This is a genomic window from Nitrosospira multiformis ATCC 25196 (assembly GCF_000196355.1).
GTDB classification, from domain to species: Bacteria; Pseudomonadota; Gammaproteobacteria; order Burkholderiales; family Nitrosomonadaceae; genus Nitrosospira; species Nitrosospira multiformis.
The window spans coordinates 1,843,912-1,959,254 of the sequence record NC_007614.1 but is presented as its reverse complement, the minus strand read 5'-3'; the positions used below and the strand labels follow the sequence as shown (position 1 = coordinate 1,959,254).

Sequence of the window (115,343 nt, the reverse complement as noted above, 5' to 3'; positions counted from 1 at the left end):
TTGGCTTCATCTGGTTTATCAATTTTCTTTTTTACCCCCTTCATCCCTTAACCCGAAGCGGTTGAGCCCAATCCCCGTTTGGAAATGCCGGGTTTCCGACTATTTCATTGGTATGGGATTATTCCGGCCGACAGGAACGGCCGTAACGCTGTTTTGCGGACTGCCTTCTATAATTCTGTCAGAGTATGTCAGATAGATAAGCACGTTACGTGCCGAATCCACCACCCGGACCACGTGAAGGCGCTTGAATAAAATTGACATGCGTTCGGTAAACACATCTTCCTGACGAGGAAGTTTGCCGTGGAACTCGATCGGGTCGCTCACCTGCCGGCAGGCGATCGACGCTTCCGCCCTGTCTTCCGCCAAACCTACGGTTCCTTTGATTCCGCCGGTACGGGCTCGGGAAACGTAACAGGTCACACCCCGCACTTTGGGGTCGTCATAAGCTTCTATCACTACCCGATCATCCTTTCCCAGCCATCGGAACGCAGTATCCACTTCACCGACGAGCTCTGCTTTTGCCACTCCGCAAAAAGCTGTGGAAAATAATGTGGCTGCTGCCATTCCCACCATAAATCTTTTTCGTACCATTTTTTCTCCTTATCGATCAAATTGAAACACTACGTTTTATTGGCGCATAATTGACTAAAGCGCCATATACAGGGTGGAATTTACCAAAATGACACGGAGAAGTGTTGTGCCGGTCACGATATGAGGGCGTGGGAACACGCCGCTGGCACCTCTTCCCGACTGCTTCTCTGTCATCACTATTCTCCGTTCTGTTCCCAGGTGGGAGTGAAGGTATCTGCGAGACATTCAGGCTGGCGATAAGCTTTTGAAGAGGTGCCGAAGAAACCGGGTTGGAAAACTGATGTTTCGCAAGGGGAGGTCGAGGCAGGAATGAATCTGAAGCTCAAAAGGGTTTACGAACCGTCCCACAAGAACGATGGGACTCGCATTCTGGTTGACAGGCTTTGGCCGCGTGGGATGACAAAAGCAAAAGCGGGTGTGGATATTTGGTTGAAGGAACTGGCGCCGAGTGCCGGGCTTCGAAAATGGTTCGGACATGATCCGGACAAGTGGACCGAGTTCAAGAAACGTTATAGGGCCGAGCTCGAGGAGAATGATGAGCAGTTGGCGCGACTGAGGGAGGAAATAAAGAAGGGAGCTGTTACATTGCTCTATGGGGCCAAAGACGAGGAGCACAACGATGCCGTTGTTCTGGCGGAATTTCTGCATGACCAAAAGAAATAAGGCATATCCTTGCCACGTTTCTCATGCCTCTGTCACATGACTTGTATCAGGCACAGTGCATGTACGTTCTCCGTGTAGTATCACCTTGCTTCTTTCATCCGATCGCGAGCTTGATGGTATTTCGTTGCGGGGAAGAGCGCCCCTGCTGATTTTAACGCGCTCTTCCTCCAAGCAGGCTTTCCCACTCAAAAACCCAGTAGAAGCTTGGGAAAAACTGGCCAGTTTTTAGTTCGGCGCTTCCCTTCTGCGCTTCACCATGAAACCCATGAGGCCGAGGCCTGCTAACAACATTGCGTAAGTATCGGCTTCCGGAACAGCGGGAATTGCATCGGCAGTGACTGCCAGTTTTGAATGGACAGGAAGAATGTCTCCGGTTCCCAAGGTTTCCCCCAAATCGGCAGCTCCATCTACTTGACTTGCAACGCCTACATTTGCTTGCAGGGTATGTACATCAAGTCCAGCAGATATATCGGCATTGGCAGTTGCGTCAGTCGATCCGATCAACGCGGCGATTCCGGTGGAAGTTGATGTATCCACGTCAGCGCCAAGTTTGAGTTTCGGCACTCCCACGCTTACACTGCTGGTTGCATCAATGGCCGGCCCACCTACAGTGACCATACTCGTGGTCTCCAGCGACTGGGTGGGGACTACCTTACCCGTAATTTCAACTGCGGGTGCATCGATCGTTACCTTGCTCGTTCCGAGTGTGGCAGTGGAGGCTGCTATATCTACCCCACTGTTTGCACCGAGTGCCGTTAAGCTTGAGGTGGCAGCGACAATGATTCCCACGTCCGTAGAAGTTCCCAATGCAATGGAAGCTCCAGATTGCGTAGAAATACCCAGATCAGTGAAGGTTGCCGAATTGGTAGAAGCTTCCAGGCTGGAAGAAGCTCCTGATTCCGTAGAAGCGAGCCCCGCGGACACTCCTGATCCGACTCCCAATCCCGCAGAAATTCCTGATCCACCCGCCGCGGAAGACTCCGCGACCAGTCCAAATAATGCCAATAGGGTAAGTATAACCTCTTTCTTTTTTAACATGCCAATTCTCCAATTTTCATATTATTTTATAAACCTCAAAGCCGGCCAGAATGGAAACTGCCGGAGGCAGCCCAGCAATAGCGCGGCTTTAAGGGAATTAGCAATTTGTATGCCAGAAATAATAATTGTTTTGAATCATTTAATTAGGATGGTTTGATCGGTTTTAACCGGAATAGTCGTCCCCCCGCAGAGACGTTTATCCCACAAGTTCGACCAAATGCATGAGCTTAAAGCATTTTTTCTGTCGTTGAATCCAGACAAGCTTGCAGGTCGCCCAGTTGGTATCCAGGCGTAAGTAGCAGTAAGAGATGATGAAGGATTTCCGGGCCCGCGCAGGGACTTGGGGCGGGAAGAGAATCTGGAGGTCAAGAAAAAGGATTTGGTGGGGAATAACCTGAAGCCGATTGAGATCAGAAGAAACTCAATTCCCCCTGCGCGCCACCAGTTCTTCTCATTGTTGCCTGAGTGCTTTCTGAATTTCCTGTGTTTCCTGGGCTTCTTTCCGGATATCTTTGGGCTGCTGGCCTTCGCGCACGGAGTTGGGAAGCTCGATCACTTTATCCTGAGCCTCATCGGACGCAATACTGGCATTCTGGGCTGCGGCATCATTCTGCCCGTTCCTGTGCAATCTGTGCGCCTGTATCAACAGTGAAATCCCGATCCATCCCGCAAGCAGCGAGAAAGGAATTACCATGAGCAGGGGCTCCAACAATGCAATGACCGTCAAAGCAAGCAGCGTAACCCCCCCGAAAAACATGATTTTTGCCTCGGCAGCTCCCAGGACGAGTCGACTGGTGATAGCCGCTCCGACAGTATTGCCTACACGCAGGGCACCGGCTGTCAGCCTGCTCGCGCTTCCGGACCGGCGCCTGACAACCCCGTACTGACGGCGAGGGCGGTGGGGAAGTTGATCCACTATGGGGCGAACCCGGTTCTTTTTATTGAGAACGATTTCGGTTGAATTTTCCAGATCCTCCAGGTACATTTGCTCCATTTTCTGGGCAAAATCCAGGTTTTCCACCGCAATATCCAGTTCCCAATTTCCCAGCCAGCTCGCCATATTGAGATTGCTTGAGCCAACGCGGGCCCAACGCCCATCGGCAACGGCTGTCTTGGCGTGCAGCATCGAGCCATTCCACTCGAACACGCGTACGCCGGCTTCCAGCAACGGACGATAACCGGCGCGCGAAATCGGCCTGAGAAACTTGAGATCCCCGCTTGACCCGGGAACAAGCAAGCGGACATCTACATTGTCCATTGCCGCGCCTCTCAACGCTTGCACATAACTTGTAGTCCCAACGAAATAGGCATCGGTAAGCCAAAGCGTTTTTTGCGCCAGCACGGTGATCAGCTGCTCCAGTCGGTATAAGCCCGCAGTCGCAGCAAAGTTTCCCAGTACTCTCACATCGATGTGACCCGCAATCGGGATTGAATCGGGAGCAGGCAGTTCATCCGCAGGTATTTCCGGTCCCGTCTCCGCCCATGCACGCGCAAAGGAATTTATGACGTCCGCTACCACCGGCCCCCGCAGCTCGACTCCCGTATCCCGCCAGGGCGCAATATTCCGCTCGGGGTATCCATCCCACATCTGCCCGACGCATAATCCACTGACAAATGCAACACGGTCATCCACGCAGACCGATTTGCGATGCAGCCGGCTCAACCAGGCCAGGGGACTGTCAAAGCGCATCGGATTGAAGCATCGAACTTCCACACCTCCATTGCTCAGGTGGCGCCAGAAATTGGATGATGTTTCAGTCAATCCTCCAAGCCAGTCATAAAGTAATCTTACCCGTATGCCTTCTTTTGCTTTCGCAATGAGGGCATCGGCAAATCGCTGGCCAATGATGTCATTACGAATAATATAATTTTCAAAATAGACGTTCTTTTCAGCCGACCGGATCGCGTCGAGCCATGCAGGATAATTCTCGCTTGCATCCTTGAGGAGACGGATGCTGTTGCCATGCACCAAAGGCGCGCCTGCGGCGCGCGAAAACGCCTGGGCTGCCATGATTCTGGCAGAAGCATCCTCCCGCGCGGTTTCATGGGGAATCTCGCGCAGCAGGTGTGTCAGCTTGAACTTGGCCATAGGCTATTTGATCCGTTCTCTCTCGCGTATGTTCCCTGGCAGATCTTTCTTTTCCTCCACCTTTTTATATTTCCCCAATCCTAGTCCGTAACCTCTTCTCCAAACTTGGAATCCACATAACAGCGCATTGCGGCAATCAGGGGAGTAAACCCCTTTTGCCGGTTTCTGCCTGATCGCATGAAAGCCGTGCAATGCTCGGAATCCGGTTCGAGGCTGTGGCTGAGATTTATTCCTTCTCTTTCGATGATCGGTCCTCCTTGAGACCAGTCTACCGAGGGTTCCCAGCGTTGATGGTTGACTACGCAGTGGGAATCGATAACATGCACTTCTTCCACATCGTTGGCTTTTGCCACCCAGTAGTCGAGCAGTTCGCCCTTAAGCTCGGAAACTCTCATGATTGTTCTCCCTGTGAATCTTGAGGCAAGGTTACAGCTTTTCCGATCTAAGAGTATTGCAATCCGTCATGTTTCCCGCTTGCAATCCCCGCTTAAACCAGCCGGTACGCTGGGCGCTCGTGCCATGCGTGAAGCTTTCCGGCACGATCGTGCCGCGTGTCCTGCGCTGCAATGTATCATCGCCGATCTGCGTTGCCGCGTTCATTGCTTCTTCGATATCGCCTTGCTCCAGCCATCCCTTGGAACGCTGCGAATGGTAGGCCCAGACCCCAGCCAGACAGTCCGCCTGCAATTCGACACGTACCGACAAGGAATTCGCCTGTGAGCGCGGCAACCGAGCGCGCGCGGCATTCACCTGACCGGAGATGCCAAGGAGATTCTGTACATGATGCCCGACTTCGTGCGAAATGACGTATGCCTGCGCGAAGTCGCCTCCTGCTCCAAGCTGGTTTGCCATCGTATTGAAGAAGTCCAGATCGATATAGATGCGCTGGTCCTCCGGACAGTAGAAGGGACCCATTGCCGCGCTTCCCTGCCCGCACGCCGTTAGAGCAGCACCTCGAAACAGCACAAGCTTGGGCGGCTCATAAGTTTTGTTTTCCTGCCTCATCAGGCCCGTCCATACATCCTCGGTATCGGCGAGGACTGTCGAAACGAAGGCTGCCTGCATGTCCCCCGGGGGCGCAGCGGGTGCAGAACCTTGTTCCTGAACCATGTTGCCTCCGCTGCCTCCGCCGGTGATCACGCTGAGCATGGTGAGAGGATCGATGCCGAACAACAACCCACCGATCAACGCTATGACAATCGCGCCGGCGCTGATTCTGCCGCCACCCAGTCCAAATGCGCTGCCCGAACCTCGGCGATCCTCGACGTTACTACTTTGGCGATAACCTTCCCATTTCATTTTCGGCTCCAGGTACAATCAGTTCTTCTTGTGTAATCCCTTGTGCGGCTTCCAGAAGCTTGCCTCCAGCCTATTTCCATCGAAGAGTGCTGGGGTCTGCTAATCGTCGGCTCGACCCGAAGCTCTCACGCTTCTGTAACTGGTGCAGCGCCCGGGCCACCCCTGAGACTTTGCAATTTCAGTATACTATGTTCGCATGGTGACAAATGTCTGCGATCGTACAGACTTCGTGATTACCACGAGATATTATTTTTCTTTCCCTGATTTCGATGACTACCACAGGAGATAGCGTGAAGAGAGTTCGGAAACTGTTCTATCTGGCGATATTCTTATTGGCGGCGCCGGCCCTGTCGGGCTGCCTGCTACTCGCGGCGGGCGGCGCGGGGGCCTACGGTGGTTATAAAATGAAAGAGGAAGGGTATACGGTACAAAATCCGGTCACGAAGGAGAAAAGCAGCAATCAGAGGAACTGAAAGTCAAAACCCACCGCGCTTTTGGGTGCCGTTTTCGGATATCCCGGCTAGGACGTGCTTCCTGCGCGGTTTTGCCATCCGGCTATCCATGCCTCGAACTCAATAGCAGTCATAGGCCACGCAAAAAGATAACCCTGGCCTTCCTTGCATAAGACACTTTGGAGAAATTCCGCTTGCGCTTCCGTTTCTACGCCTTCGGCAATGATACGGAAGCCCAGGTTGAGACCCATTGCCACGATTGCCGCTGCAATGGCTTCGGCATCATTGTTCCCCGGCACGTCCCGTACGAATGATTGATCGATTTTCAGGCGGTCAACCGTAAACTGCCGTAAATAGGCGAGACTTGAGTAACCTGTGCCAAAATCGTCGATGGCGACTTTCACCCCAAGCGCATCCAGTTCGCGCAGCTTGTTCAGTGCAGGTTCCGCCCCTTGCATCACTGCGCTTTCAGTAAGTTCCAGTTCCAGGTTAGTGGGCGCCAGACCGGACTCCTGAAGTGCATTTTCAATGATTCCGACAAAATCAGTCTGACGGAATTGCACTGCCGAAACATTGACCGAGATACACGCATTCAGCAGTCCACGTTCGTACCATAGCTGCGCCTGCCTGCACGATTCGCGCAAACCCCATTCACCGATCGAGAGAATCAGTCCCGTATCCTCGGCAACGGGAATAAAGCGAACAGGGGAAATCAATCCACGGGCGGGATGACGCCAGCGCATCAGCACCTCCACCCCGATAACGCGGCTTGTCCCAAGCTCGATCTGGGGCTGATAAACCAGGAACATTTCACCGCGTTCGACCGCCCCCCGGAGATCATGTTCCAGACTGAGTCGCTCGATCGCCCGCGCTGTCATGTCTTCTGAGTAGAACTGGTAACGGTTGTGTCCAGCTTCCTTTGCTGTATACATGGACGCATCCGCATTGCGCAGGAGGATATTCGGTTCCTTGCCGTTATCGGGATAGATGCAAATGCCAATGCTTCCGGTCAGCAGCAGTTCATGTTTTTCGATCTGGTACGGTTGTGAAAGACCATCTATGATTTTTTGCGCCACACGAGCTGCATCCTCCGCGGTTTCAATTTCGTTCAGCAGCACAACAAATTCGTCACCTCCCACCCGGCTTACCGTATCTACGCTGCGTATCGAGGTTTGCATCCGCTCGGCCACAACCTTGAGAAGGTGGTCGCCAACGTCATGACCAAGCGAATCATTGATTGCCTTGAAACGATCGAGGTCCACGAACAGTACAGCGAGGCGTTTGGCTTGCCGCGCTGCACGATTGATGGCCACTCTCATCCGGTCCGCCAGCAGAGCGCGGTTTGGCAGGCCGGTGAGCGAATCGTAATGCGCCAGATGCAGTATTCTTTGTTCTGACGCCTTGCGTTCCGTAATATCACGCGCAAGAACGATAAAACGAAGGCCCGCTGCGGAATCGACATGCTTGCGCGAGACGGAAAGCTCGAACCACCATTTGTCTTCCCGGCCGGGAAGGCGAAGTTCCAATTGTTTCCCCGAGGAGAGCCCTTTCTCCTGTGCCTCCGCCAATGCCGACAGGATAATATCTACTGCTCCGGTGGGGAGAAAATCCGCGACCTTTTTGCCTACAAGGCTTTCACCGGACACAGTCGGAAACTCGGTACGCCGGACCGAATGCCACGCGTGTACACAACCGTCTGCATCAAGCTCGAACAGTAAATCGGGAATGGCGTCGAGCGTGGCCTGGAGCTGGCGTCGCGCTGCCAGAATCTCGGTTTTCCGGCGTTCTTGCTCGGTAATATCCCGGATCATGGCAACAAAATAATGCACCGTGCCATCATCCCTGCGGACACATTTGACATCCACATTGGCGAAGATTATCGAGCCATCCTTACGGATGAAGCGCTTGTTCATCGCGTAGCCTTCAGACTCCCCTTTCAGGATGCGCTCGCGCTCGGCAGTACTTTTAGCGACATCATCCGGATGAGTTATCTCAATCCAGCTTTTTTTTGCCAACTCCTCAGTTGAGTATCCCATCATCTCGCAAAACTGATTATTGAAGCGCAACCAGCGTTTGGTATCGGGGGAGGTAATCGCCATGCCGATGAATGGCAGGTCATAGAAATACTTGAGAAGGCGATCCTGATCCGCGGTGTGAATGATCAGTGCCAGCTGGTGGGCGCGTTGCTGTTGACGCCATAACAGCAGCAGCACGACGCTTACCGCAGTAACCGCAATGAGAATGACGGCACTCATCCAGAATACAAGAGTCCATAGCTGCGCCAGCACTTCATTCTGGTCGATTTTTGCAAGCAAACGCCAACCGGTCCCGGTAAGGGGTCGATAGGCCGCGAGCACCTGCTCTCCCCGGTAATCGATTCCATGTACCGTCCCCTGTTTTTCGTCCCGGGTGGCAATGGCGCTAGCAAGTTCGTCCCTGGCGAGCGCATGATATCCATGTGTGCCATGTGTCCGCTGAAAGCGGTGCAATTTATTAAGATAATTGACGGTTTCATTCTTCTGGGTGATAAGCAGTATCTCTCCGCTGCAACTGATACGGGGCCACTTCTCGACGAGTGGAAGAAGGAATTGCTCCAGATCCGCTCGTAAGAGCACAATGGCACCAGGTTCCTTATTTGTTGTCTCCGCTACCAGAGGCACTGCAATATCCAGCAGAGGTTTTCCGTTTTCATCCAGAAAGAAATCGGTACTCTGTATCTGGCGCGAACGTAACGCGGTAGATAGTAATTCGCGGGTAATGGGTGGCAATTCATGCTTTTCGCCTAACACGAGCAGAGGCCGGCTTTCGACATCAAGCAATATCACTGACTCGTAGCTGTAGGCTTGCCGCACTGCCTCCAGGCGATTACGGATAAGCTCCAGTTCATGCGCGTTTCTTCTTCGTTTGAGATCGACTACTTGCTCGATAAGCGCCTGGTTCGCCAGCAATGCCTCCGCGTCGTTATGCCGTTCAGCAAGCCAGAGTTCGATCTGCTCGGCCTTAAGATCCACGATGGTTTGCAGATCAGCATAGGCCCCTTGCTCTATCTCCGGACCATACATCTTTATAATCATTATGCTGATAATGGGTGCCATCATCGCCAGCGAGAAGAACGCCAACATCAACCGGTTCAGCCGGAAACCTGCCGCAGCCGAAGCTGCGACGTCTGCCGCTGTCACATCGGCTTCGCGGGCAGTAGTAGCGCCCTTGCCCAGTTTAAGCAATGCATAGAATAGGATACTGCTAATGGCAATAAGAACCAGTTCCTTTGCCAGATAGGCGCGGCTCCGCAAAGCCGGATCCTCAAGCATGAGTGATATCAGATAGCCCGCAACGGCCATCCAGAGGGTCGATAAAGCGACGTAAAGCAAGACGATAAGCCAGGGAGAACGACTCATCGTATAACGGTTGAGCAATGGAGAAACTTTATCATCGGAAATTCGGAAACCGGTATCAATGAGGGGATAAAGTATCTCCCGGTTATTTGTTTATTTATTGGCAGAGCCTGAGTTCAGGGGCCAGTTCAGCATAAAGTTAGACAATTGTCTGTGTGATTGATCACAATGGATGTGTTTTCTGATCGTCGAATCTTCCCTGAGGCAAAGCCTTCTTTTAGGGCAAAGCCATCTTCTGGTCTGGTAACATCTTCTATATAATTGCTTGCCTTCTGGAGGAGCATCATGAAAAAGGAATATGTTTCCGCTCTCACGCCTATTCTGTCTGTCGCGCTGATCTGGGGGATTCTGCCGGGGAATGTGTTTGCCAGCGAAACGTGCCATAGTACCCTGGCAAGCGGATTTTATGATGAATACCAGAGGATTGCGCCGCCCCTGAGAGATCGGGCAATGTATGCGGAATTGTGCGCATTGAAGTACGAGGACGCGCAAAAGGCGATCAAGCGTGCCCAGCAGTTCGGCAAAGATAAGTCACTGGGGCTGACGTACGGGCTTGTCAATCTGGATGATCTGCCGCCTGACAACAGTCCGGATTCGGACTCAACTCCGGCAGATACGATGAGCGACATGCGGTTCGGGCAATGGAAAGGCGGATATTGCGCCCAAAATGCAACGCTCGATCCTTCCCAGGCTGCGGAGTTTTTCATGCAGCGGGCAGTGGCGGGCAATAGCGATGCGTCCAGGGCAGTCCAAAACTGGTCAGCCTGCCTGCGCAAGCGCCCGGGACTGACCTGTTGGGCCACTCCAGCCAGGGTATCCTCCGAAGAACAAGGAGAAGAGTTCGTGCTCAATGTCAACTGGGCATCAGGCGGGGCTTCCGAATCCCAGGTTCAGCCCGAGGTCGAATATTCCTATCTGACGAGAGGCGGGGTCGCGAGGTTCGAAGGTGCGGCAGCGTCCCGGATATTGCCTGACCGTTATAAGTTGAAAGCAGGAACGCTGCAGATCCCTGTTACCCGACCCGCAGATAGGGGTGTGTTTGCAACCCTCAAGGTAAGCCATGCCGGAACGGAACACAGCTGCAAGGTTTTCGTACCAGGGGACAGGGACTTTTCGTTGTCAGAACCCTTTATTAACCGATTGAAGCTTAAATACCCGGGTTGAGAGCAACTTTCCCCAGTTATCCTTTCTTTTATCTCCTTTTTCATAGGGGAGGGGGAATCGATTCTCCGCGCTACAGTCGACGCTAACGTTGCGCCAGTTGAGCTATGCCAGTGAGGATATCCTCGAATTGTTGGACCCGATATGCGGGTACAACATCTTCGTAAGTTTTGGCGCCCTGATTGGAATCGAAAAAAATCGTCCTGATGTCGAGAAGCTGAGCTCCATATATGTCCCGGAACATATCATTTCCGATTGCGATTACCTCTGAACGCGAGATACCCATTTTATCGAGCGCTTTATTGAAGAGACGGGAATCGGGTTTTCTGAAACCGTAGTAACTGGAAATGATGACGGGATTGAAATAACTCTCGAGACCCATCGCCCGAATTTCGGGCAGCGCAAAACAGGGCTGCGCGTCAGACACCAGCGCGAGTTGGTAGCGCGTCTGGAGCTCATTCAATACTTCCTTCACATTTGGATAGAGTCGAAGACGTTTGCGGGAGATGCCGCGATAAATATGAGCGATCACTTTTGCTTGTTGTCCCCGGACGTAGCTTGACTTGATGCCTTGCTGGAGGAGCAGTTCATTCCATATGGCTTCCACATCGATTTCCGGGTATTCCTCATCCTTCGCATCCTTCTGTTGTCTCATGATGGCATAGTAGCGCTCCCGCACCTGTCCACGATGAAGATATACACCTTGGTAAACCAGGTAGTGCGCGATGGCGCGATAGATTTCATCGATGGATTCATCGGTTTCGATGTCGATCAGCGTGCCGTAGAGGTCAAACAGGATGCCTTTTATTGCCATAACGCATGTACTCCGGTGTTATTACCTGTTACTACTCCAATGTCCTCCTGGCCTCATCCAGTAATCGCTTCCGATAAGCTGCGCCAATCCAGGCATTGCGGCTGATGCGCAGGAGAGTGAGCGCGGCATAGAAGGGAAGGCGGCGGGTTATCGCAGCGAAGGCTGCATCGCGATCGGGAAAATGACAGCTGTATTCCCATAGAAAATGCCCGATAAAGGGTTCAGCGCGCCACTTGTCGCCCGCCTGCTGCAGGAAGAAATGCTGAAGTTCGCCTACGACGCGGCCCAGATCAAATACCCTGTCAGATGATTTCATCCGCTCCAGGTCGAGCATGATGACCCAAAGGCCATCGCCAAAAAGAACATTATCCGGAGTAACATCGCCATGGATCAGAACCTCGCAGTCTTCCCACATGCAGGCTTTGTCCCTCCATCGGTTTTTTAGCCGATACAAGTCCTGAGCCTGATCCCATCCAATCCATGCTGCGCTTAGCAAGCGGTTCATGACCTGGTCAAAGTAATCGCATTCTTTGTTGAACTCCACCTTGCGCTCGTGCGCTGTCCGGTTATGCAGCGTGGCAAGAAAATAAGCGAGCGCGGTAAGCTTCTGGAAAAGAACGTCGCGCACATTTTCTCGGATTGCCTTGAGAATGACATGTTTAAAATGTGTGCCATAGCAATATTCTTCCACAACCACATGGTTGAGGCTGGCGTTGCGGCCAAGGGGGCGCACTACATAGTGGGGATAGGCATTGAAGCCGATCCTGCGCAGATAGTTCAAATTATTGAACTCCTGCTCCATGTGACGTAACGCGGCGTCAGGGCCGATATGCGGAACACCCCCGAAGAATTTTCCAATAACCCGCGCTCCGCTATCCCGTTCTTCGTAAAGGTAAACATGGTTGGAGGCCCGCAACTCATAAACCCTGAAATCCGGATGATTCACGGAGTGCAGCGCCGGCAGGATGTCGTACCGGAGGTATTCATAAAAGGGGTCATCTGTCGACAGATGGCCTAGGTATTTCATTAACCTCTACGATGCCTCCGGTTTTTTAGTGTGCCTACACACAGGATCATTTGCATTGAGCAACTAACCTCTGAAGGCAATATCGAATATCGCGACCTTTGCTGGCACGCATGGTTGATACTCTCTTTTAGCCGTGTCTGATCACGATTCTATGGATACAGGAAGGAAAACGTGAACCAGCAAGCCTATCCTCTCGGCATCGCTATCCGGTTCTTCCCTATAGAGTGACAGTAGTACAGAATAGTCCTGTTTGCCAGGAAAAAGGACCGATAGCAGCAAATGTTTCCCGACGGAGAGATATCGGATGTTGTTGTCATAGGCGGCGGACCGGCGGGCGCCATCTGCGCGCTTGCGCTCGCACGTGCGGGTGTCGATGTAAAGCTCATGTACTGGGGAGGTTACGCTCCCGGCGGCATCGAACTCGTATCGGGTCGAGGGCGACATTTTATCGAGCAGTACTGTCCCGATTTTTTTTCAGAAGTAGTGCATGGAATAGAGATTCATGAAACCGCCTCGCTGTGGGATACGGCCGAGCCGGTAATATTCAATGCAATGTTTAATCCATGGGGCGCTGGCGTAGCGATTGAGCGTTCGCTTCTGGATGGGGCTTTGCGAAATCTTGCTTCCGGCGCGGGCGGCACTATAATTCCCGACGCCAAGGTAGTGGACGTAGAGCGCCAGCATGACAGGTGGCGGCTGATCGCGCGTTCTTCCGAGGACGCATCTTCCAATGAAACCACTTCCCGGGCAGGCGAATTCGCTATTTATGCGCGTTTTATAGTGCTTGCGACAGGACGCGTGCCGCTGCCGTTTTTCGACCATGCACCCGTTGCAGAGTCCTCGCAAATTGCCCTGATGACTTCCCTCCAGGCTCGGATAGCCCCTCGCCACACTCTCTATGTCGAAGGTACCCGAAACGGGTGGTGGTACGCTTTGCCTGCCGAAAAAGGTTATTTCGCCAGTTTTTGTATCGGGCGGAATGAACTCAAGCAGCGGCAGTCGCGCTTGAAGGATTTTTTCTTTCAGGAATTGCAGTGTACCCGCCTTCTCGCGCCATTGTCGGCGGGAGCTTTCGATCAGCGGCCAATAGCCGGACGAATGGCTGGCGCGACGATGTTCCCAGCAATGGGCGGAGACGCCTGGATTGCAGTCGGAGATGCAACGGCAGCGCCGGATCCTCTCAGTGGAACGGGGATCGAGTGGGCAATCGAATCCGCGCAACTCGGCGCAGACATGTTACTGGAAGCATTGCATGGATCTAAAGGCAATGTTCTTTTCGATCTTCCGCGTTATGAAAATACGATACGCCGACGCATCGCCGCTCAGGAAAAGACAGCCGCTTACCATTACCACAGGTTAAAAGAGATAAGGGAAACATAGGAAACTTGAGGAGGGAGAAGAGTTTTCGTGGAGATACGCGATGTTCCAATCTTTGCCTCAGATGAGGCCTCATACCCCGATCTGGACTGCCGTCATGGAAATTGATCCGTCATCAAATCCTTCCACAGGAAAACCGATTTCCTCGTTGTGCTGCCTCTGAGCAAGAATATAGAGAAACGGAAGGTAATGGTCAGGAGTTGGCACCGATAGCAACGCGTCCTTTCCCAGTTTTTCATATGCGATGAGGGATTCGACATTGTCCGATCGCAACGCCGTGCGCACCATTTTTTCGAACCTCAGAGCCCAGTCATAAGGGTCTGCATCATGCTTTCCCCATGAATAGGTATGCAGATTATGGACGATATTGCCGCTTCCGAGAATAAGGACACCCCGATCCCGCAACGGTGCCAGGTTTCGCGCCGTCTCATAATGCCATGCAGCCTCTTTGGTTTCATCTATACTCAATTGGATGACGGGAATATCCGCATCCGGAAACATATGGACGAGGACCGACCAGGTACCATGATCAAGCCCCCAGGTTGTGTCCATGACAGCATGTGGCAGGAGCAAATCAGCGACTTCCGCTGCAAGTTCCAGGGATCCGGGGGCGGGATACTGGACTCGATACAGCTCCTGCGGGAATCCGCCGAAGTCATGAATCGTGGGGGGGTTTTCTTGGGCAGTTACCGCTGTTTTCGGTATGTACCAATGCGCGGAGATACAAAGAATAGCTTTAGGTTTGGCCGGGAGGCTTTTGCCAATAGCGGACCACGCTTCAGTATACGCGTTGCAGGACAGGGCATTCATAGGATTCCCATGACCTACGAAGACTGCGGGCATTGCGGGCATCAGATTGTGCAGGAGCTATGGAAGTGGGGAAAGTTGGAGGAGCGTTGCCGGGCTATTGGAACGCATGATTGTCGAAGTCACGTTCGGGAAGCATTTTGGCAATCGCAGGAAAGCGTATGGAGAGAGCAGTATACTCCTGGTTTCCTAGTCCGGATGGGAGCTTCTTATACACTTTCTCTGAAGTATATCACACCATGATTTTTTCCCGCTTCCGGTAATCCTTCAACCGTTTTCCACTGCTTGCAGTTATTCGTCTGAAAATGTTCCAACATTTTTTGCCGGAATGCCGCCGATCGGGGATCGAATGAAGCAAAGACGTTACCGAACAGAACCTGGTCACGATGTTTTTTCATTTTGCGTTTCCTGAAAGGGTTAAGAGGGTGATTCTGACCGGATTTGCATTCCGGTTCCGATACAAATCCTGTGTCTATCATGCGTGCGATTGCTAACCGTCAAGTTAAGGCAAGGGTTTTACAATAATATGAATATCGCTGCTTTTTTGGATGGGCCATTGTCCGAGGATGAACCCTTTCCCGTTTGTGCGGCACCGTACAGAGGCTGCATTTATCTCGTGACATTTGTATCGAATCAGTGGAAGAATTGCACGGAGGAATGTGGGTGATAAATGGCAGGGCAGCGGCTGGCGCAGGGGAATAGCAGGCATGATGAAAAACAGAGTCAACTTGCATCTCGGGGGCAATTCACACCAAATGGGACGGATTGCCGATAAGAATGAATTCCCTTGGTATCAATCTCGCAGGTTCAACATTTTTGGACTTGTATTTCTGACAAGCGCCGCTATCAGTCTCGCTTACGTTTACAGCCAGCCGGCAATTTATCGCAGCAGCGCGACATTGCTTACTTCGGCCATGACGCCCATCGACCAGCAGAGCGATGATGCCGATATTCAACACGTGGCAATCCAGCGCCAAATCCTGCTGGGGCGGGAGCTTGCCGCTGAAACCCTGAGGAAATTGAAGGCTTCTCCCGCCGGTAAATCCTTAAACCGGTTGACTGAATCCGATATTCAGACTTTGTTGACCGTCGAGCCTGTTCCAGAAACCAATCTCGTCGAGGTTGCGGCAGAAGGCTCGGATCCCCGCTTTCTGCCTTTGCTCATCAATACATGGATAGACGTATACCTGGAAGCGCGAAGTGAAGAAGTAAAACGTTTGAAGAGCAATACCGAGCGTATTGTCGAGGGTGAACTGGAGGAGTTGGCTGACAAGGTTGCTGCCGCGAGGACGGCGCTGGAGAACTTCCGTGAAAACAATAACATTCTATCGACAGAGCGCGAGGAGAATGAACCATCCGCCCGGCTGAAGGGGCTGAACGAGTCGCTTAACAAGGCTTCCGAGGCGGAGGTCAAGGCGAAAGCGGAACTGGATGCCATCAGAGCTGCAATTGCCCGGGGAAAGGCAGTGGTTCCCGACGATGAGAAAATCAGCTTGGCCGACCTCGAGAAGCGTCTGCATGATTCACGTGAAAAACTGGCAGAATTCGATAAAAAATTTACCCGCGAGTACTTAAACCTGCAGCCCGACCTGAAGTCTCTTCCTGAGCAAATCAAGGAACTCGAGACTGCTATCAACAATAAGCGGTTGCGGGGTCAAAATGTAGCTTTGAATGAAGCCGAAGTGAATTACGCGGCCGCACGACAGACCGTCAGGGATATTCGCGAGCAATTGGGCGAGCACAGGCAGCGGGCATCGGCCTTCGCGACAAAATTTACCCAGCACGAGGCGTTGAAGACCGATCTGGAAGGACTGGAAAAGCTGTATCGGGATACGCAGGAACGGCTGGTACAGGTGAAAACCGGCCGCAAGGACAAATATCCACAGGTCGATGTGATTAGCAGGGCATATGAATCAAGGGAGCCAGTAAGACCGAACTACAGTCGTGAAGCCCTGATAGCGCTCGGCGGCTCCCTGCTTCTGGGATTGATCAGCGTGTGGGTTTTTGAGTATCTGACCCAAAAGAAGGAACAATCGCCTTCCATCGCAGTATTCGGTGTGGGGAGATATACCCCGCCTGCTACCGAGCTTATTGATCATCCTCACGCCGCGCTCGGGACCAAAGCCGAACCGTTAGAGCAGAAAACCAACTTTGCCTTGCCAAAACCGGTGCACCGGGAACTTTCGAGCCATCAGTTACGGACCCTGATCAATGCCGCCAACCTGAAGGGGAAGCAGCTTATCGGTTTGCTGCTCAGCGGCCTCGACATCAATGAAGCGGCGTCCTTGAAGGCGAATCAGATCAACGAGCGGGCCAATGTCATCAACCTCGAAGGAAGAACTCCGAGGGCGGTGCCCCTCAGCAATCCGCTCAAATCCTTGCTCCAGCATTCCGGTAACCGCCCGGTATGGGATCCGGATGATTCGCAGACACGCGTCGATCTGGCAACCGCCCTGGTTTGCGCCGCAATCGATTCGGGATTGCCTGACCCCCAGGAAATCACCGCCGAGACGATCCGGCATAGCTACATTACTTATCTTGTACGCCAGGGCTTGCGGCTTTCCGAGCTGGAGCAGATCGTCGGTCATCTGGACCCTTCGGTGATTTCGAGTTATGGCACCTATTCGCCGCCCCAGCAAGGCCGTCCTCTGCACGAGATCGAAGTGCTGCATCCAGCGTTGCTCATAATCTGAGCAGAATACCTTATCCAAGCAATAATTAGGCTACCCTTCCTCTAAACCGGTTACCCTTTTTCGGCTTGGGCAAATTCAAGGAGTGCCTGGAGATAGGATCACCCCACTGTCTTCACCGGACCATGATCATCGCAATGGTCATCATGGGGGTGGTGAAGATGGCCTCCGACCAGATAGTCCATATGGTCTCCATGAGGCACGGCTTCGTGCCCGCACTCGGGACCATGTACATGACCTTGCGCGTGACCTTCGCATTCATGTCCCGGAGTACAGTTCTGCGGATTGATTTCACTGACGTCTATGACATGCTCATCGATATGGTTGCCGTGCGGGTAATGCAGATGGCCATCGTGAAGATAGCAGACATGGTCATCGTGCGCGACACCGGTGTGGCCGCATTCCGGGCCATGGGGATGGGTGTGATTTTCATGTCGTGGCAGGATACAATTAGAATTCGTCATGGCGCTTTTCCTTAAGCCTCAATAAGGTGAATCAGTTCAAAAGCTACTGCATTCATAATAATAAAAATGAGACCACCGTAACACTCTTGCACGAACCCACCCGTTTTTCTTCCTTTTGACTCCCGTTACCGGTTACCTTGATACGATGACGGTCACGCCCGTCCGGCAAGGTCGCATGCAATTTGAAGGGTATATTAAAATAATAATAATTTGACCACTGTTTGAATCCACCGGTTCCTGCGCGAGGAAAATCCATGCCGGAAAGACCGGCAGGAGGAGTATTTGCCAGGGGAGCGTTTCAATCCTGGCCTGGCGGCAGCTAAAAATGGAGCGTGAGCACGGGCAGGAAGCCACAATCTCAAGGATTCTGCCTGCCATAAATATCGGGGGTATCAATGTGGATGATGTGTGGATCGAAATTGGGAAATTACGGGTGGAAACTGATGGGCGATTGAAAAAGGCAGTGATGGCAGTGACCAGAAATGAGGAGGAGGATTAATTTCGATATGGAAATGAAAGCGCACAAGCAGGCAAACACCAAACACGCGCATCTGCAGGGGAATTTGATAATAGTGGGTTTTGGCAGCGTAGGCCAGGCTTTGCTTTCGTTATTGTTTCAGAATATCGAGATTCGTTCCGATCAGGTGAGGATAATCACAGCTGATGAACATGGCAGTGAAATCGCTAGCAAATTTAGCGTCTCATTCACACCCCATTCGCTGACCGAGGAAAATTATCTCGCTGTGCTGGAGCCTTGGCTCGATGAGGGAGATTTCCTGCTTAATCTCGCCGTAGACGTTTCCAGCCTTGCTCTAATGGAATTGTGCTGGCGGCGAGGCGCATTGTACCTGGACACTTGCATTGAACCCTGGGCCGGTGGATATGTTGACCGATCCGTTTCCCCGTCCTTGCGTTCCAATTATGCGCTGCGTGAGCAAGCACTCGCTTTTGCGCGGGAAAAGCAGGAAGGCCCCACCGCGCTTCTGTCGCACGGCGCGAATCCGGGTCTTGCCTCGACATTTGCGAAACAGGCATTACTGAACATTGCTGCGGACACCGGCATGGCAGTGAAAAAACCCACAAACTCCTGCGAATGGGCACAACTTGCGTATCAGCTCAATATAAAAGCAATTCATATTGCAGAGCGTGATACCCAGGCTGCTTCTCAACGCAAACAGCCCAATGAGTTTGTCAACACCTGGTCGGTGGATGGTTTTGTCGGTGAAGGTCTTCAGCCATCGGAACTGGGATGGGGGACTCATGAACGCCATTGGCCGGTGGATGGAGCGCATCATGGATTCGGATGCGATGCCGCCATCTATCTCAACCGCCCCGGCGCTTCTACCCGCGCGCGCAGTTGGACACCCCTCGGCGGACCGTATCACGGTTTTCTGATAACCCATAACGAATCCATCTCCATAGCCGACCATCTGACATTGAGAGAAAAGGGAGAGGTGATTTACCGTCCAACGGTGCATTACGCTTATCTTCCCTGTGACGATGCTGTACTTTCAGTTCACGAGCTTGCGGGCAGAAATTGGCAGATACAGGCGAAAAAACGCATTCTTCGGGATGAACTGGTGGAGGGGACGGACGAGCTTGGCGTGCTGCTCATGGGCCACGCAAAATGCGCTTACTGGTATGGATCCCGGTTATCCATAGGGGAAGCACGCCGGCTTGCCCGATTCAATAGTGCTACCAGCTTGCAGGTCGTAGCTGGCATTCTTGCCGGAATGATATGGGCTCTGCAGAATCCGAGATCGGGTGTAGTGGAACCTGAAGCAATCGACCACGAGCTTGTCCTGGAGGTAGCCAAGCCCTATCTGGGAGAGCTTGTGGGGATCTATTCGGACTGGACTCCGTTGCAGGATCGAGGATGGTTATTTGACGAGGATGTCGACAGGGAGGATCCCTGGCAATTCAAGAATGTTCGCGTAACATAAGATCTGCTGCTTTAATCTTTGAAGTTTCGGGACGGGAATTTCTGAGACTCACTGTTCGGTGACAGTCCAGGATGCACTGCTATTGCTGCTATATGGGGAACAACTGCGGCAACAGGTGCTGCCGCCGCATTCCTGAGTTTTTGAATTGCTAAATTTTTTCTTTTCCTTCCCGGAAAGATTTCAATCTGTTGGCAGACTTTGGAGGTGGCGAATTTTTTCCCACGTTATCAGGTGTGTCGGCCTTCGATCGAGAGTGTTCGAGTTTTTTCTTGGTAAAGATTTCGGCCCCTTTATCGAGCAAATCAGAAAAAAGGATGTATTTGTGCGAAGTGACATGCTGTTTCACGTTCGACCTCCCAAAGTCCGTTAGAACAATCCGCTATACGCTTAAACTCAAACAAGCGGCAAACATCGCCATAAAGGTTTTAGGCATCATTGCGGACGCTTTTGTTCCCAGATAGGTTCATTCCGTCGCTTCTTGCGGAGTCCATGTCCTATTTCATTCATACCTGTCAAGGATCTTGTTTTCCACAATAACTGTGGATAACTTTGTTGATAAGGTATGGGCACACTTGATAAGTGACGTTTCCATAACGGATTTTTGTATTCAGCCTGTTTTTTGTCTTCAAAAAAAATATTTATTTTCAGGAGTTTATAAATAAGCCTTATATCCAGGAAGTTTTGCAAAAGAGATTTTTCGAAGATATGGGACTTTTATGACGCTGTGGATTAATTCCATTTGTCAAGTCCATTTTGAGCCCTGGCTGCCTCATTTACTGCGGCTGATACCATCTTGAATGCGGAAAAGCGCCGCACCAAACCGCAGGGGGATCATGAGCCCCGTGCGCAAGCCGGGGCTCAGAGAAAGTTTCTGAGAACACTAAAAGCTTACTGGTCAGTGCGGAAATATTTCATAACTGCCAGCTCGGCAATTCGTCTGCCCATGGCGGTGCCTACCTCACCGGAGTTGCGGTAGTGTACTCCATCATATATGCGCGCATTGGCCACTTCCTGGATGATCTCATCGATATTCTTCCAACTGCGCATCACGCCGCCCGCGGCCCGGCTGGTAGTAGCCAGGGGCGGTATGGGATCTGCCCCAATCTCAGCTTTCAGTACTGTTCCTACCGCGCCTGCTACGATGCAGTGGGCGCAGGGGTATTCAGGATGCATGGGGGTGTCGATAAAGGGAAGCCATGAAGGATCCCGTTCTGTCGCATTGTTTCCATCAACATCGCCATTGCGAATGGCAGTGACCGGGCGCCAGAAGCCGTAATGATACTTGGCGTCAAATACCGCTATAAGCGCGTCGGTGGAAGCCTGGGTTGCCGCCGCAAAGAGACGCGCATTCCGAGTGATCTCCCTTCCGGGGGCTTCGGCAACCGAGCGTATTACTCCATGGTAGATCGGAGGCATTACTTCTTCCCAAAAGCGGGCAATTTCGGTCTGAGCAGCGGTGCGCTGGCTGTGCTTCCCGCCCAGCGCCTTGACTTCATTGTAGTCGCGTGCCCATAGCTCGCTTTCCAGTTGGGGAGGAGGGCCGGGACGAAATTGGGCCGGGTTATCCATAAGCCAAGGCCTGATTTGCAACCAGTGCGGCGCTTCCGGTATTACAGTAGGCACATAGAGTCCGGGAGAGGTGTGCGGACGGTATGATTCTCCTGCATCGGCACCGTCTTGTGCCCGCTGCGACAGAATTCCCGCTGCGGCTTTTTCGCCAATCGCAAGGCCATCGCTTCTTGCGATGTCATCCGGGATGGCGGCAAGCGCTTGGCGATAGGCAGTATCGATAGCTGTCCGTTGCACCGGTACCAGGGCTGTAAGCGTAGCGCGATTTGCCGCTGCAATGGCGGCCTCAACCGAGGCTTCCGGCTTACCTTTCAGCTTGAGATCGCTGGCCGGATATTGCTGGGTAATCGCGTTTGTTGCCTCATATACCGCAGTCTGCACGATTGCGAGAGCACGATCTGCCGGGAGCGGGCCCAATCCCGAGTCCACGATAATATCCCCTGCCACCCGGTTCCAGTGCGTCACTGCGTCGGCTCGCGCGGCGGAACTGACAAGAATAGATATAACGACTACTGCCAGTACCAGTAACCTATTTTTCCTTACATCTTGAGTCATTGTTTTTTCCTTGCTGACGATTGAGCAGGATAGGATATATAAATCGACATAAAAGCCTCCTTCTTGCCGAAGTGCATGCTGCTGAACATTACTCGATAGATCAACGGATTATGAAACAGGGGGGAGATTGGGGGGACGAACATAGCTCGTAGTATTTCTGGCTTTGCCGCCTAACCAGCGCTTGCAGATATCCACTTAATTAGTGCTGACTGACTCAGAACAAGTGCAGAATGAAGCAATTGGTATTAGTATGAAAGTATAACTGCTACAGTCTGAGTTTGATTGGGGTATATTAACATTTCCAGACGCTGAGGAGTCTTAACGATGGATATTGAATGGAAGATAGTTGACGAGCATCATCAGGAGGTATTCGTAGAACAGCATGTAAGGGGATTATTATGGAGCACGACCGCAGGGTTTTCTTTCTGGCATAGCTATCCCAATCCGGGAATTGATCTGTCACACGTAAAGAACATCGAGGAGGCCAAGGAAGTCGTGGAAGCGGCATTGCGGCAAGAGGAGTATGAAACGCCCGTACGGTAGAAACAGACAGACGTTTAAGTTTAATACTGTTTGACCCCTTGACGAGGCTTCAAGAAGTGTCTTTCGATCAGGAATCTTAGATGATGAAGCAAGGGAAAGTGACAAGGATTCCTGAGGCGTAAGTGTTCGCCTGAATCCTTCGTATGCAGCACCTTTTGCATTTCCTGACACTGTTATATCAGACGTTTTATTTTCCACAATTGCTGTGGATAAGTTTGTTGATAAGCTGATGAAAGGAAGAGTAAGTCGCCCTCCTGTAACAGCTTTTTCTTATCTGGCTATTTTTTGAACATTTCTAAAAAGGCTTTACTATCAATAAATTAAAATAAAGTCAAGCTTTGCTGCAACTTGCGAACAGCACGGTAATTTTCGGCTCTGAACTCGGGCAGAATTGTGGATTATTCTAAATGTCAAGAGAAATCTTCCCGGTAGATATATTCTTCCGCTGACCTCTCATCATTCGGATACAAAGAAAACTTGCTCGCCAATAATGTGTGCTAACGAACGGTTTTGATTACAGCTCTAGCATATTGTAATAATTAGGCCCATTTACTTCATGCCGAGTTACAAAAGGATCATTCCTATGAAAATACTAAAACTGTTTATGGTGACGTTATTGCTCGCTCAAATCGCGGGTTGTATATCCGTAGAGCGTCCTGCAGAAAAAGAGAAGGAAAAAATTATTGTCGTGCCAGAGAAAAATTCTGACGGAAATTATTGATCAATTCAGAAAAATTCACAGCGCAGTTTACGCGCAGGCCACCGCGTAAACTGATACTTCATTAAATGGATCGTCCAATATTAAACGTTTTCCTTTTACGGGAATTTAATATTGGACGGGCAAAGAAGTGGCCTGTATTAGGGGGCTAGCATAACCTTCCTGAGGCGCGCTAATTGCAAGTCGATTTCCCTCTTTTGTTGAGATACAAGGCCACTGCATTCCAGTTCCATCAGCCTTAATGGCTCCTGTCAAGCCCAATAACTCACTGCCCTGGATTGACCAGCTTGGCTTAAGCTATTAGTATATGCACCTCTCCAATTCCCCGATAGCTCAGTCGGTAGAGCGACGGACTGTTAATCCGCAGGTCCCAGGTTCGAGCCCTGGTCGGGGAGCCATAAAACAAAGACTTACAGAAAAATTCTAAATCCCCTCCTGTCTTAGTAGCCCTGTAGTAGAATAATTGTTGAGCCAAACGCCCCTATTGAACTATAAAGACGGGACGTTGTTTTCGGTCTGCTGGTCAATTTGGCATCCTCTGGCTGTCGCCGGTAGCAGATAATTCCTAATTTCAGTAGATCGAAGGTTCGACTCCTCTCATTAGCGCGCCCGGTGAACGTATTTTATTATTTTGACATTCCGGTGATCGGGTTAATGTAAATTAAACCCTTTGTTTGAGCTGCTTTGATTTTCTTGTCAATCATTTCCGAAAAGCTTATTAGCCCTTCTAGCACCAATATTAAATCCCCCCATCGACGAAGACCGTCTTTATGGCTTTGCCTGTGACAAGAGAGTTTATGACATTCTCACTGAAGCCGTGAATCGAAATAAAAAGCCCGCGACCGTACATCTTACCTTCTATTTTTCCTGCAAATTGATAAACAGCCTCATTAGAGGAGGCTTTATCTTGCCACTTCGCTTCAATAATGTAGTGCTCGCCGTCATACTTGATAGCACCGTCTATTTGCTCTCCGTTTATTCGATATGGTTCGGTTACTTCAAGTGCGTACAGTTTTGATAGGGATTGCAATATTTCCTCTAGTGCATAACCTCGCCGTGCCCCGATCACCTCGCCTTGTAATAAAGCAATAAACTTAGCTTGTAAGTCGGGAAGAGTGACGGAAGGTGTCTTTGCTGCGGCTTCCTTTCGTTCCCGCTCTTCGCGCTGTTTGCGGATTTTATGGTCTCGTATTTCCTGAAGCTGCTTTAGATGTGTTATTGCAGCTTCCGCGTCTGTGATCTGCTTGGGTTTCCAGGGCCATTCCGAGAGTTAGTTTTCGGCGCTGTGATCTGCTTGGGTTTCCAGGGCCATTCCGAGAGTTAGTTTTCGGCGCTGGTTAAACCCGGGCAAAGCTTGAAAGCCCCGCCCGGTGTACAAATTCGGCTGGCGACAGGTCATTGAGAGTCGAGTGAGGCCGACTCTCGTTGTAGTCCCGCCGCCAGTCCTCGATGATCGCTTTGGCCTCTTCCAGCGTTTCAAACCAGTGCAAGTTCAGGCACTCGTCCCGGAATGATCCGTTAAACGTCTCGATGTGGCAATTGTCCGTTGGCTTTCCCGGGCGGCTGAAGTCGATCCGTGCCTGGTGATGGTACGCCCAGAGATCGAGCAACTGCCCCGAGAATTCGCTGCCATTATCGACAAAAAGATATTGAGGAGGACCCCGCCGCGGCCAGTCGATTTAACGTAGCGACCACATGGTCGCTTCGCAGACGCTGACCCACTTCGATTGCCAATGCTTCCTTGCTGAAGACATCCACAATCGTCAGCGTACGGAACTTCATCCCGTTGGCCAGTTGGTCCGCCACAAAGTCCATGCTCCATGCTTCATTGGGTTTGGTCGGCTTGATCTTCGCCTGGCGTCTCACGACCATCTTGCGGCGCCTGGGCAGCTTTGAGCGAAGCTGTAGCTGCTCTTCGCTATAAAGCCGATACATCTGGTTTTTACCCAGCTGCCAGCCTTCACGCTTGAGAAGCACGTGGATGCGCCGGTAACCATGGGCCACTTTTTTGATGCAACGTCCTGCAGGATCGCCCGGTCCAGGCTCAAGTCGGCAACCAGCTTCTTGAGCCGCCCATTCTCTTCCTGCAACTGCTTGAGCTCCCGCACCTGGTCCGACTGCATCCCGGCGTACTGCTTCTTCCAACGGTAGAACGTCTGTTCCGAGATTCCCACCTGCCGGATCAGATCCGCCACCGGCATCCCAAGCTCCGCCTGCTTTAATACCGCTACGATCTGTTCTATTGAAAACCGCTTCTTCTTCATGGCAAACACCCCTCCTTTCAAGGTCAAGTTTGCCGAAAAACTCACTTTCTGTCTGGTCCTGAATTCCTAAAGCAGATCACTCTGACCGTGGTGGACAACTATACGCGGGAGAGCCTAGCCATCGAGGTGGGCCAGAGCCTGAAAGGAGAGGATGTCGTGAAGACGCTCAACCACATTGCGACCAGACGCGGCTTGCCCAGCATTATCAAAGTCGACAATGGCAGTGAATTCATCTCCAGGGTCATGGACAAATGGGCCTATGAGCGTGGCATCGAACTTGACTTCAGCCGTCCAGGCAAGCCCACCGACAACGCCAGGGTGGAAAGCTTCAACGGACGGTTCCGGCAGGAGTGTCTCAACGCCCACTGGTTCTTGTCTTTAGAGGATGCCAGGCGCAAGATTGATGAGTGGCGGCAGTACTATAATGAGATGCGTCCCCACTCTGCATTGCAGTGGGCAACGCCCGCTGAATTCGCCCGCCGGGCAAGGGAAAACGCCTTGCCCGACAGGCCTACGGAGCCGGAATTTTCCACTTTAGACCGGGGCGCATTCAACCGGTCAGTGCAACACCTATTGATTCTTGATTTGTAGAGGTGTGCAATGGCTAGCGTATATGGTGGCATGACTGATGAACGCAAAGCGTGTATTTGGCGGTTATGGCAGCAAGGGGTTGCTATGAGTGTAATTGCTAGAGATATTGCAAAGCCGCCTGCGACGGTATATTCGTATCTTCTCTACCATGGAGGCATAAAGCCGAGGCAACGATCTCGTCGATCTGGTTGTCTGTCGCTGGAGGAACGTGAAATGATTTCTCGTGGATTGGCTAGTTGCAAAAGCCTGCGCAGGATTAGCCAGGAACTTGGTCGGGCTGCCTCTACGACATCAAGAGAAATTGCCCGCAATGGCGGACCTGAAAAATATCGGGCATGCCATGCCGAGAAAGCTTTTCTCAAGCGCAGTCGACGCCCCAAGCCTACATTGCTTTCCCAGGATGAGGAGCTAAGAGGCGTGGTAACAGGACTGCTGGAGGCTGATTGGTCGCCAGAACAGATAACCGGATGGCTCAAGCGACACTCTTCTGACGGAAAAGCGATGTGTGTATCGCATGAGACGATCTACAAATCCCTGTTCATTCAAACTCGTGGCGTACTACGCCAGGAACTGAAGAAGCACTTGCGCACCAAAAGAATGTTTCGTCACGCCAAGTCCCACCGGGTTGCAGGCAGAGGACACATTACCGATGCGATTTCTATTCGAGAACGCCCTGCACAGGTGGAAGACAGGGCCCTGCCTGGGCATTGGGAAGGAGACCTGCTTATAGGCTCGAGTAATAGTGGCATTGCTACGATGGTCGAGAGATACTCCAGATTCACCGTGCTTTGCAAAGTGCAGGACAAGCGCGCTGAAAGTGTTGTTCAGTCCTTGATAACCCAGATGCGCATGCTTCCTGAGCAACTGCGCAAGAGCCTGACATGGGATAGAGGCCAGGAACTTGCCGCACACAAGCGCTTTACCATGGCCACCAATATGGCCGTCTATTTCTGCGATCCGAGCAGCCCCTGGCAAAGGGGAACCAATGAGAATACCAATGGCCTGCTAAGACAATACTTTCCAAAAGGAACGAGTTTGGCGACATACACGCAGTGTCAACTGAATGAGGTCGCCGAAAAACTAAACTCTCGCCCGAGGAAAACTTTGGATTTTAGAACACCCGCCCAAGTACTGAATGAAGCGTTGCACTGACCGGTTGAATGCGCCGGTACTGATTCTGGGGTAGGGTCATCTCCTCCGGGAGGATTATAGGATCCAAAGGCAAGCACTTTACCTACCCTTTGACTGTCAATTTTAAAGCTCAAGGAGCTTTAAGTTTCACTGTCTGGTTTTTCTTGCGATTCCGCAAGAGCGTGAGGCCAGAAGCGTTGCATGGCCAGGAAGGTAAATGAGGCAGACCAGGTAATCAATGACAAACCGGCAAGTCCTTCAGCAGCGGTAAGCATTCGTATCGCGCCCACAGGTACCAAATCCCCGAAACCGACTGTCGTGTAGGAGATAGATGAATAATAAAAATAATCGAAAATGTCCCCGGTTGTGATACCTGCGATTCGGCCAAACCCCATCTCATGCTCCACAAACATGTAGGCAACGGCAAAAACCCACACCTCGAGAAAATGGGCGATCAATAGCCCCATCATTACCAGCAATACGCCAATGCGTTTATGTACATGCGCTCCCAACGTGCGGCCAAGAAAACGCAGTGCTTCATAATGGAGCATTACACAGATCGCTACGATCATTCCGGATATACCCAGAATCACGAGGTGGGCAGCATGTTCATTCATGGGTCACTCGTATGCCTGAATTTTTCATTATCCATGAAGGGGGCATTGGACAAAGAGAAATTGAAGTAGGCACATGAGACCGGTAACAGCTTGAATGCCTTTTACTCTTTAAGACTTATTTATGAAAAAACAGGAACAGGAGAACGTTGCGCCACGACCGATCTCAAGAAGCGATGTTGCCGCGTATTTCGGGAAGCCGGAATCCGGCTTTCGTGACCGTCTCTTCGTAATTATCTTCGAAGCCGAGACCCGGGCTGGACGAAGGTTCGATTTTTCGCTCATCGCCGCCATTCTGCTAAGCGTGGTCGTGGTGATGCTCGATAGCGTTTCCGGGATTAACTACCGGTATGGGGGAATCCTGAATGCTCTGGAGTGGTTTTTCACTGTTGCGTTTACGATCGAATACATCGCCCGGCTGTGGTGCGTAAAACATCCTCTGCGATATGCCAGGAGTTTTTTTGGGATAGTGGATCTTCTTGCAATCCTTCCAACATATGCTGCTTTTTTCATACCGGAACTGCATGCGTTAGTCGATCTTCGCCTACTGCGGTTGCTGCGAATGTTTCGCCTTCTGAAGCTTACCGCGTACGTGGAGGAGTATTCGGTGTTGGGCAGCGCAATCATGGCCAGCAGGCGCAAGATCCTGATTTTCCTGTCTGTGGTAGCGATCGTGGTGATTTTGAATGGCACCCTGCTGTATGTAATAGAAGGAGGTCCGCATTCTCCGTTCAGCAGTATTCCCACATCGGTCTATTTCGCCATTACAGCGGTCACAACCGTCGGGTTTGGCGATATTACCCCTCAAACTGATCTGGGGCGCGCCATTACGTCAGTCACCATGCTGGTCGGGTGGAGTATCCTTGCTGTTCCAACCGGAATTATCACTTCTGAAATGACCGCTCAACGGTTCGCGATGAAAAGACCGCCAAACACCCGGACCTGCCCTGTCTGCCTGACAACAGGCCTGGAAGAGAACGCAAGGTTTTGCCGCAATTGTGGAGCGAAACTTCCCTTGTTCGCTCGCGATTAGCAGATGGTAGAATGAACCCTCGGTGCTGAGAAAACTGCATAGCGTTTCATCGATCAAAATTAACGCCAAAGGCAAAGCGGGTCCGAAGCAGGAACAGGAAGGAGCCGCCGAAGCGAGCTGAATGCATGAAATTCGTAGGTACGATAGCCTGAAATACAATTAGCGGTAGCGAGGAGGTGTTCGCGTACTTTCCGAAATCCACATGTCCGCATTAAAATGCGGTATGCATAAACCTGGCACCTTAAGTTGGCGTGAGTGCAGTGCGTTGCTTGGTTTTTTCAGTAAATGCTGCCAGTGCTGGATATTAAATCGCCTTCCTTGACGTCGATAATATAATCACTCTCATTTCCCGCAGTCTCTATCTTTCTCACTTTTACATTGGTAAAGCTAAGAGGCTGGTCGGGCTCAAGGTTCAGCTGACTTTGCGAATCGGTGCTGAGAATATAGACTGACCCGCTGACTCCTGTATTTGTAATGACCTTGTAACTAAAATTGGTGCCGGGAGAAGATGGGTCTGTATTGTCATCAATTTCCATCAATAATGCTGTTTCCTCATCTACTCCGATAGCCTGGGCAATGGCAGCACTGGTCCATTGGCTATTTATCGCGTGCCCCAGGAACGTGATCAGGCGGCCCATGCGATCGCGCGCATTGAAATGGGAATCAGTGACAGTCGATAACAGGGGGGGTAAAGGCGTCCTGTCGCTCCAAAAATCACGTCTCAGTGCTACGCACTGTGAGTAGGGGTCGGTCAAGGCTTTTGACGAAGTGATCGCGCACGGGTCGGCGACATAAGCGAACTCGCTGAGTACCATGGTTCCCGCGCTTGTTCCGCCAATGGGAATCTTGAAATTCCGGACCTGCTTTGATATCAGTTGTTCCAGCAACGAGTCCTTCCAGAAATTGTAGTAGCGCCCTTGATCGCCCCCGGTTAGCCAGATTGCGCCGGCATTTCGAATGTAAGGCTCGAGGGCGGGGTCATTAGCTGTTTCTATGTCAGGAACAACCAGAGTTACTACCGAGGCGACGGGCCCGACTATGCTGATGTAAGTATCGTCAGGCGGGACGCTGCCATTATCAATCACGACAAAATTTCCCGGCCTCCCTGTATTGCCATCGCCACATTGGCTCATCTTGGCAATCATCCAGCTGAAGGCCTCCTTGACGTCGTCTCCTCCACCCATTAATACAGCAGTTCGCGTGCTTAACGGAATTGTGCCGCAGGGCAGGTAATCGACCGGCTCGCCATTTAGAGAGATCCCTAAGCGCGATTTATTGGCTGCCTCTACCAAGCCTATCCCTGTCGAAAACACAGCAACCACGATTGGGGTTGCCATCCATCTGCATATAATTCTGGAGTTTGTTTGCTGCTGAGCGAGAAAAAACCACACAAGTAATTCCATTTTTTGCTTCTCCCTTTGGCATGTGAAATTCAGTTTCACAATGGCAGTGAATTTTCCCTCCAGTCCTGTTCTCAGGTCCAAACTGTGAAGTTAGAGTGAAGTATAAGTTCAGAAATTGTGAAAGAAAAGTTGAAAAAGTATAAAAAACAGGAAGAAATACAAGAAAAAAGTATTAAAAAGTAAGCAGTTTTACGATGCGACGGATGCTTGCCCATGATTGCAGGGAAGATTTGCTCAAGTAAATAATGCAATGAAACATTTTGCTCGTTTTTAAATATTCTTGGCATGCATAGCCGATTCCTCTGGTCTCCATTTTCAGCCAAATCAATTGGCCCACTTTATGGTTAATCGAACCGATTCAATTAATGTCGTTTCAATATTAGCGGTATTAAAAAGGGGAATAGTTGAAAGGCGACATGGCTTGAAGAAGAGGCAGCAATTGGAACTGACGCCGTACGATGAGACTCAGAATTCATTTTGCGCATGCAAAAGTCACGGATTCGATCATTGCCCGGCAAATATGATGAGTTGCATTATGGGGTGCAAACCAGCTCCGAAATCCCTGCGAGCATAAACGCAACTACTGTGGCCTCTGACTTAGGTTCAGGACCTATTAATTTCATGATTCACGAATAGGATCAAATGTGATTCACTTATGGCGGAGGTGCTGCCATGAGAGATTTGTTTTACCTGTCGGAAACACAGTTCAACCGTATAAAACCTTATTTTCCCTTGTCCCACGGAGTTCCCCGTGTTGATGATCTGCGGGTGATCAGCGGGATCATCTACGTCATTCGGAATGGCCTGCAATGGAAGGATGCCCCCAGGGAATACGGGCCGCACAAGACACTGTATAACCGTTTCGTGCGCTGGAGCCGACTGGGCGTGTTCAACCGCATCTTTGTGGAACTGACCGGTAAAGAGGAAACGCCCGAGAGGCTGATGATCGACGCCACGCATCTGAAGGCCCACCGCACGGCAGCCAGCCTGCTAAAAAAGGGGATGTTCCCCGCCGTATCGGTCGCACAAAGGGCGGCCTGAACTCGAAGCTTCATGTGGTCTGCGACGGTCAGGGCAAGCCTGTGGCCATGCTCCTGTCCGAAGGGCAGATGAGCGATTACAAGGGAGCACGTGTGCTGCTGCCGTCATTGCCCAAAGCCAAAACCCTGATTGCAGACCGCGGCTATGACGCTGCCTGGTTCCGGGCAGCGTTGCGTGCCAAAGGCATGACGCCCTGCATACCGACAAAAAGGAATCGCAAAATCCAGATCAAATACGACAAGACCCTCTACAGGCAAAGGCACAGGATCGAGAACATGTTCGCTCGGCTCAAGGACTGGCGCAGGATCGCCATGCGTTACGACCGCTGTGCCCATACCTTCTTCTCTGCCATCTGTATCGCCGCAACTGTCATCTTCTATCTCAATTAATGAGTCCTGAGCCTAATGGTGACCTCCTATGCAGCAATCAACTCTGCCGCACCGCGTGAATTCCGGGACCACGGCGATCGCAATAACCCGACCAATGTTATTAATCCCGGTTGCAGTGGCGTTGGACCACTTCAGCCTGACAGCCAGATCAAGCTTAGACCCGTCCCTCATTTCGACATACCAGTTCTTCTTAGGGAGCAGAATCATCCATATAGTTTGGAGAGCGGCGGTCGGTCGGTGATGATGGTGTTGGGCCAGCTGTTTGCTCCACCGAGTGTGCCGCAATCCGTGAAGTTATTGGAGCGGTGTTGTTCCTCGACACACACGGGTTCCATCACAGGGACCAGGATCTTGCTTTTCTGATCCAACGATCACTGCTTTTCAGCGTTTCAGATAACATTCAGCGGTATTTTCAGGTACGAGATCCCGTTATCTTCGGGAGGCGGCATTTGCCCCGCTCGCACGTTTACTTGAATCGATGGTAGCAGGAGATGGGGCATGTCGAGCGTAGCATCCCGCGCTTGCCGCATGGCTACGTACTCGTGTTCATCGATACCATCATGCACATGAATGTTATGAGCGCGCTGCTCAGCCACCGTTGTCTCCCACCGGGTGGAGCGGCTTGCGGGAGCGTAGTCATGGCAAAGGAATAGCCGTGTTTCCGCTGGATAAGCCAGAAGCTTGTGTATCGACCGGAATAGACGTCGGGCATCCCCGCCGGGGAAATCAGCACGCGCAGTCCCGAGATCGGGCATGAAAAGCGTATCGCCCACGAAGATCGCCTCACCGATCTGATAGGAGAGGTCTGCGGGAGTGTGACCGGGCGTTGATATTGCAGTTGCCGTCACCTTCCCGATACGGAACGTTTCGCCATCCGCGAGCAACTGATCGAAATGACGTCCGTCGGGTATGAAATCGGTTCCCAAGTTGAAAATCTTCTTGAAAGTTTCTTGGACCGCAGGAATTTCCTTCCCGATTGCAGTTTTGCCGCCCAGCTTGTTCTTGAGATAGTTCGCAGAGGTCAGATGGTCGGCGTGTGCGTGCGTTTCCAGAATCCATTCTGTCCTCAATCGCTTTTCGTTGACGAAGGCGATTATCCTGTCTGCTGATATCGTTCGTGTCCTGCCTGATTTCGGGTCGTAATCCAGCACGGGATCGATAATCGCGCAACTGCCACCAGGCTCGTCATAAACGACATAGCTTATCGTCCATGTTGCCGGATCAAAGAATGCCTCAATGTACGGTTTCATCTCGATTTCCCTAAAGTTGGTCAAGTCAAACAGGTTTAAAAAGCTCTTAATTATATTATATATATAAATATAATATATATTTTGAATCTATTTGAAAATAGATAGTCTATTAACGGCATGGAGTCATGTTGCGCTTTTATACGTCATCGAATCTCGCTGGGAGGAAGTATCCATGTTCATTGACTGGAATCAGTTTACCCCGTGGTCTGCACTCGTGGGCGGCGCGATGATCGGCCTCGCTGCTGCCCTGCTAGTTCTTTTCAATGGAAGGATCGCCGGAATTTCCGGCATCGTCGGAGGGATGTTCACTCGCGCCAAGGGTGACCTAGGGTGGCGTGTGGCCTTTGTTTCCGGCCTTGTTGCCGCACCCCTGGCCTGGCAGTTTTTCCAGGAGTTGCCCCTGATCCGGATTGACGCCAGCTATGCCGTGCTGGCAGCGGCGGGACTGATTGTCGGAATCGGCACCCGCTATGGTTCCGGTTGCACGAGCGGTCACGGAGTCTGCGGGATATCGAGGGGATCGCCACGCTCAGTTGTAGCAACACTCATTTTCATGAGCATAGGCATGCTCACGGTCTACCTCACTCGGCATGTATTTCAATCATAAAGGAAGAAACTGGATGACCAATCTGATAGCGTTGCTGTCCGGCCTGATCTTTGGCCTGGGACTGATTCTTGGCGGGATGGCCAATCCTGCAAAGGTTCTGGCGTTCCTCGATGTTGCCGGCGCATGGGATCCCTCTCTTGCACTGGTCATGGCAGGAGCGGCAGGAGTTGCTTCGCTGGCATTTACGGCTGCTCGGAGGCGCGATCGCAGCTATCTCGGTGCAAAGATGCAAATTCCCGCTTCGCGGTTGATCGACAAGAGACTTGTCCTGGGCAGCCTTGCATTTGGCATTGGCTGGGGAATGGCTGGCATTTGTCCTGGTCCTGCCCTGGTGTTACTCGGAAGCGGAAGTGCCAAGGGTATGGTCTTTGTAGGCGCCATGTTGCTGGGGATGGGTGTTTTCGCAATGCTGGAGAAAGGCAGAGCGGGGCGTCGATCCGGGCCTGTGCAAACAGGAGATGCTCAACCGGTAGACCGTCCAGATGATTCGCGGGCCCGGAGAAAGACCGGTAATGAATAAAGTACACGATTTCCCGGACATGATCAGCATGCGCGCTGCCGCGTTAGCCGCCTGCACCATGCTCAAGATATTGGCGAATGAAGACCGGCTTCTCATCCTGTGCCAGCTGATCAATGGTCCCAGCAGCGTTGGCGAACTGGAAAAAGATCTGGGAATCCGTCAGCCCACCCTTTCCCAGCAGCTGACCGTACTGCGCGAGGAAGGCCTCGTCGCGACCGAGCGTAAGGGCAAGTACATCATTTACAGCCTTGCGAATCCTGATGTGGTCAGGATTATGGAAACCCTGTACAGCATTTATTGCGGAGGCGGGGGTAATACCCCCCACAAGAGCTGATTATTCACGCTGTACCCGATTGCAAACAATATGCATGGCCTACCCTGGGCCGCGGGTGGAGCAGGAACAATTGAAAGAAGGAGGATTAAGTGATGAACGAGCGTATTCGGAACAACGCAGTATCCACACCCCCGATCGATGCCGCTTGTAACTGGAGCGGAGACTTTGATGTCGTTGTGATTGGAGGAGGCGCGGCAGGCATAGGGGTTACAGCGAGCCTGCTTCGACGTCAGCCTTCCCTGCGCATCGCAATCATCGAGCCCGGTGACCGGCACTACTATCAGCCAGCCTGGACGCTCGTGGGGGGAGGCGCGTACGACATCGCAAAAACGGTGCAGCCGATGGACAGCGTCATTCCGCCCGGAGCTACCTGGATCCAGGCTACAGCGAATGGCTTTGATCCGGATTCCAATCTTGTTCATCTGGTGGGCGGCCGTTCTGTCGGCTACAGGCAACTGGTGGTGTGCCCGGGCCTGCGCCTGGCGTGGGAGCAGATCGAGGGGTTGGAGGATACGCTGGGGAAAAACGGCGTCACATCCAATTACAGATTCGGTCTGGCGCCGTATACCTGGTCTCTGGTAAAGGAATTCAAGGGCGGCAGGGCTATTTTTACCCAGCCGCCGATGCCGATCAAGTGCGCGGGCGCCCCGCAAAAGGCAATGTACCTGTCATGCGATCACTGGTTGCGGGAAGGAGTGCTCGACAATATCAGCGTCGAGTTCAACAGCGCCGCGCCTGTGCTGTTCGGTGTGGCGGCTTTCGTTCCGCCACTAATGGAGTACGTGAAGCGCTATAACGCAAATCTCGTATTCAACTCCAACCTCGTCAAGGTGGATGGGCCAAACAGGACTGCCTGGTTTGATATCCGTCAGCCCGATGGAAGCATCGAGCGGGTGGCAAAGCCCTTCGAGATGCTGCACATCTCGCCGCCCCAGATGGCCCCTGATTTCGTGCGCAAAAGCTCCCTGGCAGATCCCACGGGATGGTGTGAGGTTGATCACAAGACGCTGCGGCACTCTCGCTATGCAAATATCTTCTCTCTTGGGGATGTGTGCTCCGCCCCTAACGCGAAGACCGCTGCTGCTGTCAGAAAGCAGATCGTTGTAGTTGCGGAAAACCTGCTGGCAGCGAGGGAAGGAAGGGAGTTGGCCACACTGTACGATGGGTACGGCTCCTGTCCGCTTACCGTGGAAAAGGGGAAGGTCATTCTTGCCGAGTTCGGGTTCGGCGGCAAGCTGCTCCCGACTTTTCGGCTCGATCCGACAGTTCCGCGCTACCTGGCCTGGCTGCTCAAGGCGAAGTTCCTGCCGTGGTTTTACTGGCATGGTTTCCTGAAAGGGCGCGAGTGGCTCGCCCGTCCGGGCAGTACCATCTGAGCCGTGCCAGTCTCAATAGTTGTCGCCCTTTTTGGCGCCCTGGTTGGCCTAATACTCGGGCTAACCGGGGCGGGCGGCGCTATCATTGCCGTTCCACTGCTCGTTTTCGGCTTGCAATTGGGAGTGGCAGAGGCCGCACCCATTGCATTGTTTGCAATCAGCATCTCGGCCGCCATCGGCGCGCTGCGTGCATTGAAACAGGGAAGGGTAAGGTATCGGGCGGCCGGTTTCATCGCGTTCACCGGGGCGCTGGCTTCGCCCGGAGGAATATACATCGCCCGACAGATACCTGACGCAGCCTTGAGCCTCCTGTTTGCCGCGGTGCTTGCCTATATCGCCCTCAGCATGTTCAGACGCTTGGGAAATCATTCTGAGAAAGCCGCAACTGCTTCCTTGCCTGCCACTCCTTGCCAGCTCGACGATTTCAGCGGCCGTCTGATATGGGATGCTCGTTGCGCCCGCTCACTGACCTTATGGGGAGTTGCAGCCGGCTTTCTCTCCGGTCTGCTTGGAGTCGGGGGTGGTTTCATCATCGTGCCTGCGCTCCAAAAAGCCACGCGTCTTCATATGCGGAGCATCGTGTCCACCTCCCTTGCGGTCATTGCACTGGTATCCGCAGCTGGCACATTTTCAGCGGCATTATCCGGGAGTATGAACTGGCGGATTGCATTGCCCTTTGCAGGAGGCACGGTGGTGGCAATGCTGGCTGCGGGCACATTCGCGGCCCGCTTCACAGGTCAGGGATTGCAAAAAGGCTTTGCCATTCTTGCCGCGGTCGTAGCGACGGGCATGGGGATCAAAGCCATAGCGGCTGTAACAGGAATCAGCAGCTGAAAATGAAACAGTAGGTTAATCCGGGATGATTTAGGCATGGCCTTCTATACTTTAAGGACACTCACCTTCATCCAACCCGGTCGTCCCAAGGTGTTGGATATGTGACCCAACCCTGCAGTATGAAGTTTTCGTTATACAAAGGCTAAGGGTTCCCGAGTTTTATGGACATGAATCAGGTTAGGGGATGAAATGAAGCTATCCATCATGAGAATGATAATTGCGCTATTGGCGGCAACCCCTGCTCAGGCAATGGAAAAGGCGGGTGAGAAGCGGCTTGATGAAGTCGCAAAGCGCGGCACTCATGTGATGCCATTCGATTTGGAGAAAACGACGCATGTTTTTTCCAAGACAAATCAGGGCGGCTTGCAACAAGTGGTGGTTAAGGACAAATCGGATGTGAAGCAAGTCAAGCTGATACGGGCCCATTTGTACGAGATTTCAGAAGATTTTAAACGGGGCGATTTCTCAAAGCCCGAGCGCATTCACGGCAAGGGCATGCCCGGCCTGGCTGAATTGAAATCAGCCAAATCAGGGCGAATCAAAATCGAGTATTCCGTACTGCCTGATGGGGCGCAAATTGCCTACTCCACCGAATCGCCCCAATTGGTTGACGCCATTCACCACTGGTTTGATGCCCAGCTAAGGGATCATGCGCGTCATGCTGTTCCAGGCCATTTCCACTCCCATATGCACCAAAAATAACAGGGGCGGCCGCAGAATATCGACTTAAAAAGGTCTTTTTATTCTTTGCCTGCGGGAAGAATAGGGCCATCACCTCGGAACTAATCTTGTGTCCCCAGTCCCATGGAAAAAAACGGAGAAAATCATGAAAAATCAAGATTATAAGCGACGCCAATTCATGCAATATGCCTTGGCGGGTGCAGCCTCGGCTATGTTTCCAGGGTGGGCATGGAGCCAGCATGGCGCGGGCGCGGGTATATTGAATACGAAACCCAACTCTGCCTTCAAGCCGGATGTAGAAATTGAGTTCATCGCGCAAATAGCGGAGATTCAAATCCTGCCAGGTCCCCGTACGAGCGTTTTCAAATACGATGGGAAGGTATTGAGAGGGCCTGAAACGGCCTTGTTGAAGAGCACAAGCTATCTGGGGCCAATCATGAACCTTGCCCATGGGCAAAAAGTGCGAATTTTTTACTACAACAAATTGCCTGAACCCTCGATCATGCATTGGCATGGTATGCACGTGCCGCAGAAGATGGATGGACATCCCATGTATGCGATAGAGCCGGGTGAAAGGTACGTGTACGAGTTCGAGGTAAAGAACCCGGCCGGCACAAACTGGTATCACGCACACCCGCATGAAATGACAGGGCCGCAGGTCTATCGCGGCCAGGCCGGATTGATCACGATTACGGATGAGCAGGAGCAAAAATTGAATCTGCCCGATGGCGAGTACGATCTTCCCCTCGTCATTCAGGACCGTCGCTTCACCGCGGGAAATCAGTTGCAATACATTTTCGGGATGCATGAGCGGATGACGGGTTTCCTGGGAGATACCATCCTGGTTAACGGGCAGGTAAACGCTACTATTCCGGTAAAAAGCCGCGCTTATCGAATACGCGTTTTCAACGGCTCGAATTCGAGGATTTACAAGCTGGGATGGGAAGACGGCATGCCCCTGACAGCAATCGGCACCGACGGAGGCCTGCTGGAAGCGCCGGAAACCTTTCCATATATCATACTGGCACCTGCAGAGCGGGTCGAGCTTTGGGTCGACTTCAGCGGCCGCAAGCCTGGAACGGATTTGACGCTGCAGAGCCTCGAATACGACTTTCCCCAGATGGGAATGGGAATGGGGATGGGTGGCGGCATGGGAATGCACGGTGGCATGGGCCGCGGGAGAATGGGAGGCAGGGGCGGCATGGGCATGGGAACAGCAAGACTGGCCCAAGGTGAAGACTTTCCGATTGTGAAATTCAGCGTTGTTGAAAAAGTCAGCGAGTCTCCCCGGCTGCCGGAGAGGCTGGTCAGGATGCGCAATCTGCCAGAAAGCGATATTGCAAATCCGGATCAGCCTGTACCAATCGCCGCCTCCATGGAGCATATGTCGCCCCTCTTAAACGGCGCGTCTTTCGAAATGCATGAAGCAATGGATATCGAACGCATCCCGCTCAATACCATCCGAAAGGTCCGTATAACCAACGAGCATGGGTCGATGATGGGTGGGCGGGATGGAATGGGCGGCATGGGAGGAGGGGGTCGTGGAATGAGAGGGGGAATGGGCGGCATGGGCATGATGATGTTGCCGCATCCCATCCATATGCACGGTCAACAGTTCCGGATCATTTCACGTAGATTAAAGGGCGCAGACACGGATAGCTATGCCAGTGTCCGCGAAGGTTTCATTAACAGCGGCTGGAAAGATACTGTGTTGGTCATGCCGAACGAGGAAATTGATGTGATCAAACCGTTCGAGGATTACACCGGCCTGTTTCTCTATCACTGCCACAATCTGGAGCATGAAGATCTGGGCATGATGCGGAATTTTTATGTAAGCTGACATGCTTAGAAACCTTTGAAGGAAAACCCCTTTATGTTGCCTATAAAGCGAATAGTAGTCGGTACCGACATGTCCCCGCTTGCGAGTTGGGCGGCGGCACGGGCGGCGTTGCTGGCGCATGAATTAGGTAGCGAATCTGTGGACTTGATACATGTCATAGATAATCTTGCCATTGAAACGCTACGTCATCTAACGAAGACACCGCTTGAAACTGAGCAGCGATTGATGGAGCTGTCGCGTAAGCAATTAACGGAAATCGAACACACACTTTCCGAAAAATACAGGATCCCGGTGTCGATCACGACACTGAATGTGGGACGCCCTTATACCGAGATCGTTCGTTATGCGGAGTTCCTGAATGCTGGCCTTGTCGTACTTGGAGCTCATGGCGGTGGGTTGGTGCGAGAGCTATTTGTTGGCTCTACTGTCGACAAAGTTCTGCGCAAGCTTACCCGGCCCGTGCTGATCGTCAAACGGGAGCCTCGGGCAGCGTACCGGAAAGTGCTGATCCCTGTGGATTTCTCGGAATTTTCCGGTCAGGCAACGGAGTTTGCCGTGAACATTGCTCCGCATGCACATATTACTGCTCTGCACGCGGTCGAGGTGCCCTTCAAAGCCCGGCTGGAGTCTGCCGGTGTAGATAATAAGCTGATTAAAGTTTACGAGAGCGAAGTTCAGGTACAAAAGAAAAAGGAGATGGAGGAATTTATCTCCGAATTGAGAGGGCCAAAGCCCACCTTGTCCAGTATCATGGAATTGGGCCCTGTATCTACTGTAATCCGGAAAAATATGGAAGTGCTTGACCCTGATCTGGTTGTCATCGGCAAACAGGGACAGTCCGAGCAGGAGGAGACGCTGCTCGGCGGTGTAGCAAGGCGCGTGATACAAGAGGCAAGCTGCGATATATTGGTAGTACCGACGTTCTGAAATGTATTAGCTTGGATTTGAGCTAACAAACAAGTCAGGCTCGAATTGCCCCGGAGTGCCAGGAACGGCCTTTCACGCCTAAGAAAACTACAAGAGCGCATGCTCTTCCATGCACTGATTGGGTCGGGTTTGCAGGTATTTTATGCCGGCAGGCTTTTTCGCCGAACCATGAATCCGACCAGCATGAGGCCCGCGAGCATCAAAGCATAGGATTGAGGCTCAGGGATCGCAGCATTGACGAGGACCTGTCCCACGTTATTGATGTCGACAGCGTTCGCTAGAGCAATTCCGGCTGGCCACTCAACCAGCGAATTGAGGTCTGTCATGCCCATGCCATTGGGGCCGGTGATAAAAGCGTGTCCCTCACCTGCGGCTGTGGCGGAGTTCCCCACCACCTGCCCAGCATTATTGATGTCGTTGGCGGTACTGTAATTTCCCCCCAGCGTCCCGAGATCTGTCATGCCCACGCCATCAGGACCAGTGATGAAAGCGTGCTCGGAACCTGAGGCCGTGGTGGACCACCCCACCACCTGCCCAGCATTATTGATGTCGTTGGCGGTACTGTAATTTCCCCCCAGCGTCCCGAGATCGGTCATGCCCTCGCCATTGGGGCCGGTGATAAAAGCGTGACGCTCACCTGCGGCCGTGCCTGCGCTCCCCACCACCTGCCCAGCATTATTGATGTCGTTGGCAGTACTCCACATTCCCCCTAGCGTCCCGAGATCGGTCATGCCCACACCATTGGGACCGGTGATAAAAGCGTGCGCATTATTCGGGTCGCCTAGAAGAAGGGACTCCCCCATCACCTGCCCGGTATCATTGATGCCACGGGCGTAACTGGAACCTCCACCCAGATCCAGCGTCCCGAGATCGGTTAGACTGTTGTCATAGAAGTTGAGGATATATGAACGTTCCTGTGCGGAGACAGGGGAAACAAAACCAGGTGCGATACTCAGGGCTGCCCCCAGAATCAGGCTGTGGATTTTAGAGCTAGGAGTAGTTTTCATGATTTTCTCTCGGTAAGAACGGTTTTTAGGGATTCAGGACAATCGAGATTTTATGGGAAGCGCATCGATAGTGCTCTCCATCAGAGATACTGTCCAACTCCCGTCATTTCTCATAATCCAGTTTAGATCAGTCAAGGGAAAAGTATATGAGCCGATCAGGCTATCAGCGAAAGACATTTACTCCTGGTTTTACAACACTGCGGCACGAGCAGTAGTGACAGGCTGTTTTACGCCCAAAGCAATCACTTGAATTTGACAGTCAGTATCAGATCAAACCTCACTATGACACTGATGTTACCCAAACGCTTCACCGATATAGCAATGCCGATACTGATGAGAACGCACCTCAGACAAAACCATACTGAACACCATTTTTAGGTACTGTTCCGCCGCTAGAGTGGCAAGCAATTGAATTGCTGCGTACTATTCTTACAACACCTTGCTCACTTTCATGAGTCCGTGGTCCTCCTTGTCGGGTTTGATGGCGAAACCGAGATCATTCATGAATTTGAGCATGCGGTGGTTGTTGTTGAGTACGCTGCCTTCCATCTCTTTCAGTCCCTGCTCCCGGGCAGCAGCCATCAGGGAAACCATCAGTTTTCCTCCCAATCCTTTTCCGGCAATGCTGTCGGCCACGGCCACGGCGAAATTGCAGGTGCTTCCATCCGGATTGATGATATAACGGGCAACGCCCAGGGCGGCTTCATGGCCTTTATCCTCGGTAACGGCGATGAGCGCCATCTCCCGGCCATAGTCAATCTGGGTGAGCGATGCGAGCAGCGTTTCCGGCAACTCCTGCATTGCCTGCATGAAGCGGAAGTACCGGGATTCCTTCGATAGCCCGCGAATGAACCGCTGGTCCAGTTCGGCATCTTCCGGGCGGATTGGACGAATGATGATGTCGGTGCCATCGGCCAGCTGCCAATGGTTGACGAGGTGGGCCGGATAGGGGGCGATGGCCATGTGCGCATAGCGATCAGCGCCGGGTTTACGGTATTCCACAATGATGCGGGCGTCTGCAGCCAGGGCACCTGCTTCATCGAGGATGAGCGGGTTGATATCCATCTCCTTGAGGAAGGGCAGTTCGCATACCATTTCCGAGACGCGCAAGAGCACGTCTTCCAGCGCTCCAAGGTTAGCCGGAGACATCTGGCGAAATGCGCCCAGCAGCCTGGCAATGTTGGCTTCCCTTATCAGTTCTCTTGACAGAAATTTGTTTAGCGGCGGCAGGGCAATCGCAGGCGTGCTCCTGATCTCGACATCGGTGCCGCCCGGCCCGAATGTGATGACGGGTCCGAACGCCGGATCGCTGGTAACCCCGACCATCAATTCCCGGCCATTGGCCTTGCGAATCATGGGTTCGATGGAAACCCCCTCCAGATGTGCCTCAGGGCGTTTCTCCCGCACGGTATCCAGCATATCCTGATATGCGGCACGAACTTCGTGGGCATTTTTCAGGTTGAGCAAGACGCCGCCTACGTCGGTCTTGTGGGTGATATCGGGTGAGTTGATTTTCATCACTACTGGAAATCCCAGTTGCTGCGCGATGAGAAGTGCTTCGGCCGGGGAGCGGGCGAGCATCGTCGGAGCGACGGGAATATGGAATGCCGCCAGAACTGCCTTGGATTCCATTGCCGTCAATATTGTCCGCTGTTCCTGCATGGCCCCTTCGATAATGACCCGAGCGCTTTCCACGTTGGGTTCGAGATAATGCGAAAGTGGCCCCGGCATTTGTCCCAGCAATTGCTGGTTGCGGTAATAGGCCGAGAGATGGGAGAAAACCTCAACTGCGGGCTCGGGGGTACGAAAGTAGGGTATACGGGCCCGGGCGAAGGCCTCCCGCGCCGAGGCAACTTGTGTTTCGCCCATCCAACAGGCTAGCAGTGGCTTACAGTGCGCGGCGGAAAGGGCTATCAGCGCCTGTGCCGATTCGAGGGGCGCCGTCATGGCCTGTGGGGTGAGGATAGTCAGCACTCCGTCCACGTTCTCATCTTCGAGGCAGGCTTTCACCGCGTGGCGGTAGCGATCCGCTCCGGCATCGCCAATAATGTCGACCGGATTTCCGTGGGACCAATGCTGAGGCAGATGCTGATCAAGGTATTGAAGCGTGGCATCCTCAAGGGGCGCCAGGACCAGGCCCAAGTCTTCAGCCCGGTCAGCCGCCATGACGCCCGGGCCTCCGCCATTGGTGACGATGGCGAGCCGATTGCCGAATCGGCAGAAATTGAGCGATAGCGCCTTCGCTGCTGTAAAGAGTTGGGTGACGGTCTGCACACGCACCGCACCCACCCGGTTGAGTGCTGCATTGAACACATTATCGGCTCCCACCAGTGCAGCGGTATGTGAACGCGCCGCCTTTGCCCCCGCCGCATGGCGGCCGACCTTTACAACGATCACGGGTTTGAGCCGGGTCGCGGCGCGAAGCGCACTCATGAACCGGCGGGCATCCCGGATTCCTTCGATATACATCAGAATGCTCTGCGTGGCAGTATCAGCCACCAGATAATCAAGAATCTCCCCGAAATCGACATCGGTCGATGAGCCCATCGAGACGATGCTTGAAAAGCCTACGTCGTTGTTTTGCGCCCAATCGAGAATGGCGGTACAGAGCGCGCCGGACTGGGAGACGAACGCGATGTTCCCGCTGTTGGCTCCCCCTTTGTAAAACGTGGCATTGAGCCCGATCGAGGGGCGCATGATGCCCAGGCAGTTGGGGCCGACAAGGCGAATACCGAAAGCGCGGGCGGTGGCCAGCAATTGCTCCTCCAGGCGATCTCCTTCCTCCTGAAAACCGGCAGTAATGATGATCGCCGCCTTTACGCCCTCGTTGCCGCAGTTCTCGATGATGCCAGGCACTGTCTGAGGTGGCGTGGCAATCACAGCCAGTTCAACCGGCTCGTGAATCACACCGATGGAAGAATAGGCCGGTCTTCCCTGTACCTCGGGATATTTAGGATTGATGGGGTAGAGCGCCCCCTGAAAACCGCTTTTCAACATGTTTTCAAACACGACGTAGCCGACCTTGCCTGAGGTATTGCTTGCGCCGAATACGGCAACCGACCTGGGCGTAAAAAGGGGACTAAGGTAATGCTTGCTCATGATTCACAAATTCCTCCCATGCACACAAATCGAGATTTGAACATAACCTCCTTGCCAACTGGAAGGAGGCATCCAGATTGGCAGCAGCTCGAGGACCGAGGGGTTCTCCCAGTTCGAAGCAGTCTCCGCGAATTTCAATTAGATAAGCAGGAGGAGGAGGCCCATATAGGTTCAGATAGGCGTACAGGAGTGCTATTGGGCTCATCACGTGACTAGTGAAACTGACATCTTTGCGCGCAAGAAGCCGGGAAAAGGCGTAAGGTGGTACGCAGGAGATACTGGTGTCCACGAACAACACCCTTTCGCGGCTCTGCAGGTCCAAAGCATGCTCGATCTGGAGCTGAAAATCCGTGAGCAGCTCTACATTGGGCAAGTCAAGCGCTTCCAGGCGCTCTATCAGCAGGGGCCCCAGGGCATCGTCCCCCCGGCTGGGGTTGCCGTATCCGAAGACCAGTAGGGGAGGTGTTAAATCTGAAATGCGTGAGATCTTTAGGCTTCCCGGCTTCTCCGCCTCTTTGCTACACACCCCAAAAGTATGAGTCCGGCAAAGAGCATGGAGTAAACCTCTGGTTCGGGTACTACTTGAGCGACATTGACCAGGATGGCACCGCTATTGTTCAACCATTCGCCCCCATCCATTGTGCCGAGGAAAAGACGGGTGGCAGAAGATGGAATGGAAAATTGCTGTATTGTGCCGTCGGATGTCATCCCATCGCCAATAAAGAACACTTGCTTGAGCTCCGGCGACAGAGCGGTAAAATTCAGGCCAGTTGCCTCAAAGTCCAGTTTGGAAGGCGCCGGGGTCAAATCAGGTCTGCTGTCCGTCAAAAATACGCCAACCAGCGAATTGATCGGCGCCTTGATGTCCGATATCCCATTCTGGGCATCCTCCCCATGATCATAGAACAGGACGCCGTTATATACGTTACCGTCAATGGAACTGCAATTTGTTCCATCGCAGGTAGGAGTATTGCTAACGCCACCGGTAGCCCCTGTAAATGTCAATTTTCCGCTAGTTGCAAGGTTTAACCCGGTGACCTCTACCGGGGATTGATAAGGAGCCCGGTCAGGCAGGGCGGTTGATCCATCCGGCATTCCTGCCAGGTAAGGGTTGGCGGTTCCCGGGACAGAAACCGAAACAGCCTGTGCAAATCCTGAAAATAAGAATAGGAAGGCGTATGTAAGGATACCTGTAAACGAAGTAATTTTCATTTCACCACTCCTTTCTATTATTTGTCAAAGAGGTATCCATAACCATCTGCTGAACAGCAGCCGATCTATTTTTAGTATAAGAGAAATCATAGAGTTTTGATCCCCTTGCGCTTTCAAGCAGGGTGATAGGGTAAGTAAAGATCCTTGCTTGTATAGCCGCTCTTTTTCTTTCGTTAGTTATTCCGAGCAGTTCCAATGAGGGATAAAAACATTGCGATCGCCTTAATGTTGTTTTAAGTGGGAATCCCATTTCCAGATCGATAGTAGATAGTTAAGCGCGGTACCCCCCATCGGAATCCTTAATTATTCTCTTTACTCTTGCTCCTTCCGCATCCACCAGCTCCACTTCCAGCGGCATTTTTCCCAAGGCGTGAGTCGCGCAGGAAAGACAGGGGTCGAACGCGCGGATCGCTACCTCGATATAATTGAGCAAGCCTTCGGTAAGCTGCTGCCCGTCGAGGTATTGCAACGACACTTGGCGTATGGCTTCGTTCATCGCCTGATTATTATGCGTAGTGGCTACAATCAGATTGGCGCGCACGATCTGCTCGTCTTCGTTGATCCGATAGTGGTGGATCAATGTTCCTCGCGGCGCCTCGATTACGCCTACGCCACGCAGCTGTCGTTCCCCGATGTTCACCAGGTCGTCGCTCAGCAAATCGTCATCGTGCAATAGCTCCCGTATCGCCTCCGCAGAGTGGAGCATTTCGATCATGCGCGCCCAGTGAAAGGAGAGCGTGGCATGGGACGCACGCCCCCCGTCATATTCCTTGAAAATTTTGCGCTCGGCCTCCGCCAGAGGAGTAGGGATGAAATCGCAGTTGTTGACGCGCGCCAGCGGCCCCACCCTGTACCAGCCTTCCTCCCTGCCTTGGGAACGTATGAACGGAAATTTCATGTAAGACCATGACTTCACTTCTTCGTGGATGTAATCCCCGTAGTGGCTGTAATCCACGTGGTCGAAAATGGTCTGGCCCTTGTCATCTATAGCCCGGAGGTTCCCGTGATACAGGTCCATGGCCCCGTCTTCACGCACGAGGCTCATGAAACTCGAGCGGTAATAGCCAAAGTTGTTGTAAAAATCCTTATGCTCGCCATAAAGACGCTTGATAAGGTTCACTGCTTGCTGGCTCCAGCGCACAACCTGGTCTATCTCGGCGAGCAGCCAATCCCGATCTTCGCGAGATAAATTTTTGCTCATGCCGCCTGGAATCACGCCTGTGCCGTGTACGCGCTTGCCGCTCGTCATGCGGATGACTTCCTGGCCAAACTTGCGCAATCCGACCCCTTGCCTGGCGATATCGGGGAATTGCATGGCAAGACCGGCGATGTTGCGTTTCCCCACTTCCGCATCGAAGCCGAAGAGCAGGTCGGGAGAGGAGAGATGGAAAAAATGCAGCGCGTGCGATTGCAGCATTTGCCCCATGTGCATCAGGCGGCGCAGCTTGTCGGCCGCGGGGGGAGGCGCTGCCCCCACGATCACATCCATCGCCTTGGAAGCGGCAAGATTGTGACTCACCGGGCAAATGCCGCAGAGGCGCTGCACCAATACCGGTACTTCCGTATAGGGACGTCCCTGAATGAATTTCTCGAAGCCGCGAAATTCGACGATGTGAAAGCGCGCCTGCTGCACCCGGTTATCCTCATCCAGCAGGAGGGTCACTTTGCCATGACCTTCCACGCGGGTGACCGGTTCGATTACGATCCGCTTAAGCTTCTCTGGATTCGCGGCAGTTTCCAGTTCAGATGTCATCCGCTACTCCCATATTCCTTCCGACCGCTATTGGTGCAGGCAAGGGACAGCACAAGGGGAATATCCTAATCGTACCGGAGCGATTCATAACCGATCTCCGGCTCTCTTCCCTGGATCAGGGCAGTGAGAAATCTCCAGATCGCATCGGCAGGGGGAGGGCAGCCGTGCAGGAAATAATCCACTTTCACGACCTCGTAGATGGGATACACCTTGTCGAATGGAAGCGGCAACTCTGGATCGTTGGGTATCTGCTTGCCTTCTGTTCCAGAGTCATACAAATACACCTCCTGAAAGCAGTCCCACAAATCGATATTGTTGCGCAGCGCTGGAACGTTACCCGTGATCGCGCAGGAGCCGATTGCCACCAGCACGTTGCAATTCTCGCGGAATTCCTTAAGCACCCGGGCATTCTCGGCATTGCTGACCCCGCCTTCGACAATGCCGATATCGCACGGACCGCAATGCTTGATATCCGTGAAGGGAGTGCGGTCGAATTCGACCATCTCCATAAGATCAAACAGCCGCTCGTCGATATCGAGCAGTGAGGTATGGCAGCCGAAACATCCTGCCAGGGAACAGGTCGCGATGCGAATCTTGGGTTTTTCATCCGCCATCCGGTCCATCCTCAGACTCGACTCGCTTCTGCTGCTCCAGATGGAATTCGCGCAGCGTCTTCTGATCGAATATCCGCTGCCCTATGGGTACAGTATAACCTTTGCGTTTGATCAGAATAGCGCCGGTGGGGCAAACATGCGCGGCCTTGTCGGTTACCGCCATGTCGGTGTCGCCCAATCTGCCGCTTTCGGAATTGACCGCAAGATGAGAATCTATGCCTCGCCCTGAAATGCCGAACACGTTCTTTTTATCGATATCGCGGCTGGCGCGAACGCAGAGCTCACACAGAATGCAGCGATTGAGATCGAGAAAAATGTCGGGATGCGAAGCATCCACCCTGCGAGGGGGGTAGAAGTGCATGAAGTGAGGGCTTTGCATGCGAAGGTAGTAGCCGGCCGCCTGCAACTGGCAATTTCCCGTCGCTTCGCAAGCCGGGCAGATGTGGTTGCCTTCGACGAACAGCATCTGCACCAGCGCCCTGCGATCCTCATTCAGCTCGGGCGTATCGTTGATCACCACCATGTCGGGGGAAGCAGGCATGGTGCAGGATGTGACGTTACGTCCATTGGCCTCCACTACACACAACTTGCAGCTGCCGTGGGGTTTGAACTCGGGATCATGGCAAAGGTGGGGAATATAAACCTTGGCTGCGAGCGCCGCATCCATGATGGTCTGCCCCTCGGTGAACGGCACTGTCTTTCCGTCGATCGTAATGGTGCTGGTCATGGCAAGTGGGCCCATGGATCGTCTCTGCCGGTGATCCTGCGCGCTGTCGCCAGTGCGGCATCCAGATCGAATGCGGGTTCGAAGGACAGGCTGGTGAGCTTTTGCTCGTAAGCGCCGGGAAATTTTTCCAGCATATCCAGCACCGGATTCGGAGCCGTATGTCCCAGTCCGCAATGGCTCATGGTTCTCATGAGATGTCCCAAATGCTTCAGTTCTTCGAGATCCGAGGCCGTGCCATGACCGTCTGCAATTTTATCCACGAGCTTTTTCTGCAACTGCGTTCCTACCCGGCAGGGCGTGCAGAAACCGCAGCTTTCATGCGCGAAGAAGTGGGCGTAATTGCGCACCGCCTCCAAGATATCGCGGCCGCGCCCGAATATGGTAAAGGCGCCCGCGGTGGGCAAGTCATCAAACGAAATGCTGCGCTCGAATTCCTTCCAGGAAACAAGAATGCCGGACGGACCGCCGACTTGAACAGCATAGGCTTCTTCCGCAGCGCAATCTTGCAGTATTTCCCGCACGGACACGCCGAACGGATATTCGTAAATGCCCGGCAAGGTGCAGTCGCCGGCGATGCTGAGAATCTTGCTGCCACTTGATTCCCATGTACCCGTCTCCCCGAACCACTTGCCTCCATGCACGGCGATCATGGCTGAACAGGCAAACGTTTCCACGTTGTTCACGACTGTGGGCTGATCGAGATAGCCATGCTGCGCAGGATACGGCGGGCGGTTGCGCGGCTTGCCTCGCCTCCCTTCAAGCGATTCGATCAACGCGGATTCTTCCCCACATATATACGCACCGGCGCCCAGATGGATCTCGATATCGAAATCGAACCCTGGCTCGCCCAGGATATCGGTGCCCAGCAGGCGAGCCTCGCACCGCCGTGCCAGTACCTCTTCAAGTTTTTTTAGGAGATACTGGTATTCCCCGCGCAGATACAAAAACCCCTTTGTGGAACCCAGCAGTCGCGCGCCTACGGTCATGCCTTCAAACACCATATCCGCGTAACGGTTCAGCAAAACACGATCCTTGAATGTCCCCGGCTCGCCTTCATCCGCGTTGCAAACGATATAACGCGCTGTCCCCTCAGAATCCCGGCAAGCGGTCCACTTGTCCGCCGTTGCGTATCCCGCTCCACCGCGCCCTCTCAATCTGGACAATTTGAGTTCACCCAGTGTCGCATCGGCGCCACGCATGAGTGTTGCCCTGATCGCCGAGCCAGGTTCGAACGGTTCGCCCAGGAGCCGATCGGTCCTGCGAATATTGTCGTTGACCTCGAACAAAGTAGACGGCCAGTCAGAAACAGGGGACTTGCTGAGGATCAAATCGGCGATGAGATCAATGCGCTCCTTGCTTAAGCGGGTAACCGGCCATCCATTGATCAGCGCGGTCGGTCCTTGGTCGCACATTCCGGTACAGGAAGTAAAGTTTGTACTGATCAGTCCATCCTCCGACACTTTGCCAGGCTCAAGCCACAGCCTGTTGCAGAAATGGCGCATTAGTTCCTCGTTACCCAGCATCCGATCGGTCACGTTGTCGGAAAACAGGACGCGGTATCGGCCTGCGGGTTCGAGCGAAAGAAACGAATAGAAACCGGCAGCGCCTTCCACGTTCACCCGCGGGAGATTGAGATGCCTGGCAATGAAGGTGATGGCTTCAGGGGGAATAAAACAGTACATCTCCTGCACGTCGATCAGGATCTGAAGCAGGCGATGGGGCTCACAGCCGTGCCGTTGGCATATGATTGCGATCTGCTGTTCGATATCGGGAAGATCAGGGGGCTGCATCATTCATTTCTAGCATATCCGGGGGAGCGGATCATCCTCCAGTTCATCCAGAATACGCTCTCCCCCCAGTTCGGTTTCAAGTACGACGTGCGGACGGCCATGGTTCACACTTCCAATAATCGCGGCCTGGCAGCCCTGCGGCAGCGCCTGCAATCGGGCAAGCGCTTCGCTCGCCTGAGGGGATTCCACCACCGCCACCACCCGCCCTTCGCAAGCCAGGTAAAAAGGATCATACCCCAGCATTTCGCATACCGACGCTACCTGATCGCGTACCGGAACCGCCGCCTGGTTGAGCCGCGTTTCCAGTCCTGTGGCGCGGCAGATTTCATGCAGAACGGTAGCAAGCCCGCCCCGGGTGGGGTCGCGCATGAAATGCAGGCCCGGCAACGGTACTAATGCCTGCGTCAAGGGAAGCACACTGGCTGCGTCCGACAGCAATTCGCCGCTCAAGCCAAATTGCTCGCGGGCCAGCATAACGGCAACGCCATGATCGCCTACCGGACCGCTTACGAGGATGAGGTCTCCCGGTTTTACCCGGTCGAGGCCAAGCTCCAGATTTGGTGGCCTCACACCTACTCCGGTGGCGGCAAGATACAGCCCGCCCCCTTGCCCGCGCGGAAGAACCTTGGTGTCACCCGCTACCACAGCGACATTCGTCTCCCGTGCCGCACTGGCCAGGCTCGCCACAATGCGTTCCAACTGCGCCATATCGAAGCCTTCCTCAATAAAGGCGTTGAGCGTGAGATAGCAGGGCCGGGCGCCGGATACGGCCAGGTCGTTTACGGTTCCGTGCACCGCCAGGGAACCGATCGTGCCCCCCGGGAACTCCAGCGGCTGCACAGTAAAGCCATCCGTGGTTATCATTATCACCCCATCCATGGGAGGTAAGGCCGCGGCATCCGCCTGTACATCGAGCAAGGGGTTGGAAAGATGGCGCGCAAACACGGTTTCGATCAGCTCCCGCATGTAACTGCCGCCATTGCCATGGGCCAAGCTGACGTGCCTATCCTCCATGCGCACCTGCTTCGAGGCCCGCAGCTGCTTCGACCAATTGACCCAGCGCAATGCCTCCATCATTGCAAGGGGTTCTTTCCGGCAAATATGCTTCAAACCCGGCAGCTGTCAGTTGTGAAACAGCCAACTCGGCAAGCAGTTTGTTCTGGAAAACCCCGCCGGTCAGGCCTACCCGATCAAACGGTGTTGATGCATGAATACGTTGCGCTTGGACCATAATGGAATTTGCAAGACTTAAGTGAAATTGCATTGCCCTTCGCGCAACCGGAATCGCCTCATTGAGCAGCGCGGGGAGCAACGGTTTCCAGTCCGCGGTGAGCAAACCGGTAGCACTTTGGAAAAGAGGCAGATCAATTACATCCACCTCGCTTTCTGAATCGCAGGCGTCTGCAATATTTTCCAGATACATCCCCGCCTGGCCCTCGTAACTCGCATGTCTGAGTAACCCGAGCAGGCTGGCAGCGCCGTCAAAAAGACGTCCCCCTGCAGTGGTGACGCGCGAATTCAGTCCTTTTTTCCAGGCTTTTTTTAGCAGTTCCAGGCGGATTCCCATGGCAGGAGGCTCTATTCCGCTTTCCCAGCAAAGGGCAGCAGCAGAACGCCACGGTTCCCGGCCTGCCCGCTCGCCTCCTGGTAGCCGGAAAGGACACAGGCGGGCGACTCGGCGCCAGACTCCTGGCCGACCAAGCAATGCTTCGCCTCCCCAAAGGGTATTGTCTTCCCCCAAGCCGACGCCATCCCAGGTGAAAGTCAACCATGTAAGTTCTCGCGAATGTTCAGCCGCCAAAGCAGATGCATGGGCATGATGATGCCAGACGGGAATGAGTGGCAAGCCCTGCCGATCCGCCCAGCGGCTGCTGGCATACCCTTTATGGGCATCGCAAACAATAGCCTGCGGGAAAGCGCCATACAATCGCTGCAAATCCGAAATGACCTGTTCGAATACTGCCATGCTTCGGGGAGCATCCAGGTCCCCGATATGGGGAGAAAGGATGGCCCGCCCATTCCAGCCCAAGGCGATGCTGTTTTTCATATGCCCGCCCACAGCCAGCAATGGCTGCACAAACAGGCCAGGCAGGTCGAATTCAACCGGGCCAACGCCGCGTCCCACTCGAACCAAACGAGGCTTTCCTGCAATGACACGGACCACCGGATCATCCGCGGGACGCGCAATGGGGCGATTATGATGAAGAAAAACCCGAGTCACTCGGGCCAACCGCGTTTCCGCCTCTGCATTAGCGGTCAGTACTGGCTCTCCGCTCACATTTCCCGAGGTGGCCACTACCGGTTTATCCAGTTCATGGAGCAACAAATGATGCAGGGGACTATAGGGGAGCATTACACCGATTTCCCTTATCCCGGGGGTGATAGATCGAGGCAACATTGAATCTCTGCGCCTTCGCAAGAGCACGATGGGCCGCGCTGGCGCCCGCAGTAATGCTTGCCCTTGAGCATCGATCTCCAATTCATCCCGCACCTGCGCTAGTCCATCATCACCGCACCAGGGAAACATCAGCGCAAGCGGTTTATGTGGGCGATGCTTGTTTGTGCGCAACTGCCCAATCGCTGTCTCGTTGCGGGCATCACACATCAGGTGATAACCGCCAATGCCCTTCACTGCAACGATCTCACCTCGCCGCAGGGCGGTAACAGAAGCTGTGAGCGCGGCGGGTCCGTTAATCCGGCCTTCGGGTGCCGACAGGCAAAGCTGTGGGCCACATGTCGGACAAGCTACCGGTTCGGCATGAAAACGCCTGTCGCCCGGATCTTCATACTCTCTCAGGCATTGAGAGCATAATTCGAAGCTTGTCATCACCGTATTAGGACGATCGTAAGGCAGCTTGGTGATCAGCGTGTAGCGGGGACCGCACTGGGTGCAGTTAATGAAGGGGTAGCGATAGCGCCTGTCACCCGGTGTTTGCATTTCCCGCTTACAGTCATCGCACAAGAAATAATCCGGAGGAATGTGAATGCGCCCTGACGAATTGTCAGAGCTTTGCAGGATTTCGAAGCCATCCCTTTCGAGGTAGGGGATTTTCTCAACGTGCACCATCTCCGGTTGAGCAAGAGGGGGTGCCTCGGCAAGCAGTGCGACGCCAAACACATCCAGAAGCTTTTTTTTTCCCGCTGCTTCGATCACCACCTGGCCGGATGTATTCTGCACATGCCCAGTCAAGCGGAATCGCTGCGCCAGACGGTACACAAACGGGCGAAAACCCACGCCCTGCACCCGCCCCCCTATGAGCCAGCGGCGCGCTTCGGGTTTACACGGTCGAGTAATTTGCTCCTCTTTCATATTCATAGGGCAGCAGGAGAAATGAGAGAAAAGAACCGAACAGGATATAATGCGTCCGGCTTCCAAGCCTCTTGCCGTAAACCTGCGCCGCTTATTCTGGCTTCTCAGGTAACACCGGAATAGAAGAGCTATCTGCCACCGTCTTCACTCCAGTGGCCGTGTTCTCCCGTACGCCTGCTGCCCACCAGATGCGGCAAGCACCTTCGTCCGACACCATGCACGGGCCCACAGGTGTTTTCGGTGTGCAGGCATGGCCATAAATCTTGCACTGGTTTGGATTTATTCTTCCAAGGACTACGCTCGCGCATTCGCAACCGGGCGGCATCTGGCCAGCGCGCTTGCGGTTCTCTGTATCGAAATCGGGGAATTGAAGTCGCGCATCGTTCTTTGCGAAGCGCTTTTGGAGACTGAAACCGGAAGATGGGATAACACCAATGCCGCGCCAGTTGGCATCCGTGTCATTCAATGCTTCCGCGAGTTGCGCCTGTGCGGCTCGATTTCCCCCGGGCCGCACTAACTCAGGATAACAATTATCCAGAAAACGCTTCCCTTCAAGCAGTTGGCGTAATACGGAATACATGGCGGCTAGCAGTGACACGGGCTGGAAGCCGGCAACGGCAGTGGGAATGTCATGCTTTTCGAAGACGAAATTCCACTCCTCCGGCCCCATGACAGTGGAAACATGACCGGGCGCCACCAACCCATCGAAGCCTGGTGCATCAGAATCAAGCAGCATTGCGACCGCAGGCCATGTGCGCCGCGCTGACAACAGGATGGATAAATTGTCCGGTACCCCCTCCAGCAGCATGGCTGCTACCGGGGCTGTGGTGGTCTCAAAACCCGCAGCAAAGAAAACGACTTGTCGTTTCGCGTTTTGCTGAGCTATCCTGACTGCTTCGCGCGGACTGGCAATGGGACGCACATCCGCTCCTGCTGCCTTGGCCTGCTCCAGGGATCGCACTTCTTTCTTCGGCACGTTCACGGGCACGCGCAGCATATCACCGAAAGTGACCAGAATCATATCGGTGCGCAGCGCGAGCTGAATCGCCTGGTATACATCTTCTTCAGGGCAGACACAGACCGGGCACCCTGGCCCGGCGATGAGTTCGACACATTCCGGCAGGGCGCTTCGGATTCCTGCCATGGTAATCGAACGCTCATGGCCTCCGCATACGTTCATGATACGTACAGGGCGATCGAGTGGCAGCTCATGGATTTTTTTTAGCCACTCCTGAGCGGTAAGTGTCATCCGCCCATTCCCGTATTGGACAATATCGATTGCGGGTCTGCCACAGGTTGTGCCAGAACGTCCGCAGCTAATTTCCCCCGTTTCTGCACCAGTTCGCCGATAAGCCAATCAAGCCAATCACCGAGGTTCAGATTCTTCCGGGCGGAAAGCCTGATTACCGGTGCTCGGCTACCCAGGTTGCGAAGACTGAGTTCTGCTCGAGCCGGATCAAAGTCATCCAGCACTGGCAATAGGTCGCTTTTGGTGAGAATTACCGCATCCGCGGCGCGGAACATCACGGGGTATTTTGCGGGCTTATCATCGCCTTCCGTGACAGAGAGCAGAGTGACATTCCTATGCTGGCCCAGATCAAAGCTTGCCGGGCACACGAGGTTGCCTACGTTCTCGATAAACAGGATATCCAGTTCCTCCAGCGGAAATTCATGCAATGCGTCGTGCACCATGTGGGCATCGAGATGGCACGCCGATCCTGTAGTGATCTGGTATGCCGGCGCTCCTCTGGCGCGGATGCGCACCGCATCGTTTTCGGTTTCCAGATCACCCTCGATCACACCGATACGGTACTTGTCACGCAAAGCATCAATGGACGCTTCCAGCAAGGCCGTCTTGCCGGCGCCAGGGGATGACATCAGGTTTACTGTCAGCAGCCGATGCCTGTCGAAATGCCGGCGGTTGTGTTCCGCTTGGTCATTATTTTTGGCCAGCAGGTTCTTCAGGACCGAAACCGGGGTCATGCCGTTTACCGGCTTATAAGCAAATTCCCGGTTACCGGGTGTGATGTTGCAACCACACGTGTTGCACATTCCAGACCTCCCGAGACTTCAAGTGGTGATCAATTCAACACTCATGAGCGTCAATTCCTCGCCACTCACAACTCTGATCAGACAACTCCCACACATGCGGCATGTGAGCAAATTTGCCTTAACCTCTGATTCGAGGCCGCATGCTTCGCAATTTACTTTGAGTGGAGCACGCTCTATTTCAAGCGTAGAACCCTCTACCAGGGTACCCGCGCTGGCAAAAGGATACGCATGCTCAAGCAGCGGCAGTTCCACGCCAGAGAGGGAACCGATCCGGAGCTTTACCGATTGCACCTTCAACGCTCCGTGGCTGATCGCAATCTGCTCGACCTGTGTGATCAAAGCTTGGCAGATAGAGAATTCATGCATCGTCCGCCCCGGCAGCAAGCAACTCGTCGTGAAGCTCCCAGGCTGAGCGCGCCTCGCTTTCGTTTATTTTCTGGATGGCGTATCCCACGTGCACCATGACGAAATCACCAATTGCAGCCTGCTCGTCCTGAACCAGGTATAGGCTCACCTCGCGCCTTACGCCTTTTGCTTCGCAAAGCGCGTTAAAGCCATCGACTTCGATTATCTGCATGGGGATACCGAGACACATAAAAAATATTGTCTACCCAATTTCCAGTCAATTCAATCTTAATTGAAGGGGGCATTTAGCCTGAAGTGCAAATAGCTGGCCGGACTCAAGGGGGATTTCGCCGCCTTAGAATGCCGACCTTCCACCTTGATCTTCAATTCCTTGCTTGTTTTGGCAGCCTTTAAAAAAAGCACTCTCCTCTTAATGCAGCCAATGGAATGGCAGTTAGTACAGCAAGGAGATCCGTCGAGAGGGGCACTGCCGTAGTGTGCCGGCATTCTCGGCTCTGGGTCCAGGCACCTCATTCAGGAGAACGAGGGTTCCTGGAAGCGATTCCTAATCTCTTCCAGCTGGACCCTGTTCTTGATAAGCGCCTCGACACAATCGGAGTCGAGCTTGCTGCCTGCAAGCTTGCGCAATTCCTGGAAAGCCTCATCCATGTTCCACGCTTCCTTATAGGGACGCTTGCTGGTAAGCGCGTCAAACACATCCGCCACGGCGACGATGCGGGACTCAATGGGAATCTCCCCGCCTCGCAGCCGATGCGGATAACCTTCTCCGTCCAGGGTTTCGTGGTGGTGTTCTGCAATGTTGCGAAGAATGTTGAGATATCCAAAGGAATCCAATCGAAAATCGCGCAGCAGGCTATCGATCAGCTGCCGGCCCTTTTCCGAGTGCGTTTTCATGATCTCCCGTTCGCCGGGCTCGAGCAAGCCGGCCTTGAGCAGGATGCTATCGGGAATGCCAATTTTCCCGATATCGTGCAGCGGGGAGAACAAAAATATCTGCTCAACGTACTCGTCATCGAAGCCATACTTTGGCGCAAGCTCTTTTGCCACGATACGCGCATAGCGCGACATTCGTTCGAGATGGGCGCCTGTTTCCGTATCGCGCATGTTAGCGAAGTTGCGCGCGGCATGGACGCCAGAAATTAGTGTACGCAGCGAGGCCAGTTCCCCCATCACGACCAGAGAGATCAGATGGGCAAACATATCGAGGAGGTGCAATACCTCTTCGTCAAAAACGTTCGTGCGGTAAGAGTTGAAAAAAACGAATCCAAAGAAATCGCCATTGAAATACATCGGCACCGTATAACTCGCACCATAGCCCTCGGTTGCAATGCGATGCGTATGCTCTTGGGTGCCTTTGACAAATATCGTCAAGTCATTCACGACGCGAGGTTTGCCACTTTCCCGGATCTTCTGCAACGAGCGGGCTTGACTCAGCTTGGCCTGATAGTTGACAAGCGGATTGGCTTCTCCACTGCTGTGGATAAAGGTCTTGAGCTCATCCGTCTTGGGGTCGTAGATAGCCACCGCCACCCGGTCTATGAACGTGAAGCGCTTGCCAAGCGCGGCGTGCAAAGTTTTCAGCTTTTCAGAGAGGGGGGCGTGATGATTAAGGTTTTCGAGGGCGTCTCGATGATCAGACATATGAAACTTGGCAGAGTGTCGCTTTCGTCTGGCAACTATTCTACATAGCGCCGGTTTTATGATTGTTCAAACCCACTTTGTCCCATCCATTATCATTTATAGATGAGGCCATAAGAAAAACAAGGGAGAGATCAGGCCTGACGTTTAAATGAGCCATCAAGGAGCTGTACAGATTGAAGCTTTTAAGCCCGAACAGGCGTGACAGCTCAACCATTCCTGACTGGAATAAAACACTACCTCCCAGATGATTTGTCACCTGTGTCCTGGCGCTTAGTATTCAAGGCATAACAATACTTGCTGCATCCAAGATTGAGTTTAAAACGGAGCAATCTCCAGGTAGTCGGGCACATACGCATCCCACTGGAGTTCTTCCTGTATGCGAAGCCGCAGTGCGTCCGCTGCAGCAGGTTCCCCATGGGTGACAAAAGTCCGTTGTGGTGCTGTTTTAAATTGTTTTAACCAAATCATGATCTCATTTGCGTCGGCGTGTGCGGATATATTATCGATCAGCGCAATTTCCGCTCGTATGGGCACATATTGCCCATGAATCTTCACCTGTTCTGCCCCCTGCAGCATGGACGCACCGCGCGTGCCGCCTGCCTGGAAACCGGAAAATAAAATGGTGTTGCGCGGATCCGGAGCAAACGCCTTGAGGTGGTGCACTACTCGTCCGCCGGTGGCCATGCCGCTCCCGGCCAGAATTACCATGGGACCTGGGCGGTTATTCAACCTCTTGGATTCCAATCCACTGGTGATTATGTGGGACATTCGGCACATCGCTTCGCATTCCGCAGTAGATAAGCGATGCTCATCCAAGTGGTTGCGAAATATCTCAGTCGCGTCTACTGCCATGGGGCTATTCAGAAAAACAGGCAATTCCGGGGGAATAGTGCCTGCCTTTTTCAATAGATAAAGGTAATACAGCAGGCTTTGCGCGCGGCCTACCGCGAAGGTGGGAATAACGACGACACCACCACGTTGCACCGTCCGGTTAATTACATCCGCAAGCATATCCTGCGGATCAGAGGGATTATGGGACCGGTTACCGTAAGTCGACTCTACCACCAGGTAATCCGCGCCTCCGACTGAAGCTGGAGCCGGCATGATCAGATCATTTTGCCGCCCAAGATCACCTGAAAAAACAATCGACGATCGAGCAGTGTTAAGGCATGCCAATGCCGCACCCAGAATATGGCCGGAAGGGCGCAAACGCAACGACAAATCATCGGCTACAGCAATTTCTTCATCGAAATCGATGGGCTTGAATAAACGCAAGCAACGTTCAGCGTCAGCGCGGGTATATAAGGGAGCAGCGGGTTTATGCTTTGAAAAGCCATGCCGATTCGCATATTCCGCCTCTTCCTCCTGTAATTGGCCACTATCAGGAAGCAGGATTTCGCATAGGTCACGTGTAGCAGTGGTGCAGTAAACCGGAGCGGTAAACCCGTTCTTTGCCAGCAGGGGCAGATAGCCGCTATGATCAATGTGCGCATGCGTGAGAACGACAGCGTTGATCTTTTTGGCATCGAATGGCAACGCTTTCCAGTTACGCAAGCGAAGTTGCTTGTAGCCTTGAAACAGGCCGCAATCAATAAGTATATTTGCTGCTTCATGCTGAAGCAGATACTTAGATCCGGTGACCGTTCCGGTTGCTCCGAGGAATTGAAGCTGCGTCATACCAGTTTTTTTGTCAATTGTTTTCCCTTTGAAATATTGCTCCCGCCTCGCAGGAGAGAGCGGATGAGCAAGAGTAAGAGTTTATGGAAGAATACGCTACACCTTTGTGACAAACCCGGTTGCAAGGCTACTGCCCCGAGCCGCTCAACGGTTTGCTTGACTCTTACGTTACTTTCCCTTCCAGCCTGCAACGTTCATCCTTTCAGCACCCGTATTTCCTTGTCAAAGGCAGAAAGCTCGGCGCTGGCTCAAGCGCTAGGTGTAAGGCTTCTCTTTACCCTGCAAGCAGACCCGCAAGTATTGCTTAACGCGCGATCAAAAGAAAAGCCTATAGTCGCTGGAGATGGCATTCAAAGTGGGAAGCAAACGCAAACTCATGTATTGCAGCAGTGGAACGTTTGAACAGAAACTAAAGCAAGTGGGTTCTTATGAAGAGCATGTCGAGACGAGCGATGCCCGTTGAATTGATGATCCCCAATACGATCATGGCCGGCAAGAAAACAGTTGCCTCTCGACTGGCCTATATTGAAGAGAATCTCATGCACTGAGTGCTGCAACCCATACCTGGAAGAAAGTTGGCTGGCTCAAGTCCTGCGAGGTACGCTAATATGATAATAGGACATATAGACCGTGCTCGATTCCATGCTTTGTGAAATAGGAGTAAATTTCAACGTGGAAACATGGACGCTGCAGCCCCTGATTTAGGGATTGGGATCGTTGCTGCCGTACGCGGAGGAATCGTTGATATCCGCTTTGCAAACCGGCCTCCCTCCATCAGGTCTCTGGTGCGCACGGGAAAGGCGGGAGAAATTGTAATTGAAATCCTGTCACAGCTGGACGCGCACCGCGTTCGAGGCATTGCGCTCACACCGACTCAGGGGCTGGCCCGAGGCATGCTGGTAAAAGATACGGGGGGCCCGCTGCGCGCTCCAGTTGGCAGGGCAACGCTATCGCGCATGTTCGACGTGTTTGGCGAGGTCATTGACCGCAAGCCGCCGCCATGCGATGCGCAATGGCGCACGGTGCATCATTCTCCTCCGCCACTGGTGCGACGTTCTACCCGCTCTGAAATATTCGAAACCGGTATCAAGATCATTGATGTGCTGATGCCCTTGGAGCGGGGTGGCAAAGCGGGCCTCCTGGGTGGGGCTGGCGTGGGTAAAACCATACTGCTTACAGAAATGATCCACAATGTGGCGGGGCGGCATAGGGGGGTCAGCATCTTCTGCGGCATTGGTGAACGCTGCCGCGAAGGGGAGGAGCTCTATCGCGACATAATGGCGGCAGGCGTGCTGGAAAACATGGTAATGGTATTCGGCCAGATGAACGAGCCTCCAGGAGCACGCTTTCGCGTCGCGCACGCCGCCCTGACCATGGCAGAGTATTTTCGCGACGACGAGCATCGGGATGTGCTGCTGCTGGTGGACAATATTTACCGCTTCATCCAAGCCGGTATGGAGGTTTCGGGCCTGATGGGCCAAATGCCTTCGCGCATGGGTTATCAGCCAACGATGGGCACCGAACTGGCTCAACTTGAGGAACGCATCGCTCACACTGATAACGGGGCGATCACATCAATACAGGCGGTGTATGTTCCAGCCGATGATTTTTCCGATCCAGCTGCAGTTCATGCCTTTTCACATTTTTCCGCGTCGATCGTGCTTTCGCGTAAACGTGCAAGCGAAGGCCTTTATCCCGCTATCGATCCACTACAATCCGGGGCAAAAATGGCGACGCCAAGCGTGATCGGCGAGAGGCATTACCGAATAGCTCAGGAAACCAGGCATACTCTGGCGCAATACACGGAGCTTAAGGACGTCATCGCCATGCTGGGGCTGGAGCAGCTGTCGCCAGAAGATCGCGCCCTCGTTGCGCGTGCGAGGAGGCTGGAGCGATTCTTTACTCAGCCGTTTTTTACCACTGAACATTTTACCGGGATCAAGGGGAAGCTGGTCAGCCTGGAGGATGCGCTGGACGGGTGTGAGCGCATTCTGCGTGATGAATACAGGGATCTTCCGGAGCAGGCGCTTTACATGATTGGCAAGGCAAGCGAGGCAGAACCGGGGGGAAGCGCGAAAAATGCCTCCTCATGAGTGGAGAAGGATCTCACGCCGGTCGCCTCCAAACTTCAGGCCGGACCGGAGGACTACATGACCTGCATGAGCCAGGGGAATGGACCTTAAGATACTACTGCCCTTTAGTGTCTTTATGGAAAAGGCCAGGGTGGACCGCATTGTCGTCGAAACCGTTGATGGATCGCTTGGGCTGCTGCCCCACCGTCTCGATTGCGTGGCCGCTTTGGTTCCCGGCATCCTGATATTCGAAACCAGGAGCGAAGGTGAGATTTATGTGGCGGTGGACGAGGGCATTCTGGTAAAGGTCAGTGCTCAGGTAACAGTATCGGTGCGCAACGCCGTTGAGGGGACCAACCTGGCTGTCTTGCATGAGACTGTGGACAGGGAGTTCCTGAACCTCGATGAGCGGGCCAAGAGCATCCGGCGGACAATGGCAAAAATGGAAAGTGGCTTGATCCGGCGCTTCATCGAGCTTCATCATGAAAGATGAGCCGGAGGAGGCAACAGGAGAAAAATCGGGCATGAAAGTGCCAGCAGGATTGCGGGGCAAAAGGGAAGAACGGGAAGGAAAGGAGAAAAGGGAGGCGGAATTCAGCCGACGGATAAAGGTGAAAGCGGCGCGCAAGCTACGGGCGAGACGGGCTGGGAACCGGAATACCGAAATGGTTTGGGCAGGGCTGGGCATGATCGGACTAGTCGGTTGGGGGATAAGTGTGCCGACTGTTCTGGGGGTTGCCTTGGGCATCTGGCTGGATCGGCGGTTTCCAGGGGGGTATTCCTGGACTCTCACGCTGCTGTTTGCTGGGTTGCTCGTGGGGTGCCTGAATGCTTGGCGCTGGATAGTGCGGGAAGAGCAGCTCACTCGCAGGAAGGAGAGTCAGGAAGTCGCAGCGCAGGAAAGAGGCAGCAAGTCCAAAAATGAAACCAGTGACGCAACCAGGGAGATGGGCAAGCAGGATGGTGTAAACAAAGCGAACAGAAAAATCACGGAAAATGAACAAGGAGAGGGATGAATGAAATTATGAGTCTGCTACTGGCACTGGTCGGGGGAGTGCTGCTTGGGGCATTTTTTTTCGGTGGACTGTGGTGGACAGTACGCCGTAGCATTGCTTCTCCTCGCCCTGGAACATGGTTTGTCGGTAGCATGCTGTTGCGTACCTGTATTGTCACTGCCGGATTTTATTTTTTGCTGGAACTGGCTGCCCCCGGCAAGAAAATCCTGTTTGCCGCCGTGGTGGGGTTCATCATAGCGAGAGTAGTGGCAACCCAATTTCTGCCCACGCCGTTATCCCCATCGCTGGTCCGAATGGGGCGACCGGGAGGAAGTGCGATATCCGCCGGAGAGCATTAGCAGTTATGCATATTAGCCCCGATCAGCTCATCTTCTGGGAATATGGTTTCGTGAAACTTAACGGCACCATCATTTACACATGGCTGCTGATGCTGTTGCTTGCGGTCGGATCGAAGACTATTACTAAGCGACTGTCTCGCGGAGAGGAACGCTCCCGATGGCAAAATCTGCTGGAAGTCATCATTATTACGATACAAAAACAGATCAGCGAGGTAGGCCTTCGCCAGCCGCGCACCTACCTTCCATTTCTGGGGACTCTGTTTGTCTTTGTCGCCGTGGCAAACCTTTTTGCCGTCTTTCCCGGTTACGAGCCCCCGACCGGATCGCTTTCCACAACTGTTGCACTGGCGATCTGCGTATTCGTTGCTGTCCCGTTTTATGGAATCAGGGAGCAAGGCCTGCGCCGCTATTTGCAGTCCTATCTCAAGCCGGTGCCGCTCTTGCTCCCGTTCAATATCCTGGGGGAGTTCACACGCACGCTGGCTCTTGCCGTGCGGCTGTTCGGCAACATGATGAGCGGGACCATGATCCTCGCTATCATGCTGATCATCACACCCTTTATTTTCCCCGTGGTCATGGGAGTCCTCCACCTGTTGATAGGTGGCGTGCAAGCTTATATCTTCAGCATCCTGGCCACGGTCTACATCGCGGCCGCAACTTCCGATAATGGGGAAAATGCGGGAGCATCAGATGATGAAGGTGGTGAAGACGCCAAAAGCGCATGCGCAGCTGGTGGGAAAATCTGCAAACATAAACCCTAAGGAGCAAGCATGGACAGCATTACCCTAATCGCAATCATATCCATCCTGACGGCTGGTCTGACTATCAGTATTGGCGTGATCGGGCCCGCGCTGGGTGAAGGAAAGGCAGTGGCTACGGCACTCACCTCGCTGGCGCAACAGCCCGACGTGGCCGGAACAATCGCGCGTACGCTGTTCGTGGGACTGGCCATAATAGAATCCCTCGCTATATATTGTTTCGTGGTCTCCATGATCCTTATCTTCGCCAATCCTTTCTGGGATCACGTGATTGCTCATGGTGTCGGAAAATAATTTGTGCTGATCGACGGGTTCACAGTTGTCGCGCAGATCGTCAACTTTCTCATCCTGGTATGGTTGTTGAAGCGATTTTTTTACCGCCCTATTCTCGACGCACTGGATGAGCGCGAAAATCGCATTGCATCCGAGTTGGCGGCCGCTACGGGGAAGCAGCGCGAGGCGGAAGCAGAGCTCCATCGGTTCCGGCAAAAAAATGAGGAATTTGACCAGCGCCGGGAAGTTCTCTTGACCACTGTCACCGACGAGGTGCGCGCGGAGCGGCAGCGGCTGATGGAGGCCGCGCATGCGGATGCGGACAGGATCCGTATCAGTAGAAATGAAGCTCAGCAAAGAGAGTACCAAGTCCTGCATGATGCGATCGAGCGGCGCACATGTGCAGAAGTGCTCGCTATCACTCGCAAGGTACTGGCCGATCTTGCCGGCACTACTCTTGAAATCCACATGACTGAGGCATTCATCCGACGCCTGCGTACCTTGGGCCCGGAGGAAAAGGCTCAATTAGCTGTGGCGCTGCAGGCCGGGGGGGTGGAATCTGGACATTCTGCCACCTTCCAGGTTTTCCCCCCTATTGTCGGGCAAGGTAGCCCGAGTGGGATTGCAGTTATTCTGGTTCGCAGCGCATTCGAATTGCCAGCAGAGCAGCAGGAAAAAATTTCTACAGTCATCAGAGAAACACTCAAGGAAGAAGTACGGTTCAACTTTGGGGTTGAGCCAAATCTTATCAGCGGGATCGAAATGATTGCTGGCGGACACAAGGTGGCATGGAGCGTAGCCGGATACCTTGCCTCCCTGGAGGAGGAAGTAAGCCGGCTTCTCAACGCCAAAGGTGCTGTGGGAGAAGGAGAGGCGAAATCCTCGACTGCGGCATTATGAGGGAAGTAAAGACGGACGACCCTTGTCAATCGAGACTGCACGAATGTCACACGGGGCGCTAGTAGGCAGCAACTCAATTGATCCTGGCAGAGTAGGTGGCGGCTAGCGTGAATCAAGATCGATTGCGAGACGTTTTTGATGGCGCTTTTTCCCGGATTGCTCTCGCGCGGAAAATCGTGACTCCCCGACTCATGCTGAAGGAGATCGGGGTAATTAAGAGCATTGGTACTGGCATAGCGAAGGTTTCCGGCCTTCCCGGCACGTGCTTCGAGGAGGTGCTCAAGTTTCCCGGCGGCTATGGCATTGCATTTAATATCGAAGAAGAGGAAATCGGGGTGATCCTGCTGGGTGATCATTCTCACCTGCGTGCAGGAGATGAAGTGGAGCGCAGGGGACACGTAATGGATGTGCCGGTGGGCGACGCGTTGATCGGAAGGATAGTCAATCCGCTGGGCCGGGCGCTCGATGGCGAAGCTCCGGTAATATCCTCGCGCCGTATGCCAATCGAACGTCCCGCTCCCCAGATTATGGATCGGGCTCCTGTCACAGTGCCGCTTCAGACGGGCATCAAGGTCATCGATGCACTGATTCCTGTAGGGCGGGGGCAGCGCGAACTGATACTGGGCGACCGGCAGACGGGCAAGAGCGCTATAGCACTCGACACCATACTGAATCAGAAAGACGAGAACGTGGTGTGCATCTACTGCGCCATCGGGCAGCAAGCATCGAGTGTTGCCAAGGTAGTGGCTGCGCTGCAGGAAAATGACGCTCTGAGCTATACAGTTGTGGTAGTAACCGAAGGCAATGACCCGCCGGGGCTGATCTATGTTGCCCCCTATGCCGCGACTGCTATCGGAGAATACTTCATGGAGCAGGGCCGGGACGTTTTGATCGTTTACGATGACCTTTCGCACCACGCTCGCGCCTACCGTGAACTTTCGCTGCTGATGCGGCGCCCCCCTGGACGCGAAGCCTATCCCGGAGACATCTTTTACATCCACTCACGCTTGCTGGAGCGCGCTACGCATCTGCGCCCCGAACTCGGCGGCGGTTCCCTGACCGCCTTGCCGATCGTAGAAACAGAAGCGGAGGACATCGCAGCATATATTCCAACCAATCTGATCTCGATTACCGACGGGCAGATTTACCTTTCACCCACATTGTTTCAACTTGGAATACTGCCCGCCATCGACGTTGGCAAATCGGTTTCGCGGGTGGGAGGCAAGGCGCAGCGGCCTGTGTACCGGGCCGCTACCGGCGAGCTGAGGCTGGATTATTCCCAGTTCAGCGAACTGGAAACATTTACACGCTTCGGGGGACGCCTCGATGAGCGTACCCGTACCGTTATCGAGCATGGCCGGCGTATTCGTGCCTGTTTGCAGCAGCCAGAGTCCAGCCCGGTTTCCGTCTCAGAGCAGATCATTCTGCTGCTGGCATTGACCGCAAAACTATTCGACGAGGTACCGCTGGAAAACATGGGGGAGGCGGAGCGGGCGGTGAGGGCAGTAGTGTTGAATATACCTCCCGAACTGCTTGCACGTATGGAAGCCAACGAAAGCCTGAACGATGCAGATCGCCATGCACTTTTGTGGCATGCAAGCACTGCGCTGGATGGGTTAGGCTCAGCACATGCGAAAGCCTAAGCGCAAGTGGTGGAAGCTGCAACCGCTGTTGAATTGGAACAGAGATCATGAGCGATACCACTGCCAGCATACGCCGCAAGATCGAGGGTGTGAAAGATCTGAGGTCAGTGGTAAGCACCATGAAGGCGCTAGCTGCGGCCAACATTGGGCAGTATGAGAAATCCACTCTCGCGCTGAAGGATTACTACCGCTCGGTGCAGCTTGGCTTGAGTGCTTGCTTTCGTGCCGGTACCCCGCCAGCCCGGCATGTGGCGGCGAAAACAGGAGCGAACCGTGGCGTAACGGGTGTAATCGTGCTTGGTACTGACCATGGGCTAGTGGGCCAGTTCAACGAGTCCATAGCGTTGCATGCTGCGCAGACTTTGGCCTTATTGCCGGGCAGGAAAAAAATCTGGGCTGTGGGCGAGCGTGTGCAGGATCGACTGGTAGATCTTGGCATTTCCGTCGCGGAAGTTTTCGCTGTCCCGTTGTCCATCAAGAGCATTATCCCGTTGACGGGGGAGATCCTGCTGCGTATTCTGGCGCCGGCCTTGAGCGAGGGCGTAAATGTGGAAGGAGCCGAAGGGAAAGGCGGGAATGAGATGAACACGTTTTATCTGTTCTATAACGCTTACCGCTCCGGCTTGACATACGAGCCTTTCCACCAGCGGCTGCTGCCCTTGGATGAAAGCTGGCGTCGGGAATTGCTCCAGCTGCCCTGGCCGGCACGGAATCTGCCGGAGATGGTGGGAGGAAATATTGTGACGTTGCATGCACTCATCCGGGAATACCTTTTTGCTTCGCTGTTTCTCGCTTGCGCCGAATCGTTAGCCAGCGAGAATGCAAGTCGGCTTACTGCAATGGAGCGCGCAGAAAAAAATATCGATGAGCTAAGTACAGAGCTTCAGAAGACCTTCAACCGGTTGCGCCAGAGTAGAATCGATGAGGAACTCTTCGATGTCATCGCCGGGGTCGAAGCGGCAAGGGGAGAAGCAAAATAGGCCCTGCCTCCCAGTCAAGAAGCATTTTAGATCGCTACCATTCAGTGTCGTGACAGTGCGTGACAGATCGGTTAACTCACACTCTATCTCTGCATGGGAGGCTAATCGAATAAGGTGACGTAGCTCCGATATTCAGCGGTGCAGTGGATGGGCAGGCTTGCAGATGGACGTTGTGCCTGTTCTAGAAAGCTTGAAGTATGCGCGCTCTATCCTGCCAAGCGGGATTGAAAACGTATTGCATCTTTTCTGTCCTTTAACACCAATTTGCCAAGTGCGGGAAGAATAATAAACGTACATACCATAATCCAGAATATGCCTATAGTAATAATCAAACCCATACTGGCAATGCCCGGATGCGGGGAGAACGCCAATCCCCCAAAACCGGAGGAAGTGGTAAGAGCCCCATAAAATATGGCTCTAGCAGTGCTGGATTGGTAGATATCGCGAGCTTCCGCAAGCGAATGGCGCAGCTTTACCAGCATGTGAATGCCGTTGTCAACTCCTAACCCTAGTAACAGCGGCAGGGCGATGATGTTGGCAAAGTTAATGGCGGTGCCGGTGATCGTTGCGCTTGCCAGGGTAAAAAGTCCGGCTAGTACGAGCGGCGTCATGATCAGGGCGGTATCCAGCATGCTGCGCCGGATAGCGAGCAGTAGCAGTGCGATGGCAACCAGGGCGATTAAAACAGCTTTCTGAAAAGCCTTGGTAACCTCTCTCATGGATTCCCAGTAGATGATGGGTAAGTCGGTGGTTTCGGGAGTGATTGATTGCACTTCCGTGATGAATTCTTCCAGACTGGCTAAATCGTTCAGGTCTTTTTTCGGAAAGATCTGGATGCGATACAAACCGTCCCTGCTCAGCCATTTATCCCTGATATCAGGGGGCAGGTCAGATAGCGTGATTGTTCTGGCTTTCAAGCTGACTGATAGATCGTTCATCACAGCCGGCAGCGTGCCGAGCAGTGCGGTCTGGATTTTTTCAATGAACATCTCCCGGCTGGGTTGGTACCGTGTATCAAGCTCGATCAAAATATCCTGCAATTCCTTTTTTAAGCGTGTGAGTGAAGCACGCTCCTCCATATTGGATTTTTCAGGCAGGATGGTGTCGATAGTTCCAATCAAGCGGGTGATCTGCGGAGCTGGATCACTATGCGCTTTGAGCTGGGGGAAGTTCTCTACTTCTGCACCAAGCATCAGTCCCATTTCTTCGATCAAGGCCAATTTTCTGTCCTGATCAGCGGGTTGAAGGTCAAAAAGGCTGACAGTTTTATCAACCGAAGGTAATGCCGAAAGCTTCTGTTGCAAGATTTTGGTGCTGCTTTCATCCCTGCTCAGGACAGCCAAGGTCAGCGGAGTGGTTTCCTCGTCCTCCATTAATTTTTTGAAAGCGACAACAGATTCGGTATCAGGATCGCGAATATTAATCGGATTAAAGTCCGTTTTTACATTGAATGCCAACACGCCGGAGATCAGGGAAACAACAAGTGTCATAAGGGAAATCGGTTTGGCGTATTGAAGCGGCAAAGTCGCCAGTTTCTTTGAAAGCTCCGAAGGAGAATGAGGAGCTTTTGCCGATCGGAATTTTGCCGGTGCTGGCAAAAGTTTTAATAATGCCGGCAAGGCAATCAGCGTAACTAACAGGGAAATAAACAGGCTTGTTCCTGCCAGCAGACCAAGCTCGGCGATGCCTTTATAATCGGTCGGTATAAAAGCATAAAGTCCGATGGATGTAGTACCGGCGGCCAATAGAAGTGAGGGAGCTATGGTCATTAAAGTCATACGTAGTGCACGTTCTTTACGGTGGCGATTCAGCTTATCCCGATAGCGTAAGCAGAAGTGGATCGCATATTCCACGCCCAAGCCGACATTGGTTACTGCAAATGCGAGTGAAATCAGATTTAATTCTGCTACGGAAAAGGCGGCGAATGCCCCGCAAAAAATTACTCCTAAGGCTAGAGTTATCAACGTGGCTACTGTCAGCAAAATGGAACGGTAGGCAATTACTAAAATAAACAACACCAGTACAACCGAGAAAATACTGGCGTTAAAAGTGCCGGTACTAATGCCTGCCAGTTCATCATCTTCAAGGGCAGCTTCGCCAGTCACCCACACCTTGACAGCGGGGAGATAGGGATCCTGAATGCTGGCAATAGCTTTGTTGATGGATTCAATCGCATTTTTCGCAGGACGGATATGTGAGTAATCGAATTTAGGCGAGACAATAATAAACTCCTTGCTGGAGTGCGTTTTCTTCTCGGAAATCATCGATTCCCAGGAGAGCAAAGCATTTTCGCCACTGAGTACTTTATCTAAAACCCGTGTGACTTTATCGGTTAGCGGGGTTAGATCAATGATTGCAGCACGAGTCGTGTCTCCGGACTTTAGCGCATCCTCTAAAATAGAAAAAAAACCGGTTAGATTGGTTTCCTGGGCAATTCTGCCGATGAACGGCTGGGCGAGTGACAAGCTGTTGGATAAGCTCTCCAGTTCACCAGTATCGAGATAAAGCAACCCGTTCTGACGAAAAAATTCGTTGTCGTAGGGGATATAGGCCGAATTGAAATGATCCGTGTTGTCGCGGAGCAGGCGCAGTAATCTTTTACTGGCGGATTTGGTTAATTCGGGTGTATCTCCGATTCAACCACCAGCAAAAGCGTGTGCAAATCCTGTGAAAAGGCTTCCTCATAAGAGCGGCTGTATTGCTGAAAAGGCGCATCCGGCGCGACCAGTTTCGCAGTGTCGGTGTTTATGCGTAAATGGACAAAAGTGTATTGAAAGGCCAGGGTAGCGAGCACAACCAGTATTGTCAGGACCGTAATCGGATGGCCCAGAGTCGAGTTTCGCCAGAAGGTGTAAATGCGGGTTCTCGTCATATTCATAAAAGTAGGGCCGACCTCCCCCACTAATAATATGCTCATGAAAACGGTGGTGTCAGAAAAGATTCAGCCAAAGGAGCCGGGGGATACGGCGCCGTTTCCTTCCCGAATGAGTATTGCATGCCCTGCAGAATAGCTCTAAACAACTTGGTTGCCCGGAATCGCCTCGGGAGAAATCCGATTATTTGATAAAGCACTCACATGGAACTCGTTCTCATAGGCGTGATGGCACTGCTCACTTCCGCACTGACGTTCTTCTCCGGATTCGGGCTCGGAACGATCCTGATGCCAGTGTTCGCGCTATTCTTTCCTGTGCCGCTGGCAATAGCAGCCACAGCCGTTGTGCATTTTGCCACCAATCTCTTCAAATTTGGACTGATGGCCAAGCAGGCCGATTGGGGGGTGGTGGCGCGGTTCAGCGTGCCTGCCGCAGTAGCCGCAATAGCTGGGGCATTCGTTCTCAATCTATTCGACCGCTTACCGGTCATTACGCGCTACATGCTCGGCGGATCGACCTTCGAGGTCACCGTCGTCAAGGTCGTCATCGGGGTTCTGATCGTGATCTTCGCTCTACTGGAGCTTTGGCCCCGCTTTCAGGCCCTGGCATTTCGGCCGCGCTGGTTGCCCGTCGGCGGCGCGCTTTCCGGATTCTTCGGCGGCTTATCGGGTAATCAGGGAGCTTTGCGCTCTGCCTTCCTATTGAAAGCAGGTCTATCGAAAGAAGCGTTTGTTGCCACCGGAGTTGTTTCTGCCGTTATTGTTGATGCGGCGCGACTTGTAGTGTATGGGGCCGCTGTCATTGCAACGCATTTCGAAGAGATACAGGCAACGGTCACGCCGATTATCGTCGGATCGGTCTGCGCCTTCGTCGGAGCATTCCTGGGCAAGCGTGTGTTGGAGAAAGTCACCTTGCATACTGTACGACTCATTGTAGCTGTAGCGATGTTAGCGATTGGAGCTGGACTCGTGTCTGGCCTGGTCTAACCCCCCATTCTCAGAAACTTTGCGACCGATTTGAACCGCGCCACCTTATTTTCCGCTTTCTGAGTCCACTCTTTAGATATTGATACCATCGAGCGAAAGCAGCCGTTAGCACGTATCCCAGCAAATCTGGCTCATCTCGCAGGTCATCATGCAAGGTATTTCCCGAAAAAGCGTGGGAAATGCAATAACGTCATGTTGGCCTATATTATAAGAGTGCACCCGCTTGCCTTACTCAACATGCTCAACGGCCTTATGTTGCTCTTCTTTGTCATTCTAATGACCGTGTCTCCTTGTTGCTCAATGGCAACTGCAGAGATGGGTACGCGCAAGCCCGGCGAAGGAATGAATGCCACTGAAAGGGACGGCAACATTGATGGCGCCATTACGGCCCGGGTGAAAGAGGCAATTTACAACGAACCGTCGCTCAAGGGCGAAGAGGTCGCCATTGAAACCTGCCAGGGAAAGGTCAGGTTGACAGGCGCAGTAAGCTCTATACTTATCATGGAAAAAGCAATCGAAGTCGCGCGCAGGGTGGAAGGGGTAAAAGAGGTGAAAGATGAGATGCAATTCAGGTGGCAGTATTAGTGCATTCTGAGATTGTTCTCCGTATTGCATATGTTGGATTAATGCCTCTAAATATGAAGGAGGAGAGGGATGATATGTAACCAGCCCTTTCCCATGGGTGCAGGCATTGCCCTTTGCATTACTTTTGGTCGAGGCAGCGCTATAGGGGGCGGATTGGAAACCCCTGGCGACCTGCCGCCTAAGTTTGGGAACGGGTATCCAGTTTTGGGAACGGGGATCCAGTGTTCTGGCTACTGTAAAGAGCTCTAGTCCCTTCATTTTTTCGCATGCAAAAATTCCTCATTCGCTGGGCTAAGCTTCCCGCGCCCATCCCCCATACCGCCAGATATTCCGGATCACGCAGATACTTGCTTGTGTGCCCGGATCAGCTTCATGGTTTCAAATAGACCGAATGTTGCCAAGCCGGCAAAAAGGCAAAATGCGACCTCCGCAAGCTGTAGCCTGCCAAAAGAGAACAACTCGCTTAGTGCCGGAACGAAGATAACCAGCCCGAGGCCGCCCATTGCTCCTCCTGTCACCCACCAAAGAGCCGTATTCCGCGATTGAAGGGAGGCAAATGCCGATCTTGATCGAGACCGGTTTGTAAAAATCAGACCCAGGCTGGCCAAGACCAGAGTCACGAAAGTTATTGCTCGCGCCTCATCGGCTCCGAGCCCGCGGTAGAGCGCAAAGCTGAATATTGCCTGTACGATCAAAAGCAGAACCAAGCCCTGCCCAAATCCCAGGACCAACAGTTCACGATCGAAAAGCGGGGTATCCGGTGATCGCGGAGGTCGCCGCATGATATCCGCCTCCTCGCGCTCTGCCTCGAAAACGATGGAGCATGCCGGGTCGATGATCAATTCCAGGAATAGAATATGCACGGGCATAAGAATTACGGGCAAGCCCATTATCACGGGAATGACAGACAGACCAACGATCGGGAGGTGGACCGCAATGATGAAAGCGCTGGCCTTTTGCAGATTGTCGAAAATCCGTCGTCCAAGTCTCACTGCCGAGACGATTGAAGAAAAATCGTCATTTAGCAGCACCAGCGCGGCAGACTCGCGCGCGACGTCCGTCCCCCGCTTCCCCATGGCAATACCAATGTCCGCCGACTTCAGTGCGGGCGCATCATTGACTCCATCACCCGTCATGACCACGACTTCGCCACTCGCCTTGAATGCATCCACGATGCGAAGCTTTTGTTCGGGCACGACTCGGCAGAAGATATTTACCGACCGGATACGCTCCTGAAGCTCGGCATCGCTCAGGCTCTCCAGCATCGACCCCGAGATCGCGTTTTCGGGCGATTGAATGCCGATCTGCCGCCCAATATACATTGCCGTAGCCGGGTAATCCCCGGTAATCATTACGACCCTCAACCCCGCAGCCCGGCTTTCCTCGATTGCAGCAGGAACCTGCAGGCGGATAGGATCCGCCAAGGCAATCAGACCGAGGAACTGAAACGGGAAATCATGCTGGAGATCAGGCAGCCGCTGCTCGTTGAATTCAGCCTTGGCTACTCCCAGCACGCGCAAGCCCTGATCAGCCAAGTCATTGACCTGAATGACAATTCCTTGCGCAGAATCCGCATCAAGATGGCACAGGTCGATGATCGCTTCGGGCGATCCCTTGGCGGCAACGATATAGTTCACCTGATCAGGAGACTGCCAGACGCGGGACATGGCCAGTAAGCCATGCGAGAGGGGATATTCGCTCATCAACTGCCAATCTCCATGCAAATGCTCGGTATCCGCCAGCAACTCGTGTCCGGAGTAGCGGATTGCGATCTCCATCGGGTCAAACGGATCCCGGTGGCTTGCCAGAACGGCGAATTCAAGGGTTTCATGGAATTTTTCTGGCAGAGCAAATGGATCTTTTCCCGCGGCATCGAAGACCTGGCCTGCGCTGAATATCCGTGCAACCGCCATCCGGTTTTGGGTGAGAGTCCCTGTCTTGTCAACACAAAGCACGGTCGCCGCCCCGAGCATTTCGATTGCGGGAATTTGCCGAGTCAGCACTTTTTCCTTCGAGATGCGCCATGCGCCCAATCCCAAGAAGACCGTGAGGACAACAGGCAATTCCTCGGGAAGAAGCGCCATTGCGAGCGTCAACCCGGCGAGAAAGCCATTCAGCCAGTCCCCTCGAGTGGCTCCATACCAAAGCGCAACAATGCCCGCCAGCGCGAAACCGATTCCGGATACTTGCTTCACTACCCGCGCGACCTCGCTTTGCAAGCGGGTTGGTTTCTGCTCTATGGTCGCGAGCGCCTTGCCGATCTGGCCAATAGAGGTGTCAGTGCCTGTCCGGATTACCACCGCCACTCCTTTTCCCTGCACGACAAGCGTGCTGGAAAAGATAAATGGCAAGTCATTCCCGCCCGGCGCGCCGATTTCCCGAGGATGGCCATCATTTACCCGTTTGCGCACCGGGACAGATTCACCGGTGAGGACCGATTCATCGACGGACATGTGAGCAGATTCCAGAAGAATGGCGTCCGCTGGAACACGATCTCCCTCAGACAAGATGATGAGATCGCCACGAACAACCTCACGGCCGGGAATGCGCTCTTGCTTTCCTCCGCGGATAACCAGCGCGCGAGGACTGGAAAGATCGCGCAGCGCCCCCAGCGCCCTTTCGGTCTTGCGCTCCTGAACAAAAGTGATGCCCATGACAACGAATACGAAGCCAAGCAGCATCAGGGCCTCCTGCTTGCTTCCCAAGAGCAGATAGATTGTGCCGCAGGCGACCAGAAGCATGAACATGGGCTCACGCGCCACTGAAATTGCGATGGCGAGCACGTTGCGCGGCTTTGCTGAAGGAAGTTCGTTATATCCATTCTCGGCGAGGCGCCGGGATGCTTCATCATGAGTCAAGCCGGCCAGCGGATCAACTTCAGGTGGCTTGTCCATACGAAGGATAACGAGCGAAATTATGTGATATTAAGGCTAGCACCCTGCCCGGAAGTGCGCGGAGAATCTGCAAGCTATTGGTCCCACCGCTCACGAACGATCAGCTTAGCCATCGATAAGCTGCTCCAAGTCCGAGAGGGCCAGAACTGTATGCGCCAATGGCGAATCTTCGTGAAACCCTTAAAAGGGATTATGTCCATGTGCATTGATGGTCCTCCATGTAAAAACCGTCATGTCACAGTTTGACCAGGGGTTCGAGGATTACAATGAGTATCTCATAAAGGGCTGGAGATGAAATCCCCATGACTATTCATCCCGCGGTCAATTACTAACACTAACCGCATCCTGTCCGGTTTCATAGGGGCAACTCCAGCAGCTGCAGATAAGCCTCCCGGCCGTAATTGGATGATCGTACTAAACTTAGCTTAAGTCCAGCCTGCTTCTTTACCGGCTTCTTTCACTATCATGTTGTATCTCTACCTCTTTCTCGCCGCCTTTCTGGCATTTTCACTTAGCGCATTTTGTGGAGGAGGCGCCGGATTATTATTGATTCCCATCCTTGGCTATTCTCTTCCGGTAAATCAAGTTCCAGCAGCACTTACTCTTGGAGCCGTAACAAGCTCATTTTCCAGAATCTGGATATTTTTCAAAGCCATTCGTTGGGATATGGCTAAATTGTTTCTGCCAACAGCTATGGTAGGAGTGATTTTAGGCGTAAAAATGCTAGGTTCAGGACCTATTAATTTCATGATTCACGAATAGGATCAAATGTGATTCACTTATGGCGGAGGTGCTGCCATGAGAGATTTGTTTTACCTGTCGGAAACACAGTTCAACCGTATAAAACCTTATTTTCCCTTGTCCCACGGAGTTCCCCGTGTTGATGATCTGCGGGTGATCAGCGGGATCATCTACGTCATTCGGAATGGCCTGCAATGGAAGGATGCCCCCAGGGAATACGGGCCGCACAAGACACTGTATAACCGTTTCGTGCGCTGGAGCCGACTGGGCGTGTTCAACCGCATCTTTGTGGAACTGACCGGTAAAGAGGAAACGCCCGAGAGGCTGATGATCGACGCCACGCATCTGAAGGCCCACCGCACGGCAGCCAGCCTGCTAAAAAAGGGGATGTTCCCCGCCGTATCGGTCGCACAAAGGGCGGCCTGAACTCGAAGCTTCATGTGGTCTGCGACGGTCAGGGCAAGCCTGTGGCCATGCTCCTGTCCGAAGGGCAGATGAGCGATTACAAGGGAGCACGTGTGCTGCTGCCGTCATTGCCCAAAGCCAAAACCCTGATTGCAGACCGCGGCTATGACGCTGCCTGGTTCCGGGCAGCGTTGCGTGCCAAAGGCATGACGCCCTGCATACCGACAAAAAGGAATCGCAAAATCCAGATCAAATACGACAAGACCCTCTACAGGCAAAGGCACAGGATCGAGAACATGTTCGCTCGGCTCAAGGACTGGCGCAGGATCGCCATGCGTTACGACCGCTGTGCCCATACCTTCTTCTCTGCCATCTGTATCGCCGCAACTGTCATCTTCTATCTCAATTAATGAGTCCTGAGCCTAAGTTATCTGGAGCCGATGTATCTGGAGTTGTGCATGAGCTTGTTTCTTATCTCTAATCTTCCCTGGCTTTTTAGAAAACAGGAGCAAAAGCACGTCGTATTGTTTCCTGTTCCACCATGGCAGCTCAGAATGGTCGGTTTTTTGGCGGGCTTTATTTCTGGTTTGACCGGTGCCGTGGGGGTCCTGTTTAACCGTTTTTATTTTCGCTACGGTCTGGGCAGCCATGAAATTATTGCAACCCGTGCTGCGAATGAAGTCTTATTGCATTTAATCAAGCTTTATCTTTATGCGGCATTGGGTTTGTTTCAGCTAAAAACCATAGGACTCGGCCTGATAGTTGCGCTAGCCGCCATTCTATCCTCTGGCTTCATGAAATTCGTCTTGCCCAGGGTATCTAGAGGACTATTCATGCGGGTTGGCTACAGCGCCATGGTGATCTCTGGCGTATTGATGCTAAACAGCGCAATTGTTCATATCAAACTTGCAAATGATCCCCATCTTAGAGTGATTTTTTTGGCTGAAGAACTAGGCTCAGGACTCATTAATTGAGATAGAAGATGACAGTTGCGGCGATACAGATGGCAGAGAAGAAGGTATGGGCACAGCGGTCGTAACGCATGGCGATCCTGCGCCAGTCCTTGAGCCGAGCGAACATGTTCTCGATCCTGTGCCTTTGCCTGTAGAGGGTCTTGTCGTATTTGATCTGGATTTTGCGATTCCTTTTTGTCGGTATGCAGGGCGTCATGCCTTTGGCACGCAACGCTGCCCGGAACCAGGCAGCGTCATAGCCGCGGTCTGCAATCAGGGTTTTGGCTTTGGGCAATGACGGCAGCAGCACACGTGCTCCCTTGTAATCGCTCATCTGCCCTTCGGACAGGAGCATGGCCACAGGCTTGCCCTGACCGTCGCAGACCACATGAAGCTTCGAGTTCAGGCCGCCCTTTGTGCGACCGATACGGCGGGGAACATCCCCTTTTTTAGCAGGCTGGCTGCCGTGCGGTGGGCCTTCAGATGCGTGGCGTCGATCATCAGCCTCTCGGGCGTTTCCTCTTTACCGGTCAGTTCCACAAAGATGCGGTTGAACACGCCCAGTCGGCTCCAGCGCACGAAACGGTTATACAGTGTCTTGTGCGGCCCGTATTCCCTGGGGGCATCCTTCCATTGCAGGCCATTCCGAATGACGTAGATGATCCCGCTGATCACCCGCAGATCATCAACACGGGGAACTCCGTGGGACAAGGGAAAATAAGGTTTTATACGGTTGAACTGTGTTTCCGACAGGTAAAACAAATCTCTCATGGCAGCACCTCCGCCATAAGTGAATCACATTTGATCCTATTCGTGAATCATGAAATTAATAGGTCCTGAACCTAGAGGCTAGATTGACCTGGAAGACGTTGATCTATTCGGTGGAGTTTAATTACAATAGAGGATTAGAGTTCGAAAAGGTCGTTCCCCTGTCGTCTCTTTCGATCGAACGGCAACACTACGTTCAATCCTTGCGGGGCGGAGCCGCAAAAATCGTTGTCGAAAAAGTGTATACCTTGACAACAATATTCTATGAGGTCGATTATTTTGACGAGCAAGATCGTTGGATCAAGAAAATTGAGTTCGACTGAGGGCATCAGCAGACGGGGCAATTTGGATTAACCCGTCGATGCCGTCATATCGCCTGGTCTTCAGAAAATCCCTTTAGATAGAACCTCGGTATGGAATGGTGACCCCATAAATAGTTATTTTGGTGGTTTTTTTGTTGATCCGATACACACGGGCGCGAAACCATCAATATCTTCGCCGCTTCTGCATGTTTGAGAGGGTGCTGCACAATCCATACCGCAGCTCCATCATTAGCTGTTCCTTAAGCAGCTGCGTGTCGTCGATCTGTTTCTGGGAAGCCTGATGCGCTCTGCTTCTTCTGCTTCTTCTGTTTCCAATCCCTGGAATCCCCAAGAAAAATTCCGGCGGTCCTCACAGGCGCGCGCATATTTCAACCGCCAGCAGAGTATCTACTAAAGTGGGGGGCGAGTACCATCATCATCTTCGCCCAGCAAAAGTCTCATGGAAAGTACACTCGTTGAAGAACATTTGATTATCATGTGACATACCAGGCTGCGCTCTTTTGGTTCTACCTGATTCTCACCAGGCGGGCGTTATTCCCTCGGTACCAGAGGCTCTCACGTATCATCTCGTAGGAGTTTTGAACATGCTTGAAGGCGTGCGAAAGGCATTTTCCTGGTGCCGGAATTATCCGGACCGAAAGCCCCTCACCTTGCTTAGGTAATACTCAGCGGTAAAGATATGTATCCCGGAGTACTAGTTGATCGTGAGCAAGTTGATGTGCTTAATCTTCTGAGCAATGTGCTGCCTGCAGTACGAATTGCTCTGGGGATCATGCTGTTTTCGAGTATATCGGCAATGCTTCATGCAGCTTCTTTCACGGTTCAGGCAGAACCTGCAAAAGAGGAATTTTCCATCACCGAACAGCAAGCGATCGCACTGTTCTATCAGCGCAACCTCGGCTTGATCGCAGCCAGCCTCAACATCGATAACGCCAGGGCCCAGGAAATCATCGCCGCAGCGATTCCCAATCCGGTATTCAGTTTTACAGTTCACGAACTGGCCCCAAAGGCATTCGCGCCGGAAAGCCGTCACCTGGCAGTCCCCGCGTATTTACCGCAGATTCAGCAGCTCATAGAAACGGCCGGAAAACGGCGTTTACGGATAGAAAGCAGCGAGCTGGCTACCGAGGCTGTGAACTTCGACGTGCAAGACGTTGCACGCGTGCTCACAAACACCGTGCGGCGCAGTTTTTACAACCTCCTGTTGGCCCAGAAGACGATCAAGGTTGCACGGGATAACCTCGAGCATTACCGGGAAATTCTGAGGGTAAACGAAATACGGCTCAAGGTAGGCGATGTTGCGGAGATGGATTTCGTTCGTATCGAGGTTGAAAGCCTCAAGGTTCAAAGCGATCAGGATCAGGCAAGGGCTGCATTGAATCAGGCACGGGCCGACCTGCTATTGCTGCTGGGCTGGCCTGAAAACAGCATAGAAATCAATGCCGCCGAAACCTGGCCTCAAGCAACGCCCGAGATTGCGCTGGCGACGCAGGATCAATTGGTTGAACGCGCGCTGGAACGACGTCCGGATATGCGCGCTGCAAGGATACGCATCGCCCAGGCGCGAAAAGTGCTCACACTCGCGCAACGGCAGGTTATTCCCGATGTGACAATAAGCGCGTTCTACGATCGGGATCAGGGTAACCAGTTTCCGCGTACTGGCGGCGTGGGTATCAGCATACCAATCCCTTTGTTCTACCAGCAAAAAGGTGAAATTTCCCAGGCTCGCGTAGGTTTGACTTCCAGCGAACTGGCATTAAGGCAGGCCGAGTATGACGTGCGCGCTGAAGTCATGAAGGCCTCGGCAGCTTGGCAAAGCGCCGACGCCATAGCCCGGCGCTTTGAAACTTACGTGGTCAAAAAAATCGAGGCATTGCGCAAGGCACAGGAAATTGCTTATCAAAAAGGGGCAGTGGGAGTGCTGGATCTGATCGATGCTGAGCGAAGCTATCGGACAATTATGCTGGATTATTATGCCGCGCTGGCAAACCGCAGCAAAGCCTGGGCTGATTTGCTGATGGCATATGGCGAGGAAACCGGAAATCCGCGCTATCAATCCGGCAGCAACCAGGATGATTGGCGGTCCGCGCGTTCCCACCGGGTGAATTTCGGTAAATAACCCTTTGCAGGCTGACGTGCCGTTTATCCCATCTTCCCGATCCTGACAGTCCGCATCCTGCATCATTCCTTCATGAAGCTAATCCACAGCGCCTGAACGGCTTGAATATGAAATGAAGTTACACCTTGTTATTCAGCTTGCGACAGGATTGCTGTGCCTGTCCCTGCTGGCCTGCCAGCAGCAAAACAACAGCGAACCCCAACACACGGCTGTTCTGCCGCCTGCAGACGAAGTGATATTGCGGCCGGAATCGCCCAAGCGTCAGTATATCGGGGAGGCCGTTATCGAACTCGTTCAGCGGCCATTGATGGATCCTGTCACGGGCAAGATTACCTATGACGAAATCCGCACGGCGCGTGTCTCCTCGCCGATTGCCGGACGCGTAATCGGCGACATTGCCCCCCTGGGGGCACCGGTTCGCAAAGGCGACACACTGGCGGTGCTGGATAGTCCGGACCTTGGAGAAGCGCAATCCGCTTACGCGGCCGCCGTGGCCGATCTGAATCTCGCCGAGAGGAATTTTCAGCGGATACAGGAGTTGTATGAGAACGGCATTGCGCCGCGCAAGGAGCACGAGCAGGCCGAAGATAATCTGACACGCACGCGCAGCGAGGCCGAACGGGCCAGGCTCAAGCTTGCAAACCTGGGGGCGCGTCCGGGACGAATGGATAACCGCTTTTCCCTGCGCGCATCCATTCCGGGAACGGTTACGGAACGCAATATCAATCCTGGGATGGAAGTCAGGCCGGACCTTGTTGCACCGCTGTTTGTCATTTCCGACCTGCAGCAGTTATGGGTGCAGATGGATATTTTCGAGAAGGATATCGGCCAGATTCACATAGGCACGAAGATTGTGCTGAAAGTGCCTGCCTATTCCGGCCGGAATTTTAATGCGACTGTCAGCTACATCAGTCAGGTGGTGGACGAAAGCTCGCGCACGGTAAAAGTGCGCTGCATTCTGCCTAATGAGGATGGCCGCCTGCTGCCTTCCATGTTTGCCGCCATCGATGTCCAAAGCGATGCGGGCGATCTTGCAATTGTCGTGCCATTAACGGCACTATTTACCGAGAACGAGTCCGACTGGGTCTATGTGAACATCGGAGATTACCGCTACCGCAGGCGTCCGGTTAAAGTAGGCCTGCGTCTCAAGGACCGCGCCGTAATTCTCGAGGGCCTGAAGCCGGGTGAGCGCCTGGTCGTGCATGGCGCCCTGCTGTTGCGCACCGAGCAGGACACCGAGCATCAAACCGGGGAAAGCGCACCATGACTTATAAAATCATTGCGTTCTGCCTGCAGCAGCGCCTGCTGGTCCTTATTGCATCAGGATTGCTGGCGGTCATCGGCCTCTTTTCGTTCGAGCGTCTGCCGATACAACCCTTCCCCGACGTTCAGAATGTTTTCGTCCAGGTCGTGACGCAATACCCGGGACAGGCCCCGGAAGAGGTGGAAAAACTTATCACCCTGCCGATCGAAAAGGAAATGAACGGCCTGCCTGACCTGCTCAACATACGTTCAGTATCCATTTTTGGCTTATCGGTGGTTACCCTGACTTTCGACGATGCCGCCGAGGATTATTTTTCGAGGCAGCAAGTGCTGGAGCGGTTGAAATCAGTCAGCCTGCCAGCGGAGACCAGGCCTCTGCTCGGACCTCTGTCAACGGGCATAGGAGAAATCTATCGCTACCGTCTGGAAGCACCGGGGGTTCCGCTGGTGGAACAGCGCGCACTGCAGGATTGGGTAATCGAACGCACCATTCGGTACGTCCATGGCGTAGCGGATGTGGTGGCCTTCGGAGGCGGCATCAAGGAATACCAGGTTCAGGTGGACCCGAACAAGCTCAAGAATTACAAGCTGACGATTACCGATGTCTATACGGCCATCAACGCCAACAACGCCAGTATCGGAGGCGGCTACATCGAGCACGGCAACGAAGCATTGGTGGTTCGTGGCGCCGGGCTGCTGAAATCACTGGAAGAAATCGGCAATATCGTTATCGCTAGCAACCAGGAGGGAGTTCCCGTTTTTGTCAAGAATGTTGCCGAGGTGGTCATTGGCGCAGCGCCGCACACCGGGCTGGTTGGTTTCAACGAGCACGATAATGTGGTTGAAGGCATCGTCCTCCTTATCAAGGGCAAGGACGCGAATGAAGTACTGAAAGGCGTCAAGGCCAAAATCGAGTTTCTCAATAATCACGGACTGCCGCCCGGCATCAAGATCATTCCCTTTTACGACCGAACTGAACTGGTGCGGCACACCGTTCATACGGTCGAGCACAATATGTTGCTCGGAGCAACACTCGTGCTGGCGATACTGGTTATTTTCCTTCGCCGGTTCTGGGCCGCATTGGTGGTGATCATCGTCATTCCGATGTCCTTGCTGTTCGCGTTTATCCTGATTGAAACCTGGCATATTTCCGCCAATCTCATTTCGCTTGGCGCGATCGACTTCGGCCTTATTGTGGATGCGGCGATCGTGCTGGTCGAAGCTGTCATGGTCAAGGTAACGCTGGAAATGCGCCAGCACGCTACTGCGGCGCACATGCGGCAATCGATGCTCATCACTGCGGCGGAGATGTCCCGGCCCATGCTTTTTTCCCAAGCGGTCGTGATCGTCGCTTTTCTGCCGATTTTCACCTTCCAGCGGGTTGAGGCGAAAATCTTCTCTCCGATGGCCTATACACTTACTTTCGCCATGCTGGGCTCCCTGATCATCAGCCTGACCCTGATACCCGTCCTATTGAGTTATATGCTGGGGCCAAAGCTCACGGAGACGCATAATCCCCTGGTGCAGGCAATGGAACAACGCTACCACAAATTACTGGAAGCGGTATTGGCCAAGCCCAGAAAATTATTTGCTCTCGCCGGAATCGCGCTGGCCTTGTCACTGGCTTCCACGCCGCTGATCGGCACCGAGTTCATGCCCAAGCTCGATGAGGGCAATATCTGGCTGACCATCACCTTGCCAACACCGGTTTCGTTGAACCGGGCAAAACTTCTGGAACAAGAGATACGGGCAAGCATACTCGAATTTCCCGAGGTCAAGTCCGTGCTCACACAACTTGGACGCCCGGAGGATGGCACCGATCCCAAAGGTTTCAACAATCTGGAACTTCTCATCGATCTCAAGCCGAAGGAAACCTGGCGGTATGGCAAGAAAGACGATCTGGTCAAGGCCATGAATAAGCGCCTGCAAGTGTTCCCTGGCCTGCTGCTTAATTTCTCCCAAGTGATTCAGGACAATGTCGAAGAGGCGATTTCCGGCGTCAAGGGCGAAATCGCCATCAAGATTTTTGGTCAGGACCTGAAGATCCTCCAGGAGAAAGCCAACCAGATAACAGGAATTCTGAGAACCATAAGGGGCGCTACTGATGTGGCTGCTGAACAGCAATCCGGACTGGCTCAGCTCCTTATCTCCATAGACCGGGCTAAAATTGCCCGCTATGGTATTAATATTTCCAACGTAGAAGATGTAATCGCCATGGCCGTCGGCGGCAAGGCGGCAACGCAAATTCTTGAAGGAGAGCGCCGCTTCGATGTCACCGTGCGGCTGACGGCGGTGACGCGTGATTCCGTGGGAGCGATTGAAGATATAACCGTTCTCTCGCCTAATGGCGGGCGCATTCCACTGGCCGAGCTGGCTGAAATCAAGGTCAATCAGGGTGCTTCCCGTATCGGCAGGGAGGATAACATGCGGCGTATCGCCATCAAATGTAACCTGATCGGACGCGATCAAGGGAGTTTCGTAGCAGAGGCGCAAAAAAAAGTCGCGCAGCAGGTTCATCTGGCGCCAGGTTACGAAATTGTCTGGAGCGGCCAGTTTGAGAATCAGCAGCGCGCGATGAAACGACTGTCGTTTATCGTGCCCGTCAGTCTGATCCTGATTTTCCTGTTGCTGTTCTGGACATTCCGGTCGACCAGGCATGCATCGCTCATTGTCATGAATGTACCGTTCGCGCTGATCGGCGGCCTGGTCGCCCTCCTGCTGACAGGCATTCACTTGAGTGTATCGGCAGCGGTAGGTTTTGTTGCCTTATTTGGAATCGCCGTGCAAAATGGGGTGATCCTGATATCCAAGGTCAACCTGCTCAGGCGGGAGGGGCTTCCTTTACATGAAGCCGTTCTGCAAGGCTCCATCAGCCGCCTGCGGCCTGTCGCGATGACAGCGCTCGTGGCAATGCTGGGGCTGTTGCCTGCCGCGCTTTCCACCAGTGTGGGAGCGGAAGCAGTCAAACCTTTCGCAACGGTCATTATCGGCGGGCTCATGAGTTCCACCATTCTTACCCTGACCATGCTTCCTGCGCTCTACTCCAATTTTGAAAAATAACCACAACACCCTGCTCTTATGAAAGAAATCCGCGCATACATTGAGCCCTTCATGTTATCCAAGGTAACGCAGGCGTTACTTGAAATTCCGGATTTCCCAGGCATGAGTGTCTCGGATTGCCATGGTTTTGGCAGAGAGCGGGTCGCCGATAGCAGTTTCGATCCTTATATGCCGAAAAAACGCATCGAAATCTTTGCCTCCGATGAGCAGGTGGACAATATTTTCAGCACAGTCATGCAGACCGCCAACACCTATCAGGACGGCGCAGGCAAAATTTACATCATAGATGTGAGTGGAAGTGGGAATATCAGCAGCGGAGAACGTCATCAGGAAGATTCCCCTTCCAGACCGGAATAACAATCATTAAAAGATATAGTTTTCATTTCCAGTATTAATTATTTCGACCTATAAGAACCCTCAAGCACGCCTAAAGCATCAAATCCTCACCCTTTTCAGTTCGAGGGTGCAGTGTGATTTTTAGCAGCTAGCCGTGCCGGACGTTGTTTCCTGCTCTTCCTCGATCATTCCGTTATTTAACAATGAGACCCATATCGCTGAGACGACATATCGCGCTTGGTTTGCTCTTTGCCTTTACCGTCACGGCAACTTACGCGAAGGATGACTGTCACGTCATCAAGAAGCTCGCGTTGCCAAAGCAGCAACTTTACCGCCGTTGAAAAAGCAATAGAGCCAAGACGTTTAGGTACTTACTCAAAAATTTACTGCATCCGAACACGCAGTGACCTGGTACTGGACATCGTAGTGTCCGCCATCCCTCCAGTCCTCGGCGCTTTAGAGAGCGCAATTGTCTCTAGCGCTCCAGGCAGGAGGTGCTATATCTAAATAAATCCGAAAGCCGCATATCCTTCTATAAATTTTTGATAGCCTGGGAAATCTTTATATAAGAGAGGGGAAAGGAGTTTCATCATGAAGACTGCAAATGACGTCATCCCCAAAAACTGTAGCAGTTCTAAATTAGAGTAAAGTCGCCTTCTGGCTCCCTTATTGAAGGAGTATGAAGCGATGAAGAGATCCCGATTCACCGAGGTTCAAGTAGCGTATGCGTTGCGGCAGGCAGAGGCCGGTACGGCAGTAACGGATGTGTGTCGCAGTCCTGGCATATCTGAAGCCACGTTTTATATCTGGAAGAAGAAGTATTTCGATCGGCTGAGCAAGCTCATTTTGAAACTAGCTCTTAACTCCGCTGGTTTTTTTGTTTTTGCCTTTTCTTTTTTCAATCAGCTGTTTTTTGTACTTCGAGGAGCGGCGCAAAGCCGATGCTTGGGCCTTCAGGGTTTATCCAGAATACGGTGTTTTCTGGAAAACCCTTGAGCGATCCTTGATGGAAATGGCGCCTGAAAAGATCGTGGGGATAATTGCTGGAAAAATTTCTTACTCGTTTGACATGTCCTGTATGAGTTCTCGCATAGACGGCGTATTTAGGCATAACTCCTTCCCGGTTATATCGAAGCTTCTATTTTGACGGGGGTTTATTGCAGTATCAATGCAGAGAGTGAAGCTTGGAAGCATTTTAAAGAACGTGATCGGGCGGGATGGCTGTGTTCCAGGTATTGTGCAGAAACCACTCGAGAGGGTACTTGGCGCAGCGGCAATTGCTGAGCGACGCCTCAAATGAGCTTCGTTCTCCTCTCGCAAGGTTACAGGTCGCCCTGGAGCTTGTGTGGCAGCGGTCAGGCGAGCAGGCTGAAAAGGAATTGAGCCGCATGGAGACGGAAATAGAACGCTTGAATGAGCTCATCGGGCGCCTACTCGAACTCTCCCGCCTGGAAGCAGAAGTGGATTCCGCTCATGCCCGAAAAGGTGGATGTACGGGAACTACTTGAAGAACTCGTAGCGGATACGCAATTCGAAGCAGCAGCGATGGGCTGAGATGAGGGCAAAACTGAACTTCCCTGACTCAGGACCTCCCTTTCAGTGCGTCGCGGAGATTTTCAATAGCGCTTTCAAGTAGCTTCAATCCATCTACGAGTTGCTCCTCGTTGACGTCCATATCCAGGAAGTTAACAACCTCCTCGGCCGCTCTCCTGAGTTTGTCATTAGCATCACTGGCATTCAACCCATTATGAGAAGGAGCATGTCCTGGCACGTGCTCATGAGGAGCAATCTCCGGGACGGGCATTTCGCAATAATCCAGCGCTTTCTGCCATGGATTGCTTGCGTTGCGGAGTTCGCCAATATCAACACCAAGACGTTCCGCTATCGCATGAGCCAGTTTATCGGCCCATTCGGTAGCGCTGTCAAGCTCGCTTGCAAGCTGCCACATTTCACGCCCGCTATTTTCACGTGCATTGTTTTCATGCTCGCTGTTCTGTGTTGGCAGTATCGAAGCATTCTCCTTCCGTTCCTGATAATGCGTGTGCGCAGCCCCCAATGCATTTTCGATGGCATCTTGCCACCAGTCCATGCTCTGGTCCTCCTGATCAAGAAGGCTCTCGAGGTGGAATGGTTTGGGTGCAATTGGATGTGCGGGCGGCAGTGGAGCATCGGCAATGACAGCCCGGATAAAGCGAGCCGCTTGCGCGGGGGCACTCTCTGGATGGCATGGATAATCTGTCGCGTTGTCCACTTCAACAGTTTTCGCCTCCATCTCAAGAGCGTCGGCTACGTATCGCAAAGCTTCTTTATCGAATCCCGCTGGTATATTCATTCCATTTCCTCGTAATCAAGAAAGTGATGTCTCCCGGACTTTGCAGTCGTAGTGTTCGATACTCATACTCAGGCGTTCGTACTCTTTTTCCTATTTTGGAGACTCCAGATTCCCTATCGATCTTACATGTATTTTGGTATGGGATACCCTGAAGGACTCATTTCGCCCCCCTGCTGCGGCTTTACCGCGGGTTCCATATTGTAGTAAAAAACGCGGGGCGTATGAGCGTGCCAGGTGCAAAGGCCTCTTGTCTTATCAATGAGTTGGTTGTCGCCAACTCATTTTCAAAAGGTTAAAATAAAGGAATTCTCCCATCTATTATGAAAATCGGTCGAAATTTTACCATTGTAATGAAGACCCTCCCGATTCATGCTATCCGCTGAACCTGTTGCCATCTTCACCCGGTCCTGGTCGCTTTATGATCTGATCACGGAGCACAACTACATGTTTCACCGGGAGATCTATGCCGGGGTTGGGGAGCTTTTGAGGTCGCGTGCTGAGCGGGCAGAGTATCGCCTGCTGGACCTGGGATGTGGCAATGCCCGCTATCTTGCGCCTTGCCTGAAACGCTCTCCTCCTTTGAGATACGAAGGTGTGGATTTGTCCGAGGCTGCGTTGAAGGAGGCGAGGGAATATCTCGCAGAAGTGCCAGGCGAAGTCAGCCTGACCCAAGGAGAGCTCCTGCAGACCATCGAGTCCATGAATCAGACGTGGGATATTATTTTCTCCGGGTTTGCCATTCATCATCTGAATCTGGATGAAAAGGCGCGGTTTTTCCAGGCGGCGCGACACTGCCTCTCAAAAGAAGGCTGGCTGATACTGGTGGATGTGGTACGTGAAGAAAATGAGGCACGGGAGGATTTTCTGGACGATTATCTCAATTTCATGCGGGAAAAGTGGACGAGCGTGCCGCCGGATCAACTGGAAGAAGCATGCGCGCACGTTCGCGATCACGATTATCCTGAATGCCTTTCTACCCTGCGAAGAATGGCCGGGGAAGCCGGGCTTCGTTCTACCCGGGTGATCAGCCGTCACGCGCAGCATCATACGCTTCTATTTTCGCGAAACGATTGATAGCAGCTGTAAGCAGCTATGCCAGGATACCCGGCTCCATGTTGCAGAAGTTGACCCTCCTGTTCCCCTTCTGGATGATCCTCTCGGGGCTGCTCGCCTTGTATGCGCCGGAGTCACTGGCTTCGTTCAACCAGGGTCCCCTGATGGTGGTCGTTCTTGCCTGCATCATGCTGGGCATGGGACTCACGCTATCGGTGGAGGATTTTCGCCGCATCGCGCGGAGCCCGCGCGCGGTAGCCATCGGCTTCGCCGCGCAGTATTCCATCATGCCTTTGACGGCCTGGACAGTCGCCGAGGCGTTGAGCCTGCCTCCTCATTTCGCGGTGGGACTCATCCTGGTGGGGTGCGCTCCGGGTGGTACCGCTTCAAACCTGATCAGCTACATCGCCGGCGCCGATGTTGCACTTTCAGTCGTCATGACGGTCTGCTCCACGCTCGCAGCCGTTGTGCTCACACCCTTGCTGACCCAGCTTTTCGCGGGCGCTCTCGTGCCGGTCGATGCCTGGTTGTTGTTCAAGCAGACCTTTCAAGTCGTGATTATCCCTGTCTTTCTGGGCGTGCTGCTCAACCGGTGGGCACCTCGCCTGGTCATGCGGGTTCTGCCTGTTGCTCCGCTGCTTTCAGTGGCAGGCGTGGTTTTTATCTGTACGGTGATATTTGCCGCCAATGCAGAGGCTATTCTTGCCTATAGCGGAGAGCTTATCCTGGCGACTGCGCTATTGCATGGGGTCGGCTTCCTGTTCGGTTATTGCTTTGCCCGCTTGTTTGGCTGTTACGGTAACAGCGCACGCACGATTGCCATCGAGGTGGGGATGCAAAACTCGGGACTTGCCGTCGTGCTGGCCAAACAGGCTTTTCCATTGTTGCCGCTTGCACCCGTCGTTGGCGCGGTTTCCGCCGTTATGCATTCGCTATTGGGCAGTGTGCTTGCGGCATTATGGCGCCGAAATCCGGCTCCAGTTCAGAAAGAGTTCATTTCGCCTGTACCGCAGACAATCTCCGTGCGGCAGGAGGAATAGTGCTATTTTCGTGACCTGCAGGAAATTGCAGTAATATAGTGCTCATCAAATGCAGACAGAGCGAGCGGAAGGGGCAGTGATAGATGGATAGCAGCTTTGTAACGATCAGCATCCTCGCCATCCTCGCTCTGGCAGGTTTCTTTCTACTGGTCGTGTGGTTCTTTCGAAAAATGGCGCGGGGAGAAATCAGCATGGGCAGCCACATCGCGCTTCTGGTGCTGCTCGCAGCCATGCTGCTCGTGCCTTTTGCCATGAATTTTTCCGCTCATCTGATATCCAGTATTGAACATCGTTCCGGCCACTCGGAAGAGGCGTCTTCCCAGCGGGGTGATTATTAGCTTGCGGCGATTTACTTTCATCCACAGCTGAGGTGATCGCACATGCCGAACCAGCGAACCGATATGCCTCATATCACAAAAGTCTGGCCGCTGCTGACGGGAACAATCCGTTATGAAAAGACCATTTCGACCCGTAACCGTGGGCATGGGGAATTTATCGCGGCGCCAATTCTTGCTTATTTGATCGAAACGTCGAACGGACGCATCTTATATGATACGGGTTGCGACTATCGCAAGATTTCCGATCCCATCTTGCGCACGTCATTTGATCCCATGCATCCCCTGGTTGAGCCGCTGCCGATCTGAGGGAGAATCTGGTGGAGGAAATTGCGCCGGGATATTGCTGGCAGGATAACGCGTCCCTGGTGCTGGCCAGTATCCGGAAGTTAAAGGCGCTGGAGAGCAGCGAAAAGTGCGAGCTCTGGCCTAACCACGATATGGATTTTTTCATGAGCTTGCCACGTTTCCCTGCCTGGAGGGACTGAAAAAGACGGTGGGTGGGCCGCGGCAAGAGGATTCCCGATATTTTTACTGCGCCTTCTGCTTACTTCGAGGGGTGAGCGCGACCCTCCGCGTTCACAGTCTGTCCTTCACGTATGGCATATTCACGTTTCGCCTGCTCTAGCGCCATTTGCCGGTGGGCGGCAGCTTCCCTGATGTTCTCTTCCACATTTGCCTCGTATTTATGAAGGAGGGCTGCGGTATGCGACTTCAAATCCTGCGCTTGGCGTCCGTAGAGATACCCCTTCTCTTCATAATACTCGAGTAGCTTTTTTTGCTCATCAACCTTGGTTTGCATTTCCTTGGCCGCGTTCTCAAAATAGTTGCTCAACGCATCATGATCACTGGGAGTTCTGGCGTTCTGTGCTGCCCTGCGAATATTCGTGTTCTGGACAGCCTCATGCGGGCTCATTTGCGCACATGCAGCCAGTAAACTGAAGGATAAAATGGCGAAAATTCTCCTTGTTTTCATGTCGCACTTTCCTTTAAAATCAATGCGGTTAATGCCAAAAGATAGCGAAAAGATTACAAAAAACAGTGGAGTAGAATAAATCACAATTTCAGGACAGCTCTGCCTGAAATCAGGGGCAGGGTTAGGGTGAAAGCAGAATCAAGGCGGATCGGGCCCCGATTATTCTTTATTTATGAAGGAATTGTAAGAAATTATAGCTATTTTGTCAACTATTATATGTTTAAAGTGTCTAAAGACAAGGCGCAGGCTGCCAGTAGTCTATAATGAAGCCGCTAATTCTCATATGACGGGGGTGGAAGGGGGTATATCAGATGCTAAATACGATAGGTGAACGGCAGAAGCAATTGCTCAAGCTTTTGCGTGGGAGCAGGCCAGGCCTGAGCGTGGATGAACTTTCAAAAGGTCTGGAGATTACAAGAAACGCAGTTCGGCAACATCTTTCTTCCCTGGAGGGCGCCGGTCTGGTAACGGCTGGAAATACACGCCCGTCAGGGGGCGGAAGGCCTCAACAGCTTTACGTTCTTACCGAACTTGGAAAGGAGAGTTTTCCCCGCCAGTATTCCTGGCTGGCCCAACTGGTGTTGGCCTCGGTTCGGCGCGAAGAAGGCGTTGAAAACATGGGTAAGCGTTTGTCCGAAATCGGTGCAGGTATCGCAGAGCAGATACGGGGTCAATATCCGGACTTGAATACAAAGGAGGAAAAAATTGACAAGCTGACAGAAGTAATGGATCAGCTTGGCTACAACGCGAAAAGTGCTACCTTGCCAAACGGCGAAAAGGTGATTGAAGCGGATAATTGCGTATTCCACCAGATGGCGGCAAAAGATATGGAAATCTGCCACCTCGACCGCGGCCTCATGGAAACTTTTACCGACAGCAAGGTTGAGCAACATGAATGTATGGCTCGCGGGGGAGAATTATGTCGATTCAGGTTTGTATCCAAAAAGGAGTAGTTTCTACTCCTTTTTTTTGCCTCTATTTTCTATTTTATTTTTTATTGATTTAAATCCCATCACCCCTTCGACGGCAACAGTAACGTCGATTCCACAAGTATATCCACACCGTTTTCTCCCATTATAGCCCTGGCCGGTATATTCTCCCCGGCGCGCCACCTTGCTACCGCCTTATGCTTTGATTCACCGCTTACCAGAAATATTATCCTTCGCGAACGATTTAAACGTGCCGCACTCAGTGACACGCGCTGTGGGGGCCGCTTGGGGGAATTGAATATTGCCAGTGTATCGGGCGAATCCGGCGCCATTCCCCAATCATTACCCGGGAACAGGCTTGCGGTGTGGCCATCCGAACCGAGCCCGAGCAGCGTCAAGTCGAAATAACCTGCACCGCGCAGTGTTTGTGCGTACGCTTCCGCAGCTTTATCTGCGCGAGGACCATTGGGGATGGTATGAATCTGGACTGGAGGAATGGGCACATGGCTAAGCCATGCTTCCTCTACCATATGGGAATTCAGTTCTTCCTGAGTGGGTGGCATGCAGCGTTCGTCTCCATAATAGATATGCCAGAGAGACCAATCTGCTGGGGCGCTGCATAATCTCCGATAGATTGCACGCGGTGATTCACCCCCGGCAAGAACGAGATTAAAGCGTCCACGCTCCTGAATGGCAGAGGCGGCGCTATCCAGGATAGCAGCCACCGCTGCATCCTGAAGGGCGGTCAGGTCGGCGTATTCATGCCATCTGTATTGTCGGAGATCGGTTGATTCCATCAGTAGAGATTCCTTTGTTATTTTGATGTGTAACCATAATGAACATTGACATGGGGGGCTTGGTCAGTCTTGCCGGACGGCCCATCTTCCGCTACCCAGGAAAAATATCGCAAGACCCGAGAATAAATAAAACCCTTGCAATTCAAGCGCCCAGCCTCCCGTGTTGGTGAACGTAAATAACTGATCAGAGTGGGCCAATAAAAGCGCAAAAATCATGTTACCGAAGATCAGCAAACCGCCGAGACGCGAGAAAAGGCCGAAGATCACCATTAGCGGCGCGACGACTTCACCGAGGTAAACGCCGTAAGCCAGTACGGGTGGCAAATCGATGCCGGTCAGTTGCTTGCTGATGAAGTCAAGGGATGCGGGGTTAAGTATTTTGTGCAGCCCGTGAAATAGTATCAATACTCCTACAGTCAGGCGCAGAATCAATTTACCTAAATCATCATTTCGGAGGAAATTTTGCATAAGTATCCTTGAGAAGTTGAATATCGAAGGCTCAAATCCATTCGCTTCTTATTTATCTGGAATCCACCGCTCATAAATTATTGTGGACCGGCTGATTATCGCGGTAATTGTTTGTAATGCTCATATTCCAGATAACCTGTTCAACATATCATGGCTGGAAGCCGGCTCGGCAGTTGATAGGCAGGACAAACGACCAGGTTTCAGCGGATATCGGTAGCCTCCAGGCCATCATCATTTAGCGGATTCCAGCCGGCTCCAATAAGTCGTCAGTAAGGGAATCTGGGGAAGTATCTTGATGGACTGGCGCAGGACGCGGCCGTCCGCGGCGATGAAGGGAAAAAGTGGGAGTTTGGCTATGCCGCTGGAATTTCTCCGTATGCTCCTGCCTCCGCTCTTTACTCTTATTTTAATGGAACAGTCGAACCATAGGATTCAACAATGCTTACTTTTTGAGTTTTCGAATCAGGGTGATTTTTTTCTTTAAATGCCAAAGCAATTTGACGGTGAGAGGCAGCTTCTCTTGCATCTGCCTTTGCAGCCTCTTCATATTTTCTTACCAGGGCTTCAGTATGTGCTTGCAGGTCCTGGGCTTTTTTTCCGTACAGGTAGCTTTTTTCCTCGTAATGCGCAAGCATCCCCCTCAGTTCCCTTATCTTCGCCCGTGACTTTCCTGCTTCATCTTCGTAGTATTTGGCAACCGTCTCATGTTTTTTCATGAGCTCATCTTCGAAATATCTCTCGACCACCTCGCGAGCATTTGGGTTCTGCTCATCATTCTGTGCAAGGGTCTGGGTGATCCGGATACCAGAATGATCAGCCGCCTGGGCAACGGGTATTAGTAAAATCAATATGATAAGCAGAGGGCAAGCCTGTCTCATTGTTTTACCGGAGCAAAGGATTTAGCAGGTAAAAAACGGTGAACGTGCTTAATGCTAGTTTATGTAAGTTGCTTCGTCAATTTTTATGTTTAAAGTGGCTCAGGCAAGGTACAGGGTTACAGCCAGGTTCTCGAGAGCCCGGCGGATAGCGAATGGAGCCGAGTGCCGTAGCGGTTATCCCGGGGAAATATGCGCATCCTGCGGCAATAGCGCAGGGATTTTTACTGAGGAAGGATGTTACCAGGAGGGTGCCGATGCAATGGGCAGAAAAATACACTCAACATTGCATCGGCGCGTTTGTTCTATTTTGAAAGAATGTTAGCGAACTTCTGTAAGTACAACGGATTTTTGTAAGGCGGCTACTCTGTAATTGCTCTTATCGACAGTTGCGATGGAATAGCTGTTTTCTTTGGCAGTGGCGACACCCGCAGCATTAAACCCAGCAAAAACCAGCGCAACGGCCAGGCTCATCGAATAGAAAATGCCCACTGTTCTGCCCTTAATCATCATACCCTCCACGAAATCAATAGCGAAAAAAGCTACTTTTTGAAGCTGCGTTTGTTACTTCTTACTACGTTTGTGAAGCATGTGTGAAGAATATGTGATGAAATCACATTTGTAAAGTATTTTTCGATAAAAACTTGCTTTAGTTGAGGCTTGTCAATCTTGCGTTAATTTCCGTTTTTCGATCAGTCGAAAAATGACTGATCCGGCATTGAGCTTTTTGCTTGATCAGAAAGGCGTTTACTGGGACGTTGTTCCAGAGTGACGTAGAAAATTTTGAGGGTCCAGCGGGTTTTGTAACGGTTGAGATTCCGCAACAATTCAGAAAAGAGGGAAAGTATTCCCGGAACCGAGGGGTAAGATAGCCTGAAGGCATGAAACATTGATAGCAATATACAGGTGTTCATCCGTACAGTGCCGTTTCCGATTACATTATCCTGAGGTTAACTCAGGCAGGAACAGAGCCTAATGCAGGTCTGAAATCGTGCTCAGCTTTTGAAGACTGCCACTGGGGGTGAGGGGAGTGTTCTCTTCGAGTTGCGCAGCCATTTGCCGATGCAGGGCTGCTTCCCTCGTATTGGCCTGCGTCTCCTTCTCATACTTGCGTGCCAATGCGTAAGTATGGGCCAGCATGTCCTGGGCTTCTCTACCGTAGAGATAGCTTTTATCCTCATACTGCTCGAGCAGGCGTTTCTGCTCTTGTGCTTTTGCATGCATCTCCACGGCCGCGTTGTCGTAATATCTGGCGACAGCTTCGTGATCACTTCTGGTCACCGCGTTACGCGACGCTGCATCGACATCAAAACTTTCCGCCTCGGCCGTTGCCGGAACGGGAAAGCTCACCGCGACTATAAAGCTGAGCAGGGAGAACGTAGTAGCGATAATTTTATCGATCTTCATCATCACACCTCTTCAGCATTTTGGATAACGGATCAGTCACGTTAACATCCAGCTTCTATGGGTGAAGAATATGTGAATTTCGAAACTTTGTAAACTTGTTTATGTTTTAAGTGTATTTATGATGACATCCGTCAACTTTTGCTGATTTGCCATCGCGTTGTTTTTCTTTCCACATTGCAACAGAACCGGATTATTCGTAATGGTACCTTCTCCTGCTTCTATCGAGTCAATATGCTGAATCAGAACGCTTTCGGCTATTTATATTGCCAGGGTCACTGACTGCGCGCTGGGCATGCTCAGCCCGCGAAGGTCGCGTCTGTAGTTGGAATGTTGGTGCGCAGAGGTTTAAAGGCTATACGACTGAGGAAATCATAGGTCAACACTTTTATGCAACCGGACGAGAGGATTTCCCCAGCCATCGCAGACGGCGTGAAGTTTGGAGTTCAGGCGCCCTTAGTACGTCCGATACAGCGGGAGACATCTCCTTTTTAACGGGCTGAGCGCCGTAGGACGTGGCTTGAGATGCGCGGGTCAATCATCAGCCAGTCCGTGTTCTGGCTTGGCCAGTCCCGCAAAAATGCGGGTGAAAACGCTCATCCGCTCCAACGCGCGAAGCGATTATAGAGCGCCTTGTGCGGGTCGTGGTTTTGGGGAGCGTCCTTCCATTACGGCCGTTCCTTATCACGTAAATAATCCCGCTGAGCACTCGCAGATCGTCCACTTGGGGAACCCCATGGGACAAGGGAAAATGAGGCTTTATAAGGTTGAACTACTCGGAAAACTTTAGATTTCGGAGTCTAAGGGTTTGATCGTACGGCTACTCCTTCTTCATCGCATGTCCGCCGAATTGATTGCGGAGCGCCGATAGCAGCTTGTCGGAGAACGAATCAGAATCCCGTGATTGCAATCGTTGCAACAACGACAAGGTAATGACAGGCGCGGCGACGTTCAGGTCTATCGCCTCGGCTACCGTCCAGCGTCCCTCTCCGGAATCGGCAACATAGGGTGCAATGCCTTCAAGACCCGGGTTTTTTTCCAGGGCAGCAGCGGTCAGATCGAGCAGCCAGGATTGAATCACGCTGCCGTAGCGCCAGATTTCCGCAACCTGATGCAAGTCCAGCTTGAATTCTTCCTTATGGTGCATGATCGCAAAACCTTCGCCGTAGGCCTGCATTATTCCGTACTCGATGCCATTGTGGATCATTTTGGTAAAATGACCGGCCCCGCACGGACCAACGTGACCCCATCCTTTATTTGGGCCGGGAGCAAGAGTTTCAAAGAGGGGTTCCAGGTGTGACACCACGCCATCGTCGCCGCCCACCATCATACTGTAGCCGTTTTCAAGGCCCCAGACACCGCCGCTGGTGCCCACGTCTACATAGTGAATCTGACGTGCCCTGAGCGTTTCCGCCCGGCGCAGAGTATCCTTGTAATCCGAGTTTCCGCCATCGATGATAACGTCATCAGCCTCCAGCAGCGGCATCAAGATGCCGATGGTTTCATCCACCGGTTTTCCTGACGGAATCATCAGCCAGATGATGCGTTGTGGCTTCAATTTGCTAACCAGATCCTCCACCGAGGAGGCGGCGACGAGGCCTTTTTCTTCCAACTGCTTCATGGTATCAGTGCTGCGGGCGTAACCCGACACCTGGTGTCCCGCCTGCAGCAGCCGTTGCGACATCGCGCCTCCCATTCGCCCCAATCCAATCATTCCCAGTTCCATGATCCCTCCCTTGGCAATTGTTCTCTGTTGAATAATAATCTTGGACCGGTTCAGGCTGTCTGGTCGCTGGTAGTGAGAATTTCCTGGCGCTTTTTCCTCAGTGAGGCAAGAAGCTTGTCATAGGATGCGGCGAACGAATCGACTCCGTCATTTTGAAGTTTTTCGGTAACTGCATTGAGATCGATCCCCAGCTCCTTAAGCTGGGCCACGTCGGCCTCAGCTTGTGCCAGTCCTTTTCCAAGGGTTTTGCTAGTCCGCCCGTGATCCCGGAATGCTTCCAGCGTTTTGAGTGGCATCGTATTGACGGTGTCGGGGCCGACCAATTCCTCGACGTACAACACATCCGAATATGCAGGATTTTTTGTGCTGGTGCTGGCCCATAATGGCCGCTGGGCGTGTATACCTTTTTTGCGCCAGGAATCAAATGGCTCTCCGTAAAATATCTCACGGAAGCGTTGATAGGCAAGTTTGGCATTGGCAATGGCAATTTTCCCGCGCAAGGCGAGCGCTTCCTGGGTGCCGATCCTTTCCAGCATGGGATCGATTATGTTATCCACCCGGCTGACAAAAAAAGAGGCGACCGAAACGGGCCATATCTTGTTTCCGCCGGGCGAATAAGCATCACGGCGTTCAAGCCCCGTAATGTATGCATGTGCCACGGCCTCATAGTGGCGCAGGGAGAACATCAGGGTGACATTGACGTTGATGCCTTCGCTTATCAGTTGCTCAATTGCTGGAATTCCCTCGGGAGTAGCGGGGATTTTAATCATGAGATTGGGCCGCTCCACGGCTTGCCATAAGCGCTTGGCTTCTGCGATACTGCCTCCGGTATCGCGTGCCAGGTGGGGTGATACCTCCAGGCTGACGTACCCGTCCCCACCATGGGTTTCATCATATACGGACCGCAACACATCTGCGGCCATGCGAATATCCTCGATAGCCAGCGCATCGAACAGGGCCTTTTCGGTTTGTTTTTCATTGGTTCGCAATAGCTGGCGCAGCGCGTTGTCGTAAGCATCGCTGTGCCCGATCGCCTGCTCGAAAATAGTGGGATTGCTTGTCAGGCCATGCAGCTTGTCTCCGGTTACCAGGCGCTGCAGTTGCCCGCTCTTGATGAGGTCGCGACTGATCGAATCCAGCCAGACGGCTTGTCCGCATTGCAATAGCTGTTCCAATGGGTTCATGTATTGTCCTCCGAAAGCGTAGCGCCGCTACAGTGAGCGGCGGAGTGGATGACGTCATGGATTCGGAAATCAGTATTCCATGACTGGAGCGCTAATCCTGCTATTTTTTGCGTGCGTGCAGGGGTTGTAGCGAGTACCCCAAGTAAAGACCCCAAGTAAAGCACAAAATTAGGACAACGCAATTGCTTCACCATTCAAATTTATTTTCGGCACAAGCTGTTGGAGAACCGACGTATAGAAAAAGATAATGTCAAAAGTGATTTTTCCATTCCCGGATGGCGGCAAATACGCTGACACGGTCGTTTAACGGTTTCCCCGCATGGTTGCTGGCGCTTTCGATGACTTCCGCTTCAGTACAGCGCAGGAACGGATTGGTCGCTTTTTCCAGCGCAATGGTGGAGGGCAGGGTGGGCAGGCCTTCGTTACGCAATTTTTCGGCTTCCACTTCGCGCTTCGCCAATGCTTGATTGCCAGGTTCGACTGTCCTTGCGAAGCGGATATTGCTGAGCGTGTATTCATGGCCGCAATAGATCAGCGTATCCTTGGGCAAATCCGCCAGTTTTTTCAGGGAGTCGACCATTTGCTGCGCTGTACCTTCGAACAATCGTCCGCACCCGCAGCCAAACAGGGTGTCACCACAAAAGAGCATGTTTGCGCCATAATAGGCGATGTGGCCGGAGGTGTGACCAGGGATATCGAGCACGCGGAAGCTGAGTGAGAATTCCGGAAGATATACACAGCCTTCTTCGTTTTCTATATCACTGCATTCCTTGAGACGATGGGTGAGCGTCGGAATCGATTCTTTCGCCGGCCCAAAGACGGGTACGGCAAATTCCCGCAACAGTTCAGCATTTCCGCCGACGTGATCGGGATGGTGATGAGTATTGAGAATGGCGATGAGCTTCAGCTTTTCGCGGCTCAGATAATCCAGGACAGGGGACGCATCGCCAGGATCTATAACGGCAGCATGATAATGATCGCGGATGAGCCAGATGTAATTGTCCTTGAAAGCGTGAATCGGAACGATATTGGGAGTAGTAGTCATGATAGGCGCTATTCAGGTGTTTTGAGGCGGCTAGCAGCCGGCGGAGGTGCCGAAGGGTGAGCAACAGGTCAGGCAGATGGATATTTCTGCTGATTCATGAGCTGAGCGATTTTACATGATCGAGTCATAGCACTCCTGGTTGAACGCCAGTTGACGTTAAATATGCAAACCAAAAGTATAGTCGAGTGGTTTGAAACTTGCCTGGGCCAGTATCTGCTGGAACGGGAGCAGAAATATTTCGATAAGGCGGTGGCAAACGTGTTCGGTTACAACGCGGTGCAGGTCGGGTTTCCGCAATACGATTTCCTGCGCACGAACCGTATGCCACTCAAGTTTTGTGCGGCCCCTGAAAAAGGAGCCGACGTTCTTGCCGCTCCTGACTTTCTGCCGATCGAGACGAATAGCACCGACCTCGTGCTTATGCCCCATATGCTCGAATTCAGTTCCAATCCTCATCAGATACTCCGTGAGGTGCAGCGGGTATTGATGCCGGAAGGTAATCTTATTGTTTCCGGTTTCAATCCACGCAGCCTCTGGGGCATAAGAGGCTTGTTCGGCTCGCCGCGGGAGGGGGGTTTTCCGTGGCGGGGCAATTTTATCGCGTTGCCGCGGCTCAAGGACTGGCTGACATTATTGGATTTTGAAATCACGGAAGACCGCCAATGCTGCTACGCACCCCCATTCAGTCAGGAGAAATGGCTGACGCGTTTTCATTTCATGGAAGAGGCAGGAGAGCGCTTGGGGCGCTTCTCCGGGGGTGTCTATTTCCTCACCGCAGTCAAGCGTGTTCATGGCATGCGCGTTATCAAGCCTGAATGGAAAGAAGTGCGGGCGAGGAAAAGAGCAATGTCGCCGATTGCACGCAAGATCAAAGGCACAGCCGCCACGAATGAGCCGCCCAAGGCTGCACGCATTGGAACTTTACCGCAAGGCGAGAAGTGAAAGCGAAACTTGCCGAGGTAGTCGAAATATTTACCGATGGAGCCTGCAAAGGGAATCCGGGGGTGGGCGGGTGGGGCGCCTTGCTGCAATACAACGGGCATAGACGCGAATTATTCGGTGGAGAGAAAATGACCACCAATAATCGTATGGAGTTGCTCGCTGTCATCCGAGCGCTGGAAGCGCTGACCAAGCCATGTGAAGTACGCTTGCACACCGACTCATTGTATGTACAGAAGGGTATCAGCGAGTGGATACACGCCTGGAAAAAGCGCGATTGGCGTACCGCCGACAAAAAGCCGGTAAAAAATGATGATTTGTGGAGAGAACTCGATCTGCTGACGCAGCGCCACAAAATAGAATGGTTATGGGTGCGGGGGCATTCGGGCCATGATGGCAACGAATATGCCGATATGCTGGCCAACCGGGGCGTGCAGACGGCTCTGCGGGGTGTTTCCGCAAATTAGACGGGTAGCCATCCCCATCAATCTTCTGAAAGTCATTCAACCGGGAGTGATTTTCTGTAAGACAAAGAGGGAAGAGTTAAACCGGAGTAATTATCCGCAATACAAGAGAAGGGCTGGTTGATGCGTCAGATTTTCATAGATACGGAAACGACGGGACTCGAGCCTAAACTGGGTCATCGAATTATCGAAATCGGGGCGGTGGAGATGATGAGCCGGCGATTGACAGGTCGCCGCTTCCATCATTATCTCAACCCGGAACGCGAGATCGAGGAGGGCGCCTTGCAGGTGCATGGGATAACCAGCGAATTTCTTCTGGACAAGCGAAAATTCGCTGACGTGGTGCATGAGTTGCTCGAGTTCATCGATGGCGCCGAGCTGATCATGCACAATGCAGCGTTCGACGTCGCATTCCTTGACCATGAGCTGGGGCTTGCCAACTTGCCGGCTCTCTGCGAATGCTGCCACTCGGTGACCGATACCCTGAAAATGGCGAAAGAGCTGTTTCCCGGTAAAAGGAACAGCCTGGATGCGTTGTGTGAGCGGTACGAGGTGGATAACTCACGGCGCGCGCTGCACGGTGCGCTGCTGGATGCGGAACTGCTCGCGGAAGTTTATCTTGCCATGACGCGCGGGCAGGAGAGCCTGCTCATGGAACTCGAAGCACCATCTCCGCTTGATCTCGATATCAGCCTGCATGATTTGCAACTGGTCGTCCTGCCTGCCAGTGCCGAAGAACTGGAAGCGCACGCCCGTCAACTGGAAATGATCGAAAAGGAAAGCAAGGGTAAATGCCTGTGGATGCGGCTCGATCCGGCAGAAGTGTAGGGCCCTGATTCAAGGCAACCGTGGCTACGGCGAAACAAAAAGGAAATAAACCGGATTCGGGAAGCAAGTCAGTTCTGCCGAACGATAAACGGATCGTCAGGCATAGCTGATGTGCCCGCGCCATGAACCTGCCGAGGCCTGCTCCTGCTAATCTGGAAAACATTCCATCAAAAAAGCTCAAGCTGGTCGTTTGGTTTTTGCTCTCCGGTTTTTGCTTTCCAATCCTTTCCCTTCGATTTTTCGCTCATGGGTGATTGGAGAGCTACTGGATTGACAGAAGGCGCACGGAAACGCGAGCTGTCCAGTCCTGTGAATCGGTGCGAATGCGCACTGAGCCCAAGGCGTTTCACCGTTTTGTCGAATCGCTGCCGAATCAGGTCGGCCCAGATGCCCTCGCCGCGCATGCGCCTGCCGAAGCTCGAATCGTAATCCTTGCCACCCCTGATGTCGCGCACCCGGTTCATGACCCGGGCAGCGCGATCAGGAAAATGTGCTTCCAGCCACTGCCTGAACAGGGGGCTGATCTCCCACGGCAGGCGCAACATGACATAGCCTGCATTGATTGCTCCGGCTTCTGCTGCTGCCGTCAGTACTCGCTCCAGATCGGGCTCGGTGACAAACGGAATCACCGGTGCAACGCTGACGCCGACCGGAATTCCGGCATCCGTCAGCGTGCGAATCGTCCGTAGACGGCGTGCCGGAGCGGTTGCCCGCGGTTCGAGCGTGCGCGCAACCGCGGGATCGAGAGTGGTGATTGTCACCGCGGCCACAGCCAATCGTCTTGAAGCCATATCGGAGAGCAAATCCATGTCGCGTTCCATCAGCGATGACTTGGAAATCAAGGCAACCGGATGTTCGCACTCACGTAGCACTTCCAGCACGCGCCGTGTCAACCGCAAGTCGCGCTCGCAGGGCTGATATGCGTCCGTATTGACGCCGAGCGCGATGGGTTCCGGCACATATGATTGTTTTGCCAGCTCCCGTCTCAAAAGCTCCGGTGCATTGATCTTGGCGAATATTTTGCTTTCGAAATCCAGCCCGGGCGACAAACCCAGGTAACTGTGAGTGGGACGCGCGAAACAGTAGATGCAACCATGTTCGCATCCGCGATAAGGATTGAGCGAAATACTGAACGGCACATCCGGCGACTGATTGCGGCTTAGTATGGTTTTGGCATGTTCCTCGATGATCTGGGTCTTCCATGTCGAGCTTGTGTCCGGCTCGTCATCTTCTGTCTTGTCTCTGTCGGCGGTTCCGATGAGACCGTCATTTCCCCAGCCATCATCGATGGTTTGACGCGTCCATTGCTCGTACCGCCCCTGGAGATTGGATACCGCTCCTCTTCCTTTCTTTGCTTTCAAGGTCGGCTGCACGAATGGCGGCTCGGCTTCCATGGGTGAATCAGCGTCGGACATGGGAGTGCATTAGAAATAGACGTTGTATGGCCATGGCTGGAAGCGATGAAATCAGGCTCGGTCCCCAGGCTTACATTATTCGCTTGTGTTTGGCTTGTCGCTTCCGAGGAGCATCGATTTCAGTCCGAGATAGCGTGGGGGCGGCTCGGGGATAGGCTCGGGAGTGAGTTTTGCCAGTTCTTCTTCCAGTTGCGTAGTTCGCTGCTCCAGGGCAGCCTTGTCTTCCTCCAGTTTGCTCACCTGCCTGCGCAGACGGGCACTCACCCATTGATTTTTGATTAGGCTGGGCCATGACAACAAGACAGAAATGGTTGCTCCTATGCCTGCCGCAATGACCAGCATCATGGCGAGCGAACTGTCGAAGCTCCATATGCCAAACGCGACCGTCACCATCGTGTCGTTTTGCAGAGCGAATGCTATGGAAATAATGGCGAGGGCTAGGGCGAATATTAAATAATATTGCATGATCTTCTCCCGCAATGGTTGGCCACGGATTGGCGGAAACAGGAATAAGCTTAACACTAAACATATTATGACGAGAAAACCAGTCCATCATTTACGCAATCCCTGAATTTCTTCACGCAGCGCCGCGATCTCCGCCCGAAGCCCAGAGATGGATTCAGCTCCAGCAATCTCCGTATCGGGATTTTCGGCATCCCGTCCCACGAAAAAAGTAGCCAATGTTGCGGTGACATAACCGAACATGGCAAAGCTGTACAGCGCAAGAAAAAAGCATAACACCCGTCCTTCCGCGGTCTGCGGCCAATACTCCGAGCCCATCGTAGTCATGATCATGGCTGTCCACCACACAGCGGCGCCATAGCTATGCAGGCCACCCTCCGGATTATTGTTCGGGTTATTCTCGAAACCATACATTCCTGCTGCTCCGGCGAAGGTAACGATCAGTGTCAGCAAGAGGACGTAACCAAAGCCTCGCCTGCGCATCGTGGCGCCCAGGGCACGCATGCCCCGGTTGACGCTGCTCAACACCCGCAGCAACCTCAGACCCCGCGACATTCCCGCGATCCTGCCGAGGCGCGCAAGCCGCACCACGCGAACGAGCCGGAGGGCGCGTAACGCAGGCGCTATAAGGGCGATGCCGCTGAGCCAGTTCTTTTTAAGATAGTCCAGTTTTTCCGGCGCCAGCCAAAACTCCAAAATAAAATCGAGAATAAAAATTACCCAGATGATGTAGCCCACGGATTCAACCAGAGGGTTGAGTCCCCAGACAATCTCCACCACTATCAATGCAAGCCATATGAAAGCGAGCACCAGCATGGGTATCTCCAGCCACTCCTGCAGCTGTTGCAGAAGCGTGCGACGCTCGTCCACTATCCTGTCCTGCAAGGGGAACGATTGTTCATTCATGTCATAATTCTCCTCGAAGCCAATCCACGTTCTATATCCATGCTATCTTTGAAGAAGGAAGCCGAAATCGTTGCTGATAGCCTTTCCCTTCTTAATTTAAACACAATGGTTACCAGCTAAGCGTGCGGCGGCATGGAATGCCGTCGGTTGAGCAAAATGCCGAAAGAGGGTCGTAAGATGCGCTCTCTGACTCCTGATATTCATACGGGATTATCCTGCAACATGAAACCTGTCATTCTTGCACTGCTGCTTTTTTCAGGAGCGACAGACTTGGTGCACGCGCAGGCTGTGCCGGGTGTTCCCGGGAAATCGGATATTAAGCCCGATCCCAGAGTGGCAGAGCTTGAGATGGCTTTGAATCACCTGAGCCAGGAACAACAGACTGTTTACCAGCAATTCCAGATGATTCAGGAATTGCGGCGCAACGAAATACAGGATAGCCAACCACTCACCGTGCAAGGGTACCTGACAATGGGTGGGGTGAAGGATGCGCCGCCGACAAATTATGATGACAATATCAGGTTGCAGCGCGAGCGCACGGAACGCATCCAGCAATACACCCGCGACTTGAACCAGTTCTATGCACGCTATTCCGAACTGGGAAATCAGAAGAGAGCACTCCTGGACCAGCTCACGGAACTGGTCCAACAGGCGCAGGCGGACCGCTAGCTTCCCCGCGCAGCGCCGCGTTCGATCGGAGGCTAACCAGGGATATTTCATCGCTATTCCGTTTGATCGCGGGTATTACAAGCAACCATTTGTCGAATTGGTGCCTGGGTACCGTAAGCAACAAAAGGTCGGACGAACTGGAAACATACATGAACCGATGTCCGTTTGAAGCGGTGCGATGCATCAGTGGGGGAATACTTCGACTGCCCCCGCCTGACGTGGAAATAATCGAGTTTGTGGTCGTCGCAATGGTGAGATCTGTCAGCGGCGAAGGTTGTGTTAAATCCGGCTGAGGGGGCGTTTTCACCCAGAGGGACGGGAGAAGCGCCCGTAATCACACAAATCATGCAATTGGAAATTCTGGACTGGGAAAGTGTTCTGGCTGCGGATGCAGCGACCGTAGGCGGCAAAGCATGGCATCTGGCGCGATTGAAGCAATTGGGTCTGCCGGTGCCGGAAGGACTGGTTATCCCGGCGGGATGGGGACGCTTGCATGACGATGAGGCGGTCCCTCCAGCGATCCCGCTCGAATTGTCGGCAGCATTGCAAAAGGCTCTTGCCACCCGCGGGTGGTTGAATCGGCCGCTGGCAGTACGCTCTTCGGCTGCCGGTGAAGACTCAGCCACGGCCTCGTTCGCAGGTATTTACCGTACTTGCCTGAATGTATGCGGTATCGAACAGGTACAGCTCGCGGTCCGGGAAGTGTGGGCCTCGTTATCTTCTCCCACCGCTATCGCTTATCGTCAAAGATTGAACCCGGGCGCATCCATGCCAGGCATGGCAGTAGTCGTCATGCCGCTGCTGCCTGCCGTTGCTTCCGGCATCGCCTTCACCTGCGACCCGATTACCGGCCGTGACGATAGGCTCGTCATCCACGCGCAATGGGGGTTGGGCGAATCGCTGGTCGGGGGACAGGCAACGGGCGATGAATATGTTTTTGGTGAAGATTTGCTCGATGATCACTGGATATTACTGCACGAGCAGATCGGCAGTAAGGCGACCAAGGCAGTCGCTCGACCGGAAGGCGGAACAGCAATGGTTCCGACATCCGCAGTCGAAGCAACGGGATCCGTTCTTTCGGCCGCTCAGGCGCTGGCCCTGGCTGAACTGTTGCGCGACGCGGCGGTGGCCCTGGACTTCACCCATCCATTCTACGATCTGGAATGGGTATGGGACGGTGAACAGTTCTGGTTGACCCAGGCTCGGCCAGTCACTGCCCGACCCCGTTACACCTATCCCGCATTGCAAACGCAACCCGCCTACTGGACACGTGGCAACACCTGCGAAGTAGTTCCCGAGCCGCTGTCACCGATTGATTGGTGCAATGCGCGCAAACTCGTTAACGAACTGCTCACCCAGGGCTACATTCTGGCGGGTTATCCATTGCTGCCAGGATTGCAGCGTGCGGGACTGTTTCATGGCCGGCTTTATTTACAGCTTTCCTTGTTGCAGTGGGAAGTTTTCGATGCATTAGGAGTGATTCCCCAGCTGACGAATTCGCTGATTGGCGGCAGGCAGCCGGAAATTACGCTGCCGAGCGCAAGTCCTGTCGATGGTTTTGCGCGCTTGCGAAGGGTCGTCCGTTATATGCTACGCTCTCCAGCCCAGCGCCGCCGGGGCCAGTGCGCCATGGAGCGCGCCATGGCCGAGGCGGTTCAGTGGCGCAAGCAGCCGCTTCCTGAGGATGTGGCAGGGTTGCGAGCCGAAATTCTCCGTCATTTTCACGTCGCCCGCAGCGCAGCCGATTTGTTTTTCTTGCAGGGCTCAGGGGGCGGAAGCTTGGCAATGCTCGTCGACCAGCTGGATAAGTGCTTTCCGGGTGAAGGATATGCATTGGCTACCGCCTTGCTCGCCGGTGGAGAGCCGAGCGTTACCGCACGCCAGTCATATGAATTGATGGCGCTGGCGCGTTTGTGGGGGGAAAGCATTCGGCAGGAAAGAGTGGAAGCTTCCAGTGATCATGGGCATTCAGAAAATCCCAGGTTTCAGGATGCCTTCAATGAGTTTCTTGAGCGTTACGGGCATCGGGGATTGTATGAAAGTTATTTCCGGAATCCGAGATGGCGGGAGGCGCCGGAATATTTACTATCGCAACTGGGGCAACTGGCCGAAGTGGATGAGGCGGCGTTGCAGGCTCGTCAGAAAGCGGCGGTGACTGAAGCGCTGGTACGTATCCGATCCGGTGTACCGTTCTGGAAACGCGCATTTATCCTGAAATTGGCAAAGGCAGCGACGCAGGAATGCAACCAGCGTGAAGCCGCACGCAGCGCCCTGACTGCACTGATGGAGCCCGGGCGCCGTCTGCTGCTCGCAGCCGGTTGCTATCTGGTTGAACAGGGAGTGCTGGTGCGGGAAGCGGATATTTTTCAACTCATGCTCTCCGAGATATTGCGTGTGCTGGATGGAGATATCCCCGAGACTGGAGTAAAGGCTCGCGTGAGCGAGCGGAAGAGGCTTTTCGAACAATGGTCGCAGGAAACGGCACCGGATGTTCTGGTCGAGGCATCGAGGCATTCACGGCAGGGTTGGCAGGCAAATGAGTCCGCCGCAGCCTCAGTCACAGCCTCAAATAACTCACGCCGCTACCAGGGCATACCGACCGGCACAGGCTTGGCGAGAGGTAAAGTTCGCCTTTTGCTCCACCCATCCGACGGCTACAAATTGCAGAAGGGCGATATTCTGGTTGCTCCCTCCACCGATCCCGGCTGGACGCCTCTTTTCCTCAGGGCAGCAGGATTGGTTGTAGAGACGGGCGGTTATCTCTCCCACGGGGCCATCGTTGCCCGTGAGTTTGCTATTCCTGCGGTCGTTAACCTGACGGGGGTGTTGGCCGAACTGAAGGATGGGGATATGGTGGAAGTCGATGGCATGAGTGGCGGGGTGACGTTGCTTGAACGAAATGGACAGTAACGGACCGCTTTGGCTAAAGGAGAAAAATAATCCGAATCAGCGACCGAATCACTTACCTATTGCAGCCAGGCAATATGACTGACTTGACAGTAACGATATAAACGACTAGCGTTTCAATCAGTTGCCGAGCCATGACAATCCCATCCACTTTGTTGGTTCCTGTTTTTGCGTGATGCCAGCGGGCACCCTTATATCATGGGAGATATGCCTGATTCCGGTTCACTTGAAACAGAGGAGTGGGTTGATCCGTTGGTTGTTGCGCTGCGGCCTCCTGATTGATATCCCGCGATAGCGCCACTTTCACGCAAAAAAATTGCAACTCCATGATATCTGGCGTCGATTCGGAACTCCTGCTCTGGGACGCTTCTGAAAATCCCCCACGGCTGAATGTGCGTGGCAACTGGACGCTCGAAAACTATGCCGCGCTGGGCGAGCAGATCGCCTTGCTCCGGCATCGCTCACGAGGTCTCGCCGCAGCAGGGCGCAACGTAGATCTGGGCGGGCTTGCGGCGCTGGATACCGCGGGAGCCGCGCGCCTTTACGAACTGCTCGGCGCAGAACTTGCCGGAGAGCTTGCCGCTTCCGATGCGCTGAGCCGCGAACGGAGCGCGCTGCTGCTGATGGTGGCCAAGGCGATGGAGGCTGCCGGGAAGGTATCCCAAAGGCGGCAGCGGGGTGCCTTTATCGAAATATTCGGTCACGCCGGAGTTGCGCTGGAAATCTTCCGGCAGCAAATCCTGGCCTTGCTCGGCTTCATGGGTTTCACACTCGATGCGCTGGCCCGCGGCCTGCTGCATCCGAAACGCTGGCGCCTCACATCGATCGTGGCGCAAATCCACGAAACCGGCCTAAATGCGGTACCCATCATCGCTCTGCTCAATTTCATGGTGGGCGCCGTAATCGCCTTTCTGGGGGCAACCGTGCTGGCCAATTTCGGGGCAAGCATCTACACCGTCAATCTCGTGACGTTCGCCTTCCTGCGGGAGCTGGGCGTCCTGCTTACCGCCATCCTCATGGCTGGCCGCACAGCGAGCACGTTCACCGCTCAGCTCGGTTCCATGAAGATCAACGAGGAGATCGACGCAACCCGCGTCCTGGGCCTGAACCCCGTCAACCTGCTGGTGCTGCCGCGCGTGCTGGCATTGTTCGTATCCCTGCCTATCCTCACTTTCGTGGGGATGATTTCGGGAATCCTGGGGGGTGCGCTCGTGTGCGCTCTGCAACTGGATATTTCACTGGCAATGTTCCTCACCATTTTTCAGGATCAGATCGAGCTGCGGCATTTTCTGGTGGGCATGTCCAAGGCGCCCGTATTCGCCTTCGTGATCGGAGTCATAGGCTGCCTCGAAGGACTCAAGGTCAGCGGCAGCGCACTATCCGTGGGACAGCACACGACAGCCAGTGTGGTACATTCCATATTCGTCGTCATTTTTCTGGACGCAATGGCGGCCCTGTTTTTCATGGAGATGGGATGGTAACGGACGAGGCGCTGTTTCCGCAGAAAGCCGCCCGGACGAGCCCTGACAGCCAGGCAACGGGTTCCTCGGCGCAGAGCGGTGGAGCGATCATCCAGGTACGGGGCCTGACTAACCGTTTTGGCAGGCAACTTGTGCACGACAAGCTGGACCTCGACGTCCATCGCGGCGAGATCCTCGGCGTCATCGGTGGATCGGGCTCGGGCAAATCGGTCCTGTTGCGCTCCATCGTGGGTCTGCAAACTCCCGCTGCGGGCAGCGTGCGTATTCTCGGCACGGATCTGCTCCAGCTCGCGCCCGAGCGGCGTGCGCCACTGGAGCAGCGCTTCGGGGTGCTGTTCCAGCGTGGGGCGTTGTTTTCCTCTTTGACCGTCGTGGAAAACATCGCGCTCCCACTCATCGAAAATGCCGGCCTCACCCGGGCCGATGCAGAGCACCTGGCGATCGTGAAGCTGGCACTCGCCGGCCTGCCGGCGAATGCAGCCGCAAAATATCCGTCCTCCCTATCGGGCGGCATGATCAAGCGGGCGGGATTGGCGCGCGCGCTGGCGCTGGACCCCGACATCCTTTTTCTCGACGAACCCACGGCAGGGCTGGATCCTATCGGGGCGGCGGAATTCGATGAGCTAATCCTCACCTTGCGCGATGCGCTGGGCCTCACGGTTTTTATTGTGACCCACGACCTCGATACGCTCTATACGATCTGCGACCGCGTTGCAGTGTTGTCGCAGAAACGCGTTCTCGCGGCAGGCCCGCTCGAAACGGTCGAAGCCGTCGAGGACGAATGGGTGCAGGAGTATTTTCACGGACCGCGCGGACGCGCCGCCAGTCATGCGGCGGAGATGGGCGGTACGATGGGCGGGGCTAAAGAGATAAGGAGATAACTGATGGAACCGCGTGCGCACCATGTACTGATCGGATTCTTTACCGTTATGACGGTAACGGCTGCACTGCTGTTCACTCTGTGGCTGAGCAAGGCTCCGGGCGACTCCGTGCAGCGCTACTACACTGTGGTCTTCAATGAAGCAGTCAGGGGGCTCTCCATAGGTAGCCCCGTTCAGTACAGCGGCATCACGGTCGGTGACGTGGTCAATCTCGCGCTGGATCCGCAGGATCCCCGCAACGTGATCGCGCGGGTGCGCGTGCAGGGCAGCACGCCGATCAAGGAGGATACCCAGGCACGACTCGCACTGACAGGCATCACCGGCAATTCGGTGATCGAATTCAGCGGCGGGTCTCCCGACAGCCCCGACCTCGTGGCAAAGGATGACCACAAGGACCCGGTCATCGTGGCCACCCCATCGCCCATCGCCAAGCTGCTGGAGCACAGCGACAACATGATGGCCGATGTCACCCAGCTGGTGATGCGGGCCAAGGAGATCCTTTCTCAAGAAAATGCCAAGCGGCTGAGCAGGACGCTGGAGAACCTAGAGCAGACTACTGCAGTGATCGCCAGCCAGAACGATAGCGTGCGGGGAATCGTGGGTGAACTGGCCACTGCCAGCGCACAGGCGAACTCCGCATTGCGGGAGGCTACGCAACTGATGGCGGCAACGAATACGCTCGTGAGCGAGAAGGGCGTTCCAACTCTTGGCAACCTCGATCGCGCCACAGCTTCCCTGGCGAAAGTCAGCGCGTCGGTCGATCAGTTGCTGCTGGAGAATCGGGCCGCGTTGAGCGGGGGCATGCAGGGCATGAACGAACTGGGACCTGCCCTCCAGGAACTACGCAATACCATGTCTGCACTGGCAAGAACCGTACGTCGTCTCGATGAGAATCCTGCTGCCTACCTTACGGGGCGGGAAAAAATCGAGGAGCTTGAACCATGAACCCAATTCCTGGCGCAAGCCATTTCCATCCGCGACTGCCCGGCCGTTCCGGGATAGCGGCCATGCTTCTCTTGGTATCCTCATGCTCGATATTGCCTGCAACCGAAAATCTGGAAATTTATCAATTGCCTGCTGCCGAGTTTGCTCCCCGTTCCTCCGGTAGTCCCTTGCCCTGGACGCTGCGCCTTGCAACGCCCCACAGCAACTACATCACGGATAGTCCACGGGTACTGGCGCTGCGCCAGGGTAGCCAACTCAGTTCTTACAAGGGCATCCGCTGGAGCGACCCCGTGCCGGTTCTGCTTCGCAACCGACTGGCTGGGGCTTTCCGGGCAGATGGCAGGTTCAATTCCATCATTAACGGCAACAACAATAATCTTATTGCCAATCTGGAGCTTGGCGGTGACCTGAGTGCGTTCCAGGTTGAGTATACAAATGATGGACCGCAGGCCACCATATATTTTTATGCCACTCTGTCGCAGCCGCTGCGCAACCGCATCGTAGCAGTGCGCCGCTTTGAAGTCGGCGAACCCGTGCAGAGCCGGGGGACATCAGGAATCATCACGGCTTTTGGGGTTGCGGCGGACAGATTCGCTGCGGAGATCGTCGATTGGACAGTACAGCAGGGGATAGTCCTGCAAACCGAGGCAAAAGAATGAGTCTATGAATCAAACAATGAAACTTCCAAACACCAGGAAGCAGTTCTAATGACTACCTACTGGTTAATGTATTGGAGTCCAATAGCCCGTTAGCCCCGATCAAACAAGGATAACAACACAGGGACATTCTACCCTGTCACCTGGAAGTGTCCTCTGGATTCTCTGGCGGAGCCCGTTTTGCGTCTCCCATGGCCTTGAGGTAGGCAATGATCTCAGTCGCAACCTTTTCCCTGTTGGAAATTTCTTCCGCAAGCGCGGGCATGGGCGTGTTATATCGAATGGTCTGGGGAGCCAATATCCAGCGCTTGAGGTATTCGGGCTTGATGTACTCCACTACACTTTCCGGATAGTTGAGTTCCGGCGCCTTCCCACCCCCATCCCCATTTATCGTGTGGCATGCCACGCAATGTGTGCGGAAATGATCAAATCCCCGCCGCGCTTGTTCCGAAGATGCGGCCGATGGAAGCATGTTCGGAAACGGCTCTTTCATTTTGAGGTCGATAGTCTTGATCTGGTAGGGCATATCAGATATCCAGGTCTCGAGCAACTCCTTTGAGCCGATATTATCCCAAACCAGGTAGAGCGGGCCGAGCGTCGCGACCTCGTTGTTCTGCAACTTGTTGGTCAACGTGAATAATCCCCCATCCCCGTTGGCAAAGGCAAAGTAGCCTTCATGACGGAGGAATTTTTTTACCGGCACACTTGGTTTGAATCCGTCGAGAGCAGTAAAGATAATTTCCCGCGCTTTTTCCCAATCCTTTCCAAATACCTTATCGAATACCGCCCTTGCCGGAAGTACTCGATAGACCCAGTTTCGTCGCTCATGCGGCTCGAACACCTCGAGCGACCGCTCGGGGGCGAGAGCGCGAAGATCATCCACGGACATAGTCTTGACGACTTTGCCTTCTTTTTTGAACTCCACCTTATCGGGATTTGCCGCAAACGATGCAACAGGGAAGGAAAGCGCAAGAAAACCTGCGACTAGCAAGAGATATTGCATAATTCTTTGAATACACATATGCATGGCAGTGAGATGGATTGAAAGTGTTATACCTCTTAACCCGTTGCCAGGCAAACGTCTTTTTCCTGAAGCCGGATTCTTCTTATCCGCGGAATCCCGCACACCTGGCTGCCGCACGCCAGCGGTTGTCCGCCGGCTGGGAGTTGCTACGGTATTCGTTGTTTCGCCTGACCGATGCGATACGGTAGCATCATTTGATTGTCTTCGTGTTCGAGGATGTGGCAATGCCAGACGTATTGTCCTTCTCTGATGAAGGTCATGCGCACGCGCGTAACTTGGCTGGGGTAGGCAATAACCGTATCCTTGCGCCCCAACTCCCAAGGTTCGGGGGATACAGGAGACGATCCCGCTTCCAGCTGGACTGTCCCGCTTTCTTCATTTACAAGTATGGCCTGTCTGTTGACCAATTCGAAGGATACGGCGTGGACATGCATGGGATGCGCATCTTCCGTCATATTGTAGAACTCCCAGATTTCCGTTGTCCCCACTGCCGGGTTCTGAGTAACGGGATCCTTCCATCCACGGGCGATGCAGGCCGCCGGACCCGCTCCCGGGTCGCCCAGAACGATACCTAAAAAGGCGGCGGCGGGGGATTCGTCGAAGCTTGAGGATTCCTTTTCCAGCAGCGCCAGGCGACGGATAAATGTCTCTCGCGGGAGGGGAGGAGTATTCGGAAGCAGCAGGTATTGCGGCGGCGTCGAACGGTCCTCCTCTTGAGCGAGAGTCACGTGAAACTGCATGATCAGCCCGCTAGAGCGAGGGTCCGCCATTTGAAAATCGGTGCCCGGCACTCCTCCCCCAAAGGGTTCATCCGGACCGATATTTTTCAGTACATGTCGTCCGATGGGCACCCGAGTGAAATCGACGATCACATCCGCCCGCTCGGAAGGCCCCAGGAGAATGCGGTTTGCATTCACTGCTGTCATGTTTGCCGGCGCCGGAAGAAAACCGCTGTCGCCACCTATCATCCAGACCTCGATACCGGGAATGCTGTTAAAGTCGAGAATGAGAAAACGCGAGTTGCAGGCGTTCAACAGCCGATACCGGTAACGGGCCTGCTCAACTGTCTGGAAGGGCCATGTATTTCCGTTTACCACCATCATATTGGCGAAAAACTCCGGGTTCCAGATGGGCGGAATATCGGTGTCAGGAATGAATGGCCCCGGGATCCCGTCAAAAAAGGCCCTCGAATGAGGATAGAAGAGAGAGCCGTCGATATTGAATGACCGGTCCTGTATCATGAGGGGAATTTCACGGATATTCCTGTGCTGCGGAAGATGCATCGGGCCATGCGTGGAAGTGGAGCGAGGCAGGACGCCTCGCATGCCGCTTCGGGCATCCCTTATCGCACCGTCTCCTTCAGGGCCCCCGCGGATCATATAAATGCCCGCCAGGCCGGCATAGACGTTCGTACGCGTCATCCCCAACGCATGATCGTGGTACCAGAGCATCGAAGTCTGCATGTTGGGATAAGTGAACGTAGCGCTGCCCGGCTCCCACGCTCCCACGTCGAGGCTCGCCTCGCGATTGAAGAATTGATACCAGGTTCCAAACGCGGCATATTCCGAAGGAATGCCTGCCGCCGCCGGCAGGTACCACGCTTCAGGGTGGCCGTCGCTATGACCGGCAACCCCGATCGCGCCATGCAGATGGGTGACAATCGGGACAGGGCCGCGATAGGCGGCGGGGGTCGCCCTGAAAGAGGGACTCATGTCGCGATGAGCTATGCCGCCTGGCGGGTTTGCCCAATGCAGGGTGGGATCGACCGGCAGCAAGGGCGGGAGGAAGCCTGCGGTAGTGGCATCCTTGAGGCCGTTGATCCATTTTACAATCACTGGTTCCTGCCATTTTGCCTCAATGGTAAAACCTGGGGCGCGATGAGCAAAAGATCGCCGCTTTTCAGGAAAGGCGGGGCCGTATCCCCATACGGTTGTCGGAGGAAACCCGCGAGGCAATATCTGCTGTGAAAACTGTTTTACCGAAATTTCGTAGTAATCCACACGGCGTCCATCCCCAATGACTTTCTTTCCAGCGGCAGGCATCGCCGGTGGAATGAATAGTGGTGTCCGGAATTTATCGACAAGTTCCGGGTTGAGTGACCCGCCGGGAATCGCGGCAATCGCTCTGGAGAGGCCGTTAAGCCGATCAGATCCAAAAAGGGTTAGCAAGCCCCCGGCAGTATATTTAAGGAATCCGCGCCGCGAAACCATTAGGAGCTCCTTCTGATCCACATCCAGCAAAGCTCCTATTCTTCTCGATTTGCACGTGCCAGCTTCGGAGATATCGGGAGTTATGCAGTATTTATTGTTGTAATAACAGGAATGAGTCGCATTATAATTTAGGCGCCAACTTATGCAACTTTTTTCTGGAATCCCGGGAGGGGCCCGTAACAGGGGAAACGGGTACGACTGCTGGGAGCGATTGCAAATGTCTATACTCAGAACGTCGGTTGCCGAACTGCTTAAAGTAGGTTTTCACGAATCCCCGGGGAGTCCGGGGATGCGGACGATGGAATGCCCTATGATGCCCGCTTCTGCTCCAGCTCCAGTCTGGTTATGTAACGCTGGATCAGAGACAGCGCATTTTCGCCTGCATCGGCAAACTCGCAACTGACGCGCTGGGATTGGAGATCATGTACGAATCCGGTATCGGCCGGTTCCACGCGGATTATCCGCATGGATACATTAACCGTACCGATATCGGGTAATACAATGCAGCAATTTTCGTAAACGCTTCCTTCCTCGAAATTGCTTCTACCGTTCGAGTCGATAACAGCCATCCCACCGCAGCTGAGGTCCTGCAGGAGTACTTCCACGGTGGAAGGCGATTTTCCCAGAAGTAGGGGAATCACACATTTTACGGGAGCAGTCGTAGGTGTGGCAACGCGATAGTACTCCCGCTTTTGCATACGCAACAGACTTGTGGGGATCTGTGCAAGGAAGGCATTGCGCCCCTCGAACTCTGTTTTCCCGATTTGCTGGCAGGAAAATTGAACCTTCACCTGGTTGGGAAATGCAACAACATTCCATTTTTCAACT

Annotated in this window: 109 protein-coding genes, 1 tRNA gene and 4 pseudogenes (2 of these 114 only partly in view); 58 read left to right on the top strand and 56 right to left on the bottom strand. The window is 53.2% G+C overall.

The window, feature by feature from the left end; all coding sequences use genetic code 11:
- Both NMUL_RS09005 and NMUL_RS09000 read right to left on the bottom strand, forming a co-directional pair.
- Positions 1-44 carry the 5' end (the start) of a hypothetical protein gene (locus tag NMUL_RS09005; RefSeq protein WP_041352513.1) on the bottom strand. It extends 190 nt beyond the left edge of the window, so only the first 44 of its 234 coding nucleotides appear in the window; its start codon is at positions 42-44; the stop codon falls past the left edge of the window.
- A 55-nt stretch (positions 45-99) separates the two neighbouring features.
- Entirely contained in the window at positions 100-591 is a 492-nt protein-coding gene (locus NMUL_RS09000; protein WP_011381033.1) for a CreA family protein, read from the bottom strand.
- Positions 592-900: 309 nt separating this feature from the next.
- On the opposite strand from NMUL_RS09000, the gene NMUL_RS08995 reads away from it, so the two are divergent.
- Positions 901-1,254, top strand: a complete 354-nt coding sequence (locus NMUL_RS08995; RefSeq protein ID WP_011381032.1) for a DUF488 domain-containing protein — start codon at positions 901-903, stop codon at positions 1,252-1,254.
- 225 nt (positions 1,255-1,479) lie between these two features.
- On the opposite strand, the gene NMUL_RS16360 is transcribed toward NMUL_RS08995, so the two are convergent.
- The 4 genes from NMUL_RS16360 to ypfJ form a co-directional block, all read right to left on the bottom strand.
- Positions 1,480-2,292 (bottom strand): PEP-CTERM sorting domain-containing protein, encoded by an 813-nt coding sequence (locus tag NMUL_RS16360; RefSeq protein ID WP_011381031.1) that lies wholly within the window; start codon positions 2,290-2,292, stop codon positions 1,480-1,482.
- Between the two features lie 451 nt (positions 2,293-2,743).
- The gene (locus NMUL_RS08985; RefSeq protein WP_011381030.1) at positions 2,744-4,381 is read right to left on the bottom strand and encodes a phospholipase D-like domain-containing protein; all 1,638 of its coding nucleotides are present in this window, start codon (positions 4,379-4,381) and stop codon (positions 2,744-2,746) included.
- An 80-nt stretch (positions 4,382-4,461) separates the two neighbouring features.
- Positions 4,462-4,776, bottom strand: coding sequence for a phage protein NinX family protein (locus NMUL_RS08980; protein ID WP_011381029.1), 315 nt, complete (start codon positions 4,774-4,776; stop codon positions 4,462-4,464).
- Between the two features lie 31 nt (positions 4,777-4,807).
- On the bottom strand, positions 4,808-5,680 hold the full coding sequence (gene ypfJ / locus NMUL_RS08975; protein WP_011381028.1) for a KPN_02809 family neutral zinc metallopeptidase: 873 nt from the start codon (positions 5,678-5,680) through the stop codon (positions 4,808-4,810).
- A 290-nt stretch (positions 5,681-5,970) separates the two neighbouring features.
- Here ypfJ and NMUL_RS08970 point away from each other — a divergent pair, with 290 nt between their 5' ends.
- Positions 5,971-6,153, top strand: coding sequence for a hypothetical protein (locus NMUL_RS08970; RefSeq protein WP_041352512.1), 183 nt, complete (start codon positions 5,971-5,973; stop codon positions 6,151-6,153).
- A 47-nt stretch (positions 6,154-6,200) separates the two neighbouring features.
- Here NMUL_RS08970 and NMUL_RS08965 read toward each other — a convergent pair whose 3' ends face one another.
- A complete protein-coding gene (locus tag NMUL_RS08965) occupies positions 6,201-9,530 on the bottom strand; it encodes an EAL domain-containing protein (protein WP_011381027.1) in 3,330 nt (1,109 codons plus the stop codon).
- A 282-nt stretch (positions 9,531-9,812) separates the two neighbouring features.
- Between NMUL_RS08965 and NMUL_RS08960 the strand changes: the two genes are divergently transcribed.
- Complete coding sequence (locus NMUL_RS08960; RefSeq protein WP_011381026.1) at positions 9,813-10,691, top strand: hypothetical protein; 879 nt, start codon at positions 9,813-9,815, stop codon at positions 10,689-10,691.
- 82 nt (positions 10,692-10,773) lie between these two features.
- Here the strand turns inward: NMUL_RS08960 and NMUL_RS08955 are convergent, their stop codons facing one another.
- Together NMUL_RS08955 and NMUL_RS08950 are read right to left on the bottom strand one after the other, a co-directional pair.
- Positions 10,774-11,502 carry an HAD family hydrolase gene (locus NMUL_RS08955; RefSeq protein ID WP_011381025.1) on the bottom strand — a complete coding sequence of 243 codons (729 nt, stop codon included), beginning with the start codon at positions 11,500-11,502 and terminating at the stop codon, positions 10,774-10,776.
- Between the two features lie 31 nt (positions 11,503-11,533).
- Complete coding sequence (locus NMUL_RS08950; RefSeq protein ID WP_011381024.1) at positions 11,534-12,529, bottom strand: phosphotransferase; 996 nt, start codon at positions 12,527-12,529, stop codon at positions 11,534-11,536.
- A gap of 279 nt (positions 12,530-12,808) precedes the next feature.
- On the opposite strand from NMUL_RS08950, the gene NMUL_RS08945 reads away from it, so the two are divergent.
- On the top strand, positions 12,809-13,909 hold the full coding sequence (locus NMUL_RS08945) for an NAD(P)/FAD-dependent oxidoreductase (protein ID WP_011381023.1): 1,101 nt from the start codon (positions 12,809-12,811) through the stop codon (positions 13,907-13,909).
- Between the two features lie 69 nt (positions 13,910-13,978).
- On the opposite strand, the gene ygiD is transcribed toward NMUL_RS08945, so the two are convergent.
- A complete protein-coding gene (ygiD, locus tag NMUL_RS08940) occupies positions 13,979-14,749 on the bottom strand; it encodes a 4,5-DOPA-extradiol-dioxygenase (RefSeq protein ID WP_256326939.1) in 771 nt (256 codons plus the stop codon).
- A gap of 173 nt (positions 14,750-14,922) precedes the next feature.
- The gene (locus NMUL_RS08935) at positions 14,923-15,111 is read right to left on the bottom strand and encodes a hypothetical protein (RefSeq protein ID WP_041352510.1); all 189 of its coding nucleotides are present in this window, start codon (positions 15,109-15,111) and stop codon (positions 14,923-14,925) included.
- 309 nt (positions 15,112-15,420) lie between these two features.
- Here NMUL_RS08935 and NMUL_RS08930 point away from each other — a divergent pair, with 309 nt between their 5' ends.
- The 4 genes from NMUL_RS08930 (at position 15,421) to NMUL_RS08920 (ending at position 19,810) form a co-directional block, all read left to right on the top strand.
- Positions 15,421-17,406, top strand: coding sequence for a GumC family protein (locus NMUL_RS08930; RefSeq protein WP_104009704.1), 1,986 nt, complete (start codon positions 15,421-15,423; stop codon positions 17,404-17,406).
- 122 nt (positions 17,407-17,528) lie between these two features.
- Positions 17,529-17,882: a hypothetical protein gene (locus NMUL_RS15980; protein ID WP_041352508.1), complete on the top strand. Its 354-nt coding sequence runs from the start codon at positions 17,529-17,531 to the stop codon at positions 17,880-17,882.
- A gap of 310 nt (positions 17,883-18,192) precedes the next feature.
- On the top strand, positions 18,193-18,366 hold the full coding sequence (locus NMUL_RS15975) for a hypothetical protein (protein ID WP_167535573.1): 174 nt from the start codon (positions 18,193-18,195) through the stop codon (positions 18,364-18,366).
- Positions 18,367-18,373: 7 nt separating this feature from the next.
- A complete protein-coding gene (locus NMUL_RS08920) occupies positions 18,374-19,810 on the top strand; it encodes a homospermidine synthase (protein ID WP_238529789.1) in 1,437 nt (478 codons plus the stop codon).
- 888 nt (positions 19,811-20,698) lie between these two features.
- On the opposite strand, the gene NMUL_RS08910 is transcribed toward NMUL_RS08920, so the two are convergent.
- Positions 20,699-21,934 (bottom strand): vanadium-dependent haloperoxidase, encoded by a 1,236-nt coding sequence (locus NMUL_RS08910; RefSeq protein WP_011381016.1) that lies wholly within the window; start codon positions 21,932-21,934, stop codon positions 20,699-20,701.
- Positions 21,935-22,258: 324 nt separating this feature from the next.
- Here NMUL_RS08910 and NMUL_RS08905 point away from each other — a divergent pair, with 324 nt between their 5' ends.
- The 3 genes from NMUL_RS08905 to NMUL_RS08900 all read left to right on the top strand — a co-directional run bounded on the left by NMUL_RS08905 (position 22,259) and on the right by NMUL_RS08900 (position 23,593).
- On the top strand, positions 22,259-22,477 hold the full coding sequence (locus NMUL_RS08905; protein WP_041352506.1) for a hypothetical protein: 219 nt from the start codon (positions 22,259-22,261) through the stop codon (positions 22,475-22,477).
- 583 nt (positions 22,478-23,060) lie between these two features.
- On the top strand, positions 23,061-23,198 hold the full coding sequence (locus NMUL_RS15970) for a hypothetical protein (RefSeq protein ID WP_167535572.1): 138 nt from the start codon (positions 23,061-23,063) through the stop codon (positions 23,196-23,198).
- Positions 23,199-23,517: 319 nt separating this feature from the next.
- A tRNA-Asn gene (locus NMUL_RS08900) sits at positions 23,518-23,593 on the top strand.
- A 341-nt stretch (positions 23,594-23,934) separates the two neighbouring features.
- On the opposite strand, the gene NMUL_RS14960 is transcribed toward NMUL_RS08900, so the two are convergent.
- Both NMUL_RS14960 and NMUL_RS08890 read right to left on the bottom strand, forming a co-directional pair.
- Complete coding sequence (locus NMUL_RS14960) at positions 23,935-24,264, bottom strand: restriction endonuclease (RefSeq protein WP_011381015.1); 330 nt, start codon at positions 24,262-24,264, stop codon at positions 23,935-23,937.
- 268 nt (positions 24,265-24,532) lie between these two features.
- Positions 24,533-25,459 (bottom strand): annotated as a pseudogene (locus NMUL_RS08890) (IS3 family transposase).
- 81 nt (positions 25,460-25,540) lie between these two features.
- Here NMUL_RS08890 and NMUL_RS08880 point away from each other — a divergent pair.
- Positions 25,541-26,050: pseudogene (locus tag NMUL_RS08880) on the top strand (integrase core domain-containing protein); the annotation flags it as partial.
- Positions 26,051-26,059: 9 nt separating this feature from the next.
- Positions 26,060-27,202, top strand: coding sequence for an IS30 family transposase (locus NMUL_RS08875; protein WP_011381011.1), 1,143 nt, complete (start codon positions 26,060-26,062; stop codon positions 27,200-27,202).
- A gap of 119 nt (positions 27,203-27,321) precedes the next feature.
- On the opposite strand, the gene NMUL_RS08870 is transcribed toward NMUL_RS08875, so the two are convergent.
- Entirely contained in the window at positions 27,322-27,798 is a 477-nt protein-coding gene (locus NMUL_RS08870; protein ID WP_041352505.1) for a potassium channel family protein, read from the bottom strand.
- Between the two features lie 121 nt (positions 27,799-27,919).
- Here NMUL_RS08870 and NMUL_RS08865 point away from each other — a divergent pair, with 121 nt between their 5' ends.
- Positions 27,920-28,828: an ion transporter gene (locus NMUL_RS08865; protein ID WP_011381009.1), complete on the top strand. Its 909-nt coding sequence runs from the start codon at positions 27,920-27,922 to the stop codon at positions 28,826-28,828.
- A 278-nt stretch (positions 28,829-29,106) separates the two neighbouring features.
- Here the strand turns inward: NMUL_RS08865 and NMUL_RS08860 are convergent, their stop codons facing one another.
- Positions 29,107-30,165, bottom strand: a complete 1,059-nt coding sequence (locus NMUL_RS08860) for a cyanophycinase (RefSeq protein ID WP_167535571.1) — start codon at positions 30,163-30,165, stop codon at positions 29,107-29,109.
- Between the two features lie 738 nt (positions 30,166-30,903).
- Between NMUL_RS08860 and NMUL_RS15385 the strand changes: the two genes are divergently transcribed.
- Positions 30,904-31,661 (top strand): IS5 family transposase gene (locus tag NMUL_RS15385; RefSeq protein WP_148235532.1). Its coding sequence is split into 2 segments (ribosomal slippage): positions 30,904-31,237 and positions 31,237-31,661, totalling 759 coding nucleotides; the frame shifts between segments, so codons are not numbered across the junction.
- A 203-nt stretch (positions 31,662-31,864) separates the two neighbouring features.
- Here NMUL_RS15385 and NMUL_RS15965 read toward each other — a convergent pair.
- Positions 31,865-32,029, bottom strand: a complete 165-nt coding sequence (locus NMUL_RS15965; protein WP_167535570.1) for a hypothetical protein — start codon at positions 32,027-32,029, stop codon at positions 31,865-31,867.
- Between the two features lie 21 nt (positions 32,030-32,050).
- On the bottom strand, positions 32,051-32,911 hold the full coding sequence (locus NMUL_RS08840) for an MBL fold metallo-hydrolase (RefSeq protein ID WP_011381007.1): 861 nt from the start codon (positions 32,909-32,911) through the stop codon (positions 32,051-32,053).
- Between the two features lie 172 nt (positions 32,912-33,083).
- On the opposite strand from NMUL_RS08840, the gene NMUL_RS08835 reads away from it, so the two are divergent.
- The 8 genes from NMUL_RS08835 to NMUL_RS08800 all read left to right on the top strand — a co-directional run bounded on the left by NMUL_RS08835 (position 33,084) and on the right by NMUL_RS08800 (position 40,030).
- Positions 33,084-33,518, top strand: a complete 435-nt coding sequence (locus tag NMUL_RS08835) for a YeeE/YedE family protein (RefSeq protein WP_011381006.1) — start codon at positions 33,084-33,086, stop codon at positions 33,516-33,518.
- A gap of 13 nt (positions 33,519-33,531) precedes the next feature.
- Positions 33,532-34,038, top strand: coding sequence for a YeeE/YedE family protein (locus NMUL_RS08830; protein WP_011381005.1), 507 nt, complete (start codon positions 33,532-33,534; stop codon positions 34,036-34,038).
- Positions 34,031-34,372: an ArsR/SmtB family transcription factor gene (locus tag NMUL_RS08825; protein ID WP_011381004.1), complete on the top strand. Its 342-nt coding sequence runs from the start codon at positions 34,031-34,033 to the stop codon at positions 34,370-34,372. The genes NMUL_RS08830 and NMUL_RS08825 overlap by 8 nt, the downstream gene beginning before the upstream one ends.
- 92 nt (positions 34,373-34,464) lie before the next feature.
- The gene (locus tag NMUL_RS08820; RefSeq protein WP_011381003.1) at positions 34,465-35,748 is read left to right on the top strand and encodes an NAD(P)/FAD-dependent oxidoreductase; all 1,284 of its coding nucleotides are present in this window, start codon (positions 34,465-34,467) and stop codon (positions 35,746-35,748) included.
- Between the two features lie 3 nt (positions 35,749-35,751).
- A complete protein-coding gene (locus NMUL_RS08815; protein ID WP_011381002.1) occupies positions 35,752-36,582 on the top strand; it encodes a sulfite exporter TauE/SafE family protein in 831 nt (276 codons plus the stop codon).
- A gap of 189 nt (positions 36,583-36,771) precedes the next feature.
- Entirely contained in the window at positions 36,772-37,284 is a 513-nt protein-coding gene (locus NMUL_RS08810) for a hypothetical protein (RefSeq protein WP_011381001.1), read from the top strand.
- Between the two features lie 124 nt (positions 37,285-37,408).
- A complete protein-coding gene (locus NMUL_RS08805; RefSeq protein WP_041352502.1) occupies positions 37,409-39,103 on the top strand; it encodes a multicopper oxidase family protein in 1,695 nt (564 codons plus the stop codon).
- Positions 39,104-39,136: 33 nt separating this feature from the next.
- The gene (locus NMUL_RS08800; protein ID WP_011380999.1) at positions 39,137-40,030 is read left to right on the top strand and encodes a universal stress protein; all 894 of its coding nucleotides are present in this window, start codon (positions 39,137-39,139) and stop codon (positions 40,028-40,030) included.
- Positions 40,031-40,170: 140 nt separating this feature from the next.
- Here the strand turns inward: NMUL_RS08800 and NMUL_RS08795 are convergent, their stop codons facing one another.
- From NMUL_RS08795 to NMUL_RS08720, 16 genes are all read right to left on the bottom strand, one after another.
- Positions 40,171-41,037 (bottom strand): HAF repeat-containing PEP-CTERM protein, encoded by an 867-nt coding sequence (locus NMUL_RS08795; RefSeq protein ID WP_011380998.1) that lies wholly within the window; start codon positions 41,035-41,037, stop codon positions 40,171-40,173.
- Between the two features lie 429 nt (positions 41,038-41,466).
- Positions 41,467-44,136, bottom strand: a complete 2,670-nt coding sequence (locus tag NMUL_RS08790) for a bifunctional acetate--CoA ligase family protein/GNAT family N-acetyltransferase (RefSeq protein WP_011380997.1) — start codon at positions 44,134-44,136, stop codon at positions 41,467-41,469.
- Positions 44,117-44,662, bottom strand: a complete 546-nt coding sequence (locus NMUL_RS15380; RefSeq protein WP_011380996.1) for a hydrogenase maturation protease — start codon at positions 44,660-44,662, stop codon at positions 44,117-44,119. Before NMUL_RS15380 ends, NMUL_RS08790 begins: the two co-directional genes overlap by 20 nt.
- Positions 44,626-45,348, bottom strand: a complete 723-nt coding sequence (locus NMUL_RS16355) for a PEP-CTERM sorting domain-containing protein (RefSeq protein WP_011380995.1) — start codon at positions 45,346-45,348, stop codon at positions 44,626-44,628. The genes NMUL_RS15380 and NMUL_RS16355 overlap by 37 nt, the downstream gene beginning before the upstream one ends.
- Before the next feature lie 271 nt (positions 45,349-45,619).
- Positions 45,620-47,101 (bottom strand): Ni/Fe hydrogenase subunit alpha, encoded by a 1,482-nt coding sequence (locus NMUL_RS08775; RefSeq protein WP_011380994.1) that lies wholly within the window; start codon positions 47,099-47,101, stop codon positions 45,620-45,622.
- A 65-nt stretch (positions 47,102-47,166) separates the two neighbouring features.
- Complete coding sequence (locus NMUL_RS08770; RefSeq protein ID WP_011380993.1) at positions 47,167-47,715, bottom strand: NADH-quinone oxidoreductase subunit B family protein; 549 nt, start codon at positions 47,713-47,715, stop codon at positions 47,167-47,169.
- On the bottom strand, positions 47,705-48,442 hold the full coding sequence (locus NMUL_RS08765) for a 2Fe-2S iron-sulfur cluster-binding protein (protein WP_011380992.1): 738 nt from the start codon (positions 48,440-48,442) through the stop codon (positions 47,705-47,707). The genes NMUL_RS08770 and NMUL_RS08765 overlap by 11 nt, the downstream gene beginning before the upstream one ends.
- Positions 48,439-50,235 carry an NAD(P)H-dependent oxidoreductase subunit E gene (locus NMUL_RS08760; protein ID WP_011380991.1) on the bottom strand — a complete coding sequence of 599 codons (1,797 nt, stop codon included), beginning with the start codon at positions 50,233-50,235 and terminating at the stop codon, positions 48,439-48,441. The genes NMUL_RS08765 and NMUL_RS08760 overlap by 4 nt, the downstream gene beginning before the upstream one ends.
- A 6-nt stretch (positions 50,236-50,241) precedes the next feature.
- Entirely contained in the window at positions 50,242-51,246 is a 1,005-nt protein-coding gene (hypE, locus tag NMUL_RS08755) for a hydrogenase expression/formation protein HypE (protein ID WP_011380990.1), read from the bottom strand.
- A complete protein-coding gene (gene hypF, locus NMUL_RS08750) occupies positions 51,236-53,542 on the bottom strand; it encodes a carbamoyltransferase HypF (protein ID WP_238529788.1) in 2,307 nt (768 codons plus the stop codon). Before hypF ends, hypE begins: the two co-directional genes overlap by 11 nt.
- Positions 53,543-53,633: 91 nt before the next feature.
- Positions 53,634-54,791: a hydrogenase formation protein HypD gene (gene hypD / locus NMUL_RS08745; RefSeq protein WP_011380988.1), complete on the bottom strand. Its 1,158-nt coding sequence runs from the start codon at positions 54,789-54,791 to the stop codon at positions 53,634-53,636.
- Positions 54,788-55,594, bottom strand: a complete 807-nt coding sequence (gene hypB, locus NMUL_RS08740; RefSeq protein ID WP_011380987.1) for a hydrogenase nickel incorporation protein HypB — start codon at positions 55,592-55,594, stop codon at positions 54,788-54,790. Before hypB ends, hypD begins: the two co-directional genes overlap by 4 nt.
- Before the next feature lie 18 nt (positions 55,595-55,612).
- Complete coding sequence (locus NMUL_RS08735; protein WP_011380986.1) at positions 55,613-55,960, bottom strand: hydrogenase maturation nickel metallochaperone HypA/HybF; 348 nt, start codon at positions 55,958-55,960, stop codon at positions 55,613-55,615.
- A complete protein-coding gene (locus NMUL_RS08730) occupies positions 55,953-56,189 on the bottom strand; it encodes a HypC/HybG/HupF family hydrogenase formation chaperone (protein WP_011380985.1) in 237 nt (78 codons plus the stop codon). The genes NMUL_RS08735 and NMUL_RS08730 overlap by 8 nt, the downstream gene beginning before the upstream one ends.
- 284 nt (positions 56,190-56,473) lie before the next feature.
- Positions 56,474-57,601 (bottom strand): HD domain-containing phosphohydrolase, encoded by a 1,128-nt coding sequence (locus tag NMUL_RS08725; RefSeq protein ID WP_011380984.1) that lies wholly within the window; start codon positions 57,599-57,601, stop codon positions 56,474-56,476.
- Positions 57,602-57,916: 315 nt separating this feature from the next.
- Positions 57,917-59,278: an MBL fold metallo-hydrolase RNA specificity domain-containing protein gene (locus NMUL_RS08720; protein ID WP_011380983.1), complete on the bottom strand. Its 1,362-nt coding sequence runs from the start codon at positions 59,276-59,278 to the stop codon at positions 57,917-57,919.
- A gap of 680 nt (positions 59,279-59,958) precedes the next feature.
- Between NMUL_RS08720 and atpD the strand changes: the two genes are divergently transcribed.
- The 9 genes from atpD (at position 59,959) to NMUL_RS08670 (ending at position 67,258) form a co-directional block, all read left to right on the top strand.
- A complete protein-coding gene (atpD, locus tag NMUL_RS08710; RefSeq protein WP_011380982.1) occupies positions 59,959-61,371 on the top strand; it encodes a F0F1 ATP synthase subunit beta in 1,413 nt (470 codons plus the stop codon).
- 79 nt (positions 61,372-61,450) lie between these two features.
- A complete protein-coding gene (locus NMUL_RS08705) occupies positions 61,451-61,843 on the top strand; it encodes a F0F1 ATP synthase subunit epsilon (RefSeq protein WP_011380981.1) in 393 nt (130 codons plus the stop codon).
- Positions 61,833-62,366, top strand: a complete 534-nt coding sequence (locus NMUL_RS15375) for an AtpZ/AtpI family protein (protein ID WP_074775386.1) — start codon at positions 61,833-61,835, stop codon at positions 62,364-62,366. The genes NMUL_RS08705 and NMUL_RS15375 overlap by 11 nt, the downstream gene beginning before the upstream one ends.
- On the top strand, positions 62,363-62,704 hold the full coding sequence (locus tag NMUL_RS08695) for an N-ATPase subunit AtpR (protein ID WP_011380979.1): 342 nt from the start codon (positions 62,363-62,365) through the stop codon (positions 62,702-62,704). The genes NMUL_RS15375 and NMUL_RS08695 overlap by 4 nt, the downstream gene beginning before the upstream one ends.
- Before the next feature lie 5 nt (positions 62,705-62,709).
- Positions 62,710-63,465, top strand: coding sequence for a F0F1 ATP synthase subunit A (locus NMUL_RS08690; RefSeq protein WP_011380978.1), 756 nt, complete (start codon positions 62,710-62,712; stop codon positions 63,463-63,465).
- A gap of 9 nt (positions 63,466-63,474) precedes the next feature.
- Positions 63,475-63,756, top strand: a complete 282-nt coding sequence (locus tag NMUL_RS08685; RefSeq protein WP_011380977.1) for a F0F1 ATP synthase subunit C — start codon at positions 63,475-63,477, stop codon at positions 63,754-63,756.
- Between the two features lie 3 nt (positions 63,757-63,759).
- Positions 63,760-64,635 (top strand): F0F1 ATP synthase subunit delta, encoded by an 876-nt coding sequence (locus NMUL_RS08680; RefSeq protein WP_011380976.1) that lies wholly within the window; start codon positions 63,760-63,762, stop codon positions 64,633-64,635.
- A gap of 107 nt (positions 64,636-64,742) precedes the next feature.
- Positions 64,743-66,278, top strand: a complete 1,536-nt coding sequence (locus NMUL_RS08675; RefSeq protein WP_011380975.1) for an alternate F1F0 ATPase, F1 subunit alpha — start codon at positions 64,743-64,745, stop codon at positions 66,276-66,278.
- 47 nt (positions 66,279-66,325) lie between these two features.
- The gene (locus NMUL_RS08670) at positions 66,326-67,258 is read left to right on the top strand and encodes a F0F1 ATP synthase subunit gamma (protein ID WP_011380974.1); all 933 of its coding nucleotides are present in this window, start codon (positions 66,326-66,328) and stop codon (positions 67,256-67,258) included.
- Positions 67,259-67,464: 206 nt separating this feature from the next.
- Here the strand turns inward: NMUL_RS08670 and NMUL_RS08665 are convergent, their stop codons facing one another.
- Together NMUL_RS08665 and NMUL_RS16170 are read right to left on the bottom strand one after the other, a co-directional pair.
- Positions 67,465-69,843, bottom strand: coding sequence for an MMPL family transporter (locus NMUL_RS08665; RefSeq protein WP_080557685.1), 2,379 nt, complete (start codon positions 69,841-69,843; stop codon positions 67,465-67,467).
- A gap of 29 nt (positions 69,844-69,872) precedes the next feature.
- On the bottom strand, positions 69,873-70,136 hold the full coding sequence (locus NMUL_RS16170) for a hypothetical protein (protein WP_080557684.1): 264 nt from the start codon (positions 70,134-70,136) through the stop codon (positions 69,873-69,875).
- 198 nt (positions 70,137-70,334) lie between these two features.
- Between NMUL_RS16170 and NMUL_RS08660 the strand changes: the two genes are divergently transcribed.
- The gene (locus NMUL_RS08660) at positions 70,335-71,117 is read left to right on the top strand and encodes a TSUP family transporter (protein ID WP_011380971.1); all 783 of its coding nucleotides are present in this window, start codon (positions 70,335-70,337) and stop codon (positions 71,115-71,117) included.
- Between the two features lie 300 nt (positions 71,118-71,417).
- Positions 71,418-71,702: a BON domain-containing protein gene (locus NMUL_RS14955; RefSeq protein WP_238529786.1), complete on the top strand. Its 285-nt coding sequence runs from the start codon at positions 71,418-71,420 to the stop codon at positions 71,700-71,702.
- 335 nt (positions 71,703-72,037) lie between these two features.
- Here NMUL_RS14955 and NMUL_RS08650 read toward each other — a convergent pair whose 3' ends face one another.
- Entirely contained in the window at positions 72,038-74,596 is a 2,559-nt protein-coding gene (locus NMUL_RS08650) for a cation-translocating P-type ATPase (protein WP_011380969.1), read from the bottom strand.
- Positions 74,597-75,061: 465 nt separating this feature from the next.
- On the opposite strand from NMUL_RS08650, the gene NMUL_RS15365 reads away from it, so the two are divergent.
- The 3 genes from NMUL_RS15365 (at position 75,062) to NMUL_RS08635 (ending at position 76,716) form a co-directional block, all read left to right on the top strand.
- Positions 75,062-75,358 (top strand): TSUP family transporter, encoded by a 297-nt coding sequence (locus NMUL_RS15365; RefSeq protein ID WP_080557683.1) that lies wholly within the window; start codon positions 75,062-75,064, stop codon positions 75,356-75,358.
- Positions 75,359-75,394: 36 nt separating this feature from the next.
- Positions 75,395-76,152, top strand: a protein-coding gene (locus tag NMUL_RS15360; RefSeq protein WP_148235532.1) for an IS5 family transposase whose coding sequence is annotated in 2 segments (ribosomal slippage) — positions 75,395-75,728 and positions 75,728-76,152 — 759 coding nt in all. Because the reading frame shifts where the segments join, the coding sequence is not laid out codon by codon here.
- A gap of 6 nt (positions 76,153-76,158) precedes the next feature.
- On the top strand, positions 76,159-76,716 hold the full coding sequence (locus tag NMUL_RS08635; protein WP_336434172.1) for a TSUP family transporter: 558 nt from the start codon (positions 76,159-76,161) through the stop codon (positions 76,714-76,716).
- Here the strand turns inward: NMUL_RS08635 and NMUL_RS15355 are convergent.
- Positions 76,709-77,466 (bottom strand): IS5 family transposase gene (locus tag NMUL_RS15355; RefSeq protein WP_148235532.1). Its coding sequence is split into 2 segments (ribosomal slippage): positions 76,709-77,133 and positions 77,133-77,466, totalling 759 coding nucleotides; the frame shifts between segments, so codons are not numbered across the junction. The genes NMUL_RS08635 and NMUL_RS15355 overlap by 8 nt on opposite strands.
- 1,038 nt (positions 77,467-78,504) lie before the next feature.
- On the opposite strand from NMUL_RS15355, the gene NMUL_RS08615 reads away from it, so the two are divergent.
- The 6 genes and pseudogenes from NMUL_RS08615 to NMUL_RS16350 form a co-directional block, all read left to right on the top strand.
- Positions 78,505-79,905, top strand: a complete 1,401-nt coding sequence (locus tag NMUL_RS08615) for a TolC family protein (protein ID WP_238529785.1) — start codon at positions 78,505-78,507, stop codon at positions 79,903-79,905.
- Between the two features lie 112 nt (positions 79,906-80,017).
- Positions 80,018-81,172: an efflux RND transporter periplasmic adaptor subunit gene (locus tag NMUL_RS08610; protein WP_011380967.1), complete on the top strand. Its 1,155-nt coding sequence runs from the start codon at positions 80,018-80,020 to the stop codon at positions 81,170-81,172.
- Positions 81,169-84,228 (top strand): efflux RND transporter permease subunit, encoded by a 3,060-nt coding sequence (locus NMUL_RS08605; protein WP_011380966.1) that lies wholly within the window; start codon positions 81,169-81,171, stop codon positions 84,226-84,228. The genes NMUL_RS08610 and NMUL_RS08605 overlap by 4 nt, the downstream gene beginning before the upstream one ends.
- A gap of 18 nt (positions 84,229-84,246) precedes the next feature.
- Positions 84,247-84,585 (top strand): P-II family nitrogen regulator, encoded by a 339-nt coding sequence (locus tag NMUL_RS08600; RefSeq protein WP_011380965.1) that lies wholly within the window; start codon positions 84,247-84,249, stop codon positions 84,583-84,585.
- A 182-nt stretch (positions 84,586-84,767) separates the two neighbouring features.
- Complete coding sequence (locus NMUL_RS15960) at positions 84,768-84,905, top strand: hypothetical protein (protein WP_167535569.1); 138 nt, start codon at positions 84,768-84,770, stop codon at positions 84,903-84,905.
- A gap of 346 nt (positions 84,906-85,251) precedes the next feature.
- Positions 85,252-85,386: pseudogene (locus NMUL_RS16350) on the top strand (transposase); the annotation flags it as partial.
- Between the two features lie 76 nt (positions 85,387-85,462).
- Here NMUL_RS16350 and NMUL_RS15955 read toward each other — a convergent pair.
- The gene (locus NMUL_RS15955) at positions 85,463-85,675 is read right to left on the bottom strand and encodes a hypothetical protein (protein WP_167535536.1); all 213 of its coding nucleotides are present in this window, start codon (positions 85,673-85,675) and stop codon (positions 85,463-85,465) included.
- Positions 85,676-85,826: 151 nt separating this feature from the next.
- Here NMUL_RS15955 and NMUL_RS15350 point away from each other — a divergent pair, with 151 nt between their 5' ends.
- A complete protein-coding gene (locus NMUL_RS15350) occupies positions 85,827-86,072 on the top strand; it encodes a histidine kinase dimerization/phospho-acceptor domain-containing protein (RefSeq protein ID WP_202944816.1) in 246 nt (81 codons plus the stop codon).
- 74 nt (positions 86,073-86,146) lie between these two features.
- Here the strand turns inward: NMUL_RS15350 and NMUL_RS08590 are convergent, their stop codons facing one another.
- Positions 86,147-86,896, bottom strand: coding sequence for a hypothetical protein (locus NMUL_RS08590; RefSeq protein ID WP_011380962.1), 750 nt, complete (start codon positions 86,894-86,896; stop codon positions 86,147-86,149).
- 369 nt (positions 86,897-87,265) lie between these two features.
- Here NMUL_RS08590 and NMUL_RS08585 point away from each other — a divergent pair, with 369 nt between their 5' ends.
- From NMUL_RS08585 to NMUL_RS16165, 4 genes are all read left to right on the top strand, one after another.
- Positions 87,266-87,970 (top strand): class I SAM-dependent methyltransferase, encoded by a 705-nt coding sequence (locus NMUL_RS08585; protein WP_011380961.1) that lies wholly within the window; start codon positions 87,266-87,268, stop codon positions 87,968-87,970.
- Positions 87,971-88,008: 38 nt separating this feature from the next.
- Complete coding sequence (locus NMUL_RS08580; protein WP_041352498.1) at positions 88,009-88,989, top strand: bile acid:sodium symporter family protein; 981 nt, start codon at positions 88,009-88,011, stop codon at positions 88,987-88,989.
- 83 nt (positions 88,990-89,072) lie between these two features.
- Complete coding sequence (locus NMUL_RS08575; protein WP_011380959.1) at positions 89,073-89,327, top strand: hypothetical protein; 255 nt, start codon at positions 89,073-89,075, stop codon at positions 89,325-89,327.
- 42 nt (positions 89,328-89,369) lie between these two features.
- Positions 89,370-89,633 carry an MBL fold metallo-hydrolase gene (locus NMUL_RS16165; RefSeq protein ID WP_011380958.1) on the top strand — a complete coding sequence of 88 codons (264 nt, stop codon included), beginning with the start codon at positions 89,370-89,372 and terminating at the stop codon, positions 89,631-89,633.
- A 238-nt stretch (positions 89,634-89,871) separates the two neighbouring features.
- On the opposite strand, the gene NMUL_RS08565 is transcribed toward NMUL_RS16165, so the two are convergent.
- Complete coding sequence (locus NMUL_RS08565) at positions 89,872-90,300, bottom strand: hypothetical protein (RefSeq protein ID WP_011380957.1); 429 nt, start codon at positions 90,298-90,300, stop codon at positions 89,872-89,874.
- Between the two features lie 311 nt (positions 90,301-90,611).
- Between NMUL_RS08565 and NMUL_RS08560 the strand changes: the two genes are divergently transcribed.
- On the top strand, positions 90,612-91,253 hold the full coding sequence (locus NMUL_RS08560; protein ID WP_011380956.1) for a helix-turn-helix transcriptional regulator: 642 nt from the start codon (positions 90,612-90,614) through the stop codon (positions 91,251-91,253).
- Positions 91,254-91,312: 59 nt separating this feature from the next.
- On the opposite strand, the gene pgl is transcribed toward NMUL_RS08560, so the two are convergent.
- The 9 genes and pseudogenes from pgl to gloB all read right to left on the bottom strand — a co-directional run bounded on the left by pgl (position 91,313) and on the right by gloB (position 98,728).
- Positions 91,313-92,026, bottom strand: a complete 714-nt coding sequence (gene pgl / locus NMUL_RS08555; protein WP_011380955.1) for a 6-phosphogluconolactonase — start codon at positions 92,024-92,026, stop codon at positions 91,313-91,315.
- Between the two features lie 63 nt (positions 92,027-92,089).
- Positions 92,090-92,494: a DoxX family protein gene (locus tag NMUL_RS08550; protein ID WP_011380954.1), complete on the bottom strand. Its 405-nt coding sequence runs from the start codon at positions 92,492-92,494 to the stop codon at positions 92,090-92,092.
- Positions 92,495-92,895: 401 nt separating this feature from the next.
- A complete protein-coding gene (locus tag NMUL_RS08545; protein WP_049783098.1) occupies positions 92,896-93,342 on the bottom strand; it encodes a hypothetical protein in 447 nt (148 codons plus the stop codon).
- A gap of 348 nt (positions 93,343-93,690) precedes the next feature.
- A complete protein-coding gene (locus NMUL_RS08540; RefSeq protein ID WP_143034462.1) occupies positions 93,691-93,882 on the bottom strand; it encodes a hypothetical protein in 192 nt (63 codons plus the stop codon).
- Between the two features lie 459 nt (positions 93,883-94,341).
- Positions 94,342-94,779 (bottom strand): hypothetical protein, encoded by a 438-nt coding sequence (locus NMUL_RS08530; RefSeq protein ID WP_238529783.1) that lies wholly within the window; start codon positions 94,777-94,779, stop codon positions 94,342-94,344.
- Positions 94,780-95,175: 396 nt separating this feature from the next.
- Positions 95,176-95,536: pseudogene (locus NMUL_RS16600) on the bottom strand (transposase); the annotation flags it as partial.
- 57 nt (positions 95,537-95,593) lie between these two features.
- Entirely contained in the window at positions 95,594-96,499 is a 906-nt protein-coding gene (gnd, locus tag NMUL_RS08525) for a phosphogluconate dehydrogenase (NAD(+)-dependent, decarboxylating) (protein ID WP_011380951.1), read from the bottom strand.
- Positions 96,500-96,549: 50 nt separating this feature from the next.
- A complete protein-coding gene (gene tal / locus NMUL_RS08520; RefSeq protein ID WP_011380950.1) occupies positions 96,550-97,683 on the bottom strand; it encodes a transaldolase in 1,134 nt (377 codons plus the stop codon).
- 250 nt (positions 97,684-97,933) lie between these two features.
- Complete coding sequence (gene gloB, locus NMUL_RS08515) at positions 97,934-98,728, bottom strand: hydroxyacylglutathione hydrolase (protein WP_011380949.1); 795 nt, start codon at positions 98,726-98,728, stop codon at positions 97,934-97,936.
- 162 nt (positions 98,729-98,890) lie between these two features.
- On the opposite strand from gloB, the gene NMUL_RS08510 reads away from it, so the two are divergent.
- The 3 genes from NMUL_RS08510 (at position 98,891) to dnaQ (ending at position 100,959) form a co-directional block, all read left to right on the top strand.
- Positions 98,891-99,670 (top strand): class I SAM-dependent methyltransferase, encoded by a 780-nt coding sequence (locus tag NMUL_RS08510; protein WP_011380948.1) that lies wholly within the window; start codon positions 98,891-98,893, stop codon positions 99,668-99,670.
- On the top strand, positions 99,667-100,134 hold the full coding sequence (rnhA, locus tag NMUL_RS08505) for a ribonuclease HI (RefSeq protein WP_011380947.1): 468 nt from the start codon (positions 99,667-99,669) through the stop codon (positions 100,132-100,134). The genes NMUL_RS08510 and rnhA overlap by 4 nt, the downstream gene beginning before the upstream one ends.
- 120 nt (positions 100,135-100,254) lie before the next feature.
- Entirely contained in the window at positions 100,255-100,959 is a 705-nt protein-coding gene (gene dnaQ, locus NMUL_RS08500) for a DNA polymerase III subunit epsilon (protein WP_011380946.1), read from the top strand.
- 167 nt (positions 100,960-101,126) lie between these two features.
- Here the strand turns inward: dnaQ and NMUL_RS08495 are convergent, their stop codons facing one another.
- The 3 genes from NMUL_RS08495 to NMUL_RS08485 form a co-directional block, all read right to left on the bottom strand.
- Positions 101,127-102,374, bottom strand: a complete 1,248-nt coding sequence (locus NMUL_RS08495; protein WP_011380945.1) for a PA0069 family radical SAM protein — start codon at positions 102,372-102,374, stop codon at positions 101,127-101,129.
- A 75-nt stretch (positions 102,375-102,449) separates the two neighbouring features.
- Positions 102,450-102,839, bottom strand: a complete 390-nt coding sequence (locus NMUL_RS08490; protein ID WP_011380944.1) for a LapA family protein — start codon at positions 102,837-102,839, stop codon at positions 102,450-102,452.
- A gap of 87 nt (positions 102,840-102,926) precedes the next feature.
- Positions 102,927-103,742 carry an ion transporter gene (locus NMUL_RS08485; protein WP_011380943.1) on the bottom strand — a complete coding sequence of 272 codons (816 nt, stop codon included), beginning with the start codon at positions 103,740-103,742 and terminating at the stop codon, positions 102,927-102,929.
- A gap of 222 nt (positions 103,743-103,964) precedes the next feature.
- Between NMUL_RS08485 and NMUL_RS08480 the strand changes: the two genes are divergently transcribed.
- The 6 genes from NMUL_RS08480 (at position 103,965) to NMUL_RS08455 (ending at position 111,284) form a co-directional block, all read left to right on the top strand.
- Positions 103,965-104,411 carry a hypothetical protein gene (locus tag NMUL_RS08480; RefSeq protein WP_041353058.1) on the top strand — a complete coding sequence of 149 codons (447 nt, stop codon included), beginning with the start codon at positions 103,965-103,967 and terminating at the stop codon, positions 104,409-104,411.
- 345 nt (positions 104,412-104,756) lie between these two features.
- A complete protein-coding gene (locus tag NMUL_RS08475) occupies positions 104,757-107,321 on the top strand; it encodes a PEP/pyruvate-binding domain-containing protein (RefSeq protein WP_011380941.1) in 2,565 nt (854 codons plus the stop codon).
- Positions 107,322-107,644: 323 nt separating this feature from the next.
- On the top strand, positions 107,645-108,799 hold the full coding sequence (locus tag NMUL_RS08470) for an MlaE family ABC transporter permease (protein WP_011380940.1): 1,155 nt from the start codon (positions 107,645-107,647) through the stop codon (positions 108,797-108,799).
- The gene (locus tag NMUL_RS08465; protein ID WP_011380939.1) at positions 108,793-109,680 is read left to right on the top strand and encodes an ABC transporter ATP-binding protein; all 888 of its coding nucleotides are present in this window, start codon (positions 108,793-108,795) and stop codon (positions 109,678-109,680) included. Before NMUL_RS08470 ends, NMUL_RS08465 begins: the two co-directional genes overlap by 7 nt.
- A gap of 3 nt (positions 109,681-109,683) precedes the next feature.
- On the top strand, positions 109,684-110,625 hold the full coding sequence (locus NMUL_RS08460; RefSeq protein WP_011380938.1) for an MlaD family protein: 942 nt from the start codon (positions 109,684-109,686) through the stop codon (positions 110,623-110,625).
- Positions 110,622-111,284, top strand: coding sequence for an ABC-type transport auxiliary lipoprotein family protein (locus NMUL_RS08455; RefSeq protein WP_011380937.1), 663 nt, complete (start codon positions 110,622-110,624; stop codon positions 111,282-111,284). The genes NMUL_RS08460 and NMUL_RS08455 overlap by 4 nt, the downstream gene beginning before the upstream one ends.
- A 136-nt stretch (positions 111,285-111,420) precedes the next feature.
- Here the strand turns inward: NMUL_RS08455 and NMUL_RS08450 are convergent, their stop codons facing one another.
- The 3 genes from NMUL_RS08450 to NMUL_RS08440 form a co-directional block, all read right to left on the bottom strand.
- Positions 111,421-112,284, bottom strand: a complete 864-nt coding sequence (locus NMUL_RS08450; protein WP_238529782.1) for a c-type cytochrome — start codon at positions 112,282-112,284, stop codon at positions 111,421-111,423.
- A 167-nt stretch (positions 112,285-112,451) separates the two neighbouring features.
- A complete protein-coding gene (locus NMUL_RS08445; RefSeq protein WP_011380935.1) occupies positions 112,452-114,515 on the bottom strand; it encodes a multicopper oxidase family protein in 2,064 nt (687 codons plus the stop codon).
- Positions 114,516-114,823: 308 nt separating this feature from the next.
- On the bottom strand, positions 114,824-115,343 hold the 3' portion of the coding sequence (locus NMUL_RS08440; protein ID WP_041352494.1) for a flagellar brake protein. 233 nt of this gene lie beyond the right edge of the window; the window shows 520 of its 753 coding nt (coding positions 234-753); its start codon lies off the right edge, out of view — the gene reads right to left on this strand; the stop codon is at positions 114,824-114,826.

Excerpts from the sequence above, each read along its gene's own strand:
- NMUL_RS15375 (WP_074775386.1), top strand. The coding sequence starts at position 61,833 with ATGAAAGATGAGCCGGAGGAGGCAACAGGAGAAAAATCGGGCATGAAA.
- NMUL_RS16355 (WP_011380995.1), bottom strand. The coding sequence starts at position 45,348 with ATGAAAATTACTTCGTTTACAGGTATCCTTACATACGCCTTCCTATTC.
- NMUL_RS08475 (WP_011380941.1), top strand. The coding sequence starts at position 104,757 with ATGCAATTGGAAATTCTGGACTGGGAAAGTGTTCTGGCTGCGGATGCA.
- NMUL_RS08810 (WP_011381001.1), top strand. The coding sequence starts at position 36,772 with ATGAAGCTATCCATCATGAGAATGATAATTGCGCTATTGGCGGCAACC.
- NMUL_RS08950 (WP_011381024.1), bottom strand. The coding sequence starts at position 12,529 with ATGAAATACCTAGGCCATCTGTCGACAGATGACCCCTTTTATGAATAC.
- NMUL_RS08730 (WP_011380985.1), bottom strand. The coding sequence starts at position 56,189 with ATGTGTCTCGGTATCCCCATGCAGATAATCGAAGTCGATGGCTTTAAC.
- NMUL_RS08560 (WP_011380956.1), top strand. The coding sequence starts at position 90,612 with ATGCTAAATACGATAGGTGAACGGCAGAAGCAATTGCTCAAGCTTTTG.
- NMUL_RS15975 (WP_167535573.1), top strand. The coding sequence starts at position 18,193 with ATGGAGCGTGAGCACGGGCAGGAAGCCACAATCTCAAGGATTCTGCCT.
- NMUL_RS08920 (WP_238529789.1), top strand. The coding sequence starts at position 18,374 with ATGGAAATGAAAGCGCACAAGCAGGCAAACACCAAACACGCGCATCTG.
- hypD (WP_011380988.1), bottom strand. The coding sequence starts at position 54,791 with ATGACACTTACCGCTCAGGAGTGGCTAAAAAAAATCCATGAGCTGCCA.
- NMUL_RS08540 (WP_143034462.1), bottom strand. The coding sequence starts at position 93,882 with ATGATGATTAAGGGCAGAACAGTGGGCATTTTCTATTCGATGAGCCTG.
- NMUL_RS08600 (WP_011380965.1), top strand. The coding sequence starts at position 84,247 with ATGAAAGAAATCCGCGCATACATTGAGCCCTTCATGTTATCCAAGGTA.
- NMUL_RS08830 (WP_011381005.1), top strand. The coding sequence starts at position 33,532 with ATGACCAATCTGATAGCGTTGCTGTCCGGCCTGATCTTTGGCCTGGGA.
- NMUL_RS08960 (WP_011381026.1), top strand. The coding sequence starts at position 9,813 with ATGAAAAAGGAATATGTTTCCGCTCTCACGCCTATTCTGTCTGTCGCG.
- NMUL_RS08875 (WP_011381011.1), top strand. The coding sequence starts at position 26,060 with ATGGCTAGCGTATATGGTGGCATGACTGATGAACGCAAAGCGTGTATT.
- NMUL_RS08695 (WP_011380979.1), top strand. The coding sequence starts at position 62,363 with ATGAATGAAATTATGAGTCTGCTACTGGCACTGGTCGGGGGAGTGCTG.
- NMUL_RS08910 (WP_011381016.1), bottom strand. The coding sequence starts at position 21,934 with ATGACTCAAGATGTAAGGAAAAATAGGTTACTGGTACTGGCAGTAGTC.
- NMUL_RS08495 (WP_011380945.1), bottom strand. The coding sequence starts at position 102,374 with ATGTCCGACGCTGATTCACCCATGGAAGCCGAGCCGCCATTCGTGCAG.
- gloB (WP_011380949.1), bottom strand. The coding sequence starts at position 98,728 with ATGACTACTACTCCCAATATCGTTCCGATTCACGCTTTCAAGGACAAT.
- ygiD (WP_256326939.1), bottom strand. The coding sequence starts at position 14,749 with ATGCCCGCAGTCTTCGTAGGTCATGGGAATCCTATGAATGCCCTGTCC.
- NMUL_RS08860 (WP_167535571.1), bottom strand. The coding sequence starts at position 30,165 with ATGGCAACCCCAATCGTGGTTGCTGTGTTTTCGACAGGGATAGGCTTG.
- NMUL_RS16165 (WP_011380958.1), top strand. The coding sequence starts at position 89,370 with ATGCCGAACCAGCGAACCGATATGCCTCATATCACAAAAGTCTGGCCG.
- NMUL_RS08705 (WP_011380981.1), top strand. The coding sequence starts at position 61,451 with ATGGACCTTAAGATACTACTGCCCTTTAGTGTCTTTATGGAAAAGGCC.
- NMUL_RS08565 (WP_011380957.1), bottom strand. The coding sequence starts at position 90,300 with ATGAAAACAAGGAGAATTTTCGCCATTTTATCCTTCAGTTTACTGGCT.
- NMUL_RS08470 (WP_011380940.1), top strand. The coding sequence starts at position 107,645 with ATGATATCTGGCGTCGATTCGGAACTCCTGCTCTGGGACGCTTCTGAA.
- NMUL_RS08490 (WP_011380944.1), bottom strand. The coding sequence starts at position 102,839 with ATGCAATATTATTTAATATTCGCCCTAGCCCTCGCCATTATTTCCATA.
- NMUL_RS08445 (WP_011380935.1), bottom strand. The coding sequence starts at position 114,515 with ATGGTTTCGCGGCGCGGATTCCTTAAATATACTGCCGGGGGCTTGCTA.
- NMUL_RS08870 (WP_041352505.1), bottom strand. The coding sequence starts at position 27,798 with ATGAATGAACATGCTGCCCACCTCGTGATTCTGGGTATATCCGGAATG.
- NMUL_RS08450 (WP_238529782.1), bottom strand. The coding sequence starts at position 112,284 with ATGCAATATCTCTTGCTAGTCGCAGGTTTTCTTGCGCTTTCCTTCCCT.
- NMUL_RS16170 (WP_080557684.1), bottom strand. The coding sequence starts at position 70,136 with ATGAATATGACGAGAACCCGCATTTACACCTTCTGGCGAAACTCGACT.
- NMUL_RS14955 (WP_238529786.1), top strand. The coding sequence starts at position 71,418 with ATGGCAACTGCAGAGATGGGTACGCGCAAGCCCGGCGAAGGAATGAAT.
- NMUL_RS08905 (WP_041352506.1), top strand. The coding sequence starts at position 22,259 with ATGGATATTGAATGGAAGATAGTTGACGAGCATCATCAGGAGGTATTC.
- NMUL_RS08685 (WP_011380977.1), top strand. The coding sequence starts at position 63,475 with ATGGACAGCATTACCCTAATCGCAATCATATCCATCCTGACGGCTGGT.
- NMUL_RS15955 (WP_167535536.1), bottom strand. The coding sequence starts at position 85,675 with ATGCCTAAATACGCCGTCTATGCGAGAACTCATACAGGACATGTCAAA.
- NMUL_RS08720 (WP_011380983.1), bottom strand. The coding sequence starts at position 59,278 with ATGACGCAGCTTCAATTCCTCGGAGCAACCGGAACGGTCACCGGATCT.
- gnd (WP_011380951.1), bottom strand. The coding sequence starts at position 96,499 with ATGGAACTGGGAATGATTGGATTGGGGCGAATGGGAGGCGCGATGTCG.
- NMUL_RS15980 (WP_041352508.1), top strand. The coding sequence starts at position 17,529 with ATGATCATCGCAATGGTCATCATGGGGGTGGTGAAGATGGCCTCCGAC.
- NMUL_RS08725 (WP_011380984.1), bottom strand. The coding sequence starts at position 57,601 with ATGTCTGATCATCGAGACGCCCTCGAAAACCTTAATCATCACGCCCCC.
- NMUL_RS08930 (WP_104009704.1), top strand. The coding sequence starts at position 15,421 with ATGATGAAAAACAGAGTCAACTTGCATCTCGGGGGCAATTCACACCAA.
- NMUL_RS08660 (WP_011380971.1), top strand. The coding sequence starts at position 70,335 with ATGGAACTCGTTCTCATAGGCGTGATGGCACTGCTCACTTCCGCACTG.
- NMUL_RS15365 (WP_080557683.1), top strand. The coding sequence starts at position 75,062 with ATGTTGTATCTCTACCTCTTTCTCGCCGCCTTTCTGGCATTTTCACTT.
- NMUL_RS08590 (WP_011380962.1), bottom strand. The coding sequence starts at position 86,896 with ATGAATATACCAGCGGGATTCGATAAAGAAGCTTTGCGATACGTAGCC.
- NMUL_RS15970 (WP_167535572.1), top strand. The coding sequence starts at position 23,061 with ATGAAAATACTAAAACTGTTTATGGTGACGTTATTGCTCGCTCAAATC.
- NMUL_RS08480 (WP_041353058.1), top strand. The coding sequence starts at position 103,965 with ATGAAACCTGTCATTCTTGCACTGCTGCTTTTTTCAGGAGCGACAGAC.
- NMUL_RS08835 (WP_011381006.1), top strand. The coding sequence starts at position 33,084 with ATGTTCATTGACTGGAATCAGTTTACCCCGTGGTCTGCACTCGTGGGC.
- NMUL_RS08790 (WP_011380997.1), bottom strand. The coding sequence starts at position 44,136 with ATGAGCAAGCATTACCTTAGTCCCCTTTTTACGCCCAGGTCGGTTGCC.
- NMUL_RS08760 (WP_011380991.1), bottom strand. The coding sequence starts at position 50,235 with ATGATGCAGCCCCCTGATCTTCCCGATATCGAACAGCAGATCGCAATC.
- NMUL_RS08735 (WP_011380986.1), bottom strand. The coding sequence starts at position 55,960 with ATGCATGAATTCTCTATCTGCCAAGCTTTGATCACACAGGTCGAGCAG.
- NMUL_RS08820 (WP_011381003.1), top strand. The coding sequence starts at position 34,465 with ATGAACGAGCGTATTCGGAACAACGCAGTATCCACACCCCCGATCGAT.
- NMUL_RS08575 (WP_011380959.1), top strand. The coding sequence starts at position 89,073 with ATGGATAGCAGCTTTGTAACGATCAGCATCCTCGCCATCCTCGCTCTG.
- NMUL_RS08650 (WP_011380969.1), bottom strand. The coding sequence starts at position 74,596 with ATGGACAAGCCACCTGAAGTTGATCCGCTGGCCGGCTTGACTCATGAT.
- tal (WP_011380950.1), bottom strand. The coding sequence starts at position 97,683 with ATGAACCCATTGGAACAGCTATTGCAATGCGGACAAGCCGTCTGGCTG.
- NMUL_RS08690 (WP_011380978.1), top strand. The coding sequence starts at position 62,710 with ATGCATATTAGCCCCGATCAGCTCATCTTCTGGGAATATGGTTTCGTG.
- NMUL_RS08945 (WP_011381023.1), top strand. The coding sequence starts at position 12,809 with ATGTTTCCCGACGGAGAGATATCGGATGTTGTTGTCATAGGCGGCGGA.
- NMUL_RS08605 (WP_011380966.1), top strand. The coding sequence starts at position 81,169 with ATGACTTATAAAATCATTGCGTTCTGCCTGCAGCAGCGCCTGCTGGTC.
- NMUL_RS08580 (WP_041352498.1), top strand. The coding sequence starts at position 88,009 with ATGTTGCAGAAGTTGACCCTCCTGTTCCCCTTCTGGATGATCCTCTCG.
- NMUL_RS08995 (WP_011381032.1), top strand. The coding sequence starts at position 901 with ATGAATCTGAAGCTCAAAAGGGTTTACGAACCGTCCCACAAGAACGAT.
- NMUL_RS08550 (WP_011380954.1), bottom strand. The coding sequence starts at position 92,494 with ATGCAAAATTTCCTCCGAAATGATGATTTAGGTAAATTGATTCTGCGC.
- pgl (WP_011380955.1), bottom strand. The coding sequence starts at position 92,026 with ATGGAATCAACCGATCTCCGACAATACAGATGGCATGAATACGCCGAC.
- NMUL_RS08460 (WP_011380938.1), top strand. The coding sequence starts at position 109,684 with ATGGAACCGCGTGCGCACCATGTACTGATCGGATTCTTTACCGTTATG.
- NMUL_RS08510 (WP_011380948.1), top strand. The coding sequence starts at position 98,891 with ATGCAAACCAAAAGTATAGTCGAGTGGTTTGAAACTTGCCTGGGCCAG.
- ypfJ (WP_011381028.1), bottom strand. The coding sequence starts at position 5,680 with ATGAAATGGGAAGGTTATCGCCAAAGTAGTAACGTCGAGGATCGCCGA.
- NMUL_RS09000 (WP_011381033.1), bottom strand. The coding sequence starts at position 591 with ATGGTACGAAAAAGATTTATGGTGGGAATGGCAGCAGCCACATTATTT.
- hypF (WP_238529788.1), bottom strand. The coding sequence starts at position 53,542 with ATGAAAGAGGAGCAAATTACTCGACCGTGTAAACCCGAAGCGCGCCGC.
- hypE (WP_011380990.1), bottom strand. The coding sequence starts at position 51,246 with ATGGAGGATAGGCACGTCAGCTTGGCCCATGGCAATGGCGGCAGTTAC.
- NMUL_RS08980 (WP_011381029.1), bottom strand. The coding sequence starts at position 4,776 with ATGAGAGTTTCCGAGCTTAAGGGCGAACTGCTCGACTACTGGGTGGCA.
- NMUL_RS08840 (WP_011381007.1), bottom strand. The coding sequence starts at position 32,911 with ATGAAACCGTACATTGAGGCATTCTTTGATCCGGCAACATGGACGATA.
- NMUL_RS08795 (WP_011380998.1), bottom strand. The coding sequence starts at position 41,037 with ATGAAAACTACTCCTAGCTCTAAAATCCACAGCCTGATTCTGGGGGCA.
- hypB (WP_011380987.1), bottom strand. The coding sequence starts at position 55,594 with ATGTGCAACACGTGTGGTTGCAACATCACACCCGGTAACCGGGAATTT.
- NMUL_RS08610 (WP_011380967.1), top strand. The coding sequence starts at position 80,018 with ATGAAGTTACACCTTGTTATTCAGCTTGCGACAGGATTGCTGTGCCTG.
- NMUL_RS08530 (WP_238529783.1), bottom strand. The coding sequence starts at position 94,779 with ATGATGAAGATCGATAAAATTATCGCTACTACGTTCTCCCTGCTCAGC.
- NMUL_RS08800 (WP_011380999.1), top strand. The coding sequence starts at position 39,137 with ATGTTGCCTATAAAGCGAATAGTAGTCGGTACCGACATGTCCCCGCTT.
- NMUL_RS08770 (WP_011380993.1), bottom strand. The coding sequence starts at position 47,715 with ATGGCGGATGAAAAACCCAAGATTCGCATCGCGACCTGTTCCCTGGCA.
- NMUL_RS08955 (WP_011381025.1), bottom strand. The coding sequence starts at position 11,502 with ATGGCAATAAAAGGCATCCTGTTTGACCTCTACGGCACGCTGATCGAC.
- NMUL_RS08455 (WP_011380937.1), top strand. The coding sequence starts at position 110,622 with ATGAACCCAATTCCTGGCGCAAGCCATTTCCATCCGCGACTGCCCGGC.
- NMUL_RS08825 (WP_011381004.1), top strand. The coding sequence starts at position 34,031 with ATGAATAAAGTACACGATTTCCCGGACATGATCAGCATGCGCGCTGCC.
- NMUL_RS15960 (WP_167535569.1), top strand. The coding sequence starts at position 84,768 with ATGAGACCCATATCGCTGAGACGACATATCGCGCTTGGTTTGCTCTTT.
- NMUL_RS08935 (WP_041352510.1), bottom strand. The coding sequence starts at position 15,111 with ATGAAAAAACATCGTGACCAGGTTCTGTTCGGTAACGTCTTTGCTTCA.
- dnaQ (WP_011380946.1), top strand. The coding sequence starts at position 100,255 with ATGCGTCAGATTTTCATAGATACGGAAACGACGGGACTCGAGCCTAAA.
- NMUL_RS08585 (WP_011380961.1), top strand. The coding sequence starts at position 87,266 with ATGCTATCCGCTGAACCTGTTGCCATCTTCACCCGGTCCTGGTCGCTT.
- NMUL_RS08765 (WP_011380992.1), bottom strand. The coding sequence starts at position 48,442 with ATGACCAGCACCATTACGATCGACGGAAAGACAGTGCCGTTCACCGAG.
- NMUL_RS08465 (WP_011380939.1), top strand. The coding sequence starts at position 108,793 with ATGGTAACGGACGAGGCGCTGTTTCCGCAGAAAGCCGCCCGGACGAGC.
- NMUL_RS08985 (WP_011381030.1), bottom strand. The coding sequence starts at position 4,381 with ATGGCCAAGTTCAAGCTGACACACCTGCTGCGCGAGATTCCCCATGAA.
- NMUL_RS08865 (WP_011381009.1), top strand. The coding sequence starts at position 27,920 with ATGAAAAAACAGGAACAGGAGAACGTTGCGCCACGACCGATCTCAAGA.
- NMUL_RS08670 (WP_011380974.1), top strand. The coding sequence starts at position 66,326 with ATGAGCGATACCACTGCCAGCATACGCCGCAAGATCGAGGGTGTGAAA.
- NMUL_RS08485 (WP_011380943.1), bottom strand. The coding sequence starts at position 103,742 with ATGAATGAACAATCGTTCCCCTTGCAGGACAGGATAGTGGACGAGCGT.
- NMUL_RS08775 (WP_011380994.1), bottom strand. The coding sequence starts at position 47,101 with ATGACATCTGAACTGGAAACTGCCGCGAATCCAGAGAAGCTTAAGCGG.
- NMUL_RS08805 (WP_041352502.1), top strand. The coding sequence starts at position 37,409 with ATGAAAAATCAAGATTATAAGCGACGCCAATTCATGCAATATGCCTTG.
- atpD (WP_011380982.1), top strand. The coding sequence starts at position 59,959 with ATGGACGCTGCAGCCCCTGATTTAGGGATTGGGATCGTTGCTGCCGTA.
- NMUL_RS08965 (WP_011381027.1), bottom strand. The coding sequence starts at position 9,530 with ATGAGTCGTTCTCCCTGGCTTATCGTCTTGCTTTACGTCGCTTTATCG.
- NMUL_RS16360 (WP_011381031.1), bottom strand. The coding sequence starts at position 2,292 with ATGTTAAAAAAGAAAGAGGTTATACTTACCCTATTGGCATTATTTGGA.